The 113,482-nt window shown below is 65.1% G+C and carries 107 protein-coding genes, 8 tRNA genes and 2 pseudogenes (2 of these 117 cut by a window edge); 33 read left to right on the plus strand and 84 right to left on the minus strand.

The genetic code is table 11. The annotated features are described in order from the left end of the window. The 9 genes from bamA to rpsB form a co-directional block, all read right to left on the minus strand. Positions 1-2,021, minus strand: the 5' portion of a protein-coding gene (bamA, locus tag NP80_RS22700) for an outer membrane protein assembly factor BamA (protein ID WP_006402654.1). Its footprint begins 289 nt before the window's first position; 2,021 of the gene's 2,310 nt are visible here — the first part of the coding sequence; it begins with the start codon at positions 2,019-2,021; its stop codon lies beyond the left edge, outside the window. 61 nt (positions 2,022-2,082) lie between these two features. Further along, positions 2,083-3,453, minus strand: a complete 1,371-nt coding sequence (gene rseP, locus NP80_RS22705) for an RIP metalloprotease RseP (RefSeq protein WP_006407704.1) — start codon at positions 3,451-3,453, stop codon at positions 2,083-2,085. An 11-nt stretch (positions 3,454-3,464) separates the two neighbouring features. After that, positions 3,465-4,661 carry a 1-deoxy-D-xylulose-5-phosphate reductoisomerase gene (locus NP80_RS22710; RefSeq protein ID WP_006407705.1) on the minus strand — a complete coding sequence of 399 codons (1,197 nt, stop codon included), beginning with the start codon at positions 4,659-4,661 and terminating at the stop codon, positions 3,465-3,467. Between the two features lie 15 nt (positions 4,662-4,676). After that, the gene (locus NP80_RS22715; RefSeq protein WP_006407706.1) at positions 4,677-5,498 is read right to left on the minus strand and encodes a phosphatidate cytidylyltransferase; all 822 of its coding nucleotides are present in this window, start codon (positions 5,496-5,498) and stop codon (positions 4,677-4,679) included. After that, complete coding sequence (gene uppS / locus NP80_RS22720) at positions 5,492-6,274, minus strand: polyprenyl diphosphate synthase (RefSeq protein ID WP_006410014.1); 783 nt, start codon at positions 6,272-6,274, stop codon at positions 5,492-5,494. The genes NP80_RS22715 and uppS overlap by 7 nt, the downstream gene beginning before the upstream one ends. A gap of 49 nt (positions 6,275-6,323) precedes the next feature. Beyond that, positions 6,324-6,884, minus strand: coding sequence for a ribosome recycling factor (gene frr, locus NP80_RS22725; protein WP_006402649.1), 561 nt, complete (start codon positions 6,882-6,884; stop codon positions 6,324-6,326). A gap of 104 nt (positions 6,885-6,988) precedes the next feature. Continuing rightward, positions 6,989-7,702, minus strand: coding sequence for a UMP kinase (gene pyrH / locus NP80_RS22730; RefSeq protein WP_006402648.1), 714 nt, complete (start codon positions 7,700-7,702; stop codon positions 6,989-6,991). Positions 7,703-7,855: 153 nt separating this feature from the next. After that, entirely contained in the window at positions 7,856-8,737 is an 882-nt protein-coding gene (tsf, locus tag NP80_RS22735) for a translation elongation factor Ts (RefSeq protein WP_006402647.1), read from the minus strand. A gap of 162 nt (positions 8,738-8,899) precedes the next feature. Beyond that, the gene (gene rpsB, locus NP80_RS22740) at positions 8,900-9,640 is read right to left on the minus strand and encodes a 30S ribosomal protein S2 (protein ID WP_006402646.1); all 741 of its coding nucleotides are present in this window, start codon (positions 9,638-9,640) and stop codon (positions 8,900-8,902) included. Positions 9,641-10,023: 383 nt separating this feature from the next. On the opposite strand from rpsB, the gene map reads away from it, so the two are divergent. The 3 genes from map to NP80_RS30215 are packed head-to-tail and all read left to right on the plus strand — an operon-like array spanning position 10,024 to position 15,312. Further along, a complete protein-coding gene (gene map / locus NP80_RS22745; RefSeq protein ID WP_006402644.1) occupies positions 10,024-10,839 on the plus strand; it encodes a type I methionyl aminopeptidase in 816 nt (271 codons plus the stop codon). A 47-nt stretch (positions 10,840-10,886) separates the two neighbouring features. Continuing rightward, positions 10,887-13,463 (plus strand): [protein-PII] uridylyltransferase, encoded by a 2,577-nt coding sequence (locus NP80_RS22750; RefSeq protein ID WP_006411517.1) that lies wholly within the window; start codon positions 10,887-10,889, stop codon positions 13,461-13,463. A 16-nt stretch (positions 13,464-13,479) separates the two neighbouring features. After that, positions 13,480-15,312 carry a pseudouridine synthase gene (locus tag NP80_RS30215; RefSeq protein ID WP_080939085.1) on the plus strand — a complete coding sequence of 611 codons (1,833 nt, stop codon included), beginning with the start codon at positions 13,480-13,482 and terminating at the stop codon, positions 15,310-15,312. A gap of 131 nt (positions 15,313-15,443) precedes the next feature. Here NP80_RS30215 and def read toward each other — a convergent pair whose 3' ends face one another. From def to NP80_RS22780, 5 genes are all read right to left on the minus strand, one after another. Next, a complete protein-coding gene (gene def, locus NP80_RS22760; protein WP_006402641.1) occupies positions 15,444-15,977 on the minus strand; it encodes a peptide deformylase in 534 nt (177 codons plus the stop codon). Continuing rightward, complete coding sequence (gene ligA, locus NP80_RS22765) at positions 15,974-18,049, minus strand: NAD-dependent DNA ligase LigA (protein WP_006408948.1); 2,076 nt, start codon at positions 18,047-18,049, stop codon at positions 15,974-15,976. Before ligA ends, def begins: the two co-directional genes overlap by 4 nt. Positions 18,050-18,213: 164 nt before the next feature. Next, positions 18,214-19,530 (minus strand): cell division protein ZipA C-terminal FtsZ-binding domain-containing protein, encoded by a 1,317-nt coding sequence (locus NP80_RS22770; RefSeq protein ID WP_006407714.1) that lies wholly within the window; start codon positions 19,528-19,530, stop codon positions 18,214-18,216. Positions 19,531-19,614: 84 nt separating this feature from the next. Beyond that, positions 19,615-23,127, minus strand: coding sequence for a chromosome segregation protein SMC (gene smc, locus NP80_RS22775; protein ID WP_006411690.1), 3,513 nt, complete (start codon positions 23,125-23,127; stop codon positions 19,615-19,617). 138 nt (positions 23,128-23,265) lie between these two features. Continuing rightward, positions 23,266-24,207, minus strand: a complete 942-nt coding sequence (locus NP80_RS22780; RefSeq protein ID WP_006407716.1) for a DMT family transporter — start codon at positions 24,205-24,207, stop codon at positions 23,266-23,268. 153 nt (positions 24,208-24,360) lie between these two features. Between NP80_RS22780 and dapC the strand changes: the two genes are divergently transcribed. The 6 genes from dapC (at position 24,361) to cls (ending at position 30,515) form a co-directional block, all read left to right on the plus strand. Further along, on the plus strand, positions 24,361-25,593 hold the full coding sequence (gene dapC / locus NP80_RS22785; RefSeq protein WP_006407717.1) for a succinyldiaminopimelate transaminase: 1,233 nt from the start codon (positions 24,361-24,363) through the stop codon (positions 25,591-25,593). A gap of 45 nt (positions 25,594-25,638) precedes the next feature. Further along, complete coding sequence (gene dapD / locus NP80_RS22790; RefSeq protein WP_006402635.1) at positions 25,639-26,466, plus strand: 2,3,4,5-tetrahydropyridine-2,6-dicarboxylate N-succinyltransferase; 828 nt, start codon at positions 25,639-25,641, stop codon at positions 26,464-26,466. Further along, positions 26,466-26,834, plus strand: a complete 369-nt coding sequence (locus NP80_RS22795; protein ID WP_006402634.1) for an ArsC family reductase — start codon at positions 26,466-26,468, stop codon at positions 26,832-26,834. The genes dapD and NP80_RS22795 overlap by 1 nt, the downstream gene beginning before the upstream one ends. Before the next feature lie 77 nt (positions 26,835-26,911). Further along, positions 26,912-28,051, plus strand: coding sequence for a succinyl-diaminopimelate desuccinylase (gene dapE / locus NP80_RS22800; RefSeq protein WP_006407719.1), 1,140 nt, complete (start codon positions 26,912-26,914; stop codon positions 28,049-28,051). 11 nt (positions 28,052-28,062) lie between these two features. Beyond that, the gene (prmB, locus tag NP80_RS22805) at positions 28,063-28,971 is read left to right on the plus strand and encodes a 50S ribosomal protein L3 N(5)-glutamine methyltransferase (RefSeq protein ID WP_006402632.1); all 909 of its coding nucleotides are present in this window, start codon (positions 28,063-28,065) and stop codon (positions 28,969-28,971) included. A gap of 104 nt (positions 28,972-29,075) precedes the next feature. After that, positions 29,076-30,515 carry a cardiolipin synthase gene (gene cls / locus NP80_RS22810; RefSeq protein ID WP_006407720.1) on the plus strand — a complete coding sequence of 480 codons (1,440 nt, stop codon included), beginning with the start codon at positions 29,076-29,078 and terminating at the stop codon, positions 30,513-30,515. Positions 30,516-30,552: 37 nt separating this feature from the next. On the opposite strand, the gene NP80_RS22815 is transcribed toward cls, so the two are convergent. Continuing rightward, positions 30,553-31,032, minus strand: a complete 480-nt coding sequence (locus tag NP80_RS22815) for a glutathione peroxidase (RefSeq protein ID WP_006402630.1) — start codon at positions 31,030-31,032, stop codon at positions 30,553-30,555. A gap of 135 nt (positions 31,033-31,167) precedes the next feature. Here NP80_RS22815 and NP80_RS22820 point away from each other — a divergent pair, with 135 nt between their 5' ends. Then, complete coding sequence (locus tag NP80_RS22820; protein ID WP_006411689.1) at positions 31,168-33,099, plus strand: ATP-binding cassette domain-containing protein; 1,932 nt, start codon at positions 31,168-31,170, stop codon at positions 33,097-33,099. A 39-nt stretch (positions 33,100-33,138) separates the two neighbouring features. On the opposite strand, the gene NP80_RS22825 is transcribed toward NP80_RS22820, so the two are convergent. From NP80_RS22825 to alr, 3 genes are all read right to left on the minus strand, one after another. Beyond that, a complete protein-coding gene (locus NP80_RS22825) occupies positions 33,139-33,405 on the minus strand; it encodes a DUF2866 domain-containing protein (protein ID WP_006407722.1) in 267 nt (88 codons plus the stop codon). A 135-nt stretch (positions 33,406-33,540) separates the two neighbouring features. Beyond that, positions 33,541-34,917 (minus strand): DNA repair protein RadA, encoded by a 1,377-nt coding sequence (gene radA / locus NP80_RS22830; protein WP_006411691.1) that lies wholly within the window; start codon positions 34,915-34,917, stop codon positions 33,541-33,543. Between the two features lie 10 nt (positions 34,918-34,927). Next, the gene (alr, locus tag NP80_RS22835; RefSeq protein ID WP_006402626.1) at positions 34,928-35,998 is read right to left on the minus strand and encodes an alanine racemase; all 1,071 of its coding nucleotides are present in this window, start codon (positions 35,996-35,998) and stop codon (positions 34,928-34,930) included. Between the two features lie 218 nt (positions 35,999-36,216). On the opposite strand from alr, the gene lplT reads away from it, so the two are divergent. Both lplT and thiD read left to right on the plus strand, forming a co-directional pair. Beyond that, positions 36,217-37,524 (plus strand): lysophospholipid transporter LplT, encoded by a 1,308-nt coding sequence (lplT, locus tag NP80_RS22840; protein ID WP_006407724.1) that lies wholly within the window; start codon positions 36,217-36,219, stop codon positions 37,522-37,524. A 58-nt stretch (positions 37,525-37,582) separates the two neighbouring features. Continuing rightward, positions 37,583-38,392 carry a bifunctional hydroxymethylpyrimidine kinase/phosphomethylpyrimidine kinase gene (gene thiD / locus NP80_RS22845; protein ID WP_006407725.1) on the plus strand — a complete coding sequence of 270 codons (810 nt, stop codon included), beginning with the start codon at positions 37,583-37,585 and terminating at the stop codon, positions 38,390-38,392. Between the two features lie 18 nt (positions 38,393-38,410). Here thiD and NP80_RS22850 read toward each other — a convergent pair whose 3' ends face one another. From NP80_RS22850 to tsaB, 4 genes are read right to left on the minus strand one after another with little or no spacing between them, the layout of a single operon-like run. Beyond that, positions 38,411-39,385 (minus strand): DUF1853 family protein, encoded by a 975-nt coding sequence (locus NP80_RS22850; protein WP_006411688.1) that lies wholly within the window; start codon positions 39,383-39,385, stop codon positions 38,411-38,413. Beyond that, positions 39,382-40,458 (minus strand): uracil-DNA glycosylase, encoded by a 1,077-nt coding sequence (locus tag NP80_RS22855; protein WP_006407727.1) that lies wholly within the window; start codon positions 40,456-40,458, stop codon positions 39,382-39,384. Before NP80_RS22855 ends, NP80_RS22850 begins: the two co-directional genes overlap by 4 nt. Beyond that, positions 40,445-40,942 carry a ribosomal protein S18-alanine N-acetyltransferase gene (gene rimI / locus NP80_RS22860; RefSeq protein ID WP_006407728.1) on the minus strand — a complete coding sequence of 166 codons (498 nt, stop codon included), beginning with the start codon at positions 40,940-40,942 and terminating at the stop codon, positions 40,445-40,447. The genes NP80_RS22855 and rimI overlap by 14 nt, the downstream gene beginning before the upstream one ends. Beyond that, positions 40,939-41,706: a tRNA (adenosine(37)-N6)-threonylcarbamoyltransferase complex dimerization subunit type 1 TsaB gene (tsaB, locus tag NP80_RS22865; RefSeq protein ID WP_035488280.1), complete on the minus strand. Its 768-nt coding sequence runs from the start codon at positions 41,704-41,706 to the stop codon at positions 40,939-40,941. The genes rimI and tsaB overlap by 4 nt, the downstream gene beginning before the upstream one ends. 146 nt (positions 41,707-41,852) lie before the next feature. Between tsaB and NP80_RS22870 the strand changes: the two genes are divergently transcribed. The 3 genes from NP80_RS22870 (at position 41,853) to aceA (ending at position 45,679) form a co-directional block, all read left to right on the plus strand. Continuing rightward, positions 41,853-42,122, plus strand: coding sequence for an acyl-CoA-binding protein (locus NP80_RS22870; protein WP_006402618.1), 270 nt, complete (start codon positions 41,853-41,855; stop codon positions 42,120-42,122). A gap of 349 nt (positions 42,123-42,471) precedes the next feature. After that, complete coding sequence (locus tag NP80_RS22875; protein WP_006407730.1) at positions 42,472-43,992, plus strand: DEAD/DEAH box helicase; 1,521 nt, start codon at positions 42,472-42,474, stop codon at positions 43,990-43,992. 379 nt (positions 43,993-44,371) lie between these two features. Continuing rightward, positions 44,372-45,679, plus strand: a complete 1,308-nt coding sequence (gene aceA, locus NP80_RS22880) for an isocitrate lyase (protein WP_006402616.1) — start codon at positions 44,372-44,374, stop codon at positions 45,677-45,679. A gap of 211 nt (positions 45,680-45,890) precedes the next feature. Here the strand turns inward: aceA and NP80_RS22885 are convergent, their stop codons facing one another. Continuing rightward, positions 45,891-46,325 (minus strand): universal stress protein, encoded by a 435-nt coding sequence (locus NP80_RS22885; RefSeq protein ID WP_006410257.1) that lies wholly within the window; start codon positions 46,323-46,325, stop codon positions 45,891-45,893. 141 nt (positions 46,326-46,466) lie between these two features. After that, a complete protein-coding gene (locus tag NP80_RS22890) occupies positions 46,467-47,372 on the minus strand; it encodes a LysR family transcriptional regulator (protein ID WP_006402614.1) in 906 nt (301 codons plus the stop codon). Positions 47,373-47,528: 156 nt separating this feature from the next. Between NP80_RS22890 and NP80_RS22895 the strand changes: the two genes are divergently transcribed. Together NP80_RS22895 and aceB are read left to right on the plus strand one after the other, a co-directional pair. After that, on the plus strand, positions 47,529-48,290 hold the full coding sequence (locus tag NP80_RS22895) for a haloacid dehalogenase type II (protein ID WP_006410252.1): 762 nt from the start codon (positions 47,529-47,531) through the stop codon (positions 48,288-48,290). 67 nt (positions 48,291-48,357) lie between these two features. Next, a complete protein-coding gene (aceB, locus tag NP80_RS22900) occupies positions 48,358-49,950 on the plus strand; it encodes a malate synthase A (RefSeq protein ID WP_006410255.1) in 1,593 nt (530 codons plus the stop codon). 115 nt (positions 49,951-50,065) lie between these two features. Here the strand turns inward: aceB and NP80_RS22905 are convergent, their stop codons facing one another. Then, positions 50,066-50,479, minus strand: coding sequence for a gamma-glutamylcyclotransferase family protein (locus NP80_RS22905; RefSeq protein WP_006407733.1), 414 nt, complete (start codon positions 50,477-50,479; stop codon positions 50,066-50,068). Between the two features lie 41 nt (positions 50,480-50,520). After that, on the minus strand, positions 50,521-51,015 hold the full coding sequence (rraA, locus tag NP80_RS22910; RefSeq protein ID WP_006407734.1) for a ribonuclease E activity regulator RraA: 495 nt from the start codon (positions 51,013-51,015) through the stop codon (positions 50,521-50,523). A 170-nt stretch (positions 51,016-51,185) separates the two neighbouring features. Between rraA and NP80_RS22920 the strand changes: the two genes are divergently transcribed. Next, positions 51,186-52,064: an AraC family transcriptional regulator gene (locus NP80_RS22920; protein ID WP_006407735.1), complete on the plus strand. Its 879-nt coding sequence runs from the start codon at positions 51,186-51,188 to the stop codon at positions 52,062-52,064. An 8-nt stretch (positions 52,065-52,072) separates the two neighbouring features. On the opposite strand, the gene NP80_RS22925 is transcribed toward NP80_RS22920, so the two are convergent. From NP80_RS22925 to gltX, 9 genes are all read right to left on the minus strand, one after another. Next, on the minus strand, positions 52,073-52,537 hold the full coding sequence (locus NP80_RS22925) for a GNAT family N-acetyltransferase (protein ID WP_035488286.1): 465 nt from the start codon (positions 52,535-52,537) through the stop codon (positions 52,073-52,075). A gap of 217 nt (positions 52,538-52,754) precedes the next feature. Further along, a tRNA-Asp gene (locus tag NP80_RS22930) sits at positions 52,755-52,831 on the minus strand. Positions 52,832-52,904: 73 nt separating this feature from the next. After that, positions 52,905-52,980, minus strand: a tRNA-Glu gene (locus tag NP80_RS22935). Positions 52,981-53,043: 63 nt separating this feature from the next. Beyond that, positions 53,044-53,120, minus strand: a tRNA-Asp gene (locus NP80_RS22940). A gap of 81 nt (positions 53,121-53,201) precedes the next feature. Next, positions 53,202-53,277 (minus strand) — tRNA-Glu (locus NP80_RS22945). Between the two features lie 61 nt (positions 53,278-53,338). Further along, a tRNA-Asp gene (locus tag NP80_RS22950) sits at positions 53,339-53,415 on the minus strand. An 80-nt stretch (positions 53,416-53,495) separates the two neighbouring features. Then, positions 53,496-53,571 (minus strand) — tRNA-Glu (locus NP80_RS22955). 134 nt (positions 53,572-53,705) lie between these two features. Beyond that, positions 53,706-53,781: transfer RNA gene (locus NP80_RS22960), tRNA-Ala, on the minus strand. Between the two features lie 123 nt (positions 53,782-53,904). Next, entirely contained in the window at positions 53,905-55,314 is a 1,410-nt protein-coding gene (gene gltX / locus NP80_RS22965; RefSeq protein ID WP_006410256.1) for a glutamate--tRNA ligase, read from the minus strand. 278 nt (positions 55,315-55,592) lie between these two features. On the opposite strand from gltX, the gene NP80_RS22970 reads away from it, so the two are divergent. After that, on the plus strand, positions 55,593-56,519 hold the full coding sequence (locus NP80_RS22970; RefSeq protein WP_006409819.1) for a patatin-like phospholipase family protein: 927 nt from the start codon (positions 55,593-55,595) through the stop codon (positions 56,517-56,519). A gap of 96 nt (positions 56,520-56,615) precedes the next feature. On the opposite strand, the gene NP80_RS22975 is transcribed toward NP80_RS22970, so the two are convergent. The 13 genes from NP80_RS22975 to NP80_RS23035 form a co-directional block, all read right to left on the minus strand. Then, on the minus strand, positions 56,616-57,290 hold the full coding sequence (locus NP80_RS22975; protein ID WP_006409815.1) for a C40 family peptidase: 675 nt from the start codon (positions 57,288-57,290) through the stop codon (positions 56,616-56,618). A 127-nt stretch (positions 57,291-57,417) separates the two neighbouring features. Continuing rightward, positions 57,418-59,040 (minus strand): ABC transporter ATP-binding protein, encoded by a 1,623-nt coding sequence (locus NP80_RS22980; protein ID WP_006408224.1) that lies wholly within the window; start codon positions 59,038-59,040, stop codon positions 57,418-57,420. Further along, positions 59,037-60,134, minus strand: a complete 1,098-nt coding sequence (locus NP80_RS22985) for an ABC transporter permease (protein WP_006409817.1) — start codon at positions 60,132-60,134, stop codon at positions 59,037-59,039. The genes NP80_RS22980 and NP80_RS22985 overlap by 4 nt, the downstream gene beginning before the upstream one ends. A 75-nt stretch (positions 60,135-60,209) precedes the next feature. Then, the gene (locus NP80_RS22990; protein ID WP_006409818.1) at positions 60,210-61,253 is read right to left on the minus strand and encodes a microcin C ABC transporter permease YejB; all 1,044 of its coding nucleotides are present in this window, start codon (positions 61,251-61,253) and stop codon (positions 60,210-60,212) included. Positions 61,254-61,319: 66 nt separating this feature from the next. Next, positions 61,320-63,203, minus strand: coding sequence for an extracellular solute-binding protein (locus tag NP80_RS22995; RefSeq protein WP_045594164.1), 1,884 nt, complete (start codon positions 63,201-63,203; stop codon positions 61,320-61,322). A 177-nt stretch (positions 63,204-63,380) separates the two neighbouring features. Next, positions 63,381-63,710, minus strand: coding sequence for a hypothetical protein (locus NP80_RS23000; protein ID WP_006408220.1), 330 nt, complete (start codon positions 63,708-63,710; stop codon positions 63,381-63,383). A 262-nt stretch (positions 63,711-63,972) separates the two neighbouring features. Beyond that, positions 63,973-64,305: a cytochrome o ubiquinol oxidase subunit IV gene (gene cyoD, locus NP80_RS23005; RefSeq protein ID WP_006402937.1), complete on the minus strand. Its 333-nt coding sequence runs from the start codon at positions 64,303-64,305 to the stop codon at positions 63,973-63,975. Further along, the gene (cyoC, locus tag NP80_RS23010) at positions 64,306-64,914 is read right to left on the minus strand and encodes a cytochrome o ubiquinol oxidase subunit III (RefSeq protein ID WP_006408936.1); all 609 of its coding nucleotides are present in this window, start codon (positions 64,912-64,914) and stop codon (positions 64,306-64,308) included. It lies immediately after the preceding gene. Continuing rightward, positions 64,914-66,920 carry a cytochrome o ubiquinol oxidase subunit I gene (cyoB, locus tag NP80_RS23015; protein WP_006408938.1) on the minus strand — a complete coding sequence of 669 codons (2,007 nt, stop codon included), beginning with the start codon at positions 66,918-66,920 and terminating at the stop codon, positions 64,914-64,916. Before cyoB ends, cyoC begins: the two co-directional genes overlap by 1 nt. A gap of 3 nt (positions 66,921-66,923) precedes the next feature. Next, the gene (cyoA, locus tag NP80_RS23020) at positions 66,924-67,811 is read right to left on the minus strand and encodes a ubiquinol oxidase subunit II (RefSeq protein ID WP_035488290.1); all 888 of its coding nucleotides are present in this window, start codon (positions 67,809-67,811) and stop codon (positions 66,924-66,926) included. Positions 67,812-68,076: 265 nt separating this feature from the next. After that, positions 68,077-69,606 carry a complex I subunit 4 family protein gene (locus tag NP80_RS23025; RefSeq protein WP_035945832.1) on the minus strand — a complete coding sequence of 510 codons (1,530 nt, stop codon included), beginning with the start codon at positions 69,604-69,606 and terminating at the stop codon, positions 68,077-68,079. A 632-nt stretch (positions 69,607-70,238) separates the two neighbouring features. Then, a tRNA-Ser gene (locus NP80_RS23030) sits at positions 70,239-70,332 on the minus strand. A 113-nt stretch (positions 70,333-70,445) separates the two neighbouring features. Continuing rightward, positions 70,446-71,696, minus strand: a complete 1,251-nt coding sequence (locus NP80_RS23035) for an aspartate kinase (RefSeq protein ID WP_006408212.1) — start codon at positions 71,694-71,696, stop codon at positions 70,446-70,448. Here NP80_RS23035 and NP80_RS31925 point away from each other — a divergent pair. After that, a pseudogene (locus NP80_RS31925) lies at positions 71,679-71,922 on the plus strand (hypothetical protein). The gene NP80_RS23035 and the pseudogene NP80_RS31925 overlap by 18 nt on opposite strands. A 116-nt stretch (positions 71,923-72,038) precedes the next feature. Here the strand turns inward: NP80_RS31925 and tilS are convergent. The 4 genes from tilS to cysS all read right to left on the minus strand — a co-directional run bounded on the left by tilS (position 72,039) and on the right by cysS (position 76,888). Then, a complete protein-coding gene (gene tilS / locus NP80_RS23040) occupies positions 72,039-73,445 on the minus strand; it encodes a tRNA lysidine(34) synthetase TilS (RefSeq protein WP_006408211.1) in 1,407 nt (468 codons plus the stop codon). 46 nt (positions 73,446-73,491) lie between these two features. Next, complete coding sequence (locus NP80_RS23045) at positions 73,492-74,463, minus strand: acetyl-CoA carboxylase carboxyltransferase subunit alpha (RefSeq protein WP_006408210.1); 972 nt, start codon at positions 74,461-74,463, stop codon at positions 73,492-73,494. A gap of 102 nt (positions 74,464-74,565) precedes the next feature. Continuing rightward, on the minus strand, positions 74,566-75,447 hold the full coding sequence (locus NP80_RS23050; RefSeq protein WP_006408928.1) for a DNA-3-methyladenine glycosylase family protein: 882 nt from the start codon (positions 75,445-75,447) through the stop codon (positions 74,566-74,568). Positions 75,448-75,490: 43 nt separating this feature from the next. Continuing rightward, positions 75,491-76,888 carry a cysteine--tRNA ligase gene (gene cysS / locus NP80_RS23055; protein WP_006408927.1) on the minus strand — a complete coding sequence of 466 codons (1,398 nt, stop codon included), beginning with the start codon at positions 76,886-76,888 and terminating at the stop codon, positions 75,491-75,493. A gap of 232 nt (positions 76,889-77,120) precedes the next feature. Between cysS and NP80_RS23060 the strand changes: the two genes are divergently transcribed. The 4 genes from NP80_RS23060 to NP80_RS23075 all read left to right on the plus strand — a co-directional run bounded on the left by NP80_RS23060 (position 77,121) and on the right by NP80_RS23075 (position 79,864). Next, entirely contained in the window at positions 77,121-77,843 is a 723-nt protein-coding gene (locus tag NP80_RS23060) for a tetratricopeptide repeat protein (protein ID WP_006408207.1), read from the plus strand. Between the two features lie 41 nt (positions 77,844-77,884). Beyond that, positions 77,885-78,460 (plus strand): peptidylprolyl isomerase, encoded by a 576-nt coding sequence (locus tag NP80_RS23065; protein WP_006408922.1) that lies wholly within the window; start codon positions 77,885-77,887, stop codon positions 78,458-78,460. A gap of 88 nt (positions 78,461-78,548) precedes the next feature. Beyond that, on the plus strand, positions 78,549-79,040 hold the full coding sequence (locus tag NP80_RS23070; RefSeq protein WP_006401897.1) for a peptidylprolyl isomerase: 492 nt from the start codon (positions 78,549-78,551) through the stop codon (positions 79,038-79,040). Between the two features lie 23 nt (positions 79,041-79,063). Beyond that, positions 79,064-79,864, plus strand: coding sequence for a UDP-2,3-diacylglucosamine diphosphatase (locus NP80_RS23075; RefSeq protein WP_006408939.1), 801 nt, complete (start codon positions 79,064-79,066; stop codon positions 79,862-79,864). A gap of 34 nt (positions 79,865-79,898) precedes the next feature. Here the strand turns inward: NP80_RS23075 and cysE are convergent, their stop codons facing one another. Then, complete coding sequence (cysE, locus tag NP80_RS23080) at positions 79,899-80,672, minus strand: serine O-acetyltransferase (protein WP_006408920.1); 774 nt, start codon at positions 80,670-80,672, stop codon at positions 79,899-79,901. 176 nt (positions 80,673-80,848) lie between these two features. Beyond that, positions 80,849-81,673: an RNA methyltransferase gene (locus NP80_RS23085; protein WP_006408203.1), complete on the minus strand. Its 825-nt coding sequence runs from the start codon at positions 81,671-81,673 to the stop codon at positions 80,849-80,851. 276 nt (positions 81,674-81,949) lie between these two features. Between NP80_RS23085 and NP80_RS23090 the strand changes: the two genes are divergently transcribed. Continuing rightward, entirely contained in the window at positions 81,950-82,753 is an 804-nt protein-coding gene (locus NP80_RS23090) for an inositol monophosphatase family protein (protein WP_006408202.1), read from the plus strand. Positions 82,754-83,030: 277 nt separating this feature from the next. Here NP80_RS23090 and NP80_RS23095 read toward each other — a convergent pair whose 3' ends face one another. Both NP80_RS23095 and NP80_RS23100 read right to left on the minus strand, forming a co-directional pair. Beyond that, positions 83,031-85,316 carry an NACHT domain-containing protein gene (locus NP80_RS23095; protein WP_006408201.1) on the minus strand — a complete coding sequence of 762 codons (2,286 nt, stop codon included), beginning with the start codon at positions 85,314-85,316 and terminating at the stop codon, positions 83,031-83,033. An 862-nt stretch (positions 85,317-86,178) separates the two neighbouring features. Next, positions 86,179-86,367: pseudogene (locus NP80_RS23100) on the minus strand (SOS response-associated peptidase family protein); the annotation flags it as partial. 59 nt (positions 86,368-86,426) lie between these two features. On the opposite strand from NP80_RS23100, the gene NP80_RS23105 reads away from it, so the two are divergent. Next, positions 86,427-86,669, plus strand: coding sequence for an autotransporter outer membrane beta-barrel domain-containing protein (locus NP80_RS23105; RefSeq protein WP_035488294.1), 243 nt, complete (start codon positions 86,427-86,429; stop codon positions 86,667-86,669). A 752-nt stretch (positions 86,670-87,421) separates the two neighbouring features. On the opposite strand, the gene NP80_RS31085 is transcribed toward NP80_RS23105, so the two are convergent. From NP80_RS31085 to NP80_RS23125, 5 genes are all read right to left on the minus strand, one after another. Beyond that, on the minus strand, positions 87,422-88,270 hold the full coding sequence (locus NP80_RS31085) for an HNH endonuclease family protein (protein ID WP_140401754.1): 849 nt from the start codon (positions 88,268-88,270) through the stop codon (positions 87,422-87,424). A gap of 14 nt (positions 88,271-88,284) precedes the next feature. Continuing rightward, positions 88,285-89,574 (minus strand): AAA family ATPase, encoded by a 1,290-nt coding sequence (locus tag NP80_RS23110; RefSeq protein WP_006408934.1) that lies wholly within the window; start codon positions 89,572-89,574, stop codon positions 88,285-88,287. Between the two features lie 450 nt (positions 89,575-90,024). Continuing rightward, the gene (locus NP80_RS23115) at positions 90,025-91,713 is read right to left on the minus strand and encodes an ApeA N-terminal domain 1-containing protein (RefSeq protein WP_006408929.1); all 1,689 of its coding nucleotides are present in this window, start codon (positions 91,711-91,713) and stop codon (positions 90,025-90,027) included. Between the two features lie 8 nt (positions 91,714-91,721). Beyond that, on the minus strand, positions 91,722-92,435 hold the full coding sequence (locus NP80_RS23120) for a hypothetical protein (RefSeq protein ID WP_035945829.1): 714 nt from the start codon (positions 92,433-92,435) through the stop codon (positions 91,722-91,724). A gap of 167 nt (positions 92,436-92,602) precedes the next feature. Next, the gene (locus tag NP80_RS23125) at positions 92,603-93,505 is read right to left on the minus strand and encodes a DUF72 domain-containing protein (protein WP_035945826.1); all 903 of its coding nucleotides are present in this window, start codon (positions 93,503-93,505) and stop codon (positions 92,603-92,605) included. 94 nt (positions 93,506-93,599) lie between these two features. Here NP80_RS23125 and NP80_RS23130 point away from each other — a divergent pair, with 94 nt between their 5' ends. From NP80_RS23130 to NP80_RS23150, 6 genes are all read left to right on the plus strand, one after another. Next, positions 93,600-94,091: a hypothetical protein gene (locus tag NP80_RS23130; RefSeq protein ID WP_035945824.1), complete on the plus strand. Its 492-nt coding sequence runs from the start codon at positions 93,600-93,602 to the stop codon at positions 94,089-94,091. A 99-nt stretch (positions 94,092-94,190) separates the two neighbouring features. Then, on the plus strand, positions 94,191-94,598 hold the full coding sequence (locus NP80_RS23135) for a PAAR domain-containing protein (RefSeq protein ID WP_035945822.1): 408 nt from the start codon (positions 94,191-94,193) through the stop codon (positions 94,596-94,598). A 4-nt stretch (positions 94,599-94,602) separates the two neighbouring features. Beyond that, positions 94,603-95,106: a DUF4123 domain-containing protein gene (locus NP80_RS23140; protein ID WP_006408941.1), complete on the plus strand. Its 504-nt coding sequence runs from the start codon at positions 94,603-94,605 to the stop codon at positions 95,104-95,106. After that, positions 95,099-95,575: a hypothetical protein gene (locus NP80_RS30240; protein WP_226823082.1), complete on the plus strand. Its 477-nt coding sequence runs from the start codon at positions 95,099-95,101 to the stop codon at positions 95,573-95,575. The genes NP80_RS23140 and NP80_RS30240 overlap by 8 nt, the downstream gene beginning before the upstream one ends. A gap of 121 nt (positions 95,576-95,696) precedes the next feature. Next, the gene (locus tag NP80_RS23145; RefSeq protein WP_254215651.1) at positions 95,697-96,068 is read left to right on the plus strand and encodes a restriction endonuclease fold toxin 5 domain-containing protein; all 372 of its coding nucleotides are present in this window, start codon (positions 95,697-95,699) and stop codon (positions 96,066-96,068) included. Between the two features lie 12 nt (positions 96,069-96,080). Further along, positions 96,081-96,791, plus strand: a complete 711-nt coding sequence (locus NP80_RS23150; protein WP_006408914.1) for an immunity 52 family protein — start codon at positions 96,081-96,083, stop codon at positions 96,789-96,791. Positions 96,792-96,831: 40 nt separating this feature from the next. On the opposite strand, the gene NP80_RS23155 is transcribed toward NP80_RS23150, so the two are convergent. The 17 genes from NP80_RS23155 to NP80_RS23235 all read right to left on the minus strand — a co-directional run bounded on the left by NP80_RS23155 (position 96,832) and on the right by NP80_RS23235 (position 109,409). Then, the gene (locus NP80_RS23155) at positions 96,832-97,620 is read right to left on the minus strand and encodes a DNA adenine methylase (RefSeq protein ID WP_006408937.1); all 789 of its coding nucleotides are present in this window, start codon (positions 97,618-97,620) and stop codon (positions 96,832-96,834) included. A 169-nt stretch (positions 97,621-97,789) separates the two neighbouring features. After that, positions 97,790-98,284 (minus strand): DUF2514 family protein, encoded by a 495-nt coding sequence (locus NP80_RS23160; protein ID WP_006408940.1) that lies wholly within the window; start codon positions 98,282-98,284, stop codon positions 97,790-97,792. Then, positions 98,281-98,775: a glycoside hydrolase family 24 protein gene (locus tag NP80_RS23165; RefSeq protein WP_006408919.1), complete on the minus strand. Its 495-nt coding sequence runs from the start codon at positions 98,773-98,775 to the stop codon at positions 98,281-98,283. The genes NP80_RS23160 and NP80_RS23165 overlap by 4 nt, the downstream gene beginning before the upstream one ends. Before the next feature lie 2 nt (positions 98,776-98,777). Continuing rightward, entirely contained in the window at positions 98,778-99,062 is a 285-nt protein-coding gene (locus NP80_RS23170; protein ID WP_006408930.1) for a phage holin family protein, read from the minus strand. A gap of 74 nt (positions 99,063-99,136) precedes the next feature. Beyond that, the gene (locus NP80_RS23175; protein WP_006408933.1) at positions 99,137-100,189 is read right to left on the minus strand and encodes a phage late control D family protein; all 1,053 of its coding nucleotides are present in this window, start codon (positions 100,187-100,189) and stop codon (positions 99,137-99,139) included. 10 nt (positions 100,190-100,199) lie between these two features. Then, positions 100,200-100,406 carry a tail protein X gene (locus tag NP80_RS23180; RefSeq protein WP_006411293.1) on the minus strand — a complete coding sequence of 69 codons (207 nt, stop codon included), beginning with the start codon at positions 100,404-100,406 and terminating at the stop codon, positions 100,200-100,202. Further along, the gene (locus tag NP80_RS23185; RefSeq protein WP_006411280.1) at positions 100,381-101,262 is read right to left on the minus strand and encodes a phage tail protein; all 882 of its coding nucleotides are present in this window, start codon (positions 101,260-101,262) and stop codon (positions 100,381-100,383) included. The genes NP80_RS23180 and NP80_RS23185 overlap by 26 nt, the downstream gene beginning before the upstream one ends. A gap of 10 nt (positions 101,263-101,272) precedes the next feature. Continuing rightward, on the minus strand, positions 101,273-103,690 hold the full coding sequence (locus NP80_RS23190) for a phage tail tape measure protein (protein ID WP_045594166.1): 2,418 nt from the start codon (positions 103,688-103,690) through the stop codon (positions 101,273-101,275). Between the two features lie 55 nt (positions 103,691-103,745). Continuing rightward, positions 103,746-104,075, minus strand: a complete 330-nt coding sequence (locus tag NP80_RS23195; protein WP_006411973.1) for a phage tail assembly protein — start codon at positions 104,073-104,075, stop codon at positions 103,746-103,748. Between the two features lie 83 nt (positions 104,076-104,158). Next, positions 104,159-104,662 carry a phage major tail tube protein gene (locus NP80_RS23200; RefSeq protein WP_006411294.1) on the minus strand — a complete coding sequence of 168 codons (504 nt, stop codon included), beginning with the start codon at positions 104,660-104,662 and terminating at the stop codon, positions 104,159-104,161. A 10-nt stretch (positions 104,663-104,672) separates the two neighbouring features. Next, positions 104,673-105,842 carry a phage tail sheath subtilisin-like domain-containing protein gene (locus tag NP80_RS23205; RefSeq protein ID WP_045594168.1) on the minus strand — a complete coding sequence of 390 codons (1,170 nt, stop codon included), beginning with the start codon at positions 105,840-105,842 and terminating at the stop codon, positions 104,673-104,675. Between the two features lie 81 nt (positions 105,843-105,923). Next, positions 105,924-106,361, minus strand: a complete 438-nt coding sequence (locus NP80_RS23210; protein WP_226823084.1) for a tail fiber assembly protein — start codon at positions 106,359-106,361, stop codon at positions 105,924-105,926. Positions 106,362-106,363: 2 nt separating this feature from the next. Beyond that, positions 106,364-107,443 (minus strand): gp53-like domain-containing protein, encoded by a 1,080-nt coding sequence (locus NP80_RS23215; protein WP_006408978.1) that lies wholly within the window; start codon positions 107,441-107,443, stop codon positions 106,364-106,366. Continuing rightward, a complete protein-coding gene (locus NP80_RS23220) occupies positions 107,440-108,006 on the minus strand; it encodes a phage tail protein I (protein ID WP_006408981.1) in 567 nt (188 codons plus the stop codon). Before NP80_RS23220 ends, NP80_RS23215 begins: the two co-directional genes overlap by 4 nt. Further along, positions 107,999-108,892: a baseplate assembly protein gene (locus NP80_RS23225; RefSeq protein WP_006408983.1), complete on the minus strand. Its 894-nt coding sequence runs from the start codon at positions 108,890-108,892 to the stop codon at positions 107,999-108,001. Before NP80_RS23225 ends, NP80_RS23220 begins: the two co-directional genes overlap by 8 nt. Continuing rightward, the gene (locus NP80_RS23230; RefSeq protein ID WP_006408979.1) at positions 108,889-109,233 is read right to left on the minus strand and encodes a GPW/gp25 family protein; all 345 of its coding nucleotides are present in this window, start codon (positions 109,231-109,233) and stop codon (positions 108,889-108,891) included. The genes NP80_RS23225 and NP80_RS23230 overlap by 4 nt, the downstream gene beginning before the upstream one ends. After that, positions 109,230-109,409, minus strand: coding sequence for a hypothetical protein (locus NP80_RS23235; protein ID WP_006408988.1), 180 nt, complete (start codon positions 109,407-109,409; stop codon positions 109,230-109,232). Before NP80_RS23235 ends, NP80_RS23230 begins: the two co-directional genes overlap by 4 nt. Positions 109,410-109,769: 360 nt before the next feature. Between NP80_RS23235 and NP80_RS31090 the strand changes: the two genes are divergently transcribed. After that, entirely contained in the window at positions 109,770-110,330 is a 561-nt protein-coding gene (locus NP80_RS31090) for a hypothetical protein (protein ID WP_140401753.1), read from the plus strand. Positions 110,331-110,332: 2 nt separating this feature from the next. On the opposite strand, the gene NP80_RS23240 is transcribed toward NP80_RS31090, so the two are convergent. The 6 genes from NP80_RS23240 to NP80_RS23265 form a co-directional block, all read right to left on the minus strand. Next, positions 110,333-111,016: a phage baseplate assembly protein V gene (locus NP80_RS23240; protein ID WP_006408984.1), complete on the minus strand. Its 684-nt coding sequence runs from the start codon at positions 111,014-111,016 to the stop codon at positions 110,333-110,335. Next, complete coding sequence (locus NP80_RS23245; RefSeq protein WP_006408980.1) at positions 111,013-111,540, minus strand: hypothetical protein; 528 nt, start codon at positions 111,538-111,540, stop codon at positions 111,013-111,015. The genes NP80_RS23240 and NP80_RS23245 overlap by 4 nt, the downstream gene beginning before the upstream one ends. Next, positions 111,533-112,060 carry a phage tail protein gene (locus NP80_RS23250; RefSeq protein ID WP_006414272.1) on the minus strand — a complete coding sequence of 176 codons (528 nt, stop codon included), beginning with the start codon at positions 112,058-112,060 and terminating at the stop codon, positions 111,533-111,535. The genes NP80_RS23245 and NP80_RS23250 overlap by 8 nt, the downstream gene beginning before the upstream one ends. A gap of 5 nt (positions 112,061-112,065) precedes the next feature. Then, positions 112,066-112,356, minus strand: a complete 291-nt coding sequence (locus NP80_RS23255; RefSeq protein WP_006411281.1) for a head-tail joining protein — start codon at positions 112,354-112,356, stop codon at positions 112,066-112,068. Position 112,357: 1 nt separating this feature from the next. Beyond that, positions 112,358-113,353, minus strand: coding sequence for a major capsid protein (locus NP80_RS23260; RefSeq protein ID WP_006414277.1), 996 nt, complete (start codon positions 113,351-113,353; stop codon positions 112,358-112,360). A 72-nt stretch (positions 113,354-113,425) separates the two neighbouring features. Beyond that, on the minus strand, positions 113,426-113,482 hold the end of the coding sequence (locus NP80_RS23265; RefSeq protein ID WP_006412178.1) for a head decoration protein. The gene runs 288 nt beyond the window's last position; 57 of the gene's 345 nt are visible here — the last part of the coding sequence; the start codon falls outside the window, past its right edge; its stop codon occupies positions 113,426-113,428.

Here is a 113,482-nt window from a genome sequence, read left to right on the forward strand (position 1 = left end):
ATCGGGTCGTTCGTCTTCGAGTCGCGCGGGCCCAGCGAGCTCGGCTCGTAGCCGCGCACGGAGCCGATACCGCCCGCGTAGTAGTTCTTGAAGATCGGGTACGGGTTGCCGATACCGTTACCGTAGCCGCCCTGCAGGTTCAGCCCGAGGATGAAGCCGCGCGAGAACGAATAGTAGTACTGCGCCTGCAAGTCCGCCTTGTAGTACTGGATCTTGCCGACCGGCACGCCGTATTCGATGTTCGCCTGCGTGAAGTAGCCGCGGCTCGGGATCAGCGCGCTGTCACGCGCGTCGCGCGACCACGCGACCGTCAGCGGCACCGTGTTCGACACGCGGCCGAACTGGTTCACGTAATCCTGGTAGCTCTGCGGCGTGTTCGAATCGATGTCGAGGCGGTTCTGCTCGAAGCCCGCGCCGAAGTACACGGTATCGACTTCCGAGAACGGAATGCCGAACTTCAGGTTGCCGCCGGCGCTGATGATCCGGAAGCTCGAGTTCGTCGAATAGTAGAGCGGCTGGTACGTGCGGTAGTAGACGTCGGTGATCCGCTTGATCCCGTCGACCGTGAAGTACGGATCGACCTGCGTGACCGTCAGCGTACGGTAGCTCTTCGCGGTGTTCACGTTGACCGCGAGGCTCGTGCCCGAGCCGAACACGTTGTCCTGCGACACGCCGGCCGACAGCACGACCTTGTCCGTCGACGAGAAGCCGGCACCCAGCGTGATCGCGCCGGTCGGCTTTTCGTCGACCTTCACGTTCACGTCGACCTGGTCGTTCGTGCCTTCGACCGGCACGGTCGTCACGTCGACGTTCGTGAAGTAGCCGAGACGGTTCACGCGATCCTTCGACAGCGCGAGGCGATTCGAATCGAACCACGAGCTTTCGAGCTGACGCATTTCGCGACGCACGACTTCGTCGCGCGTGCGCGTGTTGCCGACCACGTTGATGCGGCGCACGTACACGCGGCGGCTCGGATCGACGACGAGGTTCAGGTTCACCTTGTGGTTCGCCTGATCGATGTCCGGCTGTGCGTTGACGGTCGCGAACGCATAGCCGTATTCGCCGAGCTTGTCGACGATCGCCTTCGTCGTCTGCTGCAGCTTCTCGGCCGAGAAACGATCGCCCGGCTTGATCTTGATCAGCTTGTTCAGTTCGGCTTCGCGATCGAGCAGGTTGCCCGACAGCTTGATGCCCGACACCGTGTACGGCTCGCCTTCGTGCAGCGTGACCGTCAGGTACATGTCCTTCTTGTCCGGCGAGATCGACACCTGCGTCGACTCGATGTTGAACTCGAGATAGCCGCGGTTCAGGTAGTACGAGCGCACGGCTTCGAGGTCGCCGGTGAGCTTTTCCTTCGAGTACAGGTCGTTCTTCGTGTACCACGAGAACCAGTTCGGCGTCGACAGCTGCATCTCGTCGCGCAGCGTGCTCGTGCTGAACGCCTTGTTGCCGATGAAGTTGATCTGGCGGATCTTCGCGCTCGGCCCTTCGGCGACCGCGAACAGGATCGACACGCGGTTCGCGTCGACCGGCGTGACCGTCGTCTTCACTTCGGCCGCGTAGAAGCCGCGCGTCAGATACTGGCGCTTGAGCTCCTGCTCGGCCTTGTCGACGAGCGCCTTGTCGTAGTAGCGGCCGTCGGCGAGACCGACTGCGCGCAGCGCCTTGGTGAGGTTGTCCTTGTCGAATTCCTTCGTGCCGGTGAAGTCGATCGACGCGATGGCCGGACGCTCCTGCACCTGCACGATCACGACGTTGCCCTGCGTGGCGATGCGAACGTCGTTGAAAAAGCCCGTCGCGTAGAGCGCGCGGATTGCTTCGGATGCCTTGTCGTCGGTGAACGTGTCGCCTTGCTTGATCGGCAGATATGCGAATACGGAACCCGGTTCGACGCGCTGCAGCCCCTCGATCTTGATGTCTTGCACCACGAACGGTGCCGCTGCGTGGGCCGCGAAGCCGTGCGCGGCGAGCGCGGCCGCTGCAACTGTCTTAGGTACAAAGCGATGAGGTTTGAACAACATGCATCCCCAATATGTAGCTGCATCAAATCAGGCGGCTGCGTTGCGGCGGCCGCCTGATGCTTCAGAAATGGATTAACCGAGCCAGGTCGTTGAACAGCGCGATCGCCGACAGTGCGACGATGCAGATCAGCCCGGCTCTTTGTAGAATCAGTTGCCAGCGCTCCGAAACGGCTTTCCCGGTCGCGGCTTCAACCAGATAATATAACAGATGCCCCCCGTCCAAAACGGGAATCGGCAACAAGTTCAGCACCCCGAGGCTAATGCTGACAAGGGCGAGGAACGACAGGAACGCCGACGGGCCGAGCCGCGCGCTCTTGCCCGCGTAGTCGGCGATCGTCACCGGGCCCGACAGGTTCTTCAGCGACGCGTCGCCGACGATCATCCGCCCGAACATGCGCAGCGAATACACCGCGATGTCCCACGTGCGGTGCGCGCCGAGCCGCACGCTTTCGATCGGCCCGTAGCGCACGTCGACGCTCGGCGTGTGCATCGACAGCGCCGCGCCGATGCGGCCGATCTGCTGCCCGGTTTCTTCGTCGCGCTGCGGCTGCGGCACGATCGGCACGGTCTGCACGGCGCCGTTGCGCTCGATCTGCAGCGCGACCGTCTTGCCCGCATCGTGCTTCACTGCATCGATGAACCGCGCGGCGCCGCCGATCGGCGCGCCGTCGATCGCGAGCAGCTTGTCGCCGGCCTTCAGCCCCGCCTGCTGCGCCGCACTGCCGGGCTGCACCGACGCAATCGACAAGGTGCCGCCGCCGGTCTCGAAGCCGAGATGCATCATGAAATCGTCGTCGAGCTCGCTTTCGGGAACGTGACGCAGGTCGACGCGGAAATCGAACGTCGCGTCGCCGTCGCGTGCGGCGAGCACGACCTCGCGGCGATCGAACGCGGCCGACAGCAGCTTCCAGCGCAGGTCCGACCACGAGCGCACGGGCTCCGGCTCGCCGCCCTGCACATCGCGCATCGACACGATCGTCTCGTTGCCGTCGAAGCCGGCGCGCGCGGCCACGGTGCCCGCGGCCGGCGGCGCGAGGATCGCGGCCGGCTCGGTCACGCCGGTGGCGAAAACCGCGGAGAACAGAACGATCGCCAACAGGAAGTTGGCAATGGGACCGGCCGCGACGATCGCGATGCGCTTGCCGACCGACTGCCGGTTGAACGCCTGGCCGAGCTCTTCCGGCTTCACGCCGGGCCCCGGCTCGCGCTCGTCGAGCATCTTCACGTAGCCGCCGAGCGGCAGCGCGGACAGCGTCCATTCGGTGCCCGTGCGGCGGCTGACCCAGCGTGCGACGGGCTGGCCGAAGCCGATCGAGAACCGCAGCACCTTCACGCCGCACCAGCGCGCGACGCGGTAATGACCGTACTCATGCACGACGACCAGCACCCCGATCGCCACCGCAAACGCGATCAGTTCGACCAGCACGTTCATGAGCACCTCATTCAGACAGTGCGCTCCACGCGTCGCGCAGGCGCTTTCGCAATGATCTCGGCGGCGAGGCGGCGCGCTTCGGCATCGGCCGCGAGGACGTCGTCGAGCCCGTCGGGCGCGCGGTTCGGCAGCGCGTCGAGCACCGCTTCGACCGTCGCCGCGATCGCCATGAAGCCGATCCGGCGCTCGAGAAACGCTTCGACCGCGACTTCGTTCGCCGCGTTCAACGCGGCGCTCGCGATACCGCCTTCCGCGAGCGCCTTCAGCGCGAGCGCGAGACACGGGAAGCGCGCATAGTCGGGCTTCTCGAACGACAGCTGCGCGATCTGCGCGAGGTCCAGCTGCTCGACGCCGGCGTCGACGCGCTCCGGAAACGCGAGCGCATGCGCGATCGGCGTGCGCATGTCGGGATTGCCCAGTTGCGCGAGCACCGAACCGTCGCGATACGACACGAGCGAATGGATCACGCTCTGCGGATGGATCAGCACGTCGATCCGGTCGCCCGGCAGGCCGAAGATCCAGTGCGCCTCGATCACCTCGAGGCCCTTGTTCATCATCGTCGCCGAATCGACCGAAATCTTGCGGCCCATCACCCAGTTCGGGTGCTTGCAGGCCTCGTCCGGCGTCACGTCGACGAGCGTCGCCGGCTCGCGCGTGCGGAACGGGCCGCCCGACGCGGTCAGGATGATCTTCGCGATCCCGCCGTGCTCGGCCGCGTCGCGCGGCATGCACTGGAAGATCGCGTTGTGCTCGCTGTCGACCGGCAGCAGGATCGCGCCGTGATCGCGCACCGCGTCCATGAAGATCGCGCCCGACATCACCAGCGATTCCTTGTTCGCGAGCAGGATCCGCTTGCCGGCGCGCGCGGCCGCGAGGCTCGGCGCGAGACCGGCCGCCCCGACGATCGCCGCGACGACCGTGTCGCAGCCGTCGCTCTTCGACACGTCGACGAGCGCCTGCGGCCCGTACAGCACGGTCGTCCGGCTGCCCGCCGCGCGCAGGCGCGCCTCGACGTGCGCGGCGGTCGCCGCGTCGCCGACCACCGCGACTTCGGGCGCGAAGCGCAGGCACTGTTCGACGAGCTTGTCGCCGTTGCGGTGCGCAGTCAGCGCGTAGACCGAGAAACGCTCGGGGTGGCGCGCGACGACGTCGAGCGTGCTGTCTCCGATCGAGCCCGTGGAACCGAGCAGTGTCAGACGTTTTTGCATAACAGAAATAATGGTTTAACCAAGCAGCAGCATCGCGAGCGGCAGCACGGGCAGCAGCGCGTCGACGCGGTCGAGCACGCCGCCGTGCCCCGGCAGCAGTCCGCTCGAATCCTTGACGCCGGCCTGACGCTTGAGCAGCGATTCGAACAGGTCGCCGATCACGCTGTACACGACCAGCAGCGTCAGCGCGGCCCACGCGCCGGCCATGCCGTAGCGCATTGCATACGCGGAAAACAGGGTCGGCTCGAACCGGTGCGCAGCCATCGCGATGCCCGATACGACCATCACCGCGAGCCAGCCGCCCACCGCCCCTTCCCAGCTCTTGCCGGGGCTGATCGTGACGGCCAGTTTACGCTTTCCGAAGGCCTTGCCCGCGAAATATGCGCCGATATCGGCGAGCCACACCACCAGCAGCAGCGAGAGCACGAACGGCACGCCCTGCGCACGCGCCGCGACGAGCGCATGCCAGCATGCGGCGAAAATCACGAGGCCGGTCGCAAGCAGAAACGGCCGCCACACGCGGCCGGCCAGCTCGGGCTTGCGGCGCAGCGCGAACGGACCGGCCAGCAGCCAGAACACGCCGGCGGCGGCAAAAAGGGGACGGGATGCGTCGGCATCGATGCCGAGCGGCGCGGTCGCCGCGAGCGCCAGCGCCGCGACCACCGCATAGACGACCGGCCCGGCACCGGGCAGCTTCAGCAGGCGCGCCCATTCCCATGCGGCGAACACCAGCACGACGGCGATCAGCGCGCCGAACGCGGCAAGCGGCGCGTACAGCGTCACCGGCAGCAGCACTGCCAGCATCGCGATCGCCGTGATCACACGGGTTTTCAGCATGAAAGGGAGTCGGCGTTTTGCGACTGCGGCTCGAGCTGCGCGCTGGTGCGGCCGAAGCGGCGCTCGCGCTCGGTATACGACGCGAGCGCTTCGGCAAGCGCCGCGCCGTCGAAATCCGGCCAGTATTTGTTCGTGAAATAGAACTCGGCGTAGGCGAGCTGCCACAGCAGGAAGTTGCTGACGCGCTGCTCGCCGCCCGTGCGGATGAACAGATCGGGCTCCGGCGCGTACGCCATCGCCAGGTGCGGCGCAAAGGACTCTTCGGTCACTTCGACCTCGCGACCCTCGCGCGCGGCCTGCTCGACGAGTTTCTTCGTCGCCTGCAGGATGTCCCAACGGCCGCCGTAGTTCGCGGCGATCGTCAGCGTGAGACGCGTGTTGCGCGCCGTCTTGGTCTCGGCGCGGCGGATCAGTTCGCGGATGCGCGGCTCGAAGCGCTCGAGATCGCCGACCACGCGCAGCCGGATGCCGTTCGCATGCAGCTTGCCGATCTCGCGCTCGAGCGCGGTGATGAACAGCCGCATCAGGAACGACACTTCGTCGGACGGGCGCCGCCAGTTTTCCGAGCTGAACGCGAACAGCGTCAGATATTCGACGCCCGCGCGCGCGCAGCCTTCGACCACGGCCCGCACGGCGTCGACGCCGCGCGTATGCCCGGCGACGCGCGGCAAGCGGCGTTCGGTCGCCCAACGGCCGTTGCCGTCCATGATGATCGCGATATGACGCGGCACGACGCCGACGTCAGGCACGCGAACGGTAGAGCTGGTATAGGTCATGGCCGTTGAGACAGGGATGCGGGAAGGAGGCGGCGCGCGACGACGGTCGTCAGACCGTCATGATCTCGGCTTCCTTGGTCTGCACGAGCTTGTCGATTTCGGCGACGTGCTTGTCGGTGAGCTTCTGCACGTCGTCGCCGGCACGGCGCTCGTCGTCTTCCGAGATTTCCTTGTCCTTCACGAGCTTCTTCAGCGCTTCGTTCGCGTCGCGGCGCAGGTTGCGGATCGCGACCTTCGCGGTCTCGCCTTCGCCCTTTACGACCTTGGTCAGCTCGCGGCGGCGCTCTTCGGTCAGCGGCGGCATCGGCACGCGGATCAGGTCGCCGGCCGTCGCCGGGTTCAGGCCCAGATCGGCTTCGCGGATCGCCTTCTCGACCTTCGCGACCATGTTCTTTTCCCACGGCTGCACGCCGATCGTACGCGCATCGACGAGCGTCAGGTTCGCGACCTGCGAAATCGGCACCATCGATCCGTAGTAGTCGACCTGCACGTGATCGAGCAGACCGGTGTGCGCGCGGCCCGTGCGGATCTTCGCCAGATCGTTCTTGAACGCTTCGATCGAGCGCTGCATCTTCTGCTCGACGCCCTTCTTGATATCAGCGACACTCATTTCAACCTCCGAACCTTCAAACCTTCAAAGAACGCGGGCCGCCCGGCGCGCGCAGCGCGCGCCGCAGCCGGTTGCCCACGCCGCTTGCCCGCATCCGCGGGAGTTTACACGTGGACGAGCGTACCCTCGTCCTCGCCCAGCACGATGCGCTTGAGCGCGCCCGGCTTGTTGATCGAAAACACGCGAATCGGCAGCTTCTGGTCGCGGCACAGCGCAAACGCGGTCGCGTCCATCACCTGCAGGTTGCGGCTGATCGCCTCGTCGAAGCTGATCGTCGTATAGCGCGTGGCCGACGGATCCTTCTTCGGATCGGCAGAATATACGCCATCGACCTTGGTCGCCTTCAGCACGACCTCGGCGCCCACTTCCGAGCCGCGCAGCGCGGCGGCGGTGTCCGTCGTGAAGAACGGGTTGCCGGTGCCGGCCGCGAAGATCACGACGCGGCCTTCCTCGAGCTGGCGGATCGCGCGCGGCCGGATGTACGGCTCGACGACCTGGTCCATGCGCAGCGCCGACTGCACGCGCGCCTCGATGCCTGCGTGACGCATCGCATCCTGCAGCGCCAGCGCGTTCATCATCGTCGCGAGCATCCCCATGTAGTCGGCCGTCGCGCGGTCCATGCCCGCCGCGCCGCCCGCGACGCCACGGAAAATGTTACCGCCGCCGATCACGACCGCGAGCTGCGTGCCCAGACGCACGACTTCGGCGATATCGGCCACCATCCGTTCGATCGTCGCGCGATTGATGCCGAAGGCATCGTCGCCCATCAGCGCTTCGCCGGAGAGTTTGAGGAGGACGCGTTTATAGGCATTGGACATAGGGGCTTCCGAGCGACGAGAGGATGACAACCACGAACTGTAGGGGCGAAATACTGATTCGGGCAAGCGCCGCCGGCCGGACCGGGCTCCCCGGCCGCCGGCAGCGCCGCCGGCCGCGGCGGAACGGACGCCCGCCGCGGATACTGCAATGGCTTACTGCTGCTTTGCTGCTGCGACTTGCGCGGCCACTTCGGCGGCGAAATCGTCCTGGCGCTTTTCGATGCCTTCGCCGACGACGAACAGCGCGAACTTCTGCACTGCGGCATTCGCGGCCTTCAGCATCTGCTCGATCGTCTGCTTGTCGTTCTTCACGAACGGCTGGTTCAGCAGCGACACTTCCTTCAGGAACTTCTGGACGCTGCCGTCGACCATCTTCGCGACGATCTCGGCCGGCTTGCCCGATTCGGCCGCCTTCTGCTCGGCGACGCGACGCTCCTTCTCGATCAGGTCCGCCGGCACTTCGTCGGCCGACAGCGAAACCGGCTTCATCGCCGCGACGTGCATCGCGACGTCCTTGCCGACCTGCTCGTCCGCGCCCGTGTATTCGACCATCACGCCGATGCGGCTGCCGTGCAGGTAGGTCGCCAGCTTGTTCGCCGTCTCGAAACGGACGAAGCGGCGGATCGAGATGTTTTCGCCGATCTTGCCGACGAGCGCGAGGCGCACTTCATCGACCGTCTTGCCGTCGAGCGGCAGTGCCGACAGCGCAGCGACGTCGGCCGGGTTCTTCGTCGCGACGAGTTCCGCGACTTGCTTCGCGAACGCGTTGAAATCGTCGTTCTTCGCGACGAAGTCGGTTTCGCAGTTCAGCTCGACGAGCGCGCCGGCATTGCCGCCGACGAACGATGCGACGACGCCTTCGGCCGTCACGCGCGATGCCGCCTTGCTCGCCTTGTTGCCGAGCTTCACGCGCAGCAGCTCTTCAGCCTTGGCCATGTCGCCGTCGGCTTCGGTCAGCGCCTTCTTGCACTCCATCATCGGTGCGTCGGTCTTTGCGCGCAGTTCTGCCACCATGCTTGCGGTAATTGCCGCCATCATTCGCTCCTTGAGTCTGTATTCACAACGCCGCCCGCTTGGACGCGAACGGCCGAGATTCGTTTCCGGACCCGCGCCGCGACGGCGCGATCAGGTCCGGCGCACAAGCTTAAAAAAAGGGGGCCTGTTGAGAGCCCCCTTTTTGCGCCGGCTCGGGGCCGGTTACGCGTTCTCCTCGACGTATTCGTCGTCGCCGCGCACCGCCTGGACCACTTCGTTGACCGCGTTCGCACGGCCTTCGAGGATCGCGTCGGCCACGCCTTGCGCGTACAGCGCGACTGCCTTGCTCGAGTCGTCGTTGCCCGGGATCACGTAGTCCACACCTTCCGGCGAGTGGTTCGTGTCGACCACGGCGATGACCGGCACGCCGAGCTTGTTCGCTTCGGTGACGGCGATCTTGTGGTAGCCGACGTCGACGACGAAGATCGCGTCCGGAATGCCGCCCATGTCCTTCACGCCGCCGATCGACTTCTGCAGCTTCGCGATTTCACGTTCGAACAGCAGCGCTTCCTTCTTGCTCATCTTCTCGAGCTCGCCCGCCTCGACTGCCGCTTCCATGTCCTTCAGGCGCTTGATCGACACCTTCAGCGTCTTGAAGTTGGTCAGCATGCCGCCGAGCCAGCGTGCGTTCACGAACGGCATGCCCGCGCGCTGCGCTTCCTGCGCGATCGTGTCGCGCGACTGGCGCTTCGTGCCGACGAACAGGATCGTGCCGCGGTTCGCTGCCAGCTGACGCACGTACTTCAGTGCGTCGTTGTACATCGGCAGCGTCTTTTCGAGGTTGATGATGTGAATCTTGTTGCGGTGACCGAAAATGAACGGAGCCATCTTCGGGTTCCAGAAGCGCGTCTGGTGACCGAAGTGGACACCCGCTTCCAGCATTTGGCGCATCGTGACTGCCATGTAAATTCTCCACGAGGGTTGGGTCTTAAGCCGGCTGCCGTACCCGCCGCGCGAACGCGCCCCGAAAGGTCGCCTGCTCCGCGCGGCCGGCACCCTGGTTGCGCCGGCTTGCGATTCGGCACGTGCGAAGGCGCGCGTGCCGCAAGCCTTCCACCGCGATGCCACTCCCCGACGATCGGGAAATCCGGCATTTGGATGTCGACTTAGCCAGAGAGTATAGCACGCCGATTTGTCGGCTCTCAAGTCGCGCACCACTTCCGGCTGCCGCGCGGCGCGCGGCCGGGCAATCCGCGAAAACCCGCATCCGCGCGGCCGCAAGGGGCTGCGACGGCCGCCATAAGGTGCGATAATCCGTCAATTCACCGCATTCCAGGCTCACCTCGATGGCTATTACGCTCAAAAACGAACACGACATCGCCCAGATGCGCATCGCCTGCCGTCTGGCGAGCGAAGTGCTCGATTTCATCACGCCGCACGTCGTCGCAGGGATCACGACCGCCGAACTCGACCGCCTCTGCCACGAATACATGGTCAACGAGCAAGGCACGATCCCCGCGCCGCTGAACTATCAGCCGCCCGGCTATCCGCCGTACCCGAAGGCCACCTGCATCTCGGTCAACGACGTGATCTGCCACGGCATTCCGGGCGAGAAGGTGCTCAAGAACGGCGACGCGCTGAACATCGACATCACCGTGATCAAGAACGGCTATTTCGGCGACACGAGCCGGATGTTCATCGTCGGCGAGGGCTCGATCCTCGCGAAGCGCCTCGTGCAGACTACCTACGAGTGCATGTGGCTCGGCATCGACCAGGTCAAGCCCGGCGCGCATCTCGGCGACATCGGCCATGCGATTCAGAAGCACGCGGAAGCGCAGGGCTACAGCGTCGTGCGCGAATACTGCGGGCACGGCATCGGCACGGTGTTCCACGAGGAGCCGCAAGTCGTCCATTACGGCCGGCCGGGCACCGGCATCGAGCTGAAGCCGGGGATGATCTTCACGATCGAGCCGATGATCAACGCCGGCAAGCGCGACATTCGCACGATGCCCGACCAGTGGACGGTCAAGACGCGCGATCGCAGCCTCTCCGCACAGTGGGAGCACACGGTGCTCGTCACCGAAACCGGCTACGAAGTGCTGACCGTGTCGGCCGGCACGCCCGCGCGCCCCGTGTTCGCGCAGCCGGCCGCCGCGGTCTGAGCGCCGCGTCCCGGTTCCCCGCCCCACCCTCGTCCGAACGGCCGCTCATGAGCGCTCACGCCGCCCCCGCCCCCGCAGCGCTGTCGCAGCGCGCCGCATTCAAGGCCGCCAAGGCCGAGCTCCTCGAGCGCTTTCGCGGCGCGACCAACGTCGCGTCGCTGATGCACGCGCTGTCGAAGCTCACCGACGACGCGCTCAAGCGCGTCTGGGACGACTGCGGACTGCCCGCGACGCTCGCGCTCGTGGCCGTCGGCGGCTACGGCCGCGGCGAGCTCGCGCCGCATTCTGACGTCGACATCCTCGTGCTGCTGCCCGATACGCACGACGAAGCGCTCGACGCGCGCATCGAGCGCTTCATCGGCATGGCATGGGATCTCGGGCTCGAGATCGGCAGCAGCGTGCGTACGGTCGCGCAGTGCATCGAGGAAGCGTCGCAGGACGTGACCGTGCAGACGTCGCTGCTCGAGGCGCGCCGCATCGTGGGCAGCACCGCGCTGTTCGAGCGCTTCACGGTCCGCTATCACGAGGCGCTCGACGCACGCGCGTTCTTCACCGCGAAGGTGCTCGAAATGCGGCAGCGCCACGCGAAATTCCAGGACACGCCGTACAGCCTCGAGCCGAACGTGAAGGAAAGCCCCGGCGGGCTGCGCGACCTGCAGACGATCCTGTGGATCGCGCGCGCGGCCGGCTTCGGCAGCAGCTGGCGCGAACTCGACACGCGCGGGCTCATCACCGATCGCGAGGCGCGCGAGCTGCGGCGCAACGAAGCGTTCCTGAAGACGCTGCGCGCGCGGCTGCACGTGATCGCGGGCCGCCGTCAGGACATGCTCGTGTTCGACCTGCAGACGCAGGCGGCCGAAAGCTTCGGCTATCGGCCGACGCCCGCCAAGCGCGCGAGCGAGCAGTTGATGCGCCGCTACTACTGGGCCGCGAAAGCGGTCACGCAGCTTGCGACGATCCTGATCCAGAACATCGAGGCGCAGTTGTTCCCCGCGACGAGCGGCATCACGCGCGTGCTCTCGCCCGATCGTTTCGTCGAGAAACAGGGGATGCTCGAAATCGTCGATGACGGCGTGTTCGAGCGCCATCCCGACGCGATCCTCGAAGCGTTCCTGCTGTACGAGACGACGCGCGGCGTGAAGGGGCTGTCCGCACGCACGCTGCGCGCGCTGTACAACTCGCGCGAGATCATGAACAACGCGTGGCGGCGCGACCCGCAGAACCGCCGCACGTTCCTGCAGATCCTGCAGCAGCCCGAAGGCATCACGCACGCGTTCCGGCTGATGAACCAGACGAGCGTGCTCGGCCGCTATCTGCTGAATTTCCGCCGCATCGTCGGCCAGATGCAGCACGACCTCTACCACGTCTACACGGTCGATCAGCACATCCTGATGGTGCTGCGCAACATCCGCCGCTTCGCGGTGGCCGAGCATGCGCACGAATATCCGTTCTGCAGCCAGCTGATCGGCAATTTCGAACGTCCGTGGGTGCTGTACGTCGCCGCGCTGTTTCACGACATCGCGAAAGGCCGCGGAGGCGACCATTCGACGCTCGGGATGGCCGATGCGCGGCGCTTTTGCCGCGAGCACGGCATTGCCGGCGACGATGCGGCGCTGATCGTCTGGCTCGTCCAGCACCATCTGACGATGAGCCAGGTCGCGCAGAAGCAGGACACGAGCGATCCCGACGTGATCCGGCGCTTCGCCGAGCTGGTCGGCAACGAGCGCCGGCTCACGGCGCTGTATCTGCTGACCGTCGCCGACATCCGCGGCACGAGCCCGAAAGTGTGGAATGCGTGGAAGGGCAAGCTGCTCGAGGATCTGTACCGGATCACGCTCGCCGTGCTCGGCGGCGCGAAGCCCGACGCGCATTCGGAACTGAAGTCGCGCCAGGAAGAGGCGCTTGCGCTGCTGCGCCTCGAGACCGTGCCCGATGACGCGCACCGCGCGCTGTGGGATCAGCTCGACGTCGGCTTCTTCCTGCGCCACGACGCCGCCGACATCGCGTGGCAGACGCGAGTGCTGTACCGCCACGTGAACGCCGAGACGGCGATCGTCCGCGCGCGGCCGTCGCCGGTCGGCGATGCGCTGCAGGTGCTCGTCTACGTGAAGGACCGCCCCGACCTGTTCGCCGGCATCTGCGCGTATTTCGACCGCAACGGGCTGTCGGTGCTCGACGCGCGCGTCAGCACGACGCGGCACGGCTACGCGCTCGACAACTTCATCGTCACGCGGCCCGAAGGCGACGTCCGCTATCGCGACATCGCGAATCTCGTCGAGCAGCAGCTCGCGTCGCGGCTGACCGAGGCCATGCCGCTGCCGGAACCGTCGAAGGGCCGGCTGTCGCGGCTCTCGCGCACGTTCCCGATCACGCCGCGCGTCGACCTGCGGGCCGACGAGCGCGGCCAGTACTACATCCTGTCCGTGTCCGCCAACGACCGGCCGGGCCTTCTCTATTCGATCGCGCGCGTGCTGGCCGAGCACCGGGTCGGCGTCCATGCGGCGCGGATCAATACGCTCGGCGAACGCGTCGAGGACGTCTTCCTGCTCGACGGTGCCGGCCTGTCCGACAACCGGCTGCAGATCCAGGTGGAAACCGAATTGCTGCGCGCGATCGCAGTCTGAACCAACTCCAGCGTTTATGCGCACCAAATTGACCGTCAAGAATCCGCGGCCGGCATCGCCGAGCCGCGCACCTGTCCGTTCGGGCAGCCTCGTCGCCCGCAAGCCGGTACGCGCCGCAGCGCCCGCCGCGGCAGCCAAGCCGGCGCGACCGAAACCGGCCGCCGGCACGCCGGCCGCGGGCCCGCGGCCGGCCAAGCCGCGCGCAGCGGCGGGCGCGAATGCGCCGCGGCCCGATCGCGACGCGGCTGGCGAAGGCGCGAAGCGCAGCGGCTTCGGCGAGCGTCGCACGTCGTCCGACCGTCCGGCGCGTCGTAATGACGACGATGCACGTCCGCGTCGCGCGGGCGCTGCTGAAGGCGGCAAGCGTGCACCGTATCGCGACGGCGCGGCCGGTGGCGAAGGCCCGAAGCGTGGCAGTTTCGGCGAGCGTCGCACGTCGTCCGACCGCCCCGCACGCCGCAACGACGACGATGCACGTCCGCGTCGCGCGGGCGCTACTGAAGGCGGCAAGCGTGCACCGTATCGCGACGGCGCGGCCGGTGGCGAAGGCCCGAAGCGTGGCAGTTTCGGCGAGCGTCGCACGTCGTCCGAGCGTCCGGCACGCCGCAACGACGACGATGCACGTCCGCGTCGCGCGGGCGCTACTGAAGGCGGCAAGCGTGCACCGTATCGCGACGGCGCGGCCGGCGAAGGCGCGAAGCGTGGCAGTTTCGGCGAGCGTCGTGCGTCGTCCGAGCGTCCGGCGCGTCGTAATGACGACGATGCACGTCCGCGTCGCGCGAGCGCCGCTGAGGGCGGCAAGCGCGCACCGTATCGCGACACCACCGCCAGTGGCGAAGGCGCGAAGCGCGGCAGTTTCGGCGAGCGACGCACGTCTTCCGACCGCCCGGCGCGCCGCAACGACGACGATGCACGTCCGCGTCGCACAAGCGCCGCGGAAGGCGGCAAGCGCGCACCGTATCGCGACGCCGCTGCCGGCGAAGGCGCGAAACGCGGCAGCACCGCCGAGCGCCGCCCGTCCGGCAACGCGCGATTGAAAACCGCCGAACCGGTGAAGCGCCGCGCCGCGGACGTCGATCGCGGCGACGAAGCCGGTCTGATGCGCCTGTCGAAGCGGATGTCGGAGCTCGGCCTCTGCTCGCGCCGCGAAGCCGACGAATGGATCGAGAAAGGCTGGGTGATCGTCGACGGCGAGCGCATCGACACGCTCGGCACGAAGGTCCGCGCCGATCAGCGCATCGAGATCGACGAGCGCGCGCAGGCCGCGCAGGCCGCGCAAGTGACGATCCTGCTGCACAAGCCGGTCGGTTACGTGTCCGGCCAGGCAGAAGACGGCTACGAGCCCGCGAGCGTCCTGATCACGCGCGAAAACCACTGGAGCGGCGACCGTTCGCCGCTGCGCTTCTCGCCACAGCATCTGCGCGCGCTTGCGCCGGCCGGCCGGCTCGACATCGACTCGACGGGCCTGCTCGTGCTGACGCAGAACGGCCGGATCGCCAAACAGTTGATCGGCGAACAGTCGGACGTCGACAAGGAATACCTGGTGCGCGTGCGCTTCGGCGACCGGCTGACCGACATCGACCAGCACTTCCCGGCCGAACGGCTCGCGCAGCTGCGGCACGGCCTCGAGCTCGACGGCGTCGCACTGAAGCCCGCGATGGTGAGCTGGCAAAACGGCGAGCAGTTGCGCTTCGTGCTGCGCGAAGGGCGCAAGCGTCAGATCCGCCGGATGTGCGAACTCGTCGGTCTCGAGGTGATCGGGCTCAAGCGCGTGCGGATGGGCCGCGTGACGCTCGGCGCACTGCCGCAGGGCCAATGGCGCTACCTCTCCGCCGACGAGCAGTTCTGACCGGCACGGCGCGTCCGCACCGCGCGTGCGCCGCAAGAACGGAAAAGCCCGCCATCGCCTGCGGGCTTTTTCTTTTTCCGTTCATCACGACGCGCGCGGCGGCAAGGTCGCCACGCCCCCGGCATCGGCCGTCAGTCGTCCGCGGCCGGATCGAGCCCCGGGAACAGCACTTCGGTGAAGCCGAAACGCGTAAAGTCGGTGATCCGCATCGGATACAGCTTGCCGATCAGGTGGTCGTATTCGTGCTGGACCACGCGCGCATGGAAGCCTTCGGCGACGCGATCGATCTTCGCGCCGAACTGGTCGAAGCCGCTGTAGCGCACCTTCGCATAGCGGCTCACGACACCGCGCATCCCGGGCACCGACAGACAGCCTTCCCAGCCCTCTTCCATGTCCGGCGGCATGTATTCGAGCTTCGGATTGATCAGCACCGTCTCGGGGACGGGCGGCGCGTCCGGATAGCGGTTGTTGCTGCCGAAGCCGAAGATGATGATCTGCAACCCGATGCCGATCTGCGGCGCCGCGAGCCCGGCGCCGTTCGCGTGATGCATCGTCTCGAACATGTCCGCGACGATCTCGTGCAATTCCGGCGTATCGAACCGGTCGACCGGCCGCGCGACTTCGAGCAGGCGCGGATCGCCCATCTTCAGGATTTCGCGAATCATCGCGTGTTGCCCTCCAGGAGTTGATGCAGCCCGTCTTCGTCGAGCACCGGGATGCCGAGCGCTTCGGCCTTCGCGAGCTTGCTGCCGGCTTCGACACCCGCGATCACGTAATCGGTCTTCTTCGACACCGAGCCGGCCACCTTCGCGCCCGCCGCCTCGAGCATCTCCTTCGCGTCGTCGCGCGTGAGGTTCGGCAGCGTGCCGGTCAGCACGACCGTTTTGCCGGCGAGCACGCCCTGCGGCGCCTTCGGCGCGGGCGGCCCTTCCGGCCAGGTGACCTTGCCGGGCGCGCGCAGTTGCTCGATCACGGTCCGGTTGTGCTCTTCCGCGAAGAACTGGTGGATCGATTCGGCGACGATCGGCCCGACGTCGTTCACTTCGAGCAGCTCGTCGATCGTCGCGTTCATGATCGGGTCGAGCGAGCCGAAATGCTTGGCGAGATCCTTCGCGGTCGATTCGCCGACATGGCGAATGCCGAGCGCGTAAATGAAGCGCGCGAGCGTCGTGTGCTTCGCCTTCTCGAGCGAGTCGAGCAGATTCTGCGCCGATTTCTCCGCGAAGCGGTCGAGCTCCGCGAGCGTCGCGAAGCCGAGGTTGAACAGATCGGCCGGCGTGCGTACGAGGTTCAGCTCGACGAGCTGGTCGATGATCTTCTCGCCGAGGCCGTCGATGTCGAGCGCGCGCCGCTGCGCGAAGTGCCACAGCGCCTGCTTGCGCTGCGCGGGGCAGAACAGCCCGCCCGTGCAGCGCGCGATCGCCTCGTCGGGCAGCCGCTCGATCTTCGAGCCGCATACCGGGCACTCGGTCGGCATCACGAATTCGGCCGCATCGGCCGGACGCCGGTCGAGCACGGCGCCCACCACCTCGGGAATCACGTCGCCGGCGCGCCGCACGATCACCGTATCGCCGATCCGGATGTCTTTGCGGCGCACCTCGTCCTCGTTGTGCAGCGTCGCGTTCGTGACGGTCGCACCGCCGACGAACACGGGCTCGAGCCGCGCGACCGGCGTAATGGCCCCGGTGCGGCCCACCTGCACGCCGATTGCAACCAGCTTCGTCAGCGCCTCCTGCGCGGGGAATTTGTGCGCGAGCGCGAAGCGCGGCGCGCGCGACACGAAACCGAGGCGATCCTGCTCGTCGCGACGGTTCACCTTGTACACGACGCCGTCGATGTCGTACGGCAGCGACTCGCGCTTCTCGCCGACCTTGCGGAAGAAGTCGAGCAGCCCCTGCGCACCGTACACGACCGCGCGCTCGCGGTTCACCGGCAGCCCGAGCGCCTCGTACCAGTCGAGCAGCGCACTGTGCGTATCGGGCATCGGCATCCCGTCGAGCACGCCGATGCCGTACGCGAAGAACGAGAGCGGACGCTGCGCGGTGATCTTCGGATCGAGCTGGCGCAGGCTGCCGGCCGCCGCGTTGCGCGGGTTCGCGAACTCGCGCTGCTCGGCCGCGCGCTGGCGTTCGTTCAGGCGCGCAAAATCGCGCTTGAACATCAGCACCTCGCCGCGCACGTCGAGCACGGCCGGCACGCGGTCGCCCTTCAGCTTCAGCGGAATCGAGCGGATCGTGCGGACGTTTTCGGTCACGTCCTCGCCGGTCGTGCCGTCGCCGCGCGTCGACGCCTGCACGAACACGCCGTGCTCGTAGCGCAGCGAAATCGCGAGCCCGTCGAACTTCAGTTCGCACGCGTATTCGACGGGATCCGTCACCGAGCCGGCGAGATCGGTCGTCTTGCCGAGCGCGTCGGCGACGCGCTTGTCGAACGCGACGATGTCGTCGTCGGCAAATCCGTTGTTCAGCGACAGCATCGGCGCATCGTGAACGACCGGCGTGAAGCCGCTCGCGACGGCGCCGCCGACGCGCTGCGTCGGCGAATCGGGCGTCACGAGGTCGGGATGATCGGATTCGAGCTGCTGCAGCTCGCGGAACAGCCGATCGTATTCCGCATCGGGCAGATCGGGCTGGTCGAGCACGTAGTACGCGTGGTTCGCGCGTTCGAGCTGGTCGCGCAGCCAGGCGGCGCGCGCATCGGGTTGACTGGCTGGCGGTTCGGCTTGGGTTCGGGCCATGCTGGCGGCAGATTCTTGCTGAAAAAATCGAATGCCGAATTATCTCAGTTTGGCGCCGTGCCGGGGGCGCGGCCCGCGTACGTGCGCGATGTTGCGTCGCCGCATCGCGATCGCGCGCGGCGACCGGCCGGCGCACGCCGCGCGCGGTCGCCCCAATGCCTGCGTTACTGGCTGAACAGGCGTCGCGTGACCGGCGAGCCGGCCGGAATGCCCGCTTCCTCGAGCTTCGCGTAGAGCTTCATCAGTTGCTGCTCGATCGCGAGCAGCGTCGATTCCGGCAGCGGCCGGCGCGAGTCGTCGACGACGCGCGCACCGATCCGCTCGGACAGCGACTTCGCGTAATCGCACATCAGCCGGAACGGCAGGATGTCTTCCTCGGCGACCGGCACGTCGAGCACCAGCGTGATCATGTCGCCGCCCTTGTACGTGAGGTCGTCGCGCAGGAAGTTGGTGTCGCCGAACTGCAGCATGAACACCGGATTCTGCTTCGCGTCGAGCTTCACGAACCGCGTGCCGTCGCGCGACAGCAGCAGCCCGTCCTGCGACGCAACGGCCTGCACGTAGTTCGCCGACCATGGCGCCCCGTCCGACAGCACGTTGATCGACAGCTGCGCGTCGCACTGCGCGGCAAAGCCGTCGAGCTCGCGCGCCATCGCGACCGTTTCCATCATGTCCGGGAATTCGGGGGCGCCGTCGATCGCGTCCGCGAACTGCTGGACGCCCGTCACGAACTCCGAGAACTCGAGCTCGTTGAGCGCGCCGCTGCGGTTCGCGAGCTGCGCGGCCGCACGCAGTTCCTCGTAGCGCACGCCGTTTTGCAGCAGCTCCCACTGGCCGCCTTCCGGCTTGCCCTCGATATGCACGGGCTTGCTGCCCGCGCGACGCAGCCGCTGCGCGGCCGGCAGGAGCTTGTCGCCCGGCAGCGGCGCGCCGAGCCGGATCGGCACGATGCAGTCGATGCGGCGATCGACGACGGCCGGCGGCGCGGACGAAATGGTCGTCGCGGCCGGCAGCACCGGTTCCGCGCGCTCGGCGGACTCTGCCGTCGCAGCTTGCGCGGCAGGCGCCTCGTGCGCATCGGCGCTCGCGTCGGCCGGCTCGCTCGCTTCGTCGCGCGCGGCGGTATCGACGCGCGTCTCGGCACCGGTCGCTTCGGCCTGCAGATCGGCCGGCGTGTCGGCGGGCGCAGCAGCGGCCGATACGCCGCCGAACGTCGGTTCGACGCGCGCGGCTTCGGCCGACGCGCCGCCGCCGGCGACCGGTGCGGCCGCGGCCGGCTCGCGCCGCACGGGCTGCCGGACCGGCTCGATGAACGGCAGCTCGTCGTCGCGCTCGGGGCGGCCGATCGCCTCGGCCGTCTCTTCCGGCATCGGACGCGGCATCCTGCGCCGCACCTTTGCCCCCTGCCACGCGTTGTAGACCACGACGCCGCCCACCACGACGGCGCCCGCGCCGATCAAACCGAGTGTCAACTCGTCCATGCACGCTCCATCAGCAATTCTTTTACGTCGAACCGCGAGCGGGCGCCCATGCGCCGCGCGCCCGCGGTCCGGTTTGGTCAAACGTCAATTCTGGGCAAAACCGGCGGCGGTTTCCATGTCCACCGCGACGATCCGCGAAACGCCCTGCTCCTGCATCGTCACGCCGATCAGTTGCTGCGCCATTTCCATCGCGATCTTGTTGTGCGAGATGAACAGGAACTGCGTCTTGTCCGACATCGCGCGCACCAGATTCGCGAAACGCTCGGTGTTCGCGTCGTCGAGCGGCGCGTCGACCTCGTCGAGCAGACAGAACGGCGCCGGATTCAGCTGGAACATCGCGAACACGAGCGCGGTGGCCGTCAGCGCCTTCTCGCCGCCCGACAGCAGGTGAATCGTCGCGTTCTTCTTGCCGGGCGGCTGCGCCATCACCTGCACGCCGGCGTCGAGAATCTCGTCGCCCGTCATGATCAGCTTCGCCTGGCCGCCGCCGAACAGGCGCGGGAACAGATCGCTGAAATGACGGTTGACCTCGTCGAAGGTTCCCTGCAGCAACGTGCGCGTTTCCTGGTCGATCTTGTGGATCGCGTCCTCGAGCGTCGTGATCGCGTCGGTCAGGTCCGCCGATTGCGCATCGAGGAACACCTTGCGCTCGCTCGCTGCCTTCAGCTCGTCGAGCGCCGCCATGTTGACGGGGCCGAGCGCATTGATCGCGTTGTTCAGCCGCGTGACTTCGCCCTGCAGATACGACGGCTTCAGATCCGGCGTCAGCTTGTCGCGCAGCGCTTCCTCGTCGACCTCGGCCGCCGCCAGCTGCTCCGCGAACTGCTCCACGGACAGGCGCGCGGCCTGCTCCTTCAGCTGCAGCTCGGTGATGCGGTCGCGCAGCGGCTGCAGCGAACGCTCGGCGACGAGACGCTGCTCGTCCATCGCGCGCAGCTTCGCGGTCAGATCGTCGAGCTCGATGCGCGCCGCCTGCAGCGCGGCTTCCTTCACCGCACGGATTTCGAGCGCGTCCTGCAGCCCGGTGTGCACGGTTTGTTCGTTGATCGTCTCGAGCTCGGCGCGCGCGTCCTCCAGCGAGGCGGCGACGCGCTCGCTCTGTTCGTGCGCGACCTGGATGCTGCGCTTGAGCTCGTCGATCCGCGTCACCGCGTTGCGGGCCGCGAAGCGCGCGTCGTTCGCGCCGCGCTCGAGATCGCGCGCCTCCTGACGCGCGTGCGTCAGCGACTCGTCGAGCGCCTCGAACGCGAGCTGGTTGTCCTCGAAGCGCGCCTGCAGCTCCGCGAGCTCGCCGTCGAAGCGCTCGAAATTCGCTTCCGACTCCGCGCGCAATGCGCGCTGCTCGTCGATCTGCGCGCCGATCTCCTCGAGTTCCTCGCGGATCTGCGTGCTGCGTTGCGTATAACGCTCGTGCGCCTGCGCGAGCTTCAGCACGTCCAGTTGCAGCGCATGCACGCGCTGCGTCGCGCGCTCGGCCTGCGCACGCACGTCGCCGAGCGCCTGCGTCGCCTGCGTATGCGCGGCTTCCGCGCGCACGGCCGCGGTGCGCGCCTCGTCGGCGAGCAGCGCCTGTGCGCGCACCTGACGCGTCAGGTTCTCGATTTCCTGCTGGCGAGCGAGCATCCCGGCCTGCTCGGAGTCGGCCGCGTACAACTGCACGCCGACGCGCGTGACGATGTGCCCGGCCTTCACGACGAACGCGCCGCCGGCAGGCAGCTGCGCACGCGCGGCGAGCGCCTGGGCGACGTCGTCGGCGACGTACACGTTGCCGAGCCAGTCGTTGAGCACCGCGCGGATGCCGGCGTCGTCGATGCGTACGAGCGACAGCACGGGCTTCAGCCCCGCTGCCGGCGCCGGCGGCTCGCCGGCGGGCGGCGGCGCGTAGAACGCGAGCTTGGCGGGTGGCGCGTCGGTCGCGAACGCCTTCACCCAGTCGAGATTCGACACTTCGAGTGCGGCGAGCCGCTCGCGCAGCACCGCTTCGAGCGCCGCTTCCCAGCCGGGTTCGACATGCAGCTTCTTCCAGAGCCGCGGCAGCGCGCCGAGCTCGTGCTTGTCGAGCCACGGCTGCACCTTGCCTTCGGTCTGCACGTTTTCCTGCAGCTGCTTCAGCGCGGCAAGCCGCGCCTCGAGCTGGTGGATCTGCGCGCTTTCGGCCTGCACGCGCTCCTGCGCGGCGCGGCGCTCGGCGTCCAGACGCGGCACCGTTTCCTGCGCATCGGCAAGCCGCGCCTGCGCTTCGGTCAGAATTTCCTCCTGCTCGGCGAGCTGCATGCGCAGCTCCTCGAGCTGCGCCTCGTCCGGCGCATCGAGCCCGCTGGCCTCGGCCTTCAGCCGCTCGTGGCGCTGCTGCAGCTGCTGCAGCTGCTGATCGGCGTTGCGCTGGTGCGCGGCTTCGAGTTTCAGCGATTGTTCGGTCTGGGCGATCCGCGCGCGCTCGTCGTTGAGCTGCGCCTGCGCGTCGCGCCACTTCGCTTCGAGCGCCGGCAGCGCATCGTGCTTCGCCGCGGCTTCGTCCTCGGCGAGCGCGGCCTTCTCGTCGGCGATCGCGCGCGCTTCTTCGGCTTCCTCGAGCTCGTCCTGCGCCTTCTCGGCCTGCGCGCGCCATTGCTCGCGCTGCGCGTTCAGCGCGGCGATCTGCGCCTGCACGCGGTTGCGCGATTCGACGATGAACTTGATCTCGGCCTCGAGGCGGCTCACTTCGGCATTCGCCTCGTAGAGCGCGCCCTGCGCGCCCTGCATCGCGTCGCTCGCGGCATAGTGCGCGACGCGCAGCGTCTCGAGCTGCGATTCGACTTCGCGCAGCTTGGCGGTCTGCGCTTCGAGGTCGATCTGCGCCTGCTCGATCGCACGCTGCTGCTTCTGCTGCTCGGCCGCGGCCTCGTTCTTGCGCAGCAGCCACAGCAGGCGCTGCTTCTCCTCGCCTTCGGCGACGAGCTCCTTGTACTTCGTCGCGACGACGGCCTGCGCCTCGAGCTTCTCGAGGTTCGCCGCGAGTTCGCGGATGATGTCCTCGACGCGCGTCAGGTTCTCGCGCGTGTCGTGCAGCCGGTTCTCGGTCTCGCGGCGGCGCTCCTTGTACTTCGACACGCCCGCGGCTTCCTCGAGGAACACGCGCAGCTCTTCGGGCTTCGCCTCGATGATCCGCGCGATCATCCCCTGCCCGATGATCGCGTACGCGCGCGGGCCGAGGCCGGTGCCGAGGAAGATGTCCTGGATGTCGCGGCGGCGCGCCGGCAGGTTGTTGATGTAGTAGCTCGACGTGCCGTCGCGCGTAAGCACGCGCTTCACGGCGATCTCGCCGTACTGGCCCCACTGGCCTGCCGCGCGGCCGTCGGAGTTGTCGAAGATCAGCTCGACGCTCGCCCGGCTGCCGGGCTTGCGGGTCGTCGAGCCGTTGAAGATCACGTCCTGCATCGACTCGCCGCGCAGCTCGGAGGCGCGCGACTCGCCGAGCACCCAGCGCACGGCGTCGATGATGTTGGATTTGCCGCATCCGTTCGGGCCCACCACGCCGACGAGCTGGCCCGGAACCTGAAAATGCGTGGGATCGACGAAGGATTTGAAGCCAGCGAGTTTGATCGAGCTCAGACGCACGGCGGTATCGGATGTGAAGAAGAGGTGAAACGAACAGCGGCGCGCGGCGCGGGGGCTGTCAGCCCTGGCGCGCACGCACCCCCGGAATTCAAAAACGGGGCCGCGCACTCAAGCGCCAGGCCCCGCAAACGGCTTCAATCATACCATCGCGCGCGCGCCGTTCTGCCCGTCGCCGGGTTTGTCCTGCGCGGGCGCCGCACGGTGGACGCGGCTCGACAGCAGCGTCGCGAGCACGATGCACGCGCCGCCGGCCCACTCCCTCGCGGTGGGCAGCTCGTTCGCGAACACCCACGCGGACAGCGCGGTGATCACGATCTCGAACAGCATGATGATCGATGCGCGGTTGGCCGGCACGCGCGCGAGGCCGTACTGCACGAGCAGGTTGTTCGCGGCCATCGTCACGCCGATCGCGACGACGATCAGCGCCGCGACCCCGAGCGCGCCGCTCGCCGGCACCGGCGGCAGCCCCTCGAACAGCGACGCGATCGCACCGAACGCGGCCGCGCCGCCGAACAGCGTCGCGGTACGCATCTCCGCGCGCATCGACGGCAGCTCGCGGCTCGCCTTGATGACGAGCACGTTGCTCATCGCGAAGCTCAGGCCGGCCGCGAGGCCCGCCCATTCGGCCGGATTGGCCGGCAGCGGCAGGCCGAGCCGCGGCGACCATAGCATCAGCATCGCGCCGCCGATCGACAGCGCGGCGAGTCCCGCGCCGGCCCAGGTCAGCCGTTCGCGCAGCAGGAAGTGCGCGTAGATCGCGGTCCAGGCCGGCGTCAGGTAGAACAGCAGCATCACGCGCAGCACCTCGCCGTGGATCGTGCCCCACACGAAGCCGAGATTGGTCACGCCGGCCGTCAGCGCGATGCCGGGCAGCACCCAGTGCCAGCGCAGCGTCGCGATCGCGCTGCGCCGCGCGACGATCACGAACAGGAACGCGACGACGCTCGTCAGCGCGCTCGCGAGCGTGCCCGTCACGCCGAGCGACGCGAGGATGCGCAGCGGATACCAGATCACGCCCCACACCGATGCGCCGATCAGGATCGCGAGTGTCGGCAGGCTGCCGCGTACCGCGTTGTTCATTGTTTCGATACCCTTCGTTCGTACCGCCGGGCCGCCCCGCGGGCCGCCCGTGACCGGATTTCGTCACGCTATAATCGTCCGTTGCGACGCGCGCCGCCGGCGCCCGTTCGCCGTCGCGGCGCGCCGCCGCTCCTTTCGCTCCAACCGGCCGCGATGGCCGCTTCGCCCGTGAACCCTCGACTCGACTCGCTCCAGCCCTATCCCTTCGAAAAGCTGCGCGCCCTGTTCAAGGACGTGACGCCCCCTGCCGGCCTCAAACCGATCAGCTTCGGCATCGGCGAGCCCAAGCACCCGACGCCCGCGCTGATCCGCGACGCGGCCGTGGCCGCGCTCGACGGCCTCGCCGCCTATCCGGCCACGGCCGGCTCGGACGCGCTGCGCACGTCGATCGCGCGCTGGCTCGAGCGCCGCTACGGGCTACCGGCCGTCGACGCGGCGACGCAGGTGCTGCCGGTGTCGGGCTCGCGCGAGGCGCTGTTCTCGCTCGCGCAGACGGTGATCGACAGCCGCCCGGCCGAAAGCGGGCAGAAAGCGATCGTACTCTGTCCGAATCCGTTCTATCAAATTTACGAAGGGGCGGCGCTGCTGGCCGGCGCCGAGCCCTATTTCGCGAACAGCGATCCGGCACGCAACTTCGCCTGCGACTACGCGGCCGTGCCGGACGACGTCTGGGCGCGCACACAGCTGCTCTACGTCTGCTCGCCGGGCAACCCGACCGGCGCCGTGCTGACGCTCGACGACTGGCGCGAGCTGTTCGCGCTGTCCGATCGCCACGGCTTCGTGATCGCGTCCGACGAGTGCTATTCGGAAATCTACTTCGACGAAGCGACGCCGCCGCTCGGCGGCCTCGAGGCCGCGAACCGCCTCGGCCGCGGCTTCGAGGGGCTCGTGATGCTGTCGAGCCTGTCGAAGCGCTCGAACGTGCCCGGCATGCGCTCGGGCTTCGTCGCCGGCGACGCGGCGCTGCTGAAGAAATTCCTGCTGTACCGCACGTACCACGGCGCCGCGCTGTCGCCCGTGTGGCAGCACGCGAGCATCGCCGCATGGAACGACGAGGCGCACGTGCGCGAGAACCGCGCGCTGTACCTGCAGAAGTTCAACACCGTGACGCCGATGCTCGCCGAGGTGCTCGACGTCAAGCTGCCGGACGCCGCGTTCTATCTGTGGGCGAACGTCGCGCGCACCGGCCTGTCGGACACCGAGTTCGCCCGCCGCCTGTACGCCGACTATAATGTGACGGTTCTGCCCGGCTCGTACCTCGCGCGCGACGCGCACGGCACGAACCCGGGCCGCGATTTCATCCGGATCGCGCTCGTCGCGGGCACCCCCGAATGCGTCGAGGGCGCGCAACGCATCGTCGATTTCTGCCGCGGCATCGCGCAGTAAGACGTCCATCCCGATCAATTCCATCCATCTCCTGCGAAAACGAACATGTCGCAACAACTTCAGCAAATCATCGATAACGCCTGGGAAAACCGTGCGGAACTGTCGCCGAAGGCCGCGCCCGCCGAAGTCCGCGAGGCCGTCGCTCATGCGATCGAGCAACTCGACAAAGGTGCGCTGCGCGTCGCCGAGAAAATCGACGGCAACTGGACCGTGCACCAATGGCTGAAGAAAGCCGTGCTGCTGTCGTTCCGCCTGGAGGACAACGCGCCGATGCCGGCCGGCGGCTATTCGCAGTTCTACGACAAGGTGCCGTCGAAGTTCGCGAACTACACGGCCGAGGATTTCGCCGCGGGCGGCTTCCGCGTCGTGCCGCCGGCCATCGCGCGCCGCGGTTCGTTCATCGCAAAGAACGTCGTGCTGATGCCGTCGTACACGAACATCGGCGCATACGTCGACGAAGGCACGATGGTCGACACGTGGGCGACCGTCGGCTCGTGCGCGCAGATCGGCAAGAACGTGCACCTGTCGGGCGGCGTCGGCATCGGCGGCGTGCTCGAGCCGCTGCAGGCGAACCCGGTCATCATCGAGGACAACTGCTTCATCGGCGCACGTTCGGAAGTCGTCGAAGGCGTGATCGTCGAGGAAAACTCGGTGATCTCGATGGGCGTGTATCTCGGCCAGAGCACCAAGATCTACGATCGCGAGACGGGTGAAATCAGCTACGGCCGCATTCCGGCCGGCTCGGTCGTCGTCGCGGGCAACCTGCCGTCGAAGGACGGCTCGCACAGCCTCTACTGCGCCGTGATCGTGAAGAAGGTCGACGCGAAGACGCGCGCGAAGGTCGGCCTGAACGAGCTTCTGCGAGGCGACTGATGGCCAGGCCGCGCACCGTGGTCGTCTACGGCATTCCGAACTGCGACACCGTGAAGAAAGCCCGCGTGTGGCTCGACGAACACGGCGTCGCGTTCGAATTCCACGACTTCAAGAAAGCCGGCGTCAGCGCGCCGCTGATCGAGGACTGGCTGAAGGACGTGCCGCTCGACACGCTCGTCAACAAGCGCGGCACGACCTGGCGCGCGCTCGACGACGCCATGAAGGCCGCCGCCGACACGCAGGCCGGCGCCGTCGCGCTGATGATCCACAAGCCGTCGGTCATCAAGCGGCCGGTGCTGGTCGTCGACGGCCGCGTGAAATCGGTCGGCTTCGCGGCCGATCAGTACGCGGCGCTGTTCGCCGCATAGCGCCGCCGGCGCAGCGCGCGACGTCTCATCGCTGCCGGCCACCGCGCCGGCATTTTTTATCGAAAGTGGTCCGAACCATGTCCGCCACCCTAGCCCTTACCGAACAACTGATCGCGCGCGCCTCCGTCACGCCCGACGACCAGCATTGCCAGCAGATCATGACCGAGCGCCTCGCCGCGCTCGGTTTCGATTGCGAGACCGTCGCATCGCACGGCGTGACCAACCTGTGGGCCGTCAAGCGCGGCACCGACGGCCGCGACGGCAAGCTGCTCGCGTTCGCGGGCCACACCGACGTCGTGCCTACCGGTCCGCTCGAGCAGTGGACGTCGCCGCCGTTCGTCCCCGCCCATCGCGACGGCAAGCTGTACGGCCGCGGCGCCGCCGACATGAAGACCTCGCTCGCGGCGTTCGTCGTCGCCGCCGAGGAATTCGTCGCCGCGCATCCCGACCACCGCGGCGCGATCGCGTTCCTGATCACGAGCGACGAAGAAGGCCCGGCCACCGACGGCACCGTGAAGGTCGTCGAACTGCTCGAGTCGCGCGGCGAGCGCCTCGACTACTGCATCGTCGGCGAGCCGACGTCGACCGCCGAGCTCGGCGACGTCGTGAAGAACGGGCGCCGCGGCTCGATGTCCGGCGAGCTGATCGTCAAGGGCGTGCAAGGCCACATCGCGTATCCGCACCTCGCGAAGAACCCGATCCACCTGCTCGCGCCGGCGCTCGCCGAACTCGCCGCCGAGCAGTGGGACGAAGGCAACGAATACTTCCCGCCGACCACCTGGCAGGTGTCGAACCTGCGTGCCGGCACGGGCGCGACGAACGTGATCCCCGGCCACGCGGATCTGCTGTTCAACTTCCGCTTCTCGACCGCGAGCACCGTCGAAGGCCTGCAGGCACGCGTGCACGCGATCCTCGACAAGCACCGGCTCGACTACACGCTGAAGTGGACGGTGAGCGGCCTGCCGTTTCTCACGCCGCGCGGCGAGCTGTCGAATGCGCTCGAGCACGCGATCCGCGCGGAGACGGGCCTCACGACCGAGCTGTCGACCACGGGCGGCACGTCCGACGGCCGCTTCATCGCGCGCATCTGCCCGCAGGTGATCGAGTTCGGTCCGCCGAACGGCAGCATCCACAAGATCGACGAGCATATCGAGGTGCGCTTCGTCGAGCCGCTGAAGAACGTGTACCGCCGCGTGCTTGAACAACTGATCGCCTGACGGAGCCTCGCATGACGACCCCTTTTGCCACCGTGCGCGACCTGCTGCGCTACGCGGTCACGCGCTTCTCGAAAGCCAAGCTCGCGTTCGGCCACGGCTCGGACAACGCGTATGACGAAGCCGCGTATCTCGTGCTGCATACGCTCGACCTGCCGCTCGACACGCTCGAACCGTTCCTCGACGCGCGGCTGCTGCCCGACGAAATCGCGGCCGTGCTCGCGGTGATCGAGCGACGCGCGACCGAGCGCGTGCCGGCCGCCTATCTGACGCGCGAAGCGTGGATGCACGGCCACCGCTTCTACGTCGACGAGCGCGTGATCGTGCCGCGTTCGTTCATCGGCGAGCTGCTCGACGACGGGCTGCAGCCGTACGTCGCCGATCCCGAGCAGGTCGGCGCGGTACTCGAGCTCTGCACGGGCTCGGGCTGCCTCGCGATCCTCGCGGCGAGCGCGTTCCCGAACGCCGAAATCGACGCGGTCGATCTGTCGGCCGACGCGCTCGAAGTCGCGCAGATCAACGTGCGCGACTACGGCCTCGAAGACCGGATCACGCTGCACCGTGGCGATCTGTATGCGCCGCTGCCGGCATTCCGCGCGCAGCCCGACGCGCGCTACGACGTGATCCTGACGAACCCGCCGTATGTCAACGCGGCCTCGATGGCGAAGCTGCCGCCCGAATACCGCCATGAGCCCGAGATGGCGCTCGCGGGCGGCGACGACGGCATGGATATCGTGCGGCGTATCGTCGCCGAGGCGCACAACTGGCTGCACGACGACGGCGTGCTGGTCGTCGAGATCGGCAACGAACGCGAGCATGTCGAAGCGGCGTTCGGCGGGCTCGAGCTCACGTGGCTGCCGACCAGCGCGGGCGACGACAACGTGTTCCTGATCCAGGCGGCCGACCTCCCGCGCAAGGGCTGAACCGGCGATGCAGGCGGCGCGGCAACCCGCTGCGCCGCCCCCTTGGGTAAGATGCGCGTACGCGGCCGCCGCGCCGCACGACTTCAGGAGTCCGTCACGCGCCCATGACCCTCGACTGGCTACACCTCGGCACACTGATCCTGGCCATTCACGTGCTCGGGATCGTCGCGGCCTTCCACGCGATCCTGAACACGCGGACGTCGCAAGGCGCCATCGCATGGGCGGTCTCGCTCGCCGCGATGCCGTACCTCACGCTGATCCCCTATCTGTTTCTCGGCCGCAGCAAGTTCTCCGGCTACGTCGACGCGCGCCGCCACGAAACCGAAGCGTTGCGCACGCACACACCGCGCGCGCCGTGGCTCGACGCGAACGCGGGCGACCGGCCGGCGGCCGATGCGCTCGGCCAGGCTGCGGTACTCGCACTCAGGCGGCTCGGCGGCATGCCGTTCGTCGGCGGCAATTCGGTGCGCACGCTGGTGAACGGCGACGCAACCTTCGCGGCGATTCTCTCGGCGATCGACGCCGCGCGCGATTACGTGATCGTCCAGTTCTTCATCGTGCGCGACGATGCGCTCGGCCAGATGCTGCGCGACGCACTGCTCGCGCGCGCCGCGGCCGGCGTGCGCTGCTATCTGCTGTACGACAGCATCGGCAGCTTCGACCTGCCGCGCAGCTACGTCGACGCGCTGCGGCGCGGCGGCGTCGAAGTCCATCCGTTCGCGACGCATCGCAAGTTCGTCAACCGCTTCCAGCTCAACTTCCGCAATCACCGCAAGATCGTCGTCGTCGACGGCACTCGCGCGTTCGTCGGCGGACACAACGTCGGCGTCGAGTATCTCGGCGGCAACCCGCGCCTGTCGCCGTGGCGCGACACGCACATCGAGATACGCGGGCCGGCCGTCGCGAGCATCCAGTACGTGTTCGCCGAAGACTGGCACTGGGCGACACAGACGCTGCCGTCGCTCGCCGCGCCGCCGGCCGCGCTGCCGGACGACGACATGCATTGCCTCGCGGTGCCGATGGGCCCGGCCGACAAGCAGGAAACCGGCTCGCTGTTCTTTGTCGAGGCGATCAACGCGGCGCGCGAGCGCGTCTGGATCACCACGCCGTACCTCGTACCCGACGAGGCCGTCGTCGCGGCGCTGAAGCTCGCGGTGATGCGCGGCGTCGACGTACGCATCCTGATCCCGAGCCGCCGCGATCACTACGTCGTGTTCGAGGCGTCGAAGCTGTACGCGCGCGACCTCGTCGATGCAGGCGTCAAGGTGTTCCGCTACCGCCCGGGATTCCTGCATCAGAAGGTCGTGCTGATCGACCGCGTCGCCGCGGCGATCGGCAGCGCCAATCTCGACAACCGCTCGTTCCGGCTGAACTTCGAGATCATGGTGCTGACGATCGACCGCGCGTTCGCCGATGAAGTGGCCGCAATGCTCGCCGCGGACTTCGCGCAGTCCTACGAGGTCGATACGAGCGAGTACCGGCAGTCGCCCGCTTGGCGGCGCATCGCGATGCACGTCGCGCGGCTGTTCGCGCCGATCCTGTAGCCGCCGGCCCGCGTGCCCGATGCCGGCGCGCCGCGTGTCAGAGCAGCTTTTCGATATCCGCGGCGATGTCCTCAGGCTTTGTCGAAGGCGCGTAGCGCTTCACGATGCGCCCGTCGCGGTCGATCAGGAATTTCGTGAAGTTCCACTTGATCGCCTTCAGGCCGAAGATGCCGGGCGACTCGTCGGTCAGATAGCGATACAGCGGATGCGCGTTCGGACCCTTCACGTCGATCTTCGCGAATATCGGAAACGTGACGCCGTAATTGCGCTCGCAGAAGGCGCCGATCTGCTCGGCGTCGCCCGGCTCCTGCTTGCCGAACTGGTTGCAGGGAAAGCCGAGCACGAAAAAGCCGCGCGCCGCGTAGCGTTCGTACAGCTTCTGCAGCCCCGCGTACTGCGGCGTGAAACCGCACTCGCTCGCGGTATTGACGATCAGGAGCACCTTGCCGCGATAGACATCGAGCGTGCTCGGCACACCGGCCAGCGTGTCGGCGCTGAATGTATACAGGGAAGACATCGGGTACTCCTTTGACGAAACCGGACCGACGTGAATGCTACGGCAAATCGGGCCGTCGCGACATTGGCCGGACGGCCGATGCGTGCGCGAACGGTGCGCAGTCTAGAATAGCGGTTTTGGCCAGTCATTTCCGTCGTGATCCGTTTCAATCAGTTCAGCCTTGCGCGCGGCACCAAGCCGCTGTTCGACTCGGCCTCGTTCGTGCTCAATCCCGGCGAGAAAGCCGGCCTGATCGGCGCGAACGGCGCCGGCAAGTCGACGCTGTTCGCGGTCCTGCGCGGCGAGCTGCACGCCGACGCCGGCGATTTCTCGATGCCGCCGTCGTGGCGGATCGCGCACGTGTCGCAGGAAACGCCCGCCGTCGATCGCTCCGCGCTCGACTACACGCTCGACGGCGACGCCGCGTTGCGCGAGATCGAGGCACGCATCGCCGCTGCCTCGGCCGCCCATGATGGCGCGGCCGAAGCCGAAGCGCACGCGGCGTTCGCGGACGCCGACGGCTACACCGCGCCCGCGCGTGCGGAAGCGCTGCTGCTCGGCCTCGGCTTCACGCTCGCGCAAACGCGCGAGCCGGTCGCGAGCTTCTCCGGCGGCTGGCGGATGCGGCTGAATCTCGCGCAGGCGCTGATGTGCCGGTCCGATCTGCTGCTGCTCGACGAGCCGACCAACCACCTCGATCTCGACGCAATCGTCTGGCTCGAAGACTGGCTGCACCGCTATCCCGGCACGCTCGTCGTGATCTCGCACGACCGCGAATTTCTCGACTCGATCTGCAACGTCACGCTGCATCTCGAGAATCGGCAGATCAAGCGCTACGGCGGCAACTATTCGCAATTCGAAGTGCTGCGTGCGCAGCAGCTCGCGCTGCAGCAGAGCGCGTACGAGAAGCAGCAGAAGACAGTCGCGCACCTGCAGAGCTTCATCGACCGCTTCAAGGCGAAGGCGACCAAGGCACGCCAGGCGCAGAGCCGGATGAAGGCGCTCGAAAAGATGGAGCTGATCGCGCCCGCGCACGTCGCGTCGCCGTTCACGTTCGAGTTCCGCACGCCGGATGCGGCGCCGAACCCGATGATGGTGATGGAAGACGTGCGCTGCGGCTACCGTGCGGACGACGGCACCGAGATTCCGATCGTCGAGCGCGTGACGCTGTCGATCCAGAACGGGCAGCGCATCGGCCTGCTCGGCGCGAACGGCCAGGGCAAGTCGACGCTGATCAAGACGCTGGCCGGCACGCTCACGCCGCTGTCCGGGCACGTGCGCGAAGGCAAGGGGCTGACGATCGGCTATTTCGCGCAGCACCAGCTCGAGACGCTGCGCGAGGACGATTCGCCGCTCGCGCATCTTGCGCGACTCGCGCCCGACACGCGCGAGCAGGAACTGCGCGACTTCCTCGGCGGCTTCAACTTCTCGGGCGACATGGCGACGAGCGCGGTCGGCCCGTTCTCGGGCGGCGAGAAGGCGCGCCTCGCGCTCGCGCTGATCATCTGGCAGAAGCCGAACCTGCTGCTGCTCGACGAACCGACGAACCACCTCGATCTCGAAACGCGTCATGCGCTGACGATGGCGCTCGCACAGTTCGAGGGCACGCTGATTCTCGTCTCGCACGATCGTCACCTGCTGCGCGCGACGACCGACCAGTTCATGCTCGTCGCGAAGCACCGGCTGCAGCCGTTCGACGGCGATCTCGACGATTACCGCGACTGGCTGCTCCAGCATGCGGCCGAACAGCGCGCGGCCGCGAAGGCGGAAGGTGCCGCCGCATCGGGCGCGGCGCCGGCCGTGAACCGCAAGGACCAGAAGCGTCAGGCGGCCGAGGAGCGACAGCGTCTATCGCAACTGAAGAAGCCGCTGCAGACGCGCATCACGAAGCTCGAGAAGGAAATGGAGACGCTGCACGCGGAGAAGGCGCGCCTCGATGCGTTCGTCGCCGATCCGGCGAGCTACGAGGCCGCGCGAAAGGCCGAGCTGACCGATGCAATCCGCAAGCTCGGCGACGTGAATGCGCGGCTCGAAGCGATCGAGGCGGACTGGCTCGCCGCGCAGGAAGAACTGGAGCAGATCGGCTGAACGCGGCGCGCCGCCGGCCGGCGGCCGCGCAGCGCCGGTTCAGCGCCGCGGCAGCGTATCGCGCGGCAGCTGCTCGTCGTCGTCCATCAGATGCCGGCGCCCTTCGGTCGGCCGGCGGATCGCCGCGACGACTTCCGCTTCGGTCACATCCTCCGACACGACGCGGCGCGCGAGACGCCCGTCGTCGTCGATCCATTCGACGATCCGGCATCCGCCGCCCCAGGGCTGGCGAATCGGTTCGGATACGCGGCAGCCGCGCAGGTTGTAAAGACGTCCGCCGGGCGCATCCCCATACCGTTTCAACATAGGTTCCCTTCGCATTGCACGGTTCGACAATCCGGCAAAGGATAGGAAAAAGTCGTGTCCGGCAGGTTACCGCGGCCTACATATTCTTTACAGCGAATTACGCGACAGATCGCGCCCTGCCGCTCGGCTACGCGGTCATTCGAGGCCGCGCACGCGGTCGATCGCCTGCTCGAGCCGCTCGACCGCCATCACGTTCAGGCCCTCGATCGCCTGCTTGGGCGCGTTCGCCTTCGGAATCAGCGCGGTCGTGAAGCCGAGCTTCGCGGCCTCGCGCAAGCGCTCCTGCCCGCGCGGCGACGGGCGGATCTCGCCGGCCAGGCCGACTTCGCCGAACACGATCAGCCCCTTCGGCAACGCCTTGTTGCGCATCGACGAGTGAATCGCGAGCAGCACCGCGAGATCGGCCGCGGGCTCGGCGATCTTCACGCCGCCCACCGCGTTCAGGAACACGTCCTGATCGAAGCACGCGATGCCCGCATGCCGGTGCAGCACGGCGAGCAGCATCGCGAGCCGGTTCTGTTCGAGGCCAACCGCGAGCCGGCGCGGATTCGGCACGTGCGCGGTATCGACGAGCGCCTGGATTTCGACGAGCAGCGGGCGCGTGCCCTCCTGCGTGACGAGCACGCACGAGCCGGGCACGACCTGCTCGTGCTGCGACAGGAACAGTGCCGACGGGTTCGCGACGCCGCGCAGCCCGCGCTCGGTCATCGCGAACACGCCGAGTTCGTTGACCGCGCCGAAGCGGTTCTTGAACGCGCGCACGAGCCGGAACGACGAGTGCGTATCGCCTTCGAAGTACAGCACCGTGTCGACGATGTGCTCGAGCACGCGCGGGCCCGCGAGGTTGCCCTCCTTCGTCACGTGGCCGACCATGATGATCGCGGTACCCGACTGTTTCGCGATGCGCGTGAGCTGCGCCGCGCACTCGCGCACCTGCGCGACCGAGCCCGGTGCGGAGGTCAGCGCCTCCGAGTAGACGGTCTGGATCGAGTCGATCACCGCGACGTCGGGCCGCTCCGCGTCGATCGCGGCCTGGATCTTCTCGAGCTGGATCTCGGCCAGCAGCTTCAGCTCGGCGGCCGGCGCGGCACCGTCGAGCAGCGCGAGTCGTTGCGCGCGCAACGCGATCTGCGCGGCCGATTCCTCGCCGCTGATATAGAGCGCGCGCCGCTCGCTCGCGATGTCCGCGAGCGACTGCAGCAGCAGCGTCGACTTGCCGATGCCCGGATCGCCGCCGATCAGCACGACGCCGCCCGCGACGAGGCCGCCGCCGAGCACGCGATCGAATTCGCCGATCCCGGTCGAGAAGCGCGGCACGTCGGCCGCTTCGATGTCGACGAGGCGCTGGACGGGCGCACGTTTCGCGAGCGACTGGAAGCGATGGGCGCTCGGCGATTCGGCGACCGATTCGACGAGCGTATTCCAGGCCTGGCACGACGGGCACTGCCCCTGCCACTTCGGGGTTTGTCCGCCGCACTCGCTGCAGACATAGACGGTTTTCTGTTTTGCCACGCGCGCGCCCTTATTCCGCACGCACCGGCACGCGGGCCGCGACTGCGCACATGAGCTCGTAGCCGATCGTCCCGCAATGGCGCGCGACGTCGTCGATCGACAGCGCATTGCCCCACAGCTCGACGCGCGCCCCGACGCCGGCCTGCGGACACGGGGTTAGGTCGACCGTGATCATGTCCATCGAGACGCGCCCGACAATGCGCGTGCGGATGCCGTCGACGATCACCGGCGTGCCTTCGGGCGCGACGCGCGGATAGCCGTCCGCGTACCCGCATGCGACGACGCCGATCCGCATCGGCGCGGGCGCGGAGAACGTCGAGCCGTAGCCGATCGCCTGCCCCTTGCCGATCGATTGCACCGCGATCAGCTCGGACGACAGCGTCATCGCCGGCTTCAGGCCGGTATCCGCGATATCGGACGACAGCCCCGACGGCGACGCGCCGTACAGCACGATCCCGGGCCGCACCCAGTCGAAATGCGTGTCCGGATGCCAGAGCACGGCCGCCGAATTCGCGAGGCAGCGCGCGCCTGCGATGTTCGCCGCGCCGCGCTCGAAAGTCGCGAGCTGCTCGGCGACGCCGCGCTCGTTGTCGGCATCCGAAAAATGGGTCATCAACGTGATCTGTCCGATGCTCGGACACGCGCGGGCGCGCTCCCATGCGGCGCGGTATTTCTCCGGCGCGTAGCCGAGCCGGTTCATGCCGCTGTTCATCTTCAACTGCACGTTGACGGGCTTCGACAGCCGCGCGGTTTCCAGCATCCGCATCTGCTCGTCGTTGTGCACGGTGGTCGTCAGGCTGTAGCGGTCGATCACGTCGATGTCGGTCGAGCGGAAGAAGCCCTCGAGCAGCAGGATCGGGCCCGCCCAGCCGAGCTCGCGCAGCTTCACGGCTTCGTCGAGATCGAGCAGCCCGAAGCCGTCTGTGCCGCGCAGGCCCGGGAACACGCGCGCGAGCCCGTGGCCGTACGCGTTGGCCTTGACGACCGCCCAGACTTTGGACGGGCCGGCATAGCGGCGGACGACGGAGAGATTGTTCGCGAGAGCGGCAGTGTGGATGGTGGCGGAGATCGGGCGCGGCATGGGAAATTTACGTAAAGACGCTTGCGAATCATCAGCTTACCGCGCCTTTTGAGCACCGAAGCCGACAATTTGCGGAACGATCGGGGAATCTTGCTAGTCCGAACTGCCGTATTTTCGTGTTATAAAGCCGTGCGCACAACCCATTTCGAACGGAATAAGCCGATCGCATACCTGGCGGCCTACGCGGCCAAGCCGCAGCGACGAAAGCATCGCATCAGATGAAAAAAGGTTTTTACACCATCATGGCCGCGCAGTTTTTCTCGTCGTTGGCCGACAATGCGCTTCTCATCGCCGCCATCGCCTTGCTGAAAGACCTCCACGCCCCGAACTGGATGACACCGCTGCTCAAGCTGTTCTTCGTGTTGTCCTATGTGGTGCTCGCGGCGTACGTCGGCGCGTTCGCCGATTCCCGTCCGAAGGGCCGCGTGATGTTCATCACCAATTCGATCAAGGTGGTCGGCTGCCTCATCATGCTGTTCGGCGCGCATCCGCTGCTCGCGTACGGCATCGTCGGCTTCGGCGCGGCCGCCTACTCGCCCGCCAAATACGGGATTCTGACCGAGCTGCTGCCGGCCGACCGGCTCGTCGCCGCGAACGGCTGGATCGAAGGCACGACGGTCAGCTCGATCATCCTCGGTACCGTGCTCGGCGGCGCGCTGATCAGCCCGCACATCGCATCGCACGTGATCGCCCACACGCCGTCGTGGATCGGTACGCCGGCCGAAGCGGCGATGGCCATCATCATGGCGCTGTACGTGATCGCCGCGCTGTTCAACCTGCGCATTCCCGATACCGGCGCGCGCTATCCGAAACAGGAGCGCGGGCCCGTCAAGCTCGTCACCGATTTCGCCGACTGCTTCATGGTGCTCTGGCGCGACAAGCTCGGCCAGATCTCGCTCGCGGTCACGACGCTGTTCTGGGGCGCCGGTGCGACGCTACAGTTCATCGTGCTGAAATGGGCCGAAGTCTCGCTCGGCATGACGCTGTCCGAAGGCGCGATCCTGCAGGCCGTGGTCGCGGTCGGCGTCGCGGGCGGCGCGATCGCCGCCGCGGGGCGGATTCCGCTGAAGAAGTCGCTGACGGTGCTGCCCGTCGGCATCATGATGGGCATCGCGGTGATGCTGATGGCGTTCTACACGCGCGATCTGTTTCCGTCGCACTGGGCGCTGCACATCGGTCATCTGCGCCTGCCCGTGTATCTGATCGTCGCCTACGTGTTCCTGATCGGCGTCGGCGCGCTGTCCGGCTACTTCGTCGTTCCGATGAATGCGCTGCTGCAGCATCGCGGCCACGTGCTGCTGTCGGCCGGCCATTCGATCGCGGTGCAGAACTTCAACGAGAACCTGTCGGTGCTCGTGATGCTGTGCCTGTATGCGGTGCTCGTCTGGCTCGACGTGCCGGTCGGCGTCGTGATCGTGCTGTTCGGCACGTTCGTGTGCCTGACGATGTGGCTCGTGATGCGCCGCCATCAGGCGAACCAGCGCCAGTTCGATTCGGTCGCGCTGATCGGCGAATCGCGGCACTGACGCTACACTTCCCGTTTCCGTCCGTTCGCGCCGGCCGTCGAGCCGGCGCGTTGCCATCATGACGCATCCGATACCCAACGTGCTGACGATCGCCGGCTCCGATTCCGGCGGCGGCGCCGGCATCCAGGCCGACCTGAAGACGTTCTCCGCACTCGGCGCATACGGCGCGAGCGCGATCACCGCGCTGACCGCGCAGAACACGCGCGGCGTCACGGGTGTGCACGCGCCCGATCCCGCGTTCGTGACCGCGCAGCTCGACGCGGTGTTCGGCGACATTCGCATCGATGCGGTGAAGATCGGCATGCTCGCGAACGCGCCGATCGTGCACGCCGTCGCCGACGCGCTGCGGCGTTACGCACCGCGCTTCGTCGTGCTCGACACGGTGATGATCTCGAAGAGCGCGCATGCGCTGCTCGCGCCCGAGGCGGTCGACGCACTGCGCGACGCGCTGCTGCCGCTCGCGACGGTCGTCACGCCGAATCTGCCGGAAGCGGCCGCGCTGCTCGGCGACGCGCACGCGACGACCGAGGACGACATGGTGCGCCAAGGCCGCGCGCTGCTGCAGACCGGCGCACGTGCGGTGCTGATGAAAGGCGGCCACTTGCCCGATGCGGCCGCGAGCCCCGACTGGCTCGTCGCGCAAGCGGGCGCCGTGCGGCTCGACGGCCCGCGCGTGCCGGTCAGCAATACGCACGGTACGGGCTGCACGCTGTCGTCCGCGATCGCTGCGCTGCTGCCGCAGCTGCCGGACCTCGAAAGCGCGGTGCGCGAAGCGAAGGCCTATCTGACCGGCGCGATCGCCGCGAGCGGCCAGCTCGACGTCGGCCACGGCGTCGGCCCCGTCCACCATTTCCATCGCTGGTGGTGAGCCCGCGCCGAGGCGCGCTCAGCCGGCCAGCGCGGCAAAGGCCTGCGCTCGCGCTGGCCAGTCGTCCGGCACGATGAAGCCGCGCGCGGTCTCGTACCACGTGCCGTCCGGTTCCGCTTTGTAAACACCGATCAGCGCAGGCGCCGGGCGCTCGGACAGCGCCGCCGGCAACGCGCGCGTGTCGGCAAACGGCACGGGCGGCGTGCCGGCGTTTGCCACGTTCGCCGCGATCCGCCGCGGCGCGAGCCAGGCGAGCCGCGGCAGGACGCTCCAGGCCGCGTCCGCCGGCTGCGCGGCGGCCCATTCCGCCCACTGCGCATGCGTGAGCCAGAAGCCGCGCGGATGATCCGGCGCGATGTCGGCCGAGACGGGCGGCACCGGTGCGCGATGCGGATAGAACAGCCAGCCCTTCACGAACATCTGCGCATCGGACAAGGGGCCGTAGCCGAGCCGCGCGAAGCCGTCGCGGCGACTCAGCGTCAGCTGGTGCTCGACGAGCCGGCTGCGTTTGCGATCGAACCGGTCGACGAGATTCGGTCCGACGAAATCGGCCAGCGTCGCACGCTCCCGCACCGGTGCGCATAGATAGCACTTCACCGCGAGTTCCCAATGCAGGCGTCGGCCGTCCCGTGCATCGACGAGAAAATCGACTTCGCCGAGCGTGTGGCCATGCGTGCGCAGCGGCAGATTGGCCGCGACGAGCGACAGCGACGGGCCGTGCGCGAGGAAGTATTCGAGCAGGCACTCCGCATAGCGGCCGAGCCGCACAGGGCGCAGCCCGTCGAGCGCGCGATGCAGTGGCGCGGGCGACGCGTCGAGCGCCGCGAGCCATGCTTCGGCGGCGCTCTGCTCGGCCGCGGTCGACCATGGCTGCGCCAGCGGCGCGCCGGGCGCGGCGCTCAGCAGGCTCGGACTGGCGAGCAGCCAGCCGAGGTCGCGAACTGCGACGTCGCGCAGCGTATCGACGAAGGCGAACGCCGCGCGCCCGGTCATGGCGCGGCCGGCGGCGGCGCGTCGGCAGCAGGCGACGCCGCGAACGTGTCGCGCGCCAGGCACAGGTCCGCCCATGCCTTCGCCTTGTCCGGCAGGCTGCGCAACAGATACGCGGGGTGGTACGTGACGATCACCGGCACGCCTTCGTAAGCGTGCACGCGGCCGCGCAGCGATGCGATGCTCGCGTCGGTCTTCAGCAGCGTCTGCGCGGCGAAGCGGCCGAGCGCGACGATCAGCTTCGGCTTGACCAGCGCGACCTGGCGCTGCAGATACGGCTCGCAGCGAGCGACCTCGTCCGGCTCGGGATTGCGGTTGCCCGGCGGCCGGCACTTGATCACGTTCGCGATGTACACGTTCTCGCCGCGCTGCAGCGACAGCGAGCGCAGCATGTTGTCGAGCAGCTTGCCGGCCTGACCGACGAACGGCTCGCCCTGCTTGTCCTCGTTTTCGCCCGGCGCCTCGCCGATCAGCATCCAGTCCGCTTCGCGGTCGCCGACGCCGAATACCGTGTTCGTCCGCTTCTCGCACAGGCGGCAACGCGTGCAGTCGGCCACGCGCGCGGCGAGCGCGTCCCAGTCGAGCATGGCGACCGGCGCTTCGGCCGCGCGCGGCTCGGCCGCCGTTGCCGAATCGCCGGGCGGCGCGGCGTCGAACCACGCGAAATCGTCGTCGACGGCCGGCGGCATGTCGGCGGACGGCGAGGCCGCCTGGGCCGACGCGATCGCCGTGAGCGCGCCGGGCACGTCGTCGGCCGGCTGCGGTGCACGCGGCGTGTCGACAGGATGGCCATCGGCGACGGGCGCAGTAGCGCGCATCGGCGCGCCTGTCGACGCACCGTCGTCCGCCCGACGCGCGACCGGTTCGGCCGCCTTCTCATGTGCTTCGCGCGCCGCCGCGGGCCGCGACCGCACCGCGTCCGATGCCGCCGCAACGGTCTCCGCGCCGGCGCCGGCGGCTTCCGACTGCGCCGCGACGGCACCGTCGCCGGCCGCCGAGCCGCTCGCGCGCTGGCCGCGCCGTACCCAGATCTGCGCGAGGCCCATCTCCTCGAGCGCCGCTTCAGCCCACGCCATGCGCGCCTCCGTCGTTGTTCAGCGTCAGACGCATCACGATCGCGTCCTCCCGGCTGCGATGCCGCGCCGGATAGTAGTTCTTGCGCCGGCCGATCGTCACGAAGCCGAAACGCTCGTACAGCTGGATCGCGCGCGGATTCGACGGCCGCACTTCGAGCAGCACGCCGTCGAGCCGTTCGGCGCGTGCAATGCGCACGGCTTCGCGCAGCAGCGCGAGACCGGCGCCCGAGCGCTGCGCGGCGGGCGCGACGCAGAGGTTCAGCAGATGCATCTCGTCGATGACGGGCATCAGCACGCAATAGCCGACGAGCGTGCCCGTCACGTGACGCAGGCACACGCCGAAATAGCCGTTGCGCAGCGAATCCTCGAAGTTGCCGCGGCTCCACGGGAATTCGTACGCGGCCTGCTCGATCGCGACGACTTCGTCGAGATCGGCATCCGTCATCGGCGACAGATAACGGTCGCTCAGCAGGACGCCCGTCATCCCTGCGCCCCGTCCGTGCGCGCTGCGCGTGCCGCGATCCGCTCGGCCGTCGTCTGCGCGACCTTGTCGCGCACGTATTCCGGCGCAGCCTGATCGGCCGGCACGACACGCCCTGCGCGGAACGCACGCAGCGCCGCATGCGCGACTGCGAGCGCATGCGGCAGCGCTTCGCCGTCGATCGTCGTCGCGCGCGCGGCCGCGGGCAGCTGCGCGCCGAATGCGGCGGCCGCGTTGCCGGCGAGCGTAAACGGCGCATCGGGCACGCCGACCGCCGCCGGCGCGTCGAGCGACGCCGGATGCAGTGTGCGCCAGTCGTGCGCCTCGTCGTCCCAGGCGAAGTCGGCCCAGTACGCTTCGTCCATCCGCGCGTCGAGCGCCGCCAGCACGCGCGTCGTGCCGGGCGCGCGCAGCCGCGCGTGCTCCGCGCACGCGAGCAGCGTGCCGATCGGCACGACGGGCAGCCCGCGACCGAACGCGAGGCCCTGTGCAATGCCGGTGGCGGTGCGCAGGCCCGTAAACGAGCCGGGGCCGGCGCCGAACGCGATCGCGTCGCAGTCGGCGAGCGTAAGGCCGGATTCGGCGAAGAGTTCCTGGAGCGCCGGCAGCACGCGCGTGCTCGACACGGCGCCCGTCATCTCGTGACGGAACCAGGTTTGCGGGGAAGAAACGGCGGCATCGGCCGGGGCCGAGCGCAGCAGCGCGACCGAGCAGTATTCGGTCGACGTATCGATGGCGAGGAGCACTGTTTGCGTCATGGCCGACATTGTAATGCGGCGCCCCGCCCTGACGGGCGATCGCGGCCGATCTTCGCGCGCCGGCGGCGCCGTCGGCGGTTTGGAAGGATCGCTCGACCCTGCGCGACGGCCCGCTTGTTAAGATCGGCCGACTCGAAACCCTTACGGAGACACCGATGAGCGACCTCACCGCCCGATTCGATCAGGCCCAGATCGACGTGAAGCAACTGACCGAGCGGCCCGGCAATCTGACGCTGCTGCGGCTGTACGCGCTGTTCAAGCAGGCGACCGACGGCGACGTCCACGGCGACAAGCCCGGCTTCACCGACATCGTCGGCAAATACAAGTACGACGCGTGGGAAGCGTTGAAGGGCACACCGCAGGACACCGCGAAGCAGCAGTACATCGAACTCGTCGAATCGCTGAAGAACGGCACCGCTTCCTGACCGCCGGCCCTCGGCCTTCAAACCGGTGGCGCAGCGCAGCAAAATTCGTTACAATGCTGGCTGCGTCACTTCCGCGCTCGGCCTGTAGGCCGCTCCGGCCGGACGCCACGTAGCGTTAAGCTCCAATCCGGTTTAGAACCTGTCCCCTCCTGCTTCGGCCCTTGCGGTCGTCACTTATCAGGCTGGCGGTCCCGCTCCTGCAGCGCGCCGCACCCAAAACAGCTTCTAATGCCTCGTCCGCCGTCCATTCGGCGGATTGCACCCGTTTCCCGATTTGCTCGCTGAATCCGACGACTTGGGTATGCGCGATTGGCGCCGACGTTTCACCCACTGTGTTTCAAGGATTGTTATGACTTCGAGCATCAACTCCAGCCCGCTCAACGCGATCGCCGACCAGGCGCTCGGTCTCGACGCCGCCGCACCGGCCGCCGACGAACCGAGCTTCGCGTCGCTCGGGCTGTCGCCGGAGATCGTCTCCGCGCTGCAGGCCGCCGGCTACGTGAAGCCGACGCCGGTTCAGCAGCGCGCGATTCCGGCCGGCATCGCCGGCCGCGACCTGCTGGTGTCGAGCCCGACCGGTTCGGGCAAGACGGCCGCCTTCATGCTGCCTGCGATCGAGCGTTTCGCGCAGCTCCAGAAAGCGCAGGCGCAGCAACCGCGCGCGCCGCGCGAAGCGAACCAGGGCGAGCGCCGCGCGCGCCGTCCGCAACCCGTCGCGCGCCCGGGCCTGCTCGTGCTGACGCCGACCCGCGAACTCGCGATGCAGGTGACGACCGCCGCATCGACGTACGGCAAGCACCTGAAGCGCCTGCGCACTGTCAGCATCCTCGGCGGCGTCGCCTACGGCCAGCAGCTGATGCTGCTCGCGAAGAACCCGGAAATCCTGGTCGCGACGCCGGGCCGCCTGCTCGACCACCTCGAGCGCGGCCGCATCGACCTGTCCGAGCTGAAGATGCTCGTGCTCGACGAAGCCGACCGCATGCTCGACATGGGCTTCATCGAAGACATCGAAACGATCGTCGAGGCAACGCCCGAGTCGCGCCAGACGATGCTGTTCTCGGCCACGCTCGACGGCAAGATCGGTTCGCTGACGAGCCGCCTGCTGAAGGATCCGGAGCGCATCGAGATCCAGCAGCGCCTCGAATCGCGCGCGAACATCGCGCAGACGGTCCACTACGTCGACGACCGCGACCACAAGGATCGCCTGCTCGATCACCTGCTGCGCGACGCCGCGCTCGACCAGGCGATCATCTTCACGGCGACCAAGATCGACGCCGATCAGCTGGCCGGCCGCCTCGCCGACGCCGGCTTCCAGTCGGCCGCGCTGCACGGCGACCTGCCGCAGGGCGCACGTAACCGCACGATCCGTGCGCTGCGCGAGCGCCGCGTGCGCGTGCTGGTCGCGACCGACGTCGCGGCGCGCGGCATCGACATTCCGGGCATCACGCACGTGTTCAACTACGATCTGCCGAAGTTCGCAGAAGACTACGTGCACCGGATCGGCCGCACGGGCCGCGCGGGCCGTTCGGGTATCGCGGTGAGCCTCGTGCATCACGCGGAGCAAGGTGCGCTCAAGCGCATCGAGCGCTTCGTGCGTTCGCCGCTGCCGGTCAACGTGATCGAAGGCTTCGAGCCGCGCAAGACGCCGCCGCGCAACGATCGCGGCAACGGCCGCGGCCGCCCGGGCGGCGGTAACGGCGGTCGACGTTTCGGCGGCAAGCCGGGCGGCGGTGGCCACGGCGGTCACGGCCGCAGCTACGGCGGCGGCAACGGCGGCGGCTGGAGCGGCAAGCCGGGCGCGAGCCGCGACGGCGGCCGTCGCGACGGTCAGCGCAGCAGCGGCCCGCGACGCAGCAATTCCGCGTCGTAAGCGCGCACGGGCGGCTTGCGAGCCGCCCACGCATCCGATCGACCGGCGCATCCGCGCCGGTTTTTTTTCGTCTCGCCCCGCTTTTCACAATACGAAAAAATCTTTTGTCTCGTAAAAAATCATGCTGCGTGGCACAACCGTGCCGATTGCAGAATAAAAAAAGGCGTTTCTCATCGCGAAACGCCAATCATAACCGCATGATTTTCAAAGAATAAAAATTTCAAACCATCCCGACATAGCCCCTGTTTCGCGCGACGCGATTTGCCTAGACTCTTATACAAGACTTCACGAAACGGGACGCAGCACAACCGGCTTCGCGAACAGCATCATCACCGTCCGATTCAACCGATAGGCAACACACCACTTCAAGGAGCTCATCATGTCGCGTCAGCAACAGGCACAGGAACTGCAAAAGCAATGGGAAACCGATCCGCGCTGGAAGGGCATCAAGCGCAGCTACACGGCTGAAGACGTGGTGCGCCTGCGCGGCTCGATCCAGGTCGAGCACACGCTCGCGAAGCGCGGCGCCGAAAAGCTGTGGGAGCTGATCAACAACGAGCCGTTCGTCAACGCACTCGGCGCGCTGACCGGCAACCAGGCGATGCAGCAGGTCAAGGCCGGCCTGAAGGCGATCTACCTGTCCGGCTGGCAGGTCGCGGGCGACGCGAACGTCGCCGGCGAGATGTATCCGGACCAGTCGCTGTATCCGGCGAACTCGGTGCCGCTCGTCGTGAAGCGCATCAACAACACGCTGACGCGCGCAGACCAGATCCAGTGGTCCGAAGGCAAGAACCCGGGCGACGAAGGCTATGTCGACTTCTTCGCGCCGATCGTCGCCGACGCGGAAGCCGGTTTCGGCGGCGTGCTGAACGCATTCGAGCTGATGAAGGCGATGATCGAGGCAGGCGCATCGGGCGTGCACTTCGAAGACCAGCTCGCATCGGTCAAGAAGTGCGGCCACATGGGCGGCAAGGTGCTCGTGCCGACGCGCGAAGCGGTCGCGAAACTCTCGGCCGCGCGTCTCGCCGCCGACGTGATGGGCACGCCGACCGTGCTCGTCGCACGTACCGACGCGGAAGCCGCTGACCTGATCACGTCCGACATCGACGACAACGACAAGCCGTTCCTGACCGGCGAACGCACGGTCGAAGGCTTCTTCCGCACGAAGCCGGGCCTCGAGCAGGCCGTGTCGCGCGGCCTCGCGTATGCGCCGTACGCCGATCTGATCTGGTGCGAAACCGGCAAGCCGGATCTCGAATACGCGAAGAAGTTCGCGGAAGCGATCCACAAGCAGTTCCCGGGCAAGCTGCTGTCGTACAACTGCTCGCCGTCGTTCAACTGGAAGAAGAACCTCGACGACGCGACGATCGCCAAGTTCCAGAAGGAGCTCGGCGCGATGGGCTACAAGTTCCAGTTCATCACGCTCGCCGGCTTCCACGCGCTGAACTACTCGATGTTCAACCTCGCGCACGGCTATGCACGCACGCAGATGAGCGCGTTCGTCGAGCTGCAGCAGGCCGAGTTCGCGGCAGCCGACAAGGGTTTCACGGCGGTCAAGCACCAGCGCGAAGTCGGTACCGGCTACTTCGACGCGGTCACGCAGACGGTCGAGCGCGAAGCGTCGACGACCGCCCTGCACGGCTCGACCGAAGACGAGCAGTTCTTCGACGGCAAGAAGGTCGCGTAAGCGTCGCGCGCCACGCGCCGCCGCTGTCGCGCCCGGACCGGGCCGACCGCGGCGGCGACGACAGAGCGAGAACCAGGGAGGAGACGGCCGGCGCGCACCACGCGACCGGCCGCGCGGCCTGCGGGCCGTTTGCTACGACGCGCGCCGGCACCGTCCGGCGCGCCCTTTTTTCGGCGCCGGCCATGCGCTACTCGCAGCGCCGGCACCGCGATCACCGATAGACGATCACCGGAATATTCGTATGAGTCAGCACGCGCTGCGTCTCGCTGCCGATCAGCAGGCTGCCGAGCCCGCGACGTCCGTGCGACGCCATGAAAATCACGTCGCAGCCGCCGCGCTCGGCCGCCTCGATGATCCCGAGGTACGGCGACGGATGCACGCTCGTCCACGTATCGCAGACGACGCCCGCCGCCTTCGCGGCCGTTTCGACTTCGTCGAGATGTGCGCGTGCCTCGCGCTCGCTGCGCGCACGGAAATCGGCGGGCGGCTCGATGATCACTTCGGAAAACGGCGAATACGGATACTGCGGCAGGCACGCATACGCGGTCACGCGTGCATTGACCGCGCGGGCCAGATCGATCGCGCCGTCGATCGCCTTCTTCGACAGTTCGGAACCGTCGGTTGGAACGAGGATGTGCCGGAACATCGCGCCCTCCTGCGTCAATGGCACGCCGCGCGCCGCCGCGCCGTCCCTGCTCGTCGCGATGCCGCGCGCCTGCCTGTTTCGATTGTAGTGCGCGACGCGGCAGCGGCGGCAGCGGATTGGCCCGCATGTTGCCGCGCGACGCTATTCGCCCCAGTAACCGGGCCGCTCGTACGTGTGCTTCAGGTAATCGAGAAACAGCCGCACGCGCAGCGGCAGGTGCCGGCGCTGCGGAAACACGGCGTGAATGCCGATCGGCGGCGCCGCGAACGCGTCGAGCACGCTGACGAGGCGGCCGGCCGCGATGTCGTCGCCGACTTCCCACCACGATCGCCATGCCAGACCGTGGCCGGCCAGGCACCACTCGTGCAGCACCGCGCCGTCGGAGCACTCCATCGTGCCGCTCACGCGGATCGACACGACCTTGTCGTCTTCCTGGAACGTCCAGCCGCGCTGCTGGTTCGCGTTCGCAGCGAGCGCGAGGCAGTTGTGGCGCGCGAGTTCCGCGAGCGTCGTCGGCGTGCCGCGCCGCGCGAGATAGGCGGGCGACGCGACGCACACGCGCCGGTTCTCGCCGAGCTTCAGCGACACGAGCGAAGAATCGGGCAGCTCGCCGAGCCGCACCGCGCAATCGAAGCCTTCGTTGACGAGGTCGACCATCCGGTCCGACAGATCGAGCGTGACCGACACGTCCGGATGCGCGCCGCTGAAGTCCGGCACGAGCGGCGCGACGTGGCGGCGGCCGAAGCCGGCCGGCGCCGTGATGCGCAAATGGCCGCTCGCCTTCACGCCGCCGGCGGATACGCTCGCTTCCGCGTTCTGCATGTCGTTGATGATGCGCTGGCAATCCTCGAGGAAGGCGGAGCCCTCGAAGGTCAGCGTGAGCTTGCGCGTCGTGCGCACGAGCAGCTTGACGCCGAGCCGCTCCTCGAGCGCGTCGAGACGGCGGCCGATGATCGCCGGTGCGACGCCCTCCGCGTGCGCGGCCGCCGACAGGCTGCCTTTCGCCGCGACCGCGACGAACGTTTCGATCTGTTTGAACCGGTCCATGAATCGAAAGGGACGGCACGCCGTGCCGCTCTGATGACTGAAGCGGCTCAAGATTAGGTATATGAAAGTAAAAGATCAAGTGATGATTAGCGTCTTTTTTGATACCAGCGATCACGAATAGAATCGACTCGACCTCTGAAACTGGAGCGCAAGGCTATGTCGGCCACAACGACACTCTCCTCTCCCGACGCCATCCTGTTCGACGCATTCGGCACGTTGTTCGACGTGCATGCCGTCGTGGCTGCGGCTGAGCAGATGTTCCCCGGTCGCGGGGAACGGTTGTCGCAGCTGTGGCGACGCAAACAAATCGAATACTCGCAGCTGCGCACGCTCGCCGATCCGGCCGGTGCGCACTATCGCCCGTTTCGCGACATCACGCTCGACGCGCTGCGCTTTGCCGCACGCTCGCTCGGCGTCGCGCTGAACAGCGCGGCCGAAAAGCGGCTGATGGACGAATACGCGTGTCTGTCCACCTATCCCGATACGGTGCCCGCGCTGCGGAGGCTGCGCGCGCTGGAGCCGCGTCCGCCGCTCGCGATCCTGTCGAACGGCAATCCGCAGATGCTCGACATCGCGATCAAGAGCGCCGGCATGACCGGGCTGTTCGATCGCGTGCTGTCGGCCGACGCCGTGCGCGCGTACAAGCCGACTCCGGCCGCCTATGCGCTCGGCACCGCCGCGTTCGGCGCGAACCCGCGCGACATCGTGTTCGTGTCGTCGAACGCGTGGGACGTCGCAGGCGCCGGCTGGTTCGGCTACACGACGTTCTGGCTGAACCGCACGGGCGCACCGGCCGAAGAACTCGGCGTGCCGCCCGACGGCACCGGCACCGGCATGGCCGATCTGCTCGCATTCCTCGCCACCCCGGCTCCGTCCGGCAGAGCGGCGAACCGCACGCGCCCCGGCCCGGGCGCATGAGATTCGCATCGCTGCCGCCTTCCCCCTTCACCGAAACCGCAACTGACCGACCAAGGAGATGAGACCCATGAGCACCCCGATCACGCTGCCGCAAGGCATGGCGATCACCGGCGAGATCAAGCCGGGTTACGAAGCGATCTTGACGCCCGACGCGCTCGAGCTCGTCGCTTCGCTGCATCGCGCGTTCGAACCGCGCCGCCAGGCGCTGCTGCAGGCGCGCGTCGAGCGCACGAAGCGTCTCGACGCCGGCGAGCGCCCTGATTTTCTGCCCGAGACGAAGGCCATCCGCGAAGGCGACTGGAAGGTCGCGCCGCTGCCTGCCGACCTGCAGTGCCGCCGCGTCGAGATCACCGGCCCCGTCGAGCGCAAGATGATCATCAATGCGCTGAACTCGGGCGCCGATTCGTACATGACGGACTTCGAGGATTCGAACGCGCCGAGCTGGACGAACCAGATCGACGGCCAGATCAACCTGAAGGATGCGGTGCGCCGCACGATCTCGCTCGAGCAGAACGGCAAGTCGTACAAGCTGAACGACAAGGTCGCGACGCTGATCGTGCGTCCGCGCGGCTGGCACCTCGACGAGAAGCACGTGACGGTCGACGGCCAGCGCGTGTCCGGCGGCATCTTCGATTTCGCGCTGTTCCTGTTCCATAACGCGAAGGAGCTGATCGCGCGCGGCTCGGGCCCGTACTTCTACCTGCCGAAGATGGAAAGCCATCTCGAGGCGCGCCTGTGGAACGACATCTTCGTCGCCGCGCAGGAAGCGATCGGCATTCCGCGCGGCACGATCCGCGCGACGGTGCTGATCGAGACGATCCTCGCCGCGTTCGAAATGGACGAGATCCTGTACGAGCTGCGCGAACACAGCTCGGGCCTGAACGCGGGCCGCTGGGACTACATCTTCTCGGCGATCAAGAAGTTCAAGAACGATCGCGACTTCTGCCTCGCCGATCGCTCGAAGATCACGATGACGGTGCCGTTCATGCGCGCCTACGCGCTGCTGCTGCTGAAGACCTGCCACAAGCGCAACGCGCCCGCGATCGGCGGAATGAGCGCGCTGATTCCGATCAAGAACGATCCGGAAGCGAACGAGAAGGCGATGGCCGGCGTGCGTTCGGACAAGCAGCGTGATGCGACGGACGGCTACGACGGCGGCTGGGTGGCGCACCCGGGCCTCGTGCCGATCGCGATGGAGGAATTCGTCAAGGTGCTCGGCGACAAGCCGAACCAGATCGGCAAGCAGCGCGACGACGTGCAGGTCGAGGGCAAGAACCTGCTCGACTTCCAGCCCGAGGCGCCGATCACCGAAGCGGGCCTGCGCAACAACATCAACGTCGGGATCCACTATCTCGGCGCGTGGCTCGACGGCAACGGCTGCGTGCCGATTCACAACCTGATGGAGGATGCGGCGACCGCCGAGATTTCGCGCTCGCAGGTGTGGCAGTGGATCCGCTCGCCGAAGGGCGTGCTCGACGACGGCCGCAAGGTCACCGCGGAGCTCGTGCGCGAGTTCGCGAAGGCCGAGCTCGAGAACGTGAAGCGCTCGGTCGGCGGCAACACGCAGCCTTACGAGCGTGCGGCCGCGATCTTCGAAGAGATGTCGACGTCGGAAGGCTTCACCGAATTCCTGACGCTGCCGCTGTACGAGGAAATCTGATACGGCCGGCCGCCGCGGCGTACCGCCGCGTGCCGGCCGGTCCGTTCGTCAAAAAGCGCCCTGCGGGCGCTTTCTCTTTTTGCGACAGCCGGCTCGTCGTCGCGGACACCGACGCTCACGCCGCTTCGCGCTCGCGCCGATGCCGGACCCAGTCGCCGGATGCGATCCGCGGACGGTCGGCCGTCGCATGCGCGGCAACCGGGTAATACAGGCACGCATACTGGCGGCCGCCGAGTTCGACGGTCACGCTCTCCTGACGGAACAGCGTGTCGACGCCCGGATACACGCGCTCGATCTCGTCGAGCACGGGCACCAGCCGCTCGTCGATCTCGTACACATCGCCCCATACGATCGACGTGCCGACGTGCGCGGCCGTCATGCCGGGATACGTGCCGAAATCGTACAGTTCGCCCGGCAGCGCCGCCGCGCCGATCAGCGTCGGCGCGGGAATGCCGTGCCGCGCGGCCGCAAGGCCGATGTCGTTGATCTCGCCGGCCCTCAGCGTGCCGTAGACGAATACGTAGCGCATCGATCTCTCCTTCAGCGATTCGCGTGCAGTCGCACGTCGGGTCAGGTCAGCGACGTCGCGCTCACGAGCACGCCGTCGTCGTCCGCGTAGATCCATTCGCCCGGCGCGATCCGCGTGCCGAGCACCGTGACCGGCACGTCGCGCTCGCCGGCGCCGCGCTTGTCGCTCTTGCGCGGATGCGTCGCGAGCGCGAGCACGCCGACCTTGCATTCGCGCAGTTCGGCCGCATCGCGCACGCATCCGTGCACGACGATGCCGGCCCATCCGTTCTTCTCGGCCAGCGCGCCGAGATTGCCGCCGACGAGCGCGCAGCGCAGGCTCGCGCCGCCGTCGACGACGAGCACGCGGCCGCCGCCGTTCTGCTCGAGCGCCGCACGCACGAGCGTGTTGTCCTCGAACACCTTCAGCGTCGCGGCGGGCCCGGCGAAGCGCGCCGCACCGCCGTACGGCCGCAAGGCCGGCTGCAGCACGCGCAGCGTGCCGGCGGCCAGTTTGTCTTCGTGGGCGTCGCAAAGATCGGTTGTTGCAAACGTCATCGGTTCGTCTCCTTCGATCGAGGGGCGCGCTGCGGCACGGTGAACGCGAAGGCCGTCCCGCCCATACAAAGTTCATTGAAACGCTGCATTATCGACCCAAAAGCCGCCGCCTGCGCTTGCACGGCCCCTTCTACAATAACGGCATCGCCCGCCGCTCCAGTCCGAACCTCATGCATCCGATCGTCCCGGCCGACGCGTCGAATCCGTACGACGTCATCGACATTCCGCCCGAGTTCGCGCCGACGCGCGCGCACCCGATGCGCGTGCGCGCGCGCCACGTCGACGCGGGCAGCCGCATTCCGCTGCACACGCATGCGTGGGCGCAGCTCGCGTATGCATCGCGCGGCGTGCTGCGTGTCGCGACGACCGGCACGACCTGGATGGTGCCGCCGTCCCGCGCGATCTGGGTGCCGCCGCACGTCACGCACGAAGTCGCGATCGTCGAAGAGGCGTACCTGCGCACGCTCTATATCGACGAGTCGATCGTGCCGGACGGGCTCGCCGCGTGCCGCGTGGTCGAAGTGACGGGATTGCTGCGCGAGCTGATCGTCGCACTGGACGCGCGCGACCTCAGCGACGGACGCGAGCGCCTGCTATGCGGGCTCGTGCTCGATGAACTGAGCCGCGCGGAGCCGTTGCCGCTCGCGGTGCCGATGCCAGACGAAAAGCGGCTCCGGACGCTCTGCGAATCGGTGCTCGCGCAGCCGGCAAACGCCGAATCGCTCGAACACTGGGCGAGCGAGGTCGGGGCGAGCACGCGCACGATCTCGCGGCTCTTCAAGCAGGAACTCGGAGTGAGCTTCTCGCAATGGCGGCAGCAGGCGCTGCTGGCGCGCGCGATTCCGTTGCTGAATCAGGGGCGCCCGCTCTCGCATATCGCGCGCGAGCTCGGCTACCAGAGCCAGAGCGCGTTCTCGGCGATGTTCCGGCGCGCGTTCGGCGAAAGCCCGCGTGCCTTCATGCTGCGCGGATACGAGCACCGCGGCACCGAGCGCGTCGCACCGAGCGACGACATGCGCGACGACGACGCGCACGATACGGCGCGCTGAGCCTCGCGTCAGACCGGCCGCACCATGTGACGGATCGAGCCGAGTTGCGCGAGGCGCGGCCCTGTCACGTGATAACCCATACGGCGGTACAGACGCGCGGCCGGATTGTCGACGAACACGCGCAGTTGCAGCTCGTGCAACCCGCGCGCACGCGCCCAGCGATGCGACATGTCGAGTAGATAGGTGCCCGCGCCGCGACCGCGATGGCCGGCCGCGATCTGCACGTCGCGGATATGCAGCGAGTCGCCCTCTTCCGTCACGCGCAGCACGCCGATGCGCTGACCGTCGGCTTCGAGAATGAAATTCTCCGATTCGCGCCAGCTTGCGTAGAACAGGTCGCTGCGCCATACGAGCCCGTGCCGCTTGTAATAGCCGCCCATGTTGCCGTGCGTCAGCGCCTCGGCGAACGGAAAATCGCCGGGCTCCGCAGGCCGGAGCTGATACAGGAGTCGCAGGTCGGTCGGATCGAGCATCGCGCGGGGATCAGGAAGGCATGCCGTCACGATAGCGCAGTCGCGTGCGGATGCAATCGCGAATTTCTCGTAGCGCGGGGGCAGCGCGCCCAATCCCTTCGAACCCCGCCGGAAGCCGCGCAGGCGGCTTCCTCCCCTCCGCAGTCACGCGCCCGCAAGCGGGCGCAAACGGAAAAACAAATGAAAAAGCCCGCGCAAGGCGGGCTTCTTCATTTTCTGGCGGAGCGGACGGGACTCGAACCCGCGACCCCCGGCGTGACAGGCCGGTATTCTAACCGACTGAACTACCGCTCCAGTCTTGCTGCTTGCCTGGCAGGCGTCGGTTGCTTCCTGCCGGCGCATCGTTTGTTCGAACGACGCCGAAATCTGGCGTCCCCTAGGGGATTCGAACCCCTGTACTCACCGTGAAAGGGTGATGTCCTAGGCCTCTAGACGAAGGGGACAACGTACTGCTTACATCCTTAATACAAAAGCCCGCTCAAAAACGTCTTGAACGGGCTTCGTTCTGGCGGAGCGGACGGGACTCGAACCCGCGACCCCCGGCGTGACAGGCCGGTATTCTAACCGACTGAACTACCGCTCCAGCTTTTCTGCACCGTCACCTGCAGGACGTCGGTCACGCTCCCGCAAGCTTTGCGACACTTCTACGAAACGCCGCTGAATCTGGCGTCCCCTAGGGGATTCGAACCCCTGTACTCACCGTGAAAGGGTGATGTCCTAGGCCTCTAGACGAAGGGGACAACGTACTGCTTACACCTTAATACAAAAGCCCGCTCAAAATGGCTTGAACGGGCTTCGTTCTGGCGGAGCGGACGGGACTCGAACCCGCGACCCCCGGCGTGACAGGCCGGTATTCTAACCGACTGAACTACCGCTCCAACTTCCTGCACCGTCACCTGCAGGACGTCGGTTACGTTCCTGCAAGCTTCGCAGCGCTTCTACGAAACGCCGCTGAATCTGGCGTCCCCTAGGGGATTCGAACCCCTGTACTCACCGTGAAAGGGTGATGTCCTAGGCCTCTAGACGAAGGGGACAAAATCTTTTCAGATTTGTCTGGTTTCGCTATCAACTACTCGATAACAGCGAAGCCCGAAATTTTAACTGCTTTAAATCGTTTTGTGAAGCATTTATTACTACATGACTTCGCGAAACGATTCGTTTGTTCTGTTGGTGGAGGTAAGCGGGATCGAACCGCTGACCTCTTGCATGCCATGCAAGCGCTCTCCCAGCTGAGCTATACCCCCTTGCAGAACAGAAATGAGATTATATGGACCTACTTTGCAGTTGTAAATAGCTTTTTGCGAATCGGGCGAATTTTTTTGCGAAGCCACGTCGTCGTCGACGCGCGGCCTCGCGTCGACGCGCACTTACGCGAGCGCCGCCTCGATGCGCGACACGACGACGTCGCGATCGAACAGCGCGAGCACCGCGTCGATCGACGGCGTATGCGTGGTGCCCGCCACGAGCAGGCGCACCGGCATCGCGAGCTGCGGCATCTTCAGCTTGTGCGCGGCAAGCGTCGCCTTCAGCGCGGCCGAGATCGCATCCTTCGTCCAGTTGGCCGCCTTCAGCGCGGCGGCGAGATCGGCAAGCGCCGGCCGCACGGCGTCGGTCAGGTGCTGTGCGAGCGCATCGGCGTCCGGCGCCGGCACGCGGTAGAACATCGCCGCGCCTTCCGCGATTTCCTTGACCGTCGTCGCGCGATCCTTCATCAGCGCGATCACGGCCTCGAGCGCCGGGCCGGCCGCGAGCGCCGCGTCGTCGATCGCCAGCGCCGCGAGGAACGGTTTCGCGAGCGCGGCCAGGCGCGCGTTGTCGGCTTCCTTGATGTAGTGCGCGTTCAGCCAGTTCAGCTTGTTGTGGTCGTACTGCGCGGGCGACTTGCCGAGATGCTCGAGATCGAACCATTCGACGAACTGCTCACGCGAGAAGATTTCCGCATCGCCGTGCGACCAGCCCAGACGCGCGAGATAGTTGACGACCGCTTCCGGCAGATAACCGGCGTCGCGATACGCCGTCACGCTCATCGCGCCGTGACGCTTGCTCATCTTCTCGCCCTGCTCGTTCAGCACGGTCGGCAGGTGCGCATACACGGGCGGCTCGCCGCCGAGCGCGCGCAGGATGTTGATTTGGCGCGGCGTGTTGTTCACGTGATCGTCGCCGCGGATCACGTGCGTGATGCCCATATCCATGTCGTCGACGACCACGCAGAAGTTGTAGATCGGCGTGCCGTCCGGACGCGCGATCACGAGATCGTCGAGTTCCTCGTTCGAGATCTCGACGCGCCCCTTCACCGCGTCGTCCCACACGACGGTGCCCGTCAGCGGATTGCGGAAACGCAGCACCGGCTTCACGCCCGGCGGCGGCTCCGGCAGCACCTTGCCGGGCTCCGGACGCCACGTGCCGTCATAGCGCGGCTTCAGACCGGCCGCGCGCTGGCGTTCGCGCAGCGCGTCGAGTTCTTCGGCCGACATGTAGCACGGGTAGGCAAGCCCCTTCTCCAGCATCTGCGCGAGCACCTCGCGATAGCGGTCCATCCGCTGCATCTGGTAGATCGGGCCTTCGTCGAAATCGAGACCGAGCCATTCCATCCCTTCGAGGATCGCGTCGACGGCCTCCTTCGACGAGCGTTCGACGTCGGTATCCTCGATACGCAGCACGAACGTGCCTTTCATCTTGCGCGCGAACGCCCACGGATAAAGCGCGGAGCGGATGTTGCCGAGGTGGATGAAGCCGGTGGGACTCGGCGCGAAGCGGGTACGGACAGGACGGGTCATAAACGGTAACTCGAACGCCTGGGGCGCATGAATGATTCGACGCGGGATCGGCGGCGGCCATGCGAGCGGCTGCGTGCCGGCGACGCCCGGAACGGGAAAGAAGCCGGAATTATACTCGCGCCGCCCATCGCGCCAAGCGCGCCGCTTGCTTTATGATGTGCGCGCCGCGGCCGCCTGCCGGCGCCGCGCCGGTTGCGCGGACCTTGCCGCGCCGCCGCTCGCGAACCTATCGCCGCGCGGGCCCGACGGCCCGCCGCCCAGCCGCCGGAGAATCTTCGATGTCGTCCCCTCGCCTGTCGCGCCGCCAGTTCACGATCGCGTGCGCGTCCGCCAGCCTCGCCGCCTGCACTTCGTTCGGCGGCAAATCGCGCTCCGATAGCGCATCGAGTGCGACGCAGCCGCACGACAAGCCGGTCAAGATCGGCATCGCGCTCGGCGGCGGCGCCGCGCGCGGCTTTTCGCATATCGGCGTGCTGAAGGCGCTCGAGGCGCGCGGCATCGCGATCGACCTCGTCGCCGGCACGAGCGCGGGCTCGGTGGTCGGCGCGCTGTATGCGTCGGGAATGAACGGCTTGCAGATCAACAAGATCGCACTCGACATGGATCAGGCGTCGATCAGCGACTGGGCGCTGCCGTTTCGCTCGCGCGGGCTGCTGCAGGGCGTCGCGCTGCAGAACTTCCTGAACAAGGCGCTCAACAATCGGCCGATCGAGAAAATGCCGAAGCCGCTCGGCATCGTCGCCACCGATCTGCAAAGCGGCCAGCCGATCCTGTTCCAGCAGGGCAATACGGGGCTCGCGGTGCGCGCGTCGTGCAGCGTGCCGTCCGTGTTCGAGCCGGTGAAGATCGGCAACCGCGAATACGTCGACGGCGGGCTCGTCAGCCCGGTGCCTGCGTCGTTCGCGCGCCGCATGGGCGCGAACTTCGTGATCGCGGTCGACATCTCGGCGCGCCCCGACGGCGCGGCGACGAACAACCCGATCGAGATGCTGCTGCAGACGTTCACGATCATGGGACAGACGATCAAGACCTACGAACTCGACAAGTACGCGGACGTCGTGATCCGGCCGAATCTCGCCGCGACGGGCGGCAGCGACTTCAACCAGCGCAACGCGGCGATCCTCGCGGGCGAGGAAGCGGTCGCGCGGATCATGCCGGAACTGCAGCGCAAGCTCGCCGCGGCGCGCGGCGTTCCCGTCGCGTAACGTACGGCGCCGCCGTCGCGCCGCACAGACAAAAGCCCCTGCCGCCTTCCGGCGACAGGGGCTTGTTCGATTCCGTCCGACCCGGACGAAAGCGCGTCAGTTGTTCGCGTTGTCCGCGTCGTTGCCGATCGTTGCGCGCACACGCTGGCGCAGATCGTCGGCCTTCATCGGAAACTGCGTCTCGATCCGGCGCGCGCCGGTGAAACGCTTTTCCCAGTAGCTGCTGTCGAGATCGTCGACACGCACGGTGCTGCCCGTCGACGGCGAGTGCACGAACTTGTTGTCGCCGATATAGATGCCGACGTGCGAGAACGTGCGGCGCATCGTGTTGAAGAACACGAGGTCGCCCGGCTTCAGGTTACTCATGCTTACCTTTTCGCCGACTCGGCTCATCTCTTCGGCGCGACGCGGCAGCGACATGCCGAGCGTGTCCTGGAACACGTAGCGCACGAAGCCGCTGCAATCGAGGCCCGAATCCGGCGAGTTGCCGCCCCAGCGGTAGCGCACGCCGATCATGTTGAGCGCGCTGACGACGACGTCGCCCGCCTTGCCCGCCATGCCCGACAGGAACGACTTCGCGCCGCCGCTCGACGGCTGGGCATTGGGCTGCTGGAGGGAGGAACCCGACCCGATCTGCGTCGAATTCGTGACATTTTGGTTAAAACTGCTGACTTCGTCGGCGAAAGCGCCGGGAGCTGCTGCGAACAGGGCGCCGATGAACAGCCCGGCGAGGGTGCGCGCGCATGCCTGGGTCAGGGATCGATGCTGCATTGGTCGATGGAATTTGCTTAAAAATCAGCTGATTGGCGGAAAATTTCGGTCGATACTAGCCAGCGCGTAATCGTTTGTCAAAACAAATTAAAAAATTCAATCGAGATAGTCTGACCATTGAGCCCTATCACGCTTTCCAGACCGCTTTCAACAGTTTTTGTGTGTAAGGATGTGACGGCCTCGCGAAGATCTGCTCGACGTCGCCCGACTCCACGATCATCCCGCCCTGCATCACCGCGACACGGTGCGCCATCGCACCGATCACCTCCAGGTCGTGGCTGATGAAGACATAGCCGAGGTTGTATTTCTGCTGAAGATTCGCGAGCAGCTTCAACACTTGCTGCTGGATCGAAACGTCGAGCGCGGACGTCGGTTCGTCGAGGATCAGCACGCGCGGCTCGAGCACGAGCGCGCGCGCGATCGCGATCCGCTGGCGCTGGCCGCCGGAGAATTCATGCGGATAACGATGCAGCACGGTGCGGTCGAGCCCGACCTCGCGCAGCACCGCGACCGATTTCGCGCGGCGCGCGTCGGGCGTCAGGTCGGGCCGATGCAGTTCGAGCCCCTCGCCGACGATCCGCTCGATCGTATGACGCGGCGACAGCGAGCTGAAGGGGTCCTGAAAGACGACCTGCATATTCGCGCGCAGCGCGGTCTGCTCGCGGCCGCGATACGTCGACAGCGCGCGGCCCTGGAATTCGATGTCCCCGTGTACGGTCTTCTGCAGCCCGAGCAGCGCCATCGCGAGCGTCGATTTGCCGGAGCCCGATTCGCCGACGATGCCGAGCGTCTCGCCCTGCCGCACCGACACCGACACGTCGGACACCGCCGTCACCGGCGTCGTGCCGAACCAGCCCGCGAGGCCGGGCCGCTTGCGCGCGAACTGCACGCTGACGTGACGCGCGTCGAGCAGCACCGGCGCGATCGGCATCACCGGCGCGACCGCGCGCTGCGGCCGGCTGTTCAGCAGTCGCTGCGTATACGGATGCTGGGGCTCGGCGAAGATCCGCTCGACAGGCCCGCTCTCGACGAGCCGGCCACGCTCCATCACCGCCACGCGTTCAGCGAAACGCCGCACGAGATTCAGGTCGTGCGTGATCAGCAGGATCGCCATCCCGCGCTTTTCCGCTTCTTCGCGCTGCAGTTCCAGCAGCAGATCGACGATCTGCGCGCGGATCGTCACGTCGAGCGCGGTGGTCGGCTCGTCGGCGAGCAGCAGACGCGGCCGGCAGGCGAGTGCCATCGCGATCATCGCGCGCTGACGCTGCCCGCCGGACAACTGGTGCGCATAGCTGTCGACACGCCGATCGGGTTCCGCGATGCCGGTGCGCGCGAGCAGCGCGATGGCGCGCTTGCGCGCCTCCGCGGCGCTCACGCCGTCGTGCAGCACGATCGTCTCGGCGATCTGCGCGCCGATCGTGTACAGCGGATTCAGCGCCGTCATCGGTTCCTGGAAGATCATCGCGATGTCGGCGCCGCGCAGCGCGCGCATCTCGCGCTCGCTCTTCGCGCCGAGGTCCTGCCCCGCGAAGCGGATCGTGCCGCGCACGTCGGCGTCGCGCAGCAGACGCAGGATCGACAGCGCCGTCACGCTCTTGCCCGAACCCGATTCGCCGACGAGCGCGACGCGCTCGCCGCGGCCGATCGCGAACGTCACGTCGTCGACGGCGACCGTGTCGCCGAAGCGCACGTTCAGATGCTCGAGCGCCAGCAACGGCTCGTCGTGCGTCGATACGGTCGCGCCGTTCATCGCTGCCCTCCCGCCGCACGCATCGAATCGGCGATGCGCGTGTCGAGCGCGTTGCGCAGCGCGTCGCCCATGAAGGTCAGCAGCAGCAGCGTCGCGACCAGCACGCCGAACGTCGACAACGAGATCCACCACGCATCGAGATTGCCCTTGCCCTGCGCGAGCAGTTCGCCGAGGCTCGGCGTCGGCGGCGGAACGCCGAGCCCGAGGAAGTCGAGGCTCGTGAGCGCGAGAATCGCGCCGCTCATGCGGAACGGCAGGAACGTGATCACGGGCGTCAGGCTGTTCGGCAGCACGTGGCGCCAGATGATCTGCCAGTTCGTCAGCCCCATCGCGCGCGCCGCGCGCACGTAGTCCTGCGTGCGGTTGCGCAGGAATTCGGCGCGCACGTAGTCGGCGAGCCCGATCCAGCCGAACAGCGACAGCAGCACGATCAGCAGCAGGAAGCTCGGCTCGAAGATCGACGCGAAGATGATCAGCAGATACAGCTCGGGCAGCGAGCTCCAGATCTCGATCAGCCGCTGTCCGACGATGTCGATGCGGCCGCCGAAAAAGCCCTGCACCGCGCCGGCGGCGATCCCGAGCAGCGTGCCGATCGCGGTCAGGATCAGCCCGAACTCGACCGACACGCGGAATCCGTACACGAGCCGCGCGAACAGGTCGCGGCCCTGCGCGTCGGTACCGAGCCAGTTCTCGCGCGACGGCGGCGCCGGATTCGGCTCCTTCGAGAAGTAGTTCAGCGTGTCGTAGTAATAGCGGTTCGGCGGATAGACGACGAAGTTGCCGGGTGCCTCGAGCCGCTTGCGCACGTACGGATCGAGATAGTCGGCCGGCGTCGGGAAATCGCCGCCGAACGTCGTCTCCGGATACGCGTGGAACAGCGGGAAATAGTAATGACCGTCGTAGCGGACGACGAGCGGCTTGTCGTTCGACCACAGCGGCGCGGCGATGCTGGCCGCGAACGCGACGACGAAGATCACGAAACTCCAGTAGCCGAGCTTCTGCTGCCGGAAACGCTGCCACACGCGGCGTGCGGGCGACGGCGACACATGCGCCCGCGCGGCCTCGACGCGGGACGGCGCAGCGACGCGGCTCATCGCGCACCTCGTCGCGACGCGGCGCACGGACTGACGAACGGGCCGCGGCGCGGCAGGCGGACGGACGGTTTCAAGTCAGCGCTCCAGGTTTTCGAATTGAATGCGCGGATCGACCCACACGTAGCAGAGGTCCGAAATCAGCTTGGTCGCGAGCCCGATCAGCGTAAACAGATACAGCGTGCCGAGCACGACCGGATAGTCGCGGCGCACGACCGACTCGTACGACAGCAGGCCGAGGCCGTCGAGCGAGAACAGCGTCTCGATCAGCAGGCTGCCGGTAAAGAAGGCGCCGATGAACGCGGCCGGAAAGCCGACGATCAGCGGCAGCATCGCGTTGCGGAATACGTGCTTCCAGAGCACCGTACGCTCGCCGAGCCCTTTCGCCCGCGCGGTCAGCACGTACTGGCGGCGGATTTCGTCGAGGAACGCGTTCTTCGTCAGCATCGTCACGACCGCGAAGCTGCCGACGACCGACGCGGTGATCGGCAGCGCGATGTGCCACAAATAATCGAGCACCTTGCCGGCGACCGAGAGCTGCGCGAAGTTGTCGGACGTGAGGCCGCGCAGCGGGAACAGTTGCCAGAACGAGCCGCCGCCGAACAGGACGAGCAGCAGCACGCCGAGTACGAACCCCGGAATCGCGTAGCCGACGAGCACGACGAGGCTCGTCGCGACGTCGAACGGCGAACCGTTGCGCACGGCCTTCGCGATGCCGAGCGGCACCGAGATCAGGTACGTCAGAAAGAACGTCCATAGGCCGATGCTGATCGACACCGGCAGCTTCTGGACGATCAGCGACCACACGCTCTGATGGCGAAAATAGCTGTCGCCGAGATCGAAGCGCGCGAAGCGCTCGAGCATCAGCCAGTAGCGTTCGAGCGGCGGCTTGTCGAAGCCGTACAGCGCCTTCAGCTGTGCGATCTGCTGCGGATCGACGCCCGTATGCGCGCGCATGCCGAACGGCGTCGCGCCCTGCTCCGTCGCGCCCTTGCGCAGTTCCTGCACCGCCTGCTCGACGGGGCCGCCCGGCACGAACTGGATCACGACGAACGTGAGCGTCAGCACGCCGACGAGCGTCGGAATCATCAGCAGCAGGCGTTTGAGGATGTAGCTCCACATGGCGTCGACTCGCGATCGATAGGCTTGGATGAAAGTTCGGTTGAACGACGGGCCGCGGGCGCGGCTTCAATGATCGGGCTTCGCCCACCACGTCGATACGACCCAGCTCTCCGCCGAATAGTACAGCGGCAGCGTCTGCGGATACGCAAGCGTGCGCTTGTAGGCGATCCGATGCGTCGTGCTGTACCACTGCGGAATCGCGTAGTAGCCGTGCATCAGCACGCGATCGAGCGCGTGCGTCGCGTCGAGCAGCTGCTCGCGCGTCTGCGCGGCCGTCAGCGCGCGCAGCAGCGTGTCGACGGCCGGCGACTTCAGGCCGATGAGGTTGTCCGAGCCCGGCGTGTCCGCGAACTGGCTGCCGAAGCGCGCGAGCTGCTCGGTGCCCGGCACCTGCACGCCCGGATAGCGGACCGTCGTCATGTCGTAGTCGAATGCGTCGAGACGCTTTTGCAGCAGCGCGAAATCGGCCGTGCGAAAGCGCACGTCGATGCCGAGCTTCGCGAGATTGCGCTGATACGCGGTCACGACCGGCGCGAACGCGGACCCCGCATCGTCGAGGATCTCGAACGTAAACGGATCGCCGTTCGCGTTGCGCAGCGCGCCGTCGCGGTAGGTCCAGCCGGCCTCGGCCAGCAGCGCGCGTGCTTTCAGCAGGTTCGCACGCAGCGAACCGGGCGGGTTCGTGCTCGGCTGCGTCACCATCGGGCCGAACACGGCGGGATCCAGTTGCGCGCGCAGCGGTTCGAGCAGCTTCAGCTCGCCTTCGCCCGGTGTGCCGGTCGCCTGCAGGTCGGTATCGGCGAAGTAGCTATCCAGACGCGTATAGCCGCCAAAGAACAGCTGGCGATTCAGCCATTCGAAATCGAAGGCGAGGTCGAGCGCCTTGCGCACGCGCACGTCGCGAAACAGCGGACGCCGCAGGTTCATGAAAAAGCCCTGCATGCCGGCGCCGTTATGCTGGCGGAATTCGCGCTTCACCAGTTCGCCGCTGTCGAAGCGCTTGCCGACGTCGCGCCGCACCCAGTTGCGCGCGATGTACTCGACGAGCACGTCGTACTCGCCGGCCTTGAACGCCTCGAGCCGCGCGATGCCGTCGCCGTAGAGCTTGTAGACGATCCGGTCGAAGTTGTTCGTGCCGACCCGCACCGGCAGGTCGGCGCCCCAGTACGCGGGATTGCGCCGGTACGTGATCGTGCGGCCGTTGTCGTAATGATCGATCAGGTACGGCCCGCTGCCGATCGGCTGCTCGAACGCGAGCTGATCGAACGGGATGCGCGAGCCGTCCGCGCGCAGCCCCCATTTGTGCGAGAAGATCGGCACGCCGCCCGCGATCAGCGGCAGTTCGCGATTGGTGCTGCGGAACTCGAAGCGCACCGTCGCAGGATCGACGACGACCGCGCGTGAAATTTCGGCGAAGTACGCGGCAAACTGCGGCGCCGCCTGCTTGCTCTTCAGCGTATCGAACGAGTACTTGACGTCGTCGGCCGTCACCGGATCGCCGTTCGAAAAGCGCGCGCGCGGATTCAGGTGGAACGTGACCGAGCGGCGGTCGGGCGCGACCGCGATGTCGTCGGCGAGCAGTCCGTACGCGGACGCCGGTTCGTCGAGGCTGCCCGTGGCGAGGCTTTCGAACAGCAGGTCGATGCCGGGCGCGACGTTGCCGCGCAGCGTATACGGATTGAACTTGTCGAACGACGTGAGCCGGTTCGGGTTCGCGAGCACGAGCGTGCCGCCCTTCGGCGCATTCGGATTCACGTAGTCGAAATGCCGGAACCCTGGCGGATATTTCGGCTCGCCGTACTGCGCGATCGCGTATGCGGCATGCGCGGCCGTCGCCGCAAGCGCCGCGTGCAACGCGAACGCCGCGGCGGCGGCGCCGGCCGTGCGCAGTGCCTGTGCGGCGCGGCCGCCCACGCGCACGGCGGCGGTCCATCGCGAACCCATCGTCATAGAAGCCCTGTCGTTCGATTGACGGAAGTAACGAGGGACGATTCTACCCATTCGATCGCCGATGAAGCCACCGCGGGCCGCTGCCCGGCCGTTGCGCACGCGGCGCACCCAAAAGAAAAACCGCCACGAGGGCGGTTTTCCGGGATGCGACGCGACGTGCGCGACGGCGGACGGCGATCATCGCCAGCCGTTGTGGCGGCCGCGATCGTGATCGCCCCAGCCGCGGCCGTGATGGCGGTACCACTCCTCGCGACGCCAGTAGCGATGGCCGTCCCAGTAACGATCGCCATGCCAGCCGATCACGATCGCCGGCGGCGGTGCATACACGGGCGCCGGCTGATAGACAACCGGCGGCGGAGGCGGCGGCGCATACACGGGCGCGGGCGCGACGTAGACCGGTGCCGGCACGCCGACGTTGATCCCGACATTGACACCCGCCATTGCTGCGCCCGACACCAGCAGGGCCGTCATACCGGTCAGCAGCGACGCAACACGCAAGGTCTTCATGGGTTCCTCTTCTGGTTGTTTCATGTGTGATTCGACTATAACGGGAAGCACCGGCCACGCATATTTCAAGTTTGTAAGAACTGATGCGCGGAATCGCAACACCGAACGCTCGCTAACGTCTTGTAACAATCGACGCAGCCGCGGCCACGCGTGGCCGCGCGCAATCATACTGCGGGCGCGCGTCCGCATGCCGGACGAAAAAAAGGCGGCACCTAGGTGCCGCCCTCTCGTTGCGCGGTCGAGCCGCGCGTCGCGCTGACGCTCAGCGCGACATCATGTTCATGCTGACGTTGTGCATCACCCACAACGTGCCGACGATCAGGATCGCCGCGGTCAGCACCGTGTAACTGAACGCCATCACGTTCCAGCGCTGGCCCGACGAGCCGTTCATGTGCAGGAAATACACGAGGTGCACGACGATCTGCACGAACGCGAGCACGGCAAGCGCGACGAGCGACGCATGCGGCGACAGCACGCCGCCCATCACGAGGCCGAACGACGCGGCCGTCAGCAGCACCGACAGGATGAAGCCGGCAACATAGCTGCCGACGCTGCCGTGCCCTTCTTCGAGTTGAGACGAATGCGAATGGGCCATTTAGATCACGCTCGCAAGATAGACAAAGGTAAACACGCAGATCCACACGATATCGAGGAAGTGCCAGAAAAGGCTCAGGCACGTCAGGCGCCGCAGATCGCGATCGGTCAGGTCGCCGCCGCGCGCGACGATCTGCCCGGCCAGCACGATCATCCACAGCAGGCCAGCCGTCACGTGCAGCCCGTGCGTGCCGACCAGCGTGAAGAACGCGGACAGGAACGCGCTGCGCTGCGGGCCGGCCCCTTCCGCGATCAGCTGCGAGAACTCGCGCAGTTCCATCGCGAGAAACGCCGCGCCGAGCACGAACGTCACCGCGAGCCAGCCGAGCAGCGCGCCGCGGCGCTGCTTGTAGGCGGCGAGCATCGCGAAGCCGTACGTGATGCTCGAGAGCAGCAGCGCGGCCGTTTCGATCGCGACGCCCGGAATGTCGAACAGGTCCTTCGCGGTCGGGCCGCCCGCATACTGGTTGCCCAGCACCGCGAACGTCGCGAACAGCGCCGCGAAGATTACGCAGTCGGTCATCAGATACAGCCAGAAGCCGAACACCGAATGCGACGGCGGATGGTCGTCGTGCTCGAGCAGCGTGGCGCTCAAGGTTTTTTGCAACATCAGTTGGCCTCCAGTTCGACGTCGTCGACGCGGGCGATCGCGCGCTTCGACGATTGCTTGTCTTCGGTCTTGCGCACGGTCGACGCCGGGATGTAGTACCCGTCGTTGTCGCGCGAGCTATAGATCACGAGCGTCGCGACGATGCCGACGAGCCCGGCGATCGCGAGCCACCAGATGTGCCACACGAGCGCGAAACCGAGCACGAGGCTGAATACGCCGATCACGAGACCCGCGCAGGTGTTCGACGGCATGTGGATATCGCGGATCGCGGCCGGGTTCGCGCGGGTGTCGCCGCGCGCCTTCATGTCCGCATAGGCGTCGAGCGCGCGCACCTGCGGAATCACCGCGAAGTTGTACTCGGCCGGCGGCGACGTCGTGGCCCATTCGAGCGTGCGGCCGCCCCACGGATCGCCGGTCGTGTCGCGGTATGCCGGCAAGTTGCGGTTGCGGATGCTGACGACGAGCTGCAGCAGCTGGCACGCGATGCCGATCGCGATCAGCACGGCGCCGAACGCGGCGACGAGCAGCCACGGATGCCATGCCGGGTTGTCGTAGTGATTCAGCCGGCGCGTCATGCCCATGAAGCCGAGCACGTAGAGCGGCACGAACGCGACGTAGAAGCCAACCTGCCAGAACCAGAACGCGGCCTTGCCGAGCGTCTCGTTCAGCTTGAAGCCGAACGCCTTCGGGAACCAGTAGTTGAAGCCCGCGAGATAGCCGAACAGCACGCCGCCGATGATCACGTTATGGAAGTGCGCGATCAGGAACAGGCTGTTGTGCAGCACGAAGTCCGCGCCCGGAATCGCCATCATCACGCCCGTCATCCCGCCGAGCGTGAACGTGACCATGAAGCCGATCGTCCACAGCACGGGCGTCGTGAAGCGGATCCGGCCGCGGTACATCGTAAACAGCCAGTTGAACACCTTCACGCCGGTCGGAATCGCGATGATCATCGTCATGATCCCGAAGAACGCGTTCACGTTCGCGCCCGAGCCCATCGTGAAGAAGTGGTGCAGCCAGACGAGGAACGACAGCACCATGATCGCGCAGGTCGCGTACACCATCGTCTTGTAGCCGAACAGCGGCTTCTTCGAGAACGTCGCAATGACTTCCGAGAAGATGCCGAACGCAGGCAGGATCAGGATGTACACCTCCGGATGCCCCCACGCCCAGATCAGGTTCAGGTACAGCATCGCGTTGCCGCCTGCTTCGTTCGTGAAGAAGTGCATGCCGAGGTAGCGGTCGAGACCGAGCAGCGCGAGCGTGGCCGTCAGGATCGGGAACGACGCCATGATCAGCACGTTCGTGCAGAGCGCCGTCCACGTGAACACCGGCATCTTCATCAGCGTCATGCCGGGCGCGCGCATCTTGATGATCGTCACGAAGAAGTTCACGCCCGTCAGCAGCGTGCCGACGCCGGAAATCTGCAGCGCCCACAGATAGTAGTCGACCCCTACCCCCGGACTGAACTGTAGTTCGGACAGCGGCGGATACGCGAGCCAGCCCGTCTGCGCGAATTCGCCGATCACGAGCGAGATGTTGATCAGGATCGCGCTGACGGCCGTCATCCAGAAGCTCAGCGAGTTGATGAACGGGAACGCGACGTCGCGCGCGCCGATCTGCAGCGGCACGATCAGGTTCATCAGGCCGACCATGAACACCATCGCCATGAAGAAGATCATGATCACGCCGTGCGCCGTGAAGATCTGATCGTAGTGATGCGGCGGCAGATAGCCGGGCGCGTTGTACGCGAGCGCGAGCTGCATGCGCATCATGATCGCGTCCGCGAAGCCGCGCAGCAGCATGATCAGCGCGACGATGATGTACATCACGCCGAGCTTCTTGTGGTCGACCGTCGTCAGCCATTCGGTCCACAGCCATTTCCAGCGGCCGGTGATCGTCAGTGCGGCGAGAATGCCCAGCACGACCAGCCCCATGAAGGCGCCGGCCCCCATGATGATGGGCTGATCGAACGGGATCGCCGAGAGTGTGAGTTTGCCGAACATGCGTTACCCCTTCGTGCCGCAGGCGGCGTCCTTCAGATCGAGGACGTGGCCGTCGTTGTATTTCGCGATGATGTTGTGGAAGAGCCGCGGATCGACGGACGAGAAGTAGCGCACCGGCGCTTTCTCGCTCGGCTGCGCGACCTGGCCGTACACCGTCGCATCGAGCCGGTCCGGCGAGGCCTTCACCTTCTGCACCCACGCGTCGAACTGTTCGCGCGGCTCCGCGAGCGTGCGGAACTTCATGTCCGAGAAGCCGCGGCCGCTGAAGTTTGCGGACGTGCCGGCATAATTGCCCGGCTCGTCGGCGATCAGGTGCAGGCGCGTTTGCATGCCCGCCATCGCGTACACCTGGCCGCCCAGCTGCGGAATGAAGAACGAGTTCATCACCGAATCGGACGTGATGCGGAAGTTCACCGGCGTGCCGACCGGAATCGCCAGCTGGTTCACCGACGCGATGCCGAGCTCCGGATAGATGAACAGCCATTTCCAGTCGAGCGCGACGACCTCGACGTCGATCGGCTTCACCGACGACTCGAGCGGCTTGTACGGATCGAGCTCGTGCGTGGTCTTCCACGTGAGCACGCCGAGGAACAGGATGATCAGCGTCGGGACCGTCCAGATCACGACTTCGATCGCAGTCGAATGCGACCAGTCGGGCGCATACGTCGCGTTGCGATTCGATGCGCGATACCGCCACGCAAACCACAGCGTCAGCAGGATCACCGGCACGACGACGATCAGCATCGCCCACGTCGACGTCGCGATCAGCGACTTTTCCGCCGCCCCCACACTTCCTTTCGGATTCAGTACATCTAAATTACATCCTGACAGGCTGAGTACCGCGCCGATCGACATCAGCGTTGCCCAGCCTCTTGAAGCTCTTCTTTTCATCACACCGCCCGAGAGTCATTGGAATCGTTGCGTCTGCCCGATGCGCATTCGATCCACGAAAGTGGCCGCATCATACGTCGCGCGAGCACGATGAAAAACCGATGGCGGCGGCAAATCATCATTGCAGAATCTGTCGTGAGTCAAAGTGTCGCGGGGTGATGGCGCACGTGCGCAGGCCGATCCGGCGCACGTCGCGCCGGACCGAGATCGATGTGCATGCAACGGTATTCACGCGCCGCGCGTACGCGGCGCACGCGGGACTCGTTCAGTCGTGAGCGGCCGCCATGTAAGCCGGCTGCGCGGGCGCCGTATCGTCGCCGGCCGGCAGTTTCGAGCGGCTCGCATCCGCGAGCAGGCGGCCGACGGTCGGATCGATCGCATCGGTGAACGGCTTCGGATCGATGCCGACCGCGAGCACGATCAGCGCGAGCGACGCGAACATCGCGATCTCGCGGCCGCTCAGATCGACGAGCTTCGCGATGCTCGCGCTCGGCGCCCTGCCCCACACGACGCGCTTGAGCATCCAGAGCGTGTACGACGCGCTGAAGATCAGCGTCAGCGCGGCGGCCGCGCCGATCCAGAAGTTCACGCGGATCGCACCCATGATCACCATGAATTCGCCGACGAAGCCCGACGTGCCCGGCAGGCCGACGTTCGCCATCGCGAACAGCACGGCAAACATCGCGAAGCGCGGCATCGCGCTCGCGACGCCGCCGTATGCGGTCATCTCGCGCTGCTTCGTGCGATCGACGAGCACGCTCGCGCACAGCAGCATCGCGCCCGCGACGAAGCCGTACGACACGAGCTGCACGATCGCGCCTTCGACGCCGATCCGGTTAAACAGGAACAGCCCGAGCGTGACGATGCCCATGTGCGCAACCGTCGAATACGCGAGCAGCTTGCCGAAATCGGTTTGCGCGAGCGCGAGCAGGCTCGCATAGACGATCGCGAACAGCGACAGCGCGATCACGGCCGGCGCGAAGAAATGGCTCGCGTCGGGCGTGATCGGCAGCGCGAAGCGCAGGAAACCGTAGCCGCCGAGCTTCAGCATCGCGAGCATCAGCGCCGCGCCGGTCGGGCCGTCGGTGTAGACGTCGCGCAGCCAGGTATGGACCGGCCACATCGGCACCTTGACCGCGAATGCCGCGAAAAAGCCGAGGAACACCAGCAGCTGCGGCGCGAAACCGAGCTGCAGCGTGCGCCACGCGGCCATGTCGAACGTGTGCGATTTCGCGTACAGGTACAGCATCGCCATCAGCAGCAGCAGCGATCCGGCGAACGAGATGAAGAAGAACTTCACGGCCGCGTACACGCGATGCTCGCGGCCCCACGTGCCGATCAGCAGGTACAGCGGGATCAGCGTCGCCTCGAAGAAGATGAAGAACAGCAGCCCGTCCTGTGCGACGAAGACGCCGATCATCAGCCCCGAGAGGATCTGGAACGACGCGTAATACTGCGCGACGCGCACCGTGACGGCCTGCCACGATGCGACGACGACCACGAGCGTCGTGAAGGCGGTCAGCACGACGAGCCACAGCGACGCGCCGTCGACACCGGTGCGCCAGCCGGCACCGAACGCCGACAAGCCGTTGCGGTTTTCGACGAACTGCATCGCCGCCGAGTGCGGATCGAAACCGGCCACGATGGGCACCACCGCGGCGAGCCCCGCGATCGCACCGATCAGCGCGATGAGGCGCGTCCGCTGCAGATGTTGGTCGGACCCGGCGCGCAGCAGGCACGCACCGAACAGGATCGGAGCCCAGATCGCCAGGCTCAGAAAGGGAAAATCATGCATGTCAACAAGGCCTTGAGGATGGCGCGCGCCGCCGGACGACAGGCGCGACGAAAGAAACGAAACCGAAACGACAGGTAGATTTCGTGAATCGCCAGTGTTGGCAAAATGTAAAGCGACATCTCGCGGAAGCTTGATGCCGCTCAAAGCGCTATCGGGTTAACCAGCATAAAACGGCTGATTATTTTTTGCAGCGCAGCAGTGGGTGTTCTGCGGCCGTCTCGGCAACCTGCTGATTTTTATGTGTAATTTTTTGTATTTCTGCGACGTACAGATCAATGGAACCGGTGCGATGCCGCATTTTTGTCCATCGGGTGGGGTGTAGGCGACGCGGGAAGCGGGATGCGGCGCGGCGATTGCACGGCGTCATGCGGTGCCCGGATGCTTACATCAAAACTTGCAAATCAATTTCAATCAACCAGGCATCGTGCGTCGGACACTGCTCGGCACGATGACGCGCGCACACGGACGTTGAATCGGGCATCGGACATCATTCGCGATGCAAGGCCGGGCGCGCGGCATCGGAATCGAGTCCATGCGATCACCCGATCGTTGCGGACACCGAACCGATTGCGCGGCCGGAAAAAGAAAAGCCCCGCAAGTCCGAAAACTTGCGGGGCTTGTTCCGCCATTGCTGGCGGAGACGGAGGGATTCGAACCCTCGATCCAGGTTTTGGCCCAGATGCTCCCTTAGCAGGGGAGTGCCTTCGACCTCTCGGCCACGTCTCCCAAACTTTCGCTCGCACCAGGGAGGCAGTGCGACGAGAACGAGATAATATAGGGTTTCGAACCGCACGTCAATTTCCGTGATGCATTTTCTTCAACGCATCACGAAAATTTCATCACGCCTGCTCGAGCTCGAACGCCTTGTGCAGCGCGCGGACGGCGAGCTCCATGTACTTCTCGTCGATCAGCACCGAGATCTTGATTTCCGACGTCGAGATCATCTGGATGTTGATGCCCTCTTCCGACAGCGTGCGGAACATCTTGCTCGCGACACCGACGTGCGAACGCATGCCGACGCCGACGACCGACACCTTCGACACCTTCGGATCGCCCTGCACCTGCTCGGCGTTCACGTGGCCCTTCACCTGGTTCGTGAGGATGTCCATCGCCTTCTGATAGTCGCCACGGCCGACCGTGAACGTGAAGTCCGTCTTGCCCTGCACGCTCTGGTTCTGGATGATCATGTCGACGTCGATGTTCGCGTCGGCGACCGGGCCGAGAATCTGATACGCGATGCCCGGCTTGTCGGGCACACCCATCACCGCAATGCGTGCTTCGTCGCGCTGGAACGCGATGCCGGAAATGACTGCCTTTTCCATGGTCTCGTCTTCTTCAAAAGTAATCAGGGTGCCCGAGCGCATTTCTTCGTCGAGCGCAATCAGCGGATCGGTCAGGCTCGACAGCACGCGCGTCTTCACCTGGTATTTGCCGGCGAATTCGACCGAGCGGATCTGCAGGACCTTCGAGCCGAGACTCGCCATCTCCAGCATCTCCTCGAACGTCACGCGATCGAGGCGACGCGCCTCTTCGACGACGCGCGGATCGGTGGTATACACGCCGTCCACGTCCGTATAGATCAGGCACTCTTCCGCGCCGAGCGCGGCCGCGACCGCCACCGCCGACGTGTCCGAGCCGCCGCGGCCCAGCGTCGTGATGTGACCGTCCGGATCGACGCCCTGGAAGCCCGTGATGATCACGACCTTGCCGGCGTTCAGATCGGCCTTCACGCGCTCGTCGTCGATCGAGTGGATGCGCGCCTTCGTAAACGCGCTGTCGGTCTTGATCGGCACTTGCCAGCCGGCATAGCTCACGGCTTCGACGCCGATTTCCTGCAGCGCGATCGACAGCAGACCGACGCTGACCTGCTCGCCGGTCGACGCGATCATGTCGAGCTCACGCGGGCTCGGCTGGCTCGAAATCTCTTTCGCGAGACCGAGCAGACGGTTGGTTTCGCCGGACATCGCAGACGGCACGACCACCATCTGGTGCCCGGCCTGATGCCATTTTGCGACGCGTTTCGCGACGTTCTTGATGCGCTCGACCGAGCCCATCGAAGTGCCGCCGTATTTGTGTACGATGAGTGCCATTGTCGTTCTGAACTGGAGAAGAGACCGCACGGGCGCGCTGGACAGACCGCGTTGCCGTTCAGTCACGCGGCTTGTGGCTCTGGACGGACGACGAGGGGAACGGCTGGGACGCAACACGCAAGCGTGACGGAGTTTGCCCGGAAGGCCGATCAGGCCGCGCAAACCGGGTACGTCACGCGGAAAACCTGCACAAATCGCTCAAAAATCGAGCCGAGCAAACGCCTGAGCGTACCCGATAGACGCCCGCTTGACAAGCCGCCGGCCGCGTCCGCGCGTGTTCCGGCGCCCTTTACCGGTGCGGCCGACAGCGCCGCGCGGCGCGCCGTTGTCGACCGGTCGCCGTCACGCGATCAGCAGGTCGGGCCGCCATTCGATTCGGCGCCATGCGTGGCCGCCCTGCGGCACGCCATCGCGGTTCACGCCGAGCCGCGGCACGTAGATCAGCCGGTCGCCCGCGAACAGCAGCGGCACGTCGCGCTGCCACGCGGGCACGCCGCGCTCCTGAAACAGGTTCTTCAGCGTCCGGCTCGGGCCGTCCGGCCACATCCGCATCCGTTCGCCGCCCGCGCGTGCGCGCGCGATCAGCGGCGCGCTGCGCAGCAACGTCTCGGGCAGCGCGTCGTCGCTGCCGGCGTCGGCGCGCGCGAACACGAACGTGCCGCGCCAGCCGGGCAGATGCCAGATCTCCTGGCCGTCCCACGCGAGCGACGCGTCCGCGTGCGGCGTGCCGGTGCCGTCGTCGCGCGGCGCCGCGCTGTCGCCGGCTTCCCAGTAAACGGTATCGCGATAGAGGCGCAGGCACTGCCCCGCATGATCGACGCGCAGCGCATGCGCATCGTGCGCGTCGCGCAGCTGGCGCATCATGTCGGCCAGCCGCGCGGCCGACGCGCCCGGCAAGCCGAGCCGGCGCATCCAGTAGCGCAGCAGGTTCGCGCCGCGCACGTCGTCGAACGCGATCAGCGCATCGCGCGACAACGCACGTCCGTCGTCGCGCGCGGCCGCCACGAAATCCAGCTCGGCCAGATCGTCGAGCAGCCGCTGCGCCGCCGCCGCATGCTGTGCGGCGCGGCCGAGCGCGTCGCGAAAGCCGGGGAAATGCACGGCCAGCGCCGGCAGTACGTCGATGCGCAGTGCGTTGCGCGCATAGCGCGTATCGGCGTTCGATTCGTCGTCGATCCACGACAGCGCGTGCTCCGCCGCATAACGCTCCAGTTGCGCACGCAACAATCGCAGCAGCGGCCGCACACGCTCGACGGACGCGCCATCGGGCCGATAGCGCGGCGCCATCGCGGCGAGTCCGGCTATCCCTGCACCGCGCAGCAGTTGCAGCAGCACGGTTTCGGCCTGATCGTCCGCATGCTGCGCAAGCCAGAGCGCAGCCGCGCCGTGCCGTGCGCACATCGCGTCGAGCGCCGCATAGCGACGCTCGCGCGCACTCGCCTCGATGCCGACGCCGCTGTCGCGCGGCACGTCGACATGCATCGCCTCGAACGCCACACCGAGCCGCGCGGCCTGCTCGCGCGCATGTGCAGCCCACGCGTCGGCGTTCGCGCTCAGGCCGTGATGGACGTGCAGTGCGACGCAGCGCGACGCGCCGGCCACGCGCACGGCCGCGTCCAGCAGTACCGACGAATCGAGACCGCCGCTATACGCGATCGCGATCCGCGCGCCGTCCGGCACACCGGAAAGCGCAACGCCGACCGCATCGAGGACGACACGGTCGGCGGAGTATTGGTTCGGCGGGATCACGAGGCGGATGCGCGCATCGTGACGCGCGCAGCGGGTACGCAGCCGGTCATGCGCCCGGCGTGGTTTCCTTGAACTTGCCGTACGCCATCAGGCGTTCGAAGCGGCGCTCGCGCAGCGCGTCGATGCTCATGCCCTGGAACTGGCGCAGCGAATCGGCAAGCGCGCGGCGCAGCAGCGCGGCCATTCCCTTCGGATCGCGATGCGCGCCGCCGAGCGGCTCGTTGACGATCTTGTCGATCAGGCCGAGCGCCTTCAGGCGATGCGCGGTCAGCCCGAGCGCTTCCGCGGCTTCGGGCGCCTTGGCGGCACTCTTCCACAGAATCGACGCGCAGCCTTCCGGCGAGATCACCGAGTACGTCGAGAACTGCAGCATCATCACGGTATCGGCCACCGCGATCGCGAGCGCACCGCCCGAACCGCCCTCGCCGATCACCGTCGTAATGATCGGCGTCTTCAATTCGGCCATCACGTACAGATTGCGGCCGATCGCCTCCGACTGGCCACGCTCTTCCGCGCCGATGCCCGGATATGCACCCGGCGTATCGACGAACGTGAAGATCGGCAGCCCGAACTTCTCGGCCAGACGCATCAGGCGCTCGGCCTTGCGATAGCCTTCCGGACGCGGCATGCCGAAGTTGCGCGCGGCGCGCTCCTTCGTGTCGCGCCCTTTCTGGTGACCGATCACCATGCAGGGATGGCCGCCGAAGCGGGCCAGGCCACCGACGATCGACAGATCGTCCGCGAACGCGCGGTCGCCGTGCAACTCGTGAAAATCGGTAAACAGTTCCGCGACGTAATCGAGCGTGTACGGGCGCTGCGGGTGCCGCGCGATCTGCGACACCTGCCACGGCGTCAGGTTCGCGTACAGGTCCTTCGTCAGTTGCTGGCTTTTCTTCGACAGCCGCTCGATTTCTTCCGAAATATCGACAGCCGAGTCGTCCTGCACGAATCGCAGCTCTTCGATCTTGGCCTCGAGTTCGGCGATCGGCTGTTCGAAATCCAGAAACGTGGTCTTCATGTGTTCGAATCCTTGGGTCTTGCGGCAGCGCGTATTCTACCCGCGCGGCCGACACGCAAAACCGGCTCTCAACTATTGATGTTTAAAATTCGATAGCCGCCGTCACGCGCCGGCATCGAGCGCGTCGAGGCTGCGCCACATATACCAGGTGGCCACGGTGCGCCACGGCTCCCAGTTCGCCGCGACTTCCCGCGCCTCGCTGCGCGTGACGGGCTCCCCGCTGAAGTAATTGACGCTGATCGCGCGGATCAGGCCCGGATCGTCGAGCGGCAGCACGTCCGGCCGCGACAGGTTGAAGATCAGGAACATCTCGGCCGTCCAGCGGCTGATCCCGCGGATCTGCGTGAGTTCCGCGATCACGGCCTCGTCTTCCATCGACGTCCATTTGTCGACGTGCAGCGCACCCGACACGAAGTGCTGCGCGAGATCCAGAATGTATTCGGTCTTGCGCTTCGACAGCCCGCAGGCGATCAGCTTGTCCGCCCCGAGCCGGATCACCGGCTGCGGCGCGAGCTTCGGGCACGCGGCCTGGATGCGCGCCCACAGCGACTGCGCCGACGGCACCGAGATCTGCTGCCCGACGACCGAGCGCGCGAGCGTGACGAACGAATCGCCACGCTTGACCAGATGCGCGGGGCCGAACTTCGGGATCAGCTTCTTCAGGATGCGGTCGCGCTTGACGAGATCGGCGCACGCCTTGTCCCAATATGCGGGACGCACGACGACGTCATCCTCGCCGTCGGCCGCCGCATCGGCCGCGCGCGCCTTGCGCGTCGCGTCGACCGCCTGCATCGCGTGATCCGGCTGCGCGGGTTCCGCGCCCTTCGCACGCGCGTGCTTCGCCGCCGGCTGCACATGACCGTTGAGCGCGCCGTTCGGCACGGCACGCGCCGCGTCCGTCTTCGCTGCCGGCGCGCGTCTGGCTGCCGGACGCGCGGCGACCGGAGTCGCGCGCCTGACCGGCGCTTTTCTGGCCGTTGCCATCCTGCCTCCTACCCGACGGATCGGTCAGTGGAACGCACCGCGCTCATACGCGACGCCATTCGGTCGATCCGCCCGGTTTGTCTTCAAGTGCGACGCCGGCGTCGAGCAGTTCCGCCCGAATCCGGTCCGCTTCGGCATAGTCCTTCGCGCGTTTCGCCGCGGCACGCGCGGCGATCTTCGCTTCGATCTCGTCGACCGAGAGCGCGCCCGCCTGCGCGGCGCCGGACGCCTGCTGCAGGAACGCGCGCGGTTCGCGGCCGAGCAGGCCCAACAGGCCCGCGAGCTGCTTCAACTGCCGCGCGAGCGACGCATCGCGCGTGCGGTTCACTTCGCCCGCCAGCTCGAACAGCGTCGCGATCGCCACCGGCGTGTTGAAGTCGTCGTTCATCGCCGCCGCGAAACGCTGCGCGTGCGGTTCACGCCAGTCGAGCGCGAGCGCATCGGGCTCGACGTCCTTCAACGCCGTATACAAACGCGTGAGCGACGCGCGTGCATCGTCGAGGTGCACGTCGCTGTAGTTCAGCGGCGAACGATAGTGCGTGCGCACGATGAAAAAGCGCATCACCTCGGCGTCGTAGCGCTCGAGCACTTCGCGGATCGTGAAGAAGTTGCCGAGCGATTTCGACATCTTCTCGTTGTCGACCTGCACGAAGCCGTTGTGCAGCCAGTAGTTGACGAACGTCTGGCCGGTCGCGCCTTCGCTCTGCGCGATCTCGTTCTCGTGGTGCGGAAACTGCAGATCCTGGCCGCCGCCGTGAATGTCGAAATGCTCGCCGAGCAACGTGCAGCCCATCGCGGAGCACTCGATGTGCCAGCCCGGCCGGCCCATTCCGTACTTCGATTCCCACGACGCGCCTTCCGGATCGTCCGCCTTCGCGCGCTTCCACAACACGAAGTCGAGCGGGTCTTCCTTGGCATCGTTCGCGGCCACACGCTCGCCCGCGCGCAGATCGTCGAGCGACTTGCCCGACAGCTTTCCGTAGTTCGCGAACTTGCGCACCGAATAATTGACGTCGCCGTCGGTCGCCTGATAGGCGTAGCCGTTCGCCTCCAGCCGCTCGATCATCCCGAGCATCTGCGGAATGAACTGCGTCGCGCGCGGCTCGATGTCGGGCCGCTGGATGCCGAGTGCGTCTTCGTCCTCGTGCATCGCATCGATGAAGCGATCGGTCAGCGACTTGATCGTCTCGCCGTTCTCGACCGCGCGGCGGATGATCTTGTCGTCGATGTCGGTGATGTTGCGCACGTACGTGACGCGGTAGCCGATCGCGCGCAGCCAGCGCTGGACGAGGTCGAACACGACCAGCATGCGCGCGTGGCCCACGTGACAATAGTCGTACACGGTGATTCCGCATACGTACATCCGCACTTCGCCAGGCTGGCGCGGCACGAAAACTTGCTTGTCACGCGCGAGCGTGTTGTAGATGCGCAGTGATTCCATAGAGATGAACCGTGAGCCGAAGGAAACCGCCCTGGCAAAACTCGCCCTGCATGCGAAACGGACGGGCCCTGCTGCGGTGCGACGCCGGGCATCCTCGATATCACATGGGGCGGTCAGGCTGCAAGCACAGCGGTGACGGCCACGAGAGGCAAAGAAAGACTGTCTGCGGCTCGCCGGAACGCGCAGACGTTTTGTTAGAATGGGTCGGAGTATAACATTCCGATTTACGCCTATGAAACCTCATCGCGGCCGCGCGCCGAGCGCTGCGACCCTCGTTGCGACCGCCGTCATGGGCGTCGCGCTGACGCTGTTCGCAGCGCCCGCCGCCCACGCGCAAAAGGCCCCGGCGACCGCCGACGGCACCCCCGAAATCGACGCGTCGATCGCCGGCAAGCAGTGGACGCAGGCGCTTGCGCAGCTCGATGCGCGGATCGCCGCGAACCCGCACGACGTGCAGGCGCAGTTCAAGCGCGGCACCGTGCTCGCCCGCCTGAATCGCGACGACGACGCGATCCAGCAGTTCGTCGCGATCACGCAGGCCTATCCGGAACTGCCGGAGCCGTACAACAATCTCGCGGCGCTGTATGCGAAGCACGGCCGGTACGACGAAGCGCGCGCCGCGCTCGTCACCGCGACGCAAGCGAACCCCGGCTATTCGCTCGCATACGAGAATCTCGGCGACCTGTACCTGCGCCTCGCAGCCGAATCGTACAAGCGCGCACAATCGCTCGGCCGCACGAGCGGCGCGACGGCACAGCGCCTCGCCGACATCCAGAAAATCGTATCGCCGCCGAAATCCGCGCCGGCCGCACGCGCGGTCGTGCCGTCCACGCGCGAATACACCGATCGCGCCGCCGCGAACGTGAGCACCACGACGCTGCCGCTGTCGCCGACGTTCCAGTTCAGCGGCCCGTCGGGCGCACTCGCGGCGCCGTACGTCGCGCCGTCGCAGTAAGCGGCGCGGCCCCTTCCTTTCATTCCAACCTGAGGATCGCAATGAAACGTCTGTTGCTGGCGCTTGGCGGCGCCGCCCTTCTCGCGACCGCGCCCGCGTTCGCGCAAACGGCCACCGCGCACCCCGTCGTGCAGCTGAAGACCTCGCAGGGCGACATCCGCGTCGAACTGTATCCGGAGAAGGCGCCGAAGACCGTCGCGAACTTCCTCGATTACGTGAAGGCCGGCCAGTACAACGGCACGATCTTTCATCGCGTCATCAAGGGCTTCATGATCCAGGGCGGCGGCTACAAGGCGAACTTCGACGAGAAGCCGACGCGCGCGCCGATCCTGCTCGAAAGCCGCAACGGTCTGAAGAACCTGACCGGCACGATTGCAATGGCCCGCACGAGCGATCCCAATTCCGCGACCGCGCAGTTCTTCATCAACACGGTCGACAACAGCGGCCTCGACTACCCGAATCCGGACGGCAACGGCTATGCGGTGTTCGGCAAGGTCGTGTCGGGTCTCGACGTCGTGAAGAAGATCGAAGCCGTACCGACGACGTCGCGCGGCCCGATGCAGGACGTGCCCGCGCAGCCGGTCGTGATCGAATCGGCGAGCATCGTCTCGAAGTAAAACCCTGCCGGTCCGTCCGGCATCTCACGCGGCCGCGTCGCACGACCGGCCGCGTGCCATTTAAACCGCCTCATCGAAGGAATTCATCATGGTTGAACTGCACACGAACCACGGCGTGATCAAGCTCGAGCTCGACGCCGCGAAGGCACCGAAGACGGTCGAGAACTTCCTCAACTACGTGAAGAAGGGCCACTACGACGGCACCGTGTTCCACCGCGTGATCAACGGCTTCATGATCCAGGGTGGCGGCTTCGAACCGGGCATGAAGCAGAAGCCGACCGACGCGCCGATCGACAACGAGGCGAACAACGGCCTGAAGAACGACAAGTACACGATCGCGATGGCGCGCACCAACGATCCGCATTCGGCGACCGCCCAGTTCTTCATCAACGTGAACGACAACGACTTCCTGAACCACTCGTCGCCGACGCCGCAAGGCTGGGGCTACGCCGTGTTCGGCAAGGTCGTCGAAGGCCAGGACGTCGTCGACAAGATCAAGGGCGTGAAGACCGGCAACGCAGGCTTCCATCAGGACGTCCCGACCGACGACGTCGTGATCGAGAAGGCCGTCGTCGTCTGACGCACGGGACCGGAGGCACTTCGATGCTGCAGGAGAGTCCGCCGCGAAGCGTCTCCGCGGGCGTGCCGGGCGAGCGCGAAACCGCGCACGCCGCACGCCCGTTCCTGTTTCTGTCCGATCTGCATTTGAGCGACGCGATTCCGAAGACGGTCGCCGCGTTCGAGCATTTCGTGAAATACACCGCCGACAGCGCCGACTCGGTATTCATCCTCGGCGATCTGTTCGAATACTGGATCGGCGACGACATGCTCGACGACGATCCGTTCGTCGCGCGCATGGCTGCGCTGATGCATACGTTTTCGGAGCGCGGCATCGCGCTCTACGTGATGCACGGCAACCGCGACTTTCTGCTCGGGCGCCGCTTCATGAAGGCCGCCGGCGCGATGCTGCTGCCAGACCCCTCGCTGATCATGGCATTCGGCCAGCGCATCGTGCTGACGCACGGCGATGCGCAATGCACCGCCGATCGCGGCTATCAGCTGTTTCGCCGCTTCGCGCGCAATCGCGTCGCGCAGTGGCTGTTCCTCGCCTGGCCGTTTCGCTGGCGCCGCGCACTCGCGCAGCGGATGCGTGCGGACAGCGAAGCCGGCCGCATGCGGCCCGTGTCGCCGCGTTACAACGTCACGCGCGAAGGCGTCGCCGCGCTGTTCCGCAAGGGCCGCGCGAAGGTGATGATTCACGGCCATACGCACCGCCCTGCCCGCCACGTCGAAGCGGACGGCGTGCGCTGGGTGCTGCCCGACTGGGATCTCGATCACGGCGCGCAGCGCGGCGGCTATCTGCGCGTCGACGCGGACGGCATCCATCCGATGCCGCTCGACTGAAATTGCATCGGCGGGCCGGCGCCCGCCGCCTGCGTCACGCCTGCCGTTCGACCGCCTTGCCTTCGAGCACCGCCGACAGGCGGTGCAGATCGAGGCGCGCGGCGTCCGCACCCTGCAACGTTTCCAGATGCGTACCGAGCCGCTCGAGCGCCGTGACGATCTCGTCGACGCGCCGGCTCTCCTTCGCCGCATGATCGATGAGGCCGTGTATCGCGAGCGACATCGGATCGTCGGCATTCGGCGTGATCCCGTAGGCGCAGAACGCGGCGCGCTCGGGCTGCGGTTTCGGTTGCGCCGGCATGACGATGCGCGCCGGATTGCCGACCGCGGTGCCGCCCGCGGGCACCGGCTTCACGACGACCGCGTTCGAACCGATCTTCGCGCCCGCGCCGACGGTGAAGCCCCCGAGCACCTTCGCGCCCGCACCGACGATCACGCCTGCTTCGAGCGTCGGATGACGCTTCGCGCCGCGCGTAAGCGACGTGCCGCCGAGCGTCACGCCCTGATAGATCGTGCAGTCGTCGCCGACGATCGCCGTCTCGCCGATCACGACGCCCATGCCGTGGTCGATGAACACGCGGCGGCCGATCGTCGCGCCCGGATGGATCTCGATGCCGGTCAGGAAGCGCCCGACCTGCGAGACGAAGCGTGCGAGCCAGTAGCGCTTCGCGCGCCAACACGCATGCGCGAAACGATGCAGCACGAGCGCATGCAGACCCGGATAACAGGTCAGCACTTCCCAGGCACTGCGAGCGGCGGGATCCCGCTCGCGAATCGTCGCAACGTCTTCGCGCAGTTTCGTGAACATGATCGATCGGATCGGAAATATGCCGGCGCACCACGCCGGCGATGGCCGGCCGTTATCGCGCCGGGTCATTTGCTTATGACGTCCGGCGATTGTAGGGCCAGTCGCGCGCGCCCGCACGACGCCGCGCGTTCTCCCCGTCGGCGGCGCGGGTATTTGCGCCGGCGGCGCCGACGCGGTTATGAGCCGCCGTCCGGCGTGCGCGACTTCAGCAGGATGTGCTTCGCGATGCCGCGCAGGATGTTCACTTCCTCGCGCTCGAGGCCCGTGCGCGCAAACAGGCGCCGCAGACGCGGCATCAGCTTCTTGGGATTGCGCGGATCGAGGAAATCGAGCGCGATCAGCGCATTTTCGAGATGCAGATACATCCGTTCGATCTCGTCGCTTTGCGCGAGCGCCCCCGTATCGGCCGCCGGCTGTTGCGCCGGCTCGCTCGTCTGCTCGAGAAATGCGACGCGCAACTCGTAAGCGAGCACCTGCACCGCCTGCGCGAGGTTCAGCGAGCTATATGCGGGATTCGCCGGAATATGCGCGAGTGCACTGCACTGCTCGACATGCTCGTTCGCGAGCCCGGTGCGCTCGTTGCCGAACACGAGCGCGATGTCGCCGCTCTCGACCTGCGTGCGTGCATGGGCGGCGGCAGCGCGCGGCGCGAGGCGCGGCGGCCCGTATTCGCGCGTGCGCGCGGTCAGCGCGATCGACCACTGCACGCCGGACAGCGCCTCGCCGAGCGTCGGCACGACATGCGCGGATGCGAGCACGTCGTCGGCGCCGCTTGCCATCGCGATGGCCTCCGGGTCGCTCTGCACGTGCGGCACGCGCGGCGCGACGAGCACGAGGCGCGAAAAGCCCATCGTCTTCAAGGCGCGCGCGGCCGCGCCGACGTTGCCGGGATGACTCGGTTCGACCAGCACGAAGCGTGTCGACGTGAAGCCGCCGGACGGCGACCGGGACGGCGCCGCACCGGACGCGGGCGGCACAGCGGTGTTCTGCAAGGTTTCCACTACCATACGACTCGATTCGTCAGAATGGCCGTATGGTATCGCCATCGGCGCGGCAAACCCACGTGGCCGAACGGCCAGTGGGGGTTTGCCCGTATTCCGCTCTCATAGAACCGGCGAAAATCGGGTAAAATCATGCCGTTACGCGCCGCCGTCGATGCGGCGCGGGTCGTACCGCTCTTTGTCAATTCGCGTCTCATGTCGCCCGGCACGCTCGTGCCGTCCGGGCGGTTGTTCCACTTCCGGCGGCATCTGCCGCCCGCTACAGGATCCAGGCTCATGCATCCCATGCTCAATATCGCTGTCAAGGCTGCGCGCCGCGCCGGGCAGATCATCAACCGTGCGTCCCTCGATCTCGATCTGATCGAGATCCGCAAGAAGCAGCAGAACGACTTCGTCACCGAAGTGGACAAGGCCGCCGAAGACGCGATCATCGAGACGCTGAAGACCGCCTATCCCGACCACGCGGTGCTCGCGGAGGAATCGGGCGAATCGGAGAACGAATCCGAATTCCGCTGGATCATCGATCCGCTCGACGGCACCACGAACTTCATCCACGGTTTCCCGTACTACTGCGTGTCGATCGCGCTCGAGCACAAGGGCGTGATCACGCAGGCCGTCGTCTACGATCCGAACAAGAACGACCTGTTCACGGCCACGCGCGGCCGGGGCGCCTATCTGAACGATCGCCGCATCCGCGTCGGTCGCCGCGATCGTCTGTCGGACGCGCTGGTCGGCACGGGCTTCCCGTTCCGCGAAAAGGACGGTCTCGATGCGTACGCGCGCCTGTTCACGGAAATGACGCAAGCGTGCACGGGCCTGCGTCGCCCGGGCGCCGCCGCGCTCGATCTTGCGAACGTCGCAGCCGGCCGCCTCGACGCGTTCTTCGAACAGGGCATCAACGTGTGGGACATGGCAGCGGGCAGCCTGCTGATCACCGAAGCGGGCGGCCTCGTCGGCAACTACCTCGGCGACTCGGACTTCCTGCATCGCCATGAAATCGTCGCCGCGAATCCGAAGATCTATGCGCAGATGATTCCGATCCTGAACCGCTACAGCCGCATGCGCGCAGCCGCGGAGTAACTGCGCTCGCGCGTGTCGCAACGGCCCGTGTCCGCTTCGAGCGGCACGGGCCGTTGGGGTTTTGGCGGCTATGTAGTGTGGCCTGGCCGTAAGGCCTGCCAAAGGGCTGCCGGCGATATGTTTTGCGTCTGGGTCCGCGCGGGAAGTACTTTCGCTCTCGTACAGCCAGCTTCCATACCGATATTGATATTTCAGGCGGACCGCGACGGCTTCCCGCCATCGGACAGTCCCACTACATTCCAAGCGGTATCTCATCCCGAACCGACGCCGGCTCTGCCTATTGAAGTCGGAACTCGGTAGGAGCCTCCAGTGCGCGGAGGGCCTCCTTGCGCCGATTCTTGGATCCTACATAGAGGACATTGCCACCGGAATCATCCTTGCGGATCCACCCTTTCGATACAAGTTCTGCGAGAACACTTGGCACGAACGCTCGGTCGGTGGGGGTAAGGCCGCGACTGAGCGCCCCCTCTTGTCGAGCGGAGCCACGTTGGACGAAAACCTTTTTTAGCACGGTCAATGCGATTCGCGACTCGCGGTCGATCTTGAGTTGCATGATTCCGGCGGTCGTCTGGGCCGCAGTGCTAAAGCGCTCAACCTCGGTGTTTGCGAAGTTGGACTTGAGCCACTCCGGAATACCGGCGAGTCCTTCCATGTGTGAAATGACGCAACCTTGAAAGTGTGGGACTAGCGAATCTTCATCGATTCCACTCATGTCGAGGCGCTCGATGAGGCAGTCTTGGAAAGTCGTACCGCCATACAGCGGGTTCTCGGCGACCTGGAGCTCTTCGAACGCAACGCCTGCGATGAGGAGATTCCCTTCTATCTTTAGCCCATTGCTGGGCATGGCTGCGACTACGGTGAGCAGGTCTGCAAGCACGGCGTCGAATTTCCCAGCTTTCTGACGTTTTGTTATGGCTGCTGACACCACGCCAACTGACTGGGAGTCCGCCAGGAGGCGACCTGCGGCAACCTCCCCACCCAACCCAGAAGATGCATTCACCCATGACGCAGGGCTCGCAAGCGGGTTTGTTTCGTCGTAGGGGTTGAGGACGAAAGCCGCCAGATCGAGCCCATAGGCGGTTTCCGCCAAGTCTTCATCTGCGAACGAGCGCATCTCCTCTCCGCCAGGACCAAACGACGCTGTAAGGCCTGGCAGCCGAAGAAGAACTTGAATGCCTTCTTCGTCGGGTTGAAATCCATTTACCGAGACGAAGGCCGCGCGGAGCTGGTCTGTCGAAATTGGTCCAATTGCCGATGTGCCTCCTCGGGCAATCGTAGCGACACGTGAAAGAATTTGGCTAATGATCTCAGGGCGTACCGCAGTGAACATCTTCGCTTCACGTACGCAAATGGCATCAAGGAATGCACGCCACCCTTTTTCGCGACTCACGGACGTCGCAATTGCTCCAGAAGTATCTTTGCCCAGAGAGACCAGGTAGCCAAGAAGAAGGGGGCGCGTAGGCACCCAGTCAGGTAGTGTCCAAGTCGCACCGGATTGCCGCAGATAGTCGGCGAGCTGTTCCTCATCGAAATCGACCATGGACAAGACTTCGCGAGACTTGAATCCAAGCGCATCGGTCATTTCCGCCTGTCCAGAGAAGTAATGGGAGCGGCCAGCTACCACCACACCGGCACTAGCCGGAGTTTCATCGACAAGACGGCGGATTGGAGCGAGAGCCTCCCACCGAACGCGCTTTAGGTCTGTTACGCTCCCAAGCCATCTAGTGGGCAGCACCTCGTCGAAACCGTCTAGTAACAGTACACACAGGCCTGCGCGCCACGCGGAAATCAAGCCATTGGCGTGGTCAAACCCAATCTCCTCGGCATGACGGCGGAGGATTTCTGCGGGCGTCCTTAACCCCACGCAATCTCGAAGATTGATGTGAATCGGGAAGGGGTTGAGATGACCGTGGCGGAAGTGGTCCTTGCGAAGGAATGAATAGATGTCGCGCAACGCATGACTTTTTCCCGCCCCGTAGTCTCCAACAATCAAGGTTCGGTGGCCCTTCGCTAGCGCTCTTGCGACATCGTCGGTCGATAAAGTCCCACCGTTGGAGTCAACTAACCGAACAGGCACGCGAACTGGCTTGCCAGATACCTCTGGTGTAAAAGCAACGCTTCCAAACGGAGCTTTGTCGCGCCCCTGAATATACATCTCAGAGTTGCAGATCCGCTTGTACATCTGAGCGATGCTGATCGCATGGACTTGGCGGCCAGCCTTCCGCGCGATGGTAGCGACTGCTGTCCGCTGGTCGGCCGTTGGCTCCTCCCGGGTAACGAACCATCCGGTCGCGGGCTTAATCGAATTTTCCGGATCTTTGGAGAGGTGGTTGAGAAGCTCCACCAACTTGGCTGCGTCCTTCTCTGCCTTGTCCTTGGTACGCAAGAGTGTGAACTCATAGGCGTTAATGTCTTCGTGGGAAACAAATACCCCATCACGTTCTCGCCCGTTTATCATCAATGAACCTTGGACCCCGGATGGGTCGTGGAGCGCGCGCGCCAGTTCAACCCCTCGCTGCTCAAACTCACCGGCAGTCTCGTCCTCTGGGAGGCGTGCGGTCATGTCCAATTCCTCTCTTATGTGTGCCGTAGCGGGCATTGCTTTGAATCGCCGCGGCTTTCGTGGAGGCCGGTCGGCATGGGTAGGAGATTACTTAAGGCGATATGTCGATTATCGGCCCGGGAACGACGTTCTTTAGACGTCCAGTAGCGAATGACCTGATGCTGGGACCGACATTGGCGACAACCCTGATCTCACTGTCGAGTGGCCGCTCAAGGCCGACAGCCGCCGGCCCTGAGCGCCGCAAACTGGCCACATGGCGAACTACGTGCAATCCCGTCCGGCCCACATGGTGACGGCATCCCAACTCCACGGAATATGCTCAATACCGCCCGATTTATCTTCGTTGTGGTTGTTTTCTTTGGTTCTTGGCTCGAGGCTGTGCGGTGGCTGTCGGGCTGGAAGGATCTTGAGTCGTACGCGTCGAGCCGGGGCACCTCAAACGAACGGCAAATCTCCAATGGGCCCTATCGCTGGGTCCCGTGCCGAATAAGATGGACAGCGCTTACCGTGGCTGTTGAACTCTATCCTCAACACTTGTGGCTACGACCTAGCTTTCCATTGAACTTGCGATGTCCTGCGATCTCCATACCATGGGATGCCATAGATGCGTCACATGGAGAGACGTTCATTACACGAACGGTCACGCTCCATATTTACGGTTGTTCTACTGCTTTGCGCTTTTGCGGCGTGGTAGGACAGCGAATTCTGGCGGAAGTTGAAACGCAAAGGGCAAGAAGAGCAACCCCATCACGCAATTGCGTTTGCATTTCTTCAGGTCATCGCCAGCTAAAATGACAACGCATCTTCTTCGAGGACCTCATGAAATGCAGTGCGGACCGCTGTCTCGCCTCGGAGGATACGGTCACTCCTGCATCGCCGGCACGGCCACCATGTCCTCGACCGAATAGAGCTGCAGCATCGCGCGCGCAGCCTCGATGTTTGGCGTCGTGAGCCATTCCTCCCAGTTGTCAGGGTGCAGGATCAGGACGGAGCGCTTCTCGTCGCCGGCCCTGTGCATGTGCTTCATGATCGCGTACTCGTCGGCGTTCACAATGTCTCGGCGTCTCGCTCAATCACAGCGACGTCTGGAACAATCGGGGCAGTCATGCCGTGCGCGGTAACTTCTACGCCATCGCCAACCTGTACTACGAGTTCATGGGCAACACGCGCGTCGACGTCGGCGGCGTGCCGTTGTCGGCAAGGGGCGACCCCTTGTGGGGTGGCCTCGGTGTCGGTGGCTCGGTGAACTGGAAGGATGGGCGCTACGCGCTGTACGGCGAGCTTCTCGCCAAACGAGTCTTACCAATCCTGGACACAGCTACGGCTATCAGGGCACCGTCGGCGCAAGGATGAAGTGGTGAACGAAGCTTGACGTCAGCTCGCTCGCGATGTACTGAGCGCCATCGTTCCAAGCCATCATTCGCACCGCTTCGTGAAGTCTTCGATTTACTGGCGCGGATAGTGCCAAGGCAACCGGGCCGCATGTTGCCGCGCGCACCTCAGTCGCCCTGTTTCTCTTGTGGTCAGTCGGCCCCAGTGCCGCGCTACCGCGGCCGGTCGGATCGCGCGTTGCCCGTCAACGCGTCGCAACTTCTCTCACACTGCTGGACGGCGATATCCGGTCATCAGCAAATCCCGGCACTTCTCCCGCCGCTTCGTCAGCCCGGCCGAACAAGTCGGCAAGCAGATAGAGAGGGGCTCCGGTCGATAAGCTTCCGACCGAAGCACTACCCTAGGCGGGCGTCGTGTCGCTTATGCGACGCCTGCCGCGCACGAACCCTTCATCTGCCAATCGGCCAACTTCGGCTCCACATTCGACCGCACTGGTAAACTCGGCAACCAAAGCAACTTTCGGCCTGACCTATGACCACGCTGTCTCCCGACGCCATCGCCAACCACACGCCAATGATGCAGCAGTACCTGCGCCTTCTGCAACAAGGCTTAGCGTGAAAACCTACGCCAAAGCCTACGCTGTCGGTTTTCTGAATCTGCGATTATCTATCCGTCGCCTTCAGCCAGACCTCCGCGACGGCGACATCCCATTCTCGGTGGAATAACCGCGACTCGCCAGCCCAAGATGGCCGCCCCATCCGTTTCTTGGAGGCCTACGGTGACAGACGCCACAAAGCGGCATCGGGGGCGTCCTTAAGCAGTTGGTCTACTTCGGGCAGCGCGGATCGTTGCCTGCGCATCTCGAAGAACACGGACAGGTGCGGCGTGCTAATGATCTCTGCCCGCAAGTGATCCAGAGCCTCCGCTGGCGCATTTCCTTTGATCTTCGTGACATATTCCCAAAGCCTCGCACGAAACCCACTAAACGCGTTTCGTCGGGCCATACGAAGGACTTCCCGGTTCAGCCCTAGCGTGTCTATCGTGAAGATAGCTCGTGCCTCTTCGGACTCGCTTATTCCGGACCGAGGTACAAACATAAAGGTGCCCGAAATTTTATGTCCGTCGGGTGTAACTCCGCCGAGGTCCAGTTCCAGGAGCTCGGTTGGATCTTCGACGCGCGGGTCAACCAGAGCCGAGATGCCAGCAGGAGGAGGAGTATCCGATTTATCCTTCGTCCTGCAAAACTCCACGACCTTGCCCAAAGCAAGAATACCAAACTTGTTGCTCTTGGGGCCGTTACACGGTCCGCACGCGAACAGTAAGTTTGACCACTGGAACGCGCGTTCAGGAAACAAAGATTTGGGATAAACGTGCTCGATTTCATCGGCAGCCGAATCCTCACAGTACGCGCAGCGCACTGGCCCGATGCACATGGTCGCTAGCGTGTCGCGAATCGTCGCAAAAGCCTCTCTGCGAGGCTTTGAGCCCCGCTTCGCATCCCAAAGCGCCAATGCTTTGGTAACTTGGTCCGGATAGGCAGCTTCACGATTCACTTGTGATTGCATCTGGTTCAGCACGGTGTTCGCAGACGCGGCCAAGTCCTTGTCAGATATGCGCAGCATTCTCTCTTGCTTTTTTACTCGGTGCTGGTATCGGTTGCGTCCGTCGGCAACATGGCTCGCAATTTCTGCATCCTTGTGCGCTCGTCATCGCTGAGCTTTGAGCTCAGCGCTTTCCTGTTCAAGATCGCGAGTTCGGCGAGAAGGTCCTTCGAATCGTCCGACCGAGCTATGTCCCGACCAAAAAACTCCGTTCCATACGCATCGAGGATCGATCCGTGTATGAGACGTTGCAGCGCAACGCCTTCAACGCGGTGACTTTTTTCTTCTGTTCCCGGCTCTGGGAGATACCAGACCGACTTCGCCGATCGGCAGATGATTGGGCTGTGGGTCGTAACAATGAACTGGACCTCTGGGAAACACTTCGTGAACCATGGCCCGATATCACGTTGCCAAGTTGGATGAAGGTGTGCATCGATTTCGTCGATAACAACGACACCGGGAAGCTTCACAGTCGTGCTTTCCACATCTAACGCCCCCCGCACATTGTCCGAACCATACGACTTCGTCATCTGGCGCAGTATCTCGAAGATCATCGATAGGACGGAGCGATAACCGTCGCTCATTTGCTCGACGCCGACGGAGAAACCGTTTGCATCCTCCAGCAATACTTCCTCCGCCCGGACCGCAGTGATTTTGGCGCCATGGGGCAGAAGATCCGACGCATTGAGAAAGTCCACAAGCTTATCCAGAAGCCGTCCGGAGTCTGGACTACTCTCCAACTGTTGAACGCGGAGGTCGCGCAGCCATCGTAGCCCCTCAGTCAAGGCCACGTCTTCACCGAACGCCGTCAGATGGCATGCGAGCCGCGGGTTCGTGAAGTACAAGCGCTCAAACGCCTGATCCCCGCCAGAAAAACGCCGAAACGGACCAAACGACGCAGAAAACCACCCCGAATTTGTACCCCATACAGATCGTTCAGCCTTGGTCTTGCCGTCTTTGTGCGCGACCAGCTCTACACGGGGGCCACCGATTGTGGATTCGATCGGGCGAAATTCGAGCGCATATTCGATCATCGCGTAGCCACGCCCCTTGCCCGTCACGATGTCCTTGGGTCCCGCCTCGATTTCCATCTCTACACGACCGTGACTTGACCCGTTGCGCTGCCAAGTATTCCAGTTTTGTCGAAGCGCAGCCGCTTCTTTGGGACCGGCCAGCGCGAGTGCGATAGAACGAACTACGCTGGACTTTCCCGAGCCGTTGGCCCCGAGAATAACGTGCCACCCGGCCGTCTCAGCACCCTCGAAGACGAGGGTGAATTCCTTGATCGTTCTGATATTTTTTATGCTTGCGCGACGAATGTACATTCTGCTGGCGCCTTTGGACAGGAAAGAGCGGATTCCGAATTCTAACGCACACGTCCGTCCGACAAGAGATCTGCAGCTTGCCGCACTTGCACCGGTGCAAAGTAGATTTCACTCGTAAGGCAGTCGAACCGGCAGCAGCCGTTACTCGGATCTGGCGGCGTCACACGCGCCCGAAATCGCGGTAAGGACCGACGGAAGACAACTGTCCCATGTCGAACGCAAAGGGGAGACCGAGTAACTGCGCCATTGCTCGGACCAACAATCGGTACTGGGCCGGTCCCTTTCTCCAACACCAGCAAACTGGCCAGACAGTGAAGCTCGCGCAGACACACCCGTGCCGCTGGCAAAGTTCCGGCTGCCAAGGCGGCATTTCGCGGTCACATGAGCGCGCAACCCGCCGCAGCCCGAGCAACCGTCACGCCAATGATGCGGCAGTAGCCACGATCGCGTCTACTTTACGAGACTGGTCTCCTTGATGATCCAGATAGCATGAACAGAAAGACGCTCGTCTTCACACTCGAAGTAAGCTTGCCCCACAAACCTAGCCTGATCTTTTCCAACACCGAAAATTTGTTCCGGATCGTGTATTCCCGACGGCTTGGTTCCATCGTGCATCCAGTCGCTATATCGTTGCGTCAACTCTTCAGAAAAGGTGAGGTCACCGTTCTCGTCTTCGACACAACATCCATGTGTTCGCAACTGCTTGATGCCACTAAGCAGCTGAAGCCTCTCTTTCGTCACTGGAAAAAATTCCGCGGCCCCGGTAACACGATCCAAATGAACTCGATCGATCATGGACGCGAGCTTGAGCTGGCTATGCGTACTTGCCAAGCATGTGATGAATTCTTGCGTCGTGAGCCCAAAGTCCAAGAACGCCCAATACGTCAGGAGCAGCGCAATTTTGGACTGAGCACAGATGACGCGAGGAAACTGTTCGCGCTCTAAACCGTGCTCATCACCATGTGCCACTCTGTTGCGGATATTCTTGATCAATGCAAATTCAGCATCAGACAGATTGATTATTTTCGCGACATCTGCGTCCATAGTTGCAATCGCCAGTCGATACTTGCCCTCCAAATTAAGGTTATCTGATGCAAATGCTCCGCTGGCGATCTCAATAATCCTCTCTCGTTGCTCGGTCGATATAGTCGGTAGCTCGCTCGTAAGTCGCAGGCGGAATTTGTTGATTTTTTTTGAAGAAGGCGGTTGAGAATTAGGTGACTTCACCCCATCAAACCGAATAGCCAGATAGCTATCTAGTAGACTGACGTATCCCAACGCCTTGTACTCCCAAAATCCCTCGTATCGCTGCATTCCTGCAAGCCGCACCCAACATATCTCTCTGTATTTCGATCGATAATAGTGGTCAAAAATCGACTGCCACTGTCCGTCTAGAGCAGGCTGTTGGACAAACCATTGAGCCCAAAATCCGCGATCACCTTTGTCGCGTTCGGGACGCTCGAACGTGGGAAAGTGGACTCTACGAAAGCGCCCGCCCCCCTGCGAAACCATGACACTTGCAATCGTTGCTGGATAAGCTAGCAAAATGGAAAAAAGGCACGAGAGTTCGTGCGCCTTTGCTTTTACATCTGCGAGACTGAACTGGCCGTTCTTCGCCGAAAACACGAATTCCACATGTTCATGCAGAATGAGATCCTCTCCCCGTTGGTTGCGGGAGGCAAAATACTCGCTTCGTAAGTCGAAGTGTTCTTCGTCTGTCTTGACACTGACGTCGATATCCTTCGGAATCCCCCTCCAAGTCAGTGTTTCGCCGACTGAGCCGTCGACTGTCCGCCGGCGAAGAAACCATTCTGAAACGTCGTGGTACCGCACAGATATTAAATCGAACTCCGCTTTACTTAAATCGCCTTCGATCACATAGTCTGCGAAAATAGCAATTCCGTTAGCCTCGCAATTGCAGAGACAAAATGTGGTTCCTTCGCCCGTTATAGCCTTAACGAGATCGAACTTCGCGTCTCCGGCGCGCAACTCCGGAGCGCTATGTGAGATCGAGAGGTTGACCTGGGCCCATCGATTTCCGCCGAAATATAGGACACCCGATCCTAATGGTCCGAATCGATCGTGATGTAGTTCGACCTCGTATTGCTTCCGCTCCGGATTGTCACCATTCTCAGACATGTCGCGCCTCATATACTATCAATGAGTTTCTGAACCGGATCAACATCTAGCTGACCGTCGACGAAGCTCCATTGTGCAAGAGTGCCCCAGATGAACTGCCCGACATACTTCACCTGATCGTGAGTATAAATTCCGGACCGCCGCAAGCGCAGAATATGCGTGCACAAGAGCTTGAACGATGCATGCACGTGGTCGTCGTCAATGTTGATCTTGTTGAGCACGTAGCGCACTTCGTCAGCAAGCATCTCCATTTCCAGCAACAGATCATCCATGCGTTCACGTTGAGTTTGAAGGCCATTCAGCGCGTCGTACCATCGCGCCTTACAGTCAGTATCAAAAAATTCGCGAAATTTTCGATAATCCGTCAGATCTTGGACTTCTTTAGAACTGCAGGAGATGCCGGCGGCATGAAGGAGCGTCTGAACCGTACTTTCCCTAAACTCTGTATAACGACGATGAAGGTTTTTGCGCATTACCTTGTTGCGTTTCCGCTCCGGGTAAACTACAACCATTATCCAAAACACCACACTATTAACGAACCCAACCGATAAATTGAAAATTATCGAGTTTCCGCTGTGCAGCGCATACAGATACGGTTCGGCCCACGTCCCGTGTAACCAACCCACGATTTGCTCGTTCGTGCCTGCGAACGTACCATAGACAGCTACGAGGGTAAGCAACGAGATCGGGCAGGCCTTAGTCCAAAAGTCCTTCGTTTTCATTCTGACCCACGCGCTCAATTACAACACGACAGATTAAACCATACCGTGCCTGATGTATTTCAGCCGCGGGCCACGTCGTGCTGAAATATCCGTAAGCCGAGGCGATTGCGGACGACGCGACTGTCTCTCACGCCAAGGCATACCGGATGGAGCGTTCTTCGTCGGCATTACTGCGGCGATTGCGTTGCGTTCAGCAAGTGCATCATCGTTCCAGCGTTGCGCTGCGCTACATTGCGATAGCAGTTGTTCAATAGCACGTGTGTATGCGCCGCGCGCCCGGCGATCGCTTCGATCGGCCGTGCAAGCTCGCGCAGCTCGTCGTCGCTGTACTCGTAGTTGAACCGCTCGGCCGCCGACTCAGCACCACTCCAGGTCGATGCGTTGCGGCCGTGCAGCCGCACGATCGCCAATTCGGGTGACGTCACCTCCCAAACCGAGTGCGCGCGCTTCGTCACGCCTTCCGGCGCATCGATGATCACGTGCACGATCCCGCGCTCCCGCTCCATCGCAAGCGTCGACTCGCGGTGCTTTTCATCGAACCAGCTATCGTGCCGGAATTCGAACGCGGTGAGCAGCGGGCGCATGCGCTCAGCGCAGTGCTCGACGTGCGCAAGTGACTTTGGTGCCGCGGTGATCCAGTGCGGAAACTGAAACAGCACCGCGCCGAGCTTGCCGGCCTCGTGCAGCGGGCGCAGCGCCTCAAAGAAGCGTGACCACAATTCCTCGATGATCGGCGCCGGCACGTCCTTGTAGTACAGATTCTTTTTGCCGGTGTTGGGCAACTCGGCCTGCAGATCCTTCGGGAAGAACTTGCGCTCGGTCTGGTGGCCGGTGAAGAGCCGGAACGCCTTCATGTCGAACACGAAGCCCGGCGGGGTCCGCTCGACCCATAGCGCACTGTTCGTGGCACTCGGCATCGCGTAGTACGAGGAATCGACCTCGACCACGGGGAAGACGCTCGCGTAATACCGCAAGCGCGCCTCGGCGCTGCCGCAGCCCGGAGGATAAAAGGCGCCGGACTCGATCAGCGTCTTGTCCGTCCACGAAGCCGTACCCACTAGAATCGACATAGCAGCCTCCCACCGGGCGCCGATGGAGCGGCAGCTTTCGCCGCCCGCCCCCATTTTTTCGCCTTGACGCCCCCATCCTGCCACGCGATACACTGTGTTTTTATACAGTATTCCAGCCGTGATTAAACCGCAGTGGGCGTACATCTGGGAGTATGGGTTCATGGGCGAAAAATTGCGCCTGCGAACTCCGATCGAGCTTACAAAAAGCGAATTCGAGTTCTGGATCAACAACGACGAGCGGTCGACGTTCCTTGGACAATGCAAACCCATCGAAGCAACGCGGATCGACCGTAACCGCGTACCGCTCACCGATCCACGGTTCAAGATGAGGCCGGCGATGCCGGAGTTCGACGCGCCATCGGAAGAAGAGCTTCGCGCGCTGTGGCGCGAGTACACCGATCTTCAGGTCCGATGGCTGATCCTAGAAATTCTCGCGCTGAGAAAATCGATCGAGCGGGTGCAGGAGTGGTTCGACTATGTCGACAAGAACATCGACAACAAGGGCGATCTTGGCGGCGGTCAAGGCCCGCTTCAGCGCCTGCGGCACCTGCTGAGAGACGAGAAGCAGCGCGCGACGATGCTGTAGCCCGGTTGACACAATTTGACGGACCGCGCGGCCGGCTGTGGTCGACCGCTCTCCCGGAAGTGGTAAATTCATACGAAAACCACACCTACGAGAGAACCCATGGCCCGATCCATGATCTGCGTCGGCGACACGACGACGCACGGCGGGCGCGTGCTGGAGGGCACCGCAACCGCCACCATTGACGGGAAACCCATTGCCGGCGTCGGGCACAAGGTACTTTGCCCGCAGTGCAAAGGCGTCTTCCCAATCCTGCCCGCCACCGGGCGACGCTACCCACACCAAATCGCAGGCCGGGAAACGGCCATCGAGGGCATGAAGACCGCGTGCGGCGCGACGCTCATCGCGTCGCAGTCTTCCGCGACGCTCGATGACGTCGGAGCCGGCGAAGCTACGACCGGCGGCGCTGTGGCCACCGCGGCTACTGCGTTGGCACCTTCGCCGACGCTCTGCTTGGAATGTCTGAAATCTGCCGCCGAGAACGCGGCGACGATGATCGCGCGCGGGTAAGCCCATGACCGACGTCTCGATCGAAGCATTCTTCTTCACACGCCAACAGCAGCTGACGATGCAGGTGCATCTGTACGCCTTGGTCGACGGTCTTCTGTTTGCGGATGCGCCTGGCGGATCGCCTCCTCAGCGATCGCAGGCAGCCGTCGCGCTGTTCGACGGCACACCGGACGCATCGCTCGCCGACGCCGGACCGTGGCTGCTAGATTGGGAACGGGCGTCCAGTGGCGTTCGACACACACTTTCGGCGATGGCCGGCGGTTCGACGGGCGTGTCGTGGCTCATCAGCGCCTATCCGCTCGAATCGCTCGCGGACGAGCTGCGCCGCCGCCTCGACGTTCGACTGCCGGACGGACGCACGGCGCTCCTCCGGTTCTATGACGCCCGCATCATGGCCGACATGGCATCGCTGATGGAGCTCACCCAGCGCATGCAGTTCTTTGTCCCGACATTCAACTGGTTCGTCGAGGTGAACGGAAAATTGAAGGGAGTGCACCCGCATGCTTGAACTGACAGGCGAACAGATCGCCGGCCTTGCCGAGATCGATGCGCGTGGATATGTCGAGCGCGTCAGACAGGATCTCGTCAAAGCAGATTCAAAATTTGCCGACGACACCACCCTGTCGAGCCGTCTCTGGAACGCATACGTTGCGGCCCGACAGCTCGGCATCCAGAGCGACGAAAACGTCGAGGCGTTTCTCCACATCGAAGCGTATGCACCGAGTTTCTATACGAAGCCAGCGACGCGCGCGTGGCTGACCCGGCCGGGTCGATCGTCCGACGAACGATTCCATGACTATTTTCGCGTCATGAAATGGCGCATCGAACATCCGCAAGACAACGGGGGATCTCGAAATGGCGGGATTAGCGGTACCGATAATCGAAGCAGCAGCGGTGGAGCTTGGGCCAGTATTGGTGCGCGCTGGCGCCGCCTTATTGGGCGGTCTGGGACTGGCGGGGACGGCGAGTCTGTCTAGCGACACGCCGAAAGACGACACCAAGGCGAAGACCGACGCCAGAACCATCCCGCGCACGGGAGAAAAATGCAACAAGTGCCCGCCTGAGCAAAGCGGACGCGCCGAACGCACGAATCACCACATGACTGCTGCATCGCGCGAATACCAAGGGCGGATAACAGGACGTCCGTATAGTGTTGCCGAAGGGTGGAGCGAAGAATGGATCTGGCTCGGGACTGACTTTGATGGATTCGTGCCGGCCGAGTGCTTATTGCAGGAAGCGAAAGGCGGCTACGGACAATTCCTCGAATTTGATGAGGACGCTGATGAACTACGGCCTGTGTCGTGGTTCAGGGGATTCAGGAAAATGACGGACACCATCATGACTCATTCCAGCAAAGTGAAGGCGAACCCACCTACCCGTCTGCGATGGTATTTTCAAGATGCCGACGCGCGCGAATACATGCTGAAAGTGCTGGTCGCGAACGGCGTTGAGTCGGTCGTACAACCGTAATTCGAGTTCCCCATGGATATTTCACTGCAGTTTCGAGACGACACCCTCGCCCCGACCGATTTCGAACAAATTCTGTCGCGCATCCACATCGTGACCAACGAAATGGCAGCGCTCAATCCGAAGTTCGCTACATGGTACGCGCAAGGCGACAGCCTTGAAGAGGCGAAGCTCTACCAAGCCTTCGACGATGGCAAGCCGTCAGCTGCCATTCTGGCCGTGCTGAAGCATGAATTTTCCAGCAGTCCATCAGCAACGTTTGTCGCGCTGTGGGACGGCGACGAAAACTCCAAGGAAGGGGCGACACTCGCATGCCATGTTCACGAACAGCCATCCTTGAATTCGTTCGAGATTAGCTTGTTCGACCCGACAATCCTCTCAAGCATCGACGCGGTTCAACGTATCGTGCGCGCCGCAGTGACGGCGTTTCACCCTGCGTATGTCACCGTCGCGCCCCGCCGCTACGTTACAAAGCAGGTGTTCGACACCAAGCCGGGAGTCGGGTGGATGCTCTATCTGCCGACCGTCATAACGCAGCGGCAGGTACCAGAAGCGCGCGAACTGATCGCCGTTCCTGAAGCAGGCAAAGCGCAGACCGGTACCATTCTCGTCAGCGTACTCGACGGCCAGTTCTCGATGAAAAACCCCGAGCACATCGAAAGCGCGAACCGCATTGAAGTGCGCCTCGTGGACCAGGACCTCCTACCTGCCTTCGCCGACCTGTAAGCCTGATGCCGGCGCGATGTTCCGCGCCGGCATCAGCGCCTCAGAACAGTCCGACAGGCCGCGCCGCATCATCCCAGCTGAAGATGATCAGTTCGTTGCGCTCGACACCCTTCCCGCCTCCAACCGTATACTGGATCGGCACGCTCTCGACGTGAAAACCAGCGAACACGCGCCGGATTTCCGGATGGTCGTTGAGGCTTACGATCGCGCGCCCCTTCATTGAACACAGGCGCTGCGCCATCTTCTCGTACTCCGCAAACGGAAATGCGACGCCGTACCCTTCCGTCTCGTAATACGGCGGGTCCAAATAAAACAGCGTATGCGGCCGATCGTACCGGTCAATGCAGGCGGCCCAATCTAGCCGCTCCACGAACGTGTTCGCGAGCCGCAGATGCGCCGCCGACAGCTCCTCCTCGATGCGCAGTAGATTCAGGCCGGGCGGCGTAGTCGTCGCCGTCCCAAACGTCTGCCCTTCGAGCTTTGCCCCAAAGCAACTTTTCTGCAGATAGTAGAACCGGGCTGCGCGCTGGATATCGGTGAGCGTTTCCGGGACCGTTTGTTTGAGCCATTCGAACACTTGCCGGCTCGTCAGCGCCCATTTGAACTGACGCACAAACTCCTCCAGGTGATGCTGCACGACGCGGTACAGGTTGATCAGCTCGCCGTTGATGTCGTTGATCACTTCAACCTTTGCCGGAGGACGCAGGAAGTACAGCGCAGCGCCACCCGCGAACACCTCCACGTAGCAGTCGTGCGCCGGAAAACGCGGGATGATGTGGTCTGCCAGACGGCGCTTGCCGCCGATCCAAGGAATGATAGGATTTGCCATTGTGAAAGCCGTTTTTAAACTTGGTGTAGAATCCGGCCCGCCTACCGGTAGGTAGCAGGGCCTTGGCTGATTCACTGGCTTGGACAGTGGAAAGGCGACCGTGAAGCGTGTTGCAGCACGCCCACGGTCGCCCTGTTTCTCTCGAGGCTGCTGGGCCTCGATTGCCGCGCTACTGCGACAGATTGGATTGCGGGTCGCTGATCAACGCGTCATAACTGCGCTCGCACTGCTGGCCGGCGATGCCGCGTTCGTCAGCGATCTTCGCCAGATCTCCCGCGCGCTCGTCAGCCCGGCCGAACAGGTCGGCAAGCAGATCGAGGGCGTCTCCGGTTGCCGGGCTTCCGGCCGCAGCGCCGGCACGTCGAGTGTCGGCAACGAGTGCGGCGACCTGCTTGCGCAGGCCGTCAGCAACACCATCGGCAACAGCAGCATCAGCGCGTGCCTGATCACGTTCTTTCGCAGCATCGGTTGCGATCCCCTGTTGAGCCGCCAGCTGGCGGCTATATTCATCACGTTCAGCCCGCAGACCATCGATCTGCTTGGCCTGATCGGCGACCTTGGCGGATTGGTCCGCATCACGGTGCCCCTTGAAGTACCCGCACGCCGAACCGGCGATGACGCCGGCCACGACGAGCAGCCAGATACGCGGATCGATCCACGTCATGCGACCACCTCCCCGCCGGCCGCGCGGTACGCGGCCAGCAAATGCTCGATCTGGTTTTCATGTTGGCCGTACCCGGCCCCCGGCAGACTGGCCCATACGTTCGAAACCTTCGCCACCGCCTCGCGGAACCGGCCGGCGTCGATCAACGGCAGCGCACCGTGCTCGCGCAGCTGCTGCAGTGCATACCGGTCCTGCGAGATCGGACCGAAGTCCGGCAGCTTCATCTGCGCCTGATAGATCCGCCACCAGCGCGCGAGGATCTGATAGCGCCCGGCGGCCGTCGACGGCACCGGGATCTGCCGGTTGAGCATGTTCGGATGCGCCGCATAGCCGGAAAACAGCAGCGGGCGAGACGGCGTCGAGCCGACAAGGACGTTGTAGCCGTCGTCCGACTTCGCCAGCAGATCGGAGCCGATCTCGCTCGCGGCGATCATGTCGAGAAACGCGACGCGATTCCGGCCGCCTGCAGCGGTAACAGTGATACGCGCCATCGTCACTTCTCCCCGAACAGTCGCTTCGCGTTCCGACGCAGCAGCACCTCGAGGTACTGCGAGCCGATGATGCCGAGCGCACTGCCAAGACCGAGCAGCGCGATCGGCGGCAGATCCGGGATTTGCAACAGCGCCAAGCCGGCGACCATCGACGTCGCCGAACCCAATACCGCTCTGCCGGCGACCAGCCGGAACGTCAGCTGCTCGCTGCCGACCAGCACCTTCGCGATACCAATCAGTCCGCCCATGATGATCAGCTCCAGAATGGTTTTCTCGTGGTCCTGCATTCCACCCCCGCAATAAAAGAAAAAGCCGCCCGAGTTGCCCCGAGGCGGCTGCCAGAAATTGATGCACGTGCGTGTTACTTCGGCGGCGACGGTACGACCAGGTCGACTTTCTTCGTCGGCTTCTTGCGATGGCCGACCTTCGCCTTGCCCTTGTTGCCGGCGTTCAGCACCACCGACGTCTCCCACCCGTTACCGGCATAGGTGTGTCGAACGGAATCGACCAGAAAATCCCCATCCGCCTCCTGCTTGAAACCGGACAGCTTCACAGTCTTCTCGGCTGATATGTCCGTACGCCCCTTCATTCGCAGTACGCTGCGCGCGGTGTGCCGGTTCAGCTTCTCAAGACGCGACTTCGCGGCGCTCTTCGCGGCCTCCGGACTGGCGAACGCATGGCGCTCGGTGTGCACGGCGGCGGCGCCGGGCGGAGCGTCGGGATTCGGGATCGTCAGGTCGATCTTCTTCCCCGTTTTCTTGTCGTGCACCTTCGTCCGTACAGCAACGAAGCTCGCACGATCAGGAAACGAGATCTCGTAGTCCGTCAGATCGTCCGGCGTCAGGGTGATGGCAGGCAACGGCTTGCCGCTGGCGCTCTTACCGCCGCCGATCGGCCCGACGATCAGCTTGCCCGCCTTCACCGTCGCCGTCGCGCCATACTGCCGCGCGATGCGCGTGATGAAATGCAGGTCGCTCTCGCCGAACTGATCGGCGCGCGGCACGGCCGCGTCGACCGAACACGCGGCGACCCATTTGTTGCGACGCGCGACGTCGCCGACGATGTCGGCCAGCTTCACGTTCGTCCAGCTGCCGTTGCGCTGCGTCTTCGACGTCGCCCGCATGTTGGCCGGTCGACCGCGGATAACCAGCGTCGCCGGCGGCCCACGCAGCACGATCTCGTCCACCGCATACTCGCCGAGCATCGTCAGCCCTTGCCCTTCCCATCCGAGCGAGATCTTCAACGTCGCGCCCTTCGGCGGAAACCGCACCTTGCCGTCGCGGTCGTCCAGCTCGATCTCGCACTCGTCCGCCTCAAGGCCCGGCTTGTCGGTCGTCTGGATCCGCAACACGCGGTCCTGAATCACACGCGTGATGTCGTCGCCGTTCGCGACGACCTGAAAAATTGCTCGCATCGCCCCTCCCTCACGACCAGAGCTGAATCGGTTCGTCGCGCGGCGTGTCGAGATCCGGCATCGTGATCAACACGCCGGATCGAAACGGCTGCGGCTCGCGCGCGAGACCGGGATTGGCTTCGTACACCGCCTCGACGGTGCCCTTCAACGTCCCGTAGTGGGCGTAGCAGAGGGTGTCGAGGATGTCCCCGTCAGAGGTTCGCAAAATCTTCGCCATAGCGGCCGAACTCCAGACTGTAGGTTTGCTTGCGCGGCGCACCGTCGGACATCAGCGCCTCCTGCTCTTCATCGACGCTGTGCAGATACCAGCGCCCGAGCACGTCGCCCGTGCCGGCCGTGAGCTGCACCGGCTTCAACTTCGCGCCGATCGCGCGCAGCGCCTCCAGCTGGCGGAAGCCGGCACCGAGCGACGGAAACACGACGCCCGACAGCGTGATCGTGTCGCCGCCCTGACTCACCGGCTGCTGCGCTTCCTCGCGATTCAAGCGCTCCTGCGACGCAATCTTGAAGCGCGTCGAGCGCCGCAGCTTGTCGTACGCCGCCGTCGACAGCCCGAAGTGAAACGCGTCCCCGTCATCGGTCGACAGCGTCAGCAGATGAGGGGTAGACGACGTCGCGCTGTCGAACAGGCCGGAGAAGATGGAGCTCAGCCCCGTCGTCTGTGCGAACGACTGCAATGCGCCCATCGTCTGCTCGCCGACCAGTGCGGTGAACTGCGTTTTCGCGTCACCCAACGCGCCCATGACGGACTGCGCAGCCGACTGGATCAACGGATGATTGACACCGCCGACCATCTTCAGCACGCCGCTGACGGCCGCACCGGTTGCCGAGAAACTGCGCATTACCGTACCGATCTGCGGACTGAGGTCGCCGGCCACCGACAGCAGACTCGTCGCACCGCGCAGCAGGTCCGCGGCCGACGTGAGGTTGCCCGTCGCGAGCTTCGTCAACGTGTCGACGGTGTTCTGGCTCGCACTGCGATTCCGATCGAACACGCGCACCACGTGCCGAACGCGTTCCGACGCAATACTGGCCTGCGTCGCCGCCTGCGTCACACTGGAAATGAAGTCCATCTACCACCCCTTACAGATGCGGTGCATCGAACATCGCCGACCGGTTGCTCTTGTCGAGCGTCTCGGTCATCGTCCGCTGAATCAGCGGGTTGATGCGGGCGAGCAGCTTGTCCGCGATCTCGGCGTCCGAACTGCCCTCGACCTTGATGTGGAACACCGGAGCGAACGAGTTTTGTTGCTCGACCTTGAAGGGACGCGACTGCGGCGAATCCGCGCCCGACGCGACCTTTGCAGCGGCCTTCGCTGCGTCACTGTCGTCCGCCTTCGGCCCGGTCGCCCATCGCGCGATCGCGCCAAGTAACTTTCCGCCGGCGAACGTACCGACTGCACCGCCAAGCACCCCGCCGATCGCGGCACCGATCGGGCCGCCGAGCATGCCGATACCCGCACCGAGCTTCGCTCCAACGACGCCACCGGCGAGCGAGCCGCCGATGCTGGCGTACCCTTCCGCCTTCCTCGCGATCGGCTGGTCGCTGCGTGCGACCGCGTATGCGTCCTTCGCCGCGAACGCGATCTTCAGGACGCTGCCGGCGATCGCGAGCTTCCCCGCGTACGGTGCAATGCGGCCGGCGACCGTACGAAACGCGCCGATGACGCGCCCGAGTCGTCCGCTCGACGCGCGACCAGCTGTCGAGCCGCCGCCGGCAAGGTCGCCGAGCAGATCGCCCGCTGCGCCGGCGATGCCGCCACCGAGACCGCCGCCCGGCAGGTTCACGACGAATACGCGTTGCACGCCCCCGGCCGCACCGCTCAACGCGTCGAGCGCCTTGCCAAGCCGTCCGCCGGCAGTGCCGCCACCAGGTGCACCACCACCGCCACGTCGAGCCATCCAGCCGCCGCGCAGAATGTCGAATACGCCGCGCCCCATGTTCCAAGCAGCACGTGCGCCACGAACGGCAATCGCCGTGCCGATGACGCCGACGACCGCCGCGGTCGCTCCTGGGGCTGCATCGGATGCGTGCTGCACAGTTTCGCCCGCGCGCTTCGCGACCTTGCCGGCGCGATCCGTCACCGGCCGCAGCGCATCGCCGATACTGCGCATCGCGTCGTCCCACTGCTGGACAACCTCGCTCCAGATCTGCTTCGACGTTGCCCGCCGATCAGCCAGATCCTTGTCGATCTCGCCGCTCGCATCTGCCGCGTTGCGCTTAAGCTTCTGATACAGATCGGCGTTCTGCATGTAGGCGGTGAGCGCCGCCTTGACCTGCATGTCGTTGAACAGGTCGCCGGTCTTCATCGTGTCCTCGAAGGCCCGCATCTGCGCCTGACGCTTGGCGGGATCCAGCTCGCTGTTGAGCTGCTTCGCCACCGCTGCCAGCTGCGCCGCCTTCTTCGGATCGACACGCTCGATGTAGGCCCGCGCGAGAACGAACGACGCCTCCAGCGGCGACCATCCCTTGTTGATCGCCTCCTTCATCTTCGCTTCGTAGTCGACGCCGGCCTTCTTGTAGTTGCGCTCGGTCTCGCCCGACCCGATCTTCGAAAACCAGTTCTTCAGGTTATTCGCCGCCTCGTCTGCGTTGCCGGCAGTCTTCATCTGGACCTGCAGCATTGCGCCGAGCTGCGTCACCGAATCCTGCCCCGTGATGCCGAGCTTCTTCATTTCGGCCAACAGCACCGGGAACCATCGGGCCATGTCGACCGATTCGAACGAGCCCTCCTTGCCGAGATACGCGATCGCCTCGAGCGCCTTCATCATCGCCTTGGGATCCTTGATGTCAGCGTTCTGCTGCAGCGCCTGAATCATCTGCGCAGTCTCGACGCTGGACGCTCCCTGACCTACCGAGAATTTCGTGACGGCCGGGCCGAAGTTCAGCGCCCGGTCGACGTCCATCCCGGCCGCAACCATCTGGTTGACCGCATCGGCCAGCTCGTTGCGCCCCATACCGTTCGACAATGCGTCACGACGGATGCGCTCGGACATCGCGCGCTCCTGCTCCGTGCGCGCGATGCCGGCCTTGATCGCGATGTCGCGGATGATCGCCTGATACTGCGCCGACACCGTGGTCGGCACCGCGACGGCCGCACCGAGCTTCACGGCGTCGCGGGCTGCATCACGCATGCCGTCGCGGCCGGCAGCCAGACGTTCATGCCCGGCGGCTTTCAGCTCGAGCCCGCGCACGGTGCGCCCGAGTCTCGCGTACGCGCGATCGAGGCGATCGACCTCGAAGCCGGCGTCACGCAGTGCACGAACGTTGCTGTCCAGCTTGCGCCGGATTCCGTCCGCGGCGCTGTCGCCCGCCAGATGCAGCCGGCGAAACTCCTCCTGCAGCCTGATCGTCTCGCCAATCTGCCGCTGCCACATGCCGCGCTCGCTCGCTGCCTTGCGCAGCCCAACGATCTTCGAGTTCGTGTCGGCGAACGCCTTTCCGAGCGTTGCCGACACGGCACCGCCGATGACGATGCCAAGTGCAATATCGCGTGCCATGTCAGTCCTCGCTCAATCAGTCAGCCACCACAACACGTCGTCGATCGTCATGTCGTCAACCGACTGCGGCTGCACCCCGTACTCCTTCATCAGCCGGCGAGCCAGCGCCTTCACTGTTTCGATTGGCAGCCGGACGAACGGATCGAAAGGATTCGTACGCACGCTGCATAGCGTCGTAATCGACCATGTCCATTCCTTCGATGTCGTCGGGTGCGACGTCGGCCAGCGTCGCGAACAGCACGATCTCGCGCAGCTCGTCGTCGCCCTGCGCCTGCTTGCTCGCCGCGCGCATGTCGCGAACCTTCGGGCGGCGCATCACCAGTTCGTCGCGCACGACGCCGTCGAACGCCACGGGATACTTCAGTTTGATCTTCACGGTTTCCACTCAGCACCTCGGAAATGACAAAAGGGGCGGTCAACGGGCCGCCCCTCGGGTTATCGAAAAGTTGCTTTGGCCGGCCGCGGCGTTCACATGCCGAGCGCCTTACGCACGTCGGCGAGCTGATCGACGCCGTCGATGACGCGGATCATGTTGAGCACGTCGATCTCGAAGATCACTGCGCCGTCGATCTCGGCCTTGTAGTACGACAGATCGGCCGTGTACTTCAGCTCCGACGTCGAGCCCGGCTTCCAGCTGCCCGGATCGTATTCGGACAGCATGCCGCGCATGATGAGCGCGACCGACTTCACCTTGCCTCGCGTGTCGCGAAATGCACCGCGAAAGGTGGCGTTGAACGCGCTGTTGTCGGCCAGCCCGAAGAACTTCAGCACGTCACGCTCGACACTCCCCATGGTGAACGCCGCCTGCAGCCCCTCCATACCTTGGTCGACCTTGACAGGCGCGTCCATGCCGCCCGCGCGATAGTCCTCCGTCTTGATCTTCAGCTTCGGCGGACTGACCTCGGGCGCGCGGCCGGCAAAGCCGCGCCCGTCGACGTACAGCGCCATGTTGTTCAGAGTTTCCGGAACCATGCGTCACCTCTTACGATTGCGTGTCGAGAACTTCCGTCAGCCACTCGTTCGTGACCTCGAAGCGGAAGATCGGGTTTTCTGCGGGCGGAACGTCCGTGAATCGGATGTTCCAGTACACCTTGCCCTGCTCGAGCTGCGACGCCGAATTGAGCTTCGGGTCCGGGTACACCTCGAAGTTGATCACCGCGCCCTGATTGCGCAGATCGCGCATGAACGCCCGCAGTCCTTCGGTGACGTCCTGCACGTACGTTGCCGTAATGCCGCGATCGACCGCCCACTTATGGCCGGCCTGTACGGCGTCCATCACGATGTCGAGCGTGCGCACGCGGGTCACGAACGACCACTTCGGATCGGCCGACAACGTGCGGTTGCCCCACAGGCGATACCCGCCGTCGCGGATGATCGTCGTGATAAACGAGTTGTTCAGCAGGTTCGCGCGGCAGGTCTCGTCGCCGTCGAGGAATTCGATCGGCCGCTTCGTGCCGCTGATGCCGACGATTTCCTTGTTCGATGGCGATGCCCAGAAGCCGATCGCCGCGTCGGTCTGGCAGAACAGGCCCGCCGCATACGCCGATGCCGGCGCGTCGACGTCCGCGTTCTTCGCCGTGTCCCAGTACCGCACGCCGGGATCGACCAGATACAGACGCTTGCTGCCGAAGTTCTTCGCGTACTGGATCGCATCCTCGTCGGTGTTGTTCGGCCCGTCGATGATCGCGATCGCGCGCAGCTTGGCGGCAAGTTCATCGGCCGCTGTCGCGACCGGCTGCTTGGCGGTATGGCCGGGCGCGATCAGCAACCGCGGCTTCAGGTCGAACAGCGATTTGCCGTCGAGCAGCGCCTGCATGCCGGTGCGCGCACCGCCCGCGGACACGCCACCGATAATCGCGGACGTCAGTTCAGCATCGGTCTGATCGGCCGGAACGCCGACAGCCACCATGACCGTCTTGCTCTGCTTGTAGATGCCCTGAATCGCGCGCGTAATCGGGCTGGCCTCACCAAACGCGGCGACCGCGTCATACTCACTGGTGATGCGTACCGGCACGTTCGGCGCGACGAGGTCCGGGCCGGGCGTGTAGGTGTCCACGATGCCGACGACCGATGTCGACGGGACTGCGATCGTGCGTGGCCCGGTATCGACCAGCACGGTCGTGACGCCGTGATAGAAAGAAGTAGCAGCCATTCAGGTCTCCGAGAAAGCTACAAAAAAGGCCGCTCGACGAGCGGCCTGACAGTGCATAAACGTGGTAGCGCAGTCGATTCATCACTGCGCCTGCGTTGCGAACGGTGGAGGCGCCGGTAGCGCCACGTTCGGCCAGCCGGGCAACTCGCTGGAATCGCGAAGGGATTGCCGATACCGCAGCAGCAAGGCGAATTGGTCGGCGGTCAGTGTTGTCCCGTCACCCAGCAATTTTTCGTCTTGATGGCGAGAGACAAGCCAATCGGTCGCACGCAAAGCAGCATCGCGGGCTACGCGCATCGCGGCCGCCAACTGCTCGCGGGTTTGCTTCGGCGGATCGATCAGAATGGGTTTTTGCGCGTCATCGATCGCCATCGTCTTTCCGGCAGCCATTCCCGCGATGAGCATACGGTGTTGCTCCGGCGTTATCTCGACGAAGCTGAGACCGTCCGGTCGCGACTCATCGTCGAAAAAGGACTGAATTCGACGCTGCTCGTCGTAACCTGCATAAATTCGCGCCATCGTCATTTCCCCAGAACTCGCCAGTAAACGATCCAGCCCGGCTGCGTCATACCGCTGTCGTTGAACACCTTGAACCGCACGCCGTCCTGCGTGAGCGATCCATTCAGGAGAATAACCATCGCCGCACCACCTCCGGCGTGGTTCGCCACCGCGTTGAGCGCTGCGTTCGGAAAGCGCTTCGGAAATACGATTGTGACCTCTCCGTTTGCGTCGGTTGCTGCGATTCCCCACTTTTCGATCAGGCCACCGGGCAGTCGCTGACTTCCATTCACGTCCAGCGTCGCGTCGAAGGAGAAACTCCACTGCAACGCGGCTGACCCGCCCATGACTTCCCAATTGCTCGGCGCGTATGCCGAGATCGCAAGGCTATCGCCGGGACCTACCACGATCGACGTTACGGTGCCCCCCAAAGCCGAAAACCTGTCGCTTCCCGCCGTCTGAATCGTCACGGAATAAGCCGATGCGTTGTAGAAGCGCATCCCCACTCCGGACGGGAAGGTTTTAACGGCGGGGAGCACCTGTGTGAACGCGCTCGAGTTGCCATACAAGACAACGTCAGCGCCCGCATGCGTGATGTCCATGGCGACCGGAGCGCTGATAGTCTTCATACTCGACGCACTCCCGAGTGCCCGCTGTACCGCAGCCATCGTCGCCAGCCTCGAGCTGCTGTCGAACTGTGGCGGCGTCGGAGCTTTCGGTGCGCCACTGAATTCGGGCGAATCAAGTGCCGCCTTAAGCGCGAGTGCATTCGTGATCGTCGTCGCAAAATTCGGATCGTTGCCGAGCGCCTTCGCTAGCTCACTGAGCGTATCGAGCGTTTCGGGTGACTGGGCAACGAGCGCGGCCAACTTCTCGGCCAGATCCGCATGCGTCGCATACTGCGGATGCGGGTCGGCCGCCGCCACGTGTGCGTCAAAGTCACTTTGCCCCGCCTCGAGGACCTTTTTCAGATAGCGCGTGCGGTTCGCGAGTTGCTTTGCTTGCAGGTTGTCGATACCGTCCGGACCGGCCTCCACGCGGTCGGAAGTTTCGAGCTGATAGATCCCGTCTTCCCATCGCTCGATCTCAACAAGGTTAGTCATGTTGTAATGCTCCCTCTCGTATATTGGCCATCCCGTCGTGCCACGCCGTTATGTCGGATCGCCACGGCGGCGTAGTCGAGTGCGGCGAGCTTGCTGCGTGCGGGCGCATAGCGCTCGATCGCCTGCCAAAGCTTGTCGGCCTGATCACGTGTAATCAGCACGCCGAGTTTCACGATGTACTCGGCCCATGCGCTAGCTTTCCCATGCAGCTGCTCGCCGTTACGCAGGATTGATCCGTCACGCCGACGGCCACTGCGGCCTTCGATGATCTCGACCTCGCCGAACCCGAGCCGCCGGATCACTTCGCGCACCGCCCACGGTGTGCCTTTCTTCCGGTGCAGCGCCATCGAGCTCTTCACAAGCGCTCGCCGCGCATCTTCGGATTCAGCCAGCTCCCAACCGTCAACGGCGAGCCCCCATGCCAGCCACGGCAGCCATGCTGTCGGGCAACGATCCGCGTCCCCCAACGTCCGCAGGATCTCGGGATCGACGCTTGGTCGCATCACGCGAGCGAGCGCCGCCTCGAGCGGCGTCTGATTCGATGGCAGAAGTGGCTCACGCATCGTCGGTCCTCACCTCGAGGTTGATCGCCGTGCAATGTGCGAACTCTCGCGGGCCACACACGACGTCGACGCTGGGCGATCGCAACTCAATGCGTACGACGCCGCTATCCGGCGCGTGCAGTGCCCCATCGATCGCCGTTCGCGGCATACCGGCACGCAGCCGGCGCGACTTTGTTATGACGCGGTCGAGCACCTTTCGCCGGGCATCGAGCACGATGTTCGGATCCGGGCCGCTACCGACGTAGATGACCGCGTCAATTGCATACTCGATCTTGATCGCCGGCTCCACCAGCACCGTGTCATTGAGCGGCCGGACCGTCTCCGGCGAAACCTTCGCGCGAACCAGCTCGAGCAACGCCTGATCCGGGACACCATCGCCGCGCGCGGACATGATCGTGAGTCGCACCGTGCCCGCTTCAGGCCGATCGACAGCGACGTCGAGGATGTCCGCCGACGCATCCATCGCAAGTGAACGATATGCCCCGGACGGACCCGCAACCGTTGCCCGCTCCAGCGACATCTGTGCGCGCAGCTTCAACCGGTCGTCCGATTCCATGCGGCGCTCGATCGGTGGATTTGCCTCCGGATCACCGGGATCGACCACCGCCCGCTCGGTATCCAAAAGCACCGCCAGATGCTCCAGGTCAGCGCCAGTCGAAAACGCGAGCATCACCGCACGGGCGGCGTCATTGATCCGCGCACGCGCACGGATCTCGTCATAAGCCGCCAGCTCGATCAGCTTGACGACCGGATCCGACTTCAGCGCCGCAGTCCAGTCGGGATAGATCGATTTGAAATACTCCAGCTTCATTTGGAACGCGGCCTCGAAGTCGAGTACTTCGACGAGGTCCGGCGGATCCAGTGAAGCGAGATCGATAACGGTCATGTTGGCACCTCGATTTCGACGGCCGTGCCGTCGTATTCGCCTCGGATGAGGAAAGTTGGTTTGCCATCAATGATCGACAGCACCTTGACCTGAGCCAGCTTGATTCGCGGCTCCCATCGACCGATCGCACGCGCGGCCTCCGCCTGCGCGGCCGATATCCAACCTCGCGTGACCGGCAGGTCGACCATCAACGGCAGGTCCGAGCCGTACTCGGGCAGTTCCCGTCGCGTTCCCTTACGCGTGCCGAGGATGTCGCCGAGGCTCTGCTTCAAGTGCGCGATGCCGGTGATCGGCGCACCGGTCCATCGGTCCATGCCGACGAGTGCACCGGACCGGCTCATCCGCGCTCCTCGATCCGTTTGAAGTCGGGATGCGTGTCGAGGTATTCGATCTGGGCGGCGTTTTTTGCGACCACCTCACCGCAAAATACGCGAAGCAAATCGCCGTTCGGAAACACGATTACGCGGCTCCGAAACACGTTGTCGAGGTAGGTGACCGATGCAGTAACGGTATGCACTATATTTTCTTTAGGCATAATAGTCCCACGTAGATAGAGGTCCCGCACATCGCGGAAAGATAAGGTTTTTAACCCGGACGCACATTCACAAGCAGACATCATTCAACACCAATACCCTAAAATTCGATTATGTACAAAATATCCACCACGCGACGAAAATCCAGACTTTCACTTATCGATCGACCATCACCGCCGTCCATCATAGGTCGCATCGACGTTTTCTTCAGACACCCCACAATAGTTGTCGCGGTCGGATTTTTTCTTTCAGGAATAGTTGGCACATGGCTCACACATTTGAATGACGTACATCAAAAAGCTCGCGATGCCATCATCAGGAACCAAGATACGTTCAGAGAAGCAATGGACGATTTCCAAGTCGGGGCAGATACGATTGCCGCGGGCATTAACCATGTGATCCTCAGATTTGGAACATTTGGGAAGGCAGCATCGCTACAGCGCGCAGAACAGGACTATTTATCCTCTTACGCAATATGGGTGCAAAAATTTGCTAAAGATAGAAACATAATTGAGCAGCAATTTTCAAACACCCCATTTAAAACAGAAATCAGCGGCATCCTGACGAATGTCCAGGGTGGCATCGAGGTTTTAGATTATTGCATTCAATATCACATTGCTTCAGCCTATGCTTTTGACGACCACAAACCTCGATCAGTAGAGTGCAAACTCAACGACACATCCGTCATTAACGTCCAAGCGTTGCTGATGAATTTGCGCATATGCACGCACACCATTACAGTAACCCTTCGCCCTGACCCGCGCTTCGATTTCGCCACGGAAGAAGACGCCCGCGCCCTCCTTAATGTAAAAATGAATTTCATCCGTCAATACTGTCCAGCAAACAAAATTGCAGCAGGAACAGATGCCCCAATCGCATCGTCAGGGCTAGCGCCATCCACCTAAAATCAGGAAATTGGACGGCCAACAGGAGCACCATCGCCTTGCTCCATGTGCCGATGCTGGCTAACAGAGATACCGGCCGCTTTGACGTCGTCGGTGAACGCCGCACCACCTTGTACTTGCACGGCGACGTCTCCTATTGCCTCGGCTTTGCCTTGCATCCCGCCGTTAAATGTGAGCCGCTTCTCGGTCGTCGTGTTGCCAGTGAAGGTCGAGTCCGGCACGTCACCGAGGAATTGCTTCGTGCGCAACGTCACGCCGTCCGCGCGCAGCTCCAGCACCGTTCCTCCGATGCGGAACACGATGCGCCCGCCCGCCGGCACGTCGACGCGGTATTCATGCTTCTCATGGTCGTAGACTTCGGATGCGCCATCCGGGTAGTCCCATGCCGTCTCTGACGGGCTGGATCGCGCCGATCCGCCATGCTGATCGGAGTAATAGCCCGGCGCAGCGTATGCGCCGGCAAGTTCGCCAGAGGGCGCAAACATCGACGCCTGTTCGCCAACAGATGGCGGCCGCCAGAAACGGACAACGCCGGCCGCGGCGGTCTTCCACGGCATCCAATCACTCACCCAATCGCCGATCCGCACGCGGCACAGCGGAGGCTGATACGAGACCTCTTCGACCGTCCCGTGTTGCACCATGCAAGCCATGCGGCGATCGATCTCGCCCAGTGCGTAGTCGCTCATGTTCGACCGCTCCCATCGTCTGCCGGATCCCAATACTGGGCTTCGTTGCCTAAGCCCGTTTCAGGATCGACGCCCCACAGAATCGCGGGACCATCCGGGATCTCGCCGATTTCCATCCCGAGCCCGAATTCGTGCGTCCATTCGACGAGCCACACGCAGTACGTATCGAGCTGCGGCCGGAACGGATCCTCCGCGACCTGCACGACCTTGCCCGGCGTGATCGGTAGCTCCCACGTGTTCCCATGCACGACCATCGCAACGCGTGCTGCCACCTCCCGGACGGCAAGCTCCGCGCCTTCGGCAATCGGATCGAAAACGACGCGGGCCTGCATGCGCGCAATCAGCGGCACGTCGCCCGTCCCGTCGTCGTGGCCGGGCTCGAACTCGCTCAGTTCGATGGCAATCAGCGGCGTGTCGATCTTCTGACCGAGACGCGGATACGCCTCGATTCGTTTCATCGCAGGCAGCTTCTCGCGCATGCCGCGCTCGATCGCATCGTGTAGCACTTTCAGGTTCTCAAGCACGGCGCATCACCTTCTGCAGTTCGTAGTTCACTTCCTGACGGAGAATCACCATCAGCCGGGCCTCGCATGCCTTGGCCGCACGTCGGAACGCGGGGTCGCCCGACTGCTGCCACGACACCGTGATCAGCCGGTACGGCATCCGCTCCTTGCCGACACGCTCGTATATCGGGCCATCCGGCTTTCGCTTCGTTTGCCGCCACGCACCTACGAACGACTGGCGGCCGACACGCATGCCCTTGCGCGTTTTCGTTGCCTTTCCGAGCCGATGCGCTTCGATCGGGTTCAAACCGAGCCACACCTTGCCGGTATCGGCCGAGCGGAGAAAGAAGTAGAGGCGGCTACGGATCACCTTCTGCGGGATCTTCGTCGCCGCCCCGACTTCCTTGGCGGTCTGGCTCTTGATCCAGCCCGCCGTCTTGCGCAACGTCCGTCGCCACGCACCCTGCATCGCGGACGGCGACAACCCTTGCAGCACGGCCATCGCCTCTTTGATATCGATTTCGATCTTCAGATCGTCCATATCGCCTACTGGAGAATGAGGACCGTCCAGCCGGTGCCGTCCGGATGCGCCTCAAGCACGCGGTAACGCTCGCCGCTTGCGATCAGGATGCTGCCCTGACGGACCGTAGTGGCATCGCGGTCGCGCAGATGAAACACCGGTGCGACGAGCTGCGTGCGCTGGCTGCCGAGATCCGGCCCGAGCCACGGCGACGCAAACATCCCTTCGACGGGCCGGCCATCGATCGTGATATCCGCATCGCCGAGATCGCGCAGCACCGCAGCGTCGACGTCCGAGATCAGATCCCGGAATGCCACGTCACGCCTTCAGCTTGATCAGCGCCTTCGGGCGCGTGCACAGATGGATCGGGTTCGATTGCGCCTCGATCTCGACGCCCTTGCCGAAGTCCATCAGCTCCTGCTTCGCGTAGTACGGAAGACCCGTCGTGTTCACCGCTTCGACATAGTCGGCCGGCGCGAAGCGCGTGATGAACAACTCGGGCACGCCTTCCGGCACTGCGTACGCTTCGTCGTCCGCAACGTAGCCGACGTCGCCGACGCGGCCGCGATACCGCTCGAAGGTGCAGCCGCCGAAGTCGAACGCGTCGCGCGCATCGCCACGCAGCTGCGCGGCCATCACCGACGCGAGATACGTTTCCTTCACCGACTTCGCGACGATCAGCTTGTTCCAGAACTCGCGCCCGCACAGCACCCGCACACCCGTGTACGTCATCGCACCGAGCGCGTCCTCGATCGCGTCCTGCACCTCGACGCACTTCTGACGAATCTCGGTCGTCGCAGTGGACAGCTCGAACGGAATCACCGTTTGCTCGATGCCGAAGTACTTCAGCAGGTCGATCAGGACCGTCTTGCCGTCAGCGTCCAGCACCGCGCCCTTGATTGCGCCGATGCGGTGGAATTCGTGCGTCGCATCGAGCTGCCGACGCATCTTGGCGAGTCGGCGATTCACGACGGTTTGCAGTGCCTCCAGCTCCGTTTCGGAACCGAACGCACGCAGGTTCGCGATTTCGTCGGCCATGATCACTGCACGCTGCGGCAGGTGCACCGTATTGAACGGGATCATGCTGCGCTTGCTACCCGCGACAACAGCAGCCGGTGCACCGCGCTGGCCGGCCGCGACGAGCGACAGCGTGTCGCCGTCGCGCTCGATCTGCACCGTCGTCGTCGTGATGCCGTCCTCTTCGAACAGGCGGAGCGTACCGATACGGCCCGGCACATACGGTTGCTCGTTGATCGCAGCACTCAGGGACGACAGCGAGAAGGCGTCGTCTTGAAACAGGGCGATGTCCGCCATACAACCTCCAACATGAAGTGGATACAAAAAAGGCCACGCGCAGTGCGTGGCCCTGAATGGCGCTTAGGACGGTCAGCGGACGATCACGTGCCGCTCGGCGAGATCGCTGCGGCCGGCAACGTCGAGCCC

Source organism: Burkholderia multivorans ATCC BAA-247, from assembly GCF_000959525.1.
In the GTDB taxonomy this organism is placed as follows: Bacteria; Pseudomonadota; Gammaproteobacteria; order Burkholderiales; family Burkholderiaceae; genus Burkholderia; species Burkholderia multivorans.

Coding starts and splice junctions, on each gene's coding strand:
- NP80_RS23000 (WP_006408220.1), bottom strand. CDS start 63,710: ATGAAGACCTTGCGTGTTGCGTCGCTGCTGACCGGTATGACGGCCCTG.
- NP80_RS23165 (WP_006408919.1), bottom strand. CDS start 98,775: ATGGCGCGTATCACTGTTACCGCTGCAGGCGGCCGGAATCGCGTCGCG.
- pyrH (WP_006402648.1), bottom strand. CDS start 7,702: ATGTCCAATGCCTATAAACGCGTCCTCCTCAAACTCTCCGGCGAAGCG.
- NP80_RS23115 (WP_006408929.1), bottom strand. CDS start 91,713: ATGTCTGAGAATGGTGACAATCCGGAGCGGAAGCAATACGAGGTCGAA.
- NP80_RS23125 (WP_035945826.1), bottom strand. CDS start 93,505: ATGTCGATTCTAGTGGGTACGGCTTCGTGGACGGACAAGACGCTGATC.
- cysE (WP_006408920.1), bottom strand. CDS start 80,672: ATGTTCACGAAACTGCGCGAAGACGTTGCGACGATTCGCGAGCGGGAT.
- NP80_RS22920 (WP_006407735.1), top strand. CDS start 51,186: ATGCATCCGATCGTCCCGGCCGACGCGTCGAATCCGTACGACGTCATC.
- NP80_RS23135 (WP_035945822.1), top strand. CDS start 94,191: ATGGCCCGATCCATGATCTGCGTCGGCGACACGACGACGCACGGCGGG.
- NP80_RS23065 (WP_006408922.1), top strand. CDS start 77,885: ATGAAACGTCTGTTGCTGGCGCTTGGCGGCGCCGCCCTTCTCGCGACC.
- cyoD (WP_006402937.1), bottom strand. CDS start 64,305: ATGGCCCATTCGCATTCGTCTCAACTCGAAGAAGGGCACGGCAGCGTC.
- NP80_RS22795 (WP_006402634.1), top strand. CDS start 26,466: ATGGCCAGGCCGCGCACCGTGGTCGTCTACGGCATTCCGAACTGCGAC.
- NP80_RS22870 (WP_006402618.1), top strand. CDS start 41,853: ATGAGCGACCTCACCGCCCGATTCGATCAGGCCCAGATCGACGTGAAG.
- NP80_RS22815 (WP_006402630.1), bottom strand. CDS start 31,032: ATGTCTTCCCTGTATACATTCAGCGCCGACACGCTGGCCGGTGTGCCG.
- tsaB (WP_035488280.1), bottom strand. CDS start 41,706: ATGTCGGCCATGACGCAAACAGTGCTCCTCGCCATCGATACGTCGACC.
- NP80_RS22970 (WP_006409819.1), top strand. CDS start 55,593: ATGTCGTCCCCTCGCCTGTCGCGCCGCCAGTTCACGATCGCGTGCGCG.
- NP80_RS23120 (WP_035945829.1), bottom strand. CDS start 92,435: ATGAAAACGAAGGACTTTTGGACTAAGGCCTGCCCGATCTCGTTGCTT.
- NP80_RS22895 (WP_006410252.1), top strand. CDS start 47,529: ATGTCGGCCACAACGACACTCTCCTCTCCCGACGCCATCCTGTTCGAC.
- NP80_RS30240 (WP_226823082.1), top strand. CDS start 95,099: ATGCTTGAACTGACAGGCGAACAGATCGCCGGCCTTGCCGAGATCGAT.
- dapC (WP_006407717.1), top strand. CDS start 24,361: ATGGCCGCTTCGCCCGTGAACCCTCGACTCGACTCGCTCCAGCCCTAT.
- NP80_RS31085 (WP_140401754.1), bottom strand. CDS start 88,270: ATGCTGCGCATATCTGACAAGGACTTGGCCGCGTCTGCGAACACCGTG.
- cyoB (WP_006408938.1), bottom strand. CDS start 66,920: ATGTTCGGCAAACTCACACTCTCGGCGATCCCGTTCGATCAGCCCATC.
- NP80_RS23145 (WP_254215651.1), top strand. CDS start 95,697: ATGACTGCTGCATCGCGCGAATACCAAGGGCGGATAACAGGACGTCCG.
- lplT (WP_006407724.1), top strand. CDS start 36,217: ATGAAAAAAGGTTTTTACACCATCATGGCCGCGCAGTTTTTCTCGTCG.
- NP80_RS22770 (WP_006407714.1), bottom strand. CDS start 19,530: ATGGACGAGTTGACACTCGGTTTGATCGGCGCGGGCGCCGTCGTGGTG.
- NP80_RS22825 (WP_006407722.1), bottom strand. CDS start 33,405: ATGTTGAAACGGTATGGGGATGCGCCCGGCGGACGTCTTTACAACCTG.
- prmB (WP_006402632.1), top strand. CDS start 28,063: ATGACGACCCCTTTTGCCACCGTGCGCGACCTGCTGCGCTACGCGGTC.
- NP80_RS23210 (WP_226823084.1), bottom strand. CDS start 106,361: ATGGCGCGAATTTATGCAGGTTACGACGAGCAGCGTCGAATTCAGTCC.
- rseP (WP_006407704.1), bottom strand. CDS start 3,453: ATGAACGTGCTGGTCGAACTGATCGCGTTTGCGGTGGCGATCGGGGTG.
- NP80_RS23170 (WP_006408930.1), bottom strand. CDS start 99,062: ATGCAGGACCACGAGAAAACCATTCTGGAGCTGATCATCATGGGCGGA.
- NP80_RS23260 (WP_006414277.1), bottom strand. CDS start 113,353: ATGGCGGACATCGCCCTGTTTCAAGACGACGCCTTCTCGCTGTCGTCC.
- NP80_RS23225 (WP_006408983.1), bottom strand. CDS start 108,892: ATGACCGTTATCGATCTCGCTTCACTGGATCCGCCGGACCTCGTCGAA.
- NP80_RS22885 (WP_006410257.1), bottom strand. CDS start 46,325: ATGTTCCGGCACATCCTCGTTCCAACCGACGGTTCCGAACTGTCGAAG.
- NP80_RS22715 (WP_006407706.1), bottom strand. CDS start 5,498: ATGCTGAAAACCCGTGTGATCACGGCGATCGCGATGCTGGCAGTGCTG.
- NP80_RS23150 (WP_006408914.1), top strand. CDS start 96,081: ATGGATATTTCACTGCAGTTTCGAGACGACACCCTCGCCCCGACCGAT.
- aceB (WP_006410255.1), top strand. CDS start 48,358: ATGAGCACCCCGATCACGCTGCCGCAAGGCATGGCGATCACCGGCGAG.
- NP80_RS23205 (WP_045594168.1), bottom strand. CDS start 105,842: ATGGCTGCTACTTCTTTCTATCACGGCGTCACGACCGTGCTGGTCGAT.
- NP80_RS31090 (WP_140401753.1), top strand. CDS start 109,770: ATGGACGATTTCCAAGTCGGGGCAGATACGATTGCCGCGGGCATTAAC.
- NP80_RS23140 (WP_006408941.1), top strand. CDS start 94,603: ATGACCGACGTCTCGATCGAAGCATTCTTCTTCACACGCCAACAGCAG.
- NP80_RS23175 (WP_006408933.1), bottom strand. CDS start 100,189: ATGCGAGCAATTTTTCAGGTCGTCGCGAACGGCGACGACATCACGCGT.
- NP80_RS23060 (WP_006408207.1), top strand. CDS start 77,121: ATGAAACCTCATCGCGGCCGCGCGCCGAGCGCTGCGACCCTCGTTGCG.
- NP80_RS23045 (WP_006408210.1), bottom strand. CDS start 74,463: ATGAAGACCACGTTTCTGGATTTCGAACAGCCGATCGCCGAACTCGAG.
- rraA (WP_006407734.1), bottom strand. CDS start 51,015: ATGACGTTTGCAACAACCGATCTTTGCGACGCCCACGAAGACAAACTG.
- NP80_RS23075 (WP_006408939.1), top strand. CDS start 79,064: ATGCTGCAGGAGAGTCCGCCGCGAAGCGTCTCCGCGGGCGTGCCGGGC.
- NP80_RS23190 (WP_045594166.1), bottom strand. CDS start 103,690: ATGGCACGCGATATTGCACTTGGCATCGTCATCGGCGGTGCCGTGTCG.
- def (WP_006402641.1), bottom strand. CDS start 15,977: ATGATTCGCGAAATCCTGAAGATGGGCGATCCGCGCCTGCTCGAAGTC.
- NP80_RS22850 (WP_006411688.1), bottom strand. CDS start 39,385: ATGACCGGGCGCGCGGCGTTCGCCTTCGTCGATACGCTGCGCGACGTC.
- NP80_RS23050 (WP_006408928.1), bottom strand. CDS start 75,447: ATGGCAACGGCCAGAAAAGCGCCGGTCAGGCGCGCGACTCCGGTCGCC.
- cls (WP_006407720.1), top strand. CDS start 29,076: ATGACCCTCGACTGGCTACACCTCGGCACACTGATCCTGGCCATTCAC.
- NP80_RS23230 (WP_006408979.1), bottom strand. CDS start 109,233: ATGAGCCGGTCCGGTGCACTCGTCGGCATGGACCGATGGACCGGTGCG.
- NP80_RS22925 (WP_035488286.1), bottom strand. CDS start 52,537: ATGCTCGATCCGACCGACCTGCGACTCCTGTATCAGCTCCGGCCTGCG.
- NP80_RS23155 (WP_006408937.1), bottom strand. CDS start 97,620: ATGGCAAATCCTATCATTCCTTGGATCGGCGGCAAGCGCCGTCTGGCA.
- NP80_RS22750 (WP_006411517.1), top strand. CDS start 10,887: ATGAGCGCTCACGCCGCCCCCGCCCCCGCAGCGCTGTCGCAGCGCGCC.
- rpsB (WP_006402646.1), bottom strand. CDS start 9,640: ATGGCAGTCACGATGCGCCAAATGCTGGAAGCGGGTGTCCACTTCGGT.
- NP80_RS23220 (WP_006408981.1), bottom strand. CDS start 108,006: ATGCGTGAGCCACTTCTGCCATCGAATCAGACGCCGCTCGAGGCGGCG.
- gltX (WP_006410256.1), bottom strand. CDS start 55,314: ATGACCCGTCCTGTCCGTACCCGCTTCGCGCCGAGTCCCACCGGCTTC.
- aceA (WP_006402616.1), top strand. CDS start 44,372: ATGTCGCGTCAGCAACAGGCACAGGAACTGCAAAAGCAATGGGAAACC.
- NP80_RS22990 (WP_006409818.1), bottom strand. CDS start 61,253: ATGTGGAGCTACATCCTCAAACGCCTGCTGCTGATGATTCCGACGCTC.
- frr (WP_006402649.1), bottom strand. CDS start 6,884: ATGAGTGTCGCTGATATCAAGAAGGGCGTCGAGCAGAAGATGCAGCGC.
- NP80_RS23180 (WP_006411293.1), bottom strand. CDS start 100,406: ATGGCGAAGATTTTGCGAACCTCTGACGGGGACATCCTCGACACCCTC.
- NP80_RS23090 (WP_006408202.1), top strand. CDS start 81,950: ATGCATCCCATGCTCAATATCGCTGTCAAGGCTGCGCGCCGCGCCGGG.
- NP80_RS22710 (WP_006407705.1), bottom strand. CDS start 4,661: ATGCAAAAACGTCTGACACTGCTCGGTTCCACGGGCTCGATCGGAGAC.
- NP80_RS22875 (WP_006407730.1), top strand. CDS start 42,472: ATGACTTCGAGCATCAACTCCAGCCCGCTCAACGCGATCGCCGACCAG.
- NP80_RS22975 (WP_006409815.1), bottom strand. CDS start 57,290: ATGCAGCATCGATCCCTGACCCAGGCATGCGCGCGCACCCTCGCCGGG.
- NP80_RS23185 (WP_006411280.1), bottom strand. CDS start 101,262: ATGGACTTCATTTCCAGTGTGACGCAGGCGGCGACGCAGGCCAGTATT.
- NP80_RS23095 (WP_006408201.1), bottom strand. CDS start 85,316: ATGACCGCACGCCTCCCAGAGGACGAGACTGCCGGTGAGTTTGAGCAG.
- cyoC (WP_006408936.1), bottom strand. CDS start 64,914: ATGTTGCAAAAAACCTTGAGCGCCACGCTGCTCGAGCACGACGACCAT.
- tsf (WP_006402647.1), bottom strand. CDS start 8,737: ATGGCGGCAATTACCGCAAGCATGGTGGCAGAACTGCGCGCAAAGACC.
- NP80_RS22995 (WP_045594164.1), bottom strand. CDS start 63,203: ATGACGATGGGTTCGCGATGGACCGCCGCCGTGCGCGTGGGCGGCCGC.
- alr (WP_006402626.1), bottom strand. CDS start 35,998: ATGCCGCGCCCGATCTCCGCCACCATCCACACTGCCGCTCTCGCGAAC.
- dapE (WP_006407719.1), top strand. CDS start 26,912: ATGTCCGCCACCCTAGCCCTTACCGAACAACTGATCGCGCGCGCCTCC.
- NP80_RS23250 (WP_006414272.1), bottom strand. CDS start 112,060: ATGGACGATCTGAAGATCGAAATCGATATCAAAGAGGCGATGGCCGTG.
- NP80_RS22780 (WP_006407716.1), bottom strand. CDS start 24,207: ATGAACAACGCGGTACGCGGCAGCCTGCCGACACTCGCGATCCTGATC.
- NP80_RS23160 (WP_006408940.1), bottom strand. CDS start 98,284: ATGACGTGGATCGATCCGCGTATCTGGCTGCTCGTCGTGGCCGGCGTC.
- NP80_RS23215 (WP_006408978.1), bottom strand. CDS start 107,443: ATGACTAACCTTGTTGAGATCGAGCGATGGGAAGACGGGATCTATCAG.
- thiD (WP_006407725.1), top strand. CDS start 37,583: ATGACGCATCCGATACCCAACGTGCTGACGATCGCCGGCTCCGATTCC.
- NP80_RS23200 (WP_006411294.1), bottom strand. CDS start 104,662: ATGGTTCCGGAAACTCTGAACAACATGGCGCTGTACGTCGACGGGCGC.
- NP80_RS23025 (WP_035945832.1), bottom strand. CDS start 69,606: ATGCATGATTTTCCCTTTCTGAGCCTGGCGATCTGGGCTCCGATCCTG.
- NP80_RS30215 (WP_080939085.1), top strand. CDS start 13,480: ATGCGCACCAAATTGACCGTCAAGAATCCGCGGCCGGCATCGCCGAGC.
- cysS (WP_006408927.1), bottom strand. CDS start 76,888: ATGGAATCACTGCGCATCTACAACACGCTCGCGCGTGACAAGCAAGTT.
- NP80_RS22980 (WP_006408224.1), bottom strand. CDS start 59,040: ATGAACGGCGCGACCGTATCGACGCACGACGAGCCGTTGCTGGCGCTC.
- dapD (WP_006402635.1), top strand. CDS start 25,639: ATGTCGCAACAACTTCAGCAAATCATCGATAACGCCTGGGAAAACCGT.
- cyoA (WP_035488290.1), bottom strand. CDS start 67,811: ATGAAAAGAAGAGCTTCAAGAGGCTGGGCAACGCTGATGTCGATCGGC.
- NP80_RS22855 (WP_006407727.1), bottom strand. CDS start 40,458: ATGGCGTGGGCTGAAGCGGCGCTCGAGGAGATGGGCCTCGCGCAGATC.
- rimI (WP_006407728.1), bottom strand. CDS start 40,942: ATGACGGGCGTCCTGCTGAGCGACCGTTATCTGTCGCCGATGACGGAT.
- NP80_RS23240 (WP_006408984.1), bottom strand. CDS start 111,016: ATGAGCGACTACGCACTGGGCGAGATCGATCGCCGCATGGCTTGCATG.
- NP80_RS22985 (WP_006409817.1), bottom strand. CDS start 60,134: ATGAGCCGCGTCGCTGCGCCGTCCCGCGTCGAGGCCGCGCGGGCGCAT.
- NP80_RS23110 (WP_006408934.1), bottom strand. CDS start 89,574: ATGTACATTCGTCGCGCAAGCATAAAAAATATCAGAACGATCAAGGAA.
- NP80_RS22905 (WP_006407733.1), bottom strand. CDS start 50,479: ATGCGCTACGTATTCGTCTACGGCACGCTGAGGGCCGGCGAGATCAAC.
- NP80_RS23035 (WP_006408212.1), bottom strand. CDS start 71,696: ATGGCACTCATCGTACACAAATACGGCGGCACTTCGATGGGCTCGGTC.
- map (WP_006402644.1), top strand. CDS start 10,024: ATGGCTATTACGCTCAAAAACGAACACGACATCGCCCAGATGCGCATC.
- uppS (WP_006410014.1), bottom strand. CDS start 6,274: ATGACCTATACCAGCTCTACCGTTCGCGTGCCTGACGTCGGCGTCGTG.
- ligA (WP_006408948.1), bottom strand. CDS start 18,049: ATGGCCCGAACCCAAGCCGAACCGCCAGCCAGTCAACCCGATGCGCGC.
- NP80_RS22890 (WP_006402614.1), bottom strand. CDS start 47,372: ATGGACCGGTTCAAACAGATCGAAACGTTCGTCGCGGTCGCGGCGAAA.
- NP80_RS23070 (WP_006401897.1), top strand. CDS start 78,549: ATGGTTGAACTGCACACGAACCACGGCGTGATCAAGCTCGAGCTCGAC.